The sequence below is a fragment of the Isoptericola sp. b408 genome (assembly GCF_030588085.1).
GTDB lineage: Bacteria > Actinomycetota > Actinomycetes > Actinomycetales > Cellulomonadaceae > Isoptericola > Isoptericola sediminis.
This window is the reverse complement of record NZ_JAUQYQ010000002.1, coordinates 196,612-308,145: the sequence shown is the minus strand read 5'-3', so window position 1 is coordinate 308,145 and position 111,534 is coordinate 196,612. Positions and strand designations below refer to the sequence as shown.

Sequence of the window (111,534 nt, the reverse complement as noted above, 5' to 3'; positions counted from 1 at the left end):
GGAGATCGCCCAGGTCCCGAGCTCGCTCGAGGGCACGCTGAACTCCCTCGAGGCGGACCACGAGTTCCTCACCCAGGGCGACGTCTTCTCCGAGGACCTCATCGCCACCTGGATCGACTACAAGCGGACCAACGAGATCGACCCGATCCGTCTGCGCCCGCACCCGCACGAGTTCGAGCTGTACTACGACATCTGATCGTTCTCCCCGGTCACCAGGCGTGGCACGTCTCGACCTGACACGTCGGTGACCCGAGGACGTCACGCGGACGCCCTGGCCCCACCTTCCACGGTGGACGCCAGGGCGTCCTGCGTCATCGGAACGTCGGCTCGCGACCTTCCCGCATGGCTGCCATGGCCTCCAGCAGGTCGTCGCTGGCGAGGAAGGCCGAGTTCCAGGCTGCGACGTACCGCAGGCCGGCTTCAACGCGCGGACCACGCTCGGCGTCCAGCACATCCTTGATCCCGCGCATGGTCAGCGCGCTGTTGCGGGCGATGGTCGAGGCGAGCGCGTGGGCGGCAGCCATCAGTTCCTCGGAGCTCGGATAGACGTCGTTGACCAGGCCGATCCTCGCGGCGCGCTCGGCGGTGATGTCCTCGCCGGTCAGCGCGAGCTGGCGCAGGTGGCCGTCACCGATCACCCCCACGAGTCGCTGCAGACTTCCGAGGTCCGCCACGATCGCGAGCCTCGCCTCCTTGATGCTGAACGTCGCGTCCGCCGAGGCCACCCGGATGTCGCAGGCCGCGGCCAGGTCGACGCCCCCGCCCAGGCACCATCCCTCGATGGCGGCGATCGTGGGCTTGCGGCACGAGGCGACGGCGGTCATGGCCGCCTGCCAACGCCTGACCGTGGCGTGAACCTGCTGCCGCGTGTCGGCGTCGTCCTTGCTGAGGAAGTGGCCGAACATCCCCGCCACCGCCGCGATGTCGAGCCCGTAGGAGAAGTTTCCGCGCGTGCCCCGCAGCACGATCGCCCGCGCCTCGTCGTCCTGGTCGAGCTCGACGAACGTGTCGTGCAGCTCCGTGAAGAACTCCGGATCCATGACAGGTTTCCCGTCCCGTCCGGCAAGCTCGACGGTGACGACTCCGCCGTCCCGCGTGAGGTCGAAGCGTGCGTCGGTCACAGTGGTGCCCTCGTTTCTCGGGGGGTGTGGGAGCTGATTCCTGGGTCCGAGCCCGCGAGCCGTACGCGCAGCGCCTCGGCGACCGTGTCGAGCGCTGCCCGATCGGCGACCCGGTCCGGTGCGGAGACGACCACCCCGTCACCGGCCACGCGCGGGATCACGTGCAGGTGCGAGTGGAACACCGACTGCTGCGCGTCACGCCCCTGCGCCGGCAGGTCCGTGATGGCCTCGTGGTGCTCGACCGAGGCCTCGAGGTCACCGTTCACGATCCGGCAGAAGAGGCAGTCGTTCTCCATCGTCGACACGGGGACAAGGTACCGGTCGGGACGGCACCGCCGGGACGCACCGACCCGGGTGCGAGTCACGACGGACACGCCCACTATCCGAGGACCACCAGGTTCGAGACCAGGAGGCGCAGTGAGCACGGCGGACCTCTCCAGCCTTCCCCTGGAGGACCTTCTCGAGGAGCTGGGGGCCACCCCGTCCGGCTTGACCACCGCGGAGGCCACGGAGCGGCTGGACCGGTACGGGGCCAACGAGATCATCGAACGACGGAAGAACCCACTGCTCGTGCTGGCCGGGTACTTCTGGGGTCCGATCCCCTGGATGATCGAGGCCGCCCTGGTGCTCTCCCTCGTCCTCGGCAGCTGGTCCGACGCGGTGATCATCGGGGTGCTGCTGGCCATGAACGGGGCGGTGGCGTTCAGCGAGGAGCACCAGGCGACGCGGGCGATCGAAGCGCTCCAGGAGCGGCTCGCGACGTCGGCCCGGGTCCGCCGGGACGGGGTGTGGACCACGGTGCCGGTCCGCGAGGTCGTGCCCGGCGACGTGGTCCGCCTCCGCCTCGGCGACGTCGTGCCCGCCGACGTCCGGCTCCTGGAGGACGCCGAGCTCCATGTCGACCAGTCGGCGCTCACCGGCGAGTCGCTCCCCGTGACCCGGGGGCAGGGTGACGCCGCGTGGTCCGGCTCGGTGATCACGCGCGGCGAGGCGGACGCGGTGGTCTACGCCACCGGTGAGGACAGCTACTTCGGCCGGACCGCGACGCTGGTCGAGAGCGCCGGGGTGGTCAGCCACTTCCAGCGCGCGGTGCTGCGGATCGGCCGGTACCTCATCGTCATCGCGGTCACCCTGGTCACGCTGACGTCGGTCGTCGCGCTGCTGCGCGGCAACGACCTCGCCGAGATCCTCCAGTTCGCCCTGGTGGTCGTCATCGCGTCCGTGCCCGTCGCGCTCCCGGCCGTGCTGTCGGTGACGATGGCGGTCGGCGCCCGCGCGCTCGCCCGCCGCCAGGCCGTCGTCAGTCACCTGCCGGCCGTCGAGGAGCTCGGCGGGATCGACGTGCTGTGCTCGGACAAGACCGGGACCCTGACCAGGAACCGGCTCGCCGTCGGCGACCCGTGGTGCGCCTCCGGCGTCGGACCGGCGGAGCTGCTCGAGGCCGCCGCCGTGGCCTCGCGCGCCGAGGACCAGGACCCGATCGACCTCGCCGTCCTCGCCGCCGCCGAGCACCCGGACGAGACCTCGGCCGGTCGGCTGCTGCACTTCACCCCGTTCGACCCGGTGGGCAAGCGCACCGAGGCCACCGTGCGGCAGGAGGACGGCCGCACCTTCCGGGTCAGCAAGGGAGCCCCGCAGATGATCGCCGCGCTGTGCGGCGACGACCCGGCCGTGGCGGAGTCCGCCCGGCAGGTGGACGACTTCGCCCGGCGCGGGTACCGCTCCCTGGCCGTGGCCCGCACCGACGGGGCCGACCGCTGGCATCTCCTCGGGGTGCTGCCGCTCGCGGACCCGCCGCGGGAGGACTCCCGGGAGACGATCGACGCCGCCCGCGACCTCGGGATCGAGGTCAAGATGGTCACCGGGGACCAGGTGGCCATCGGGGCGGAGATCGCCCGGCAGGTCGGGCTCGGCGACCGGATCCTGCCGGCGTCCGCGCTGGGCGACGAGGACACCCCCGAGGACACCCGGGCGCGGCTCGTGGCCGAGGCGGACGGGTTCGCCGAGGTGTTCCCCGAGCACAAGTACCGCATCGTCGAGCTGCTGCAGCGCCGCGGCCGCATCGTGGCGATGACCGGCGACGGTGTCAACGACGCCCCCGCGCTCAAGCAGGCCGACGCCGGGATCGCGGTCTCCGACGCGACCGACGCCGCCCGATCGGCCGCCGACGTCGTGCTGATGGCCCCCGGCCTGTCGGTGATCGTCGACGCCATCCGCATGGCGCGGGAGATCTTCGCGCGGATGACCAGCTACGCGACGTACCGCATCGCCGAGACGATCCGGGTGCTGCTGCTCATCACGCTGGCCATCGTGTTCCTCGACTTCTTCCCCGTGACGGCCGTGATGATCGTCCTGCTCGCCGTGCTCAACGACGCGGCCATCCTGACGATCGCCTACGACCACGTCCGCGGCTCGGACCGCCCCGCGCGCTGGCGCATGGGGTCCGTGCTGACGGTCGCCACCGCGCTCGGGCTCGCCGGTGTCGTGGCGTCGTTCCTGCTGTTCCTCTTGGCGGACCTCGCGCTGGACCTCGACCGCGAGCTGATCCAGACGCTGATCTACCTCAAGCTGTCCGTGGCCGGGCACCTGACGATCTTCGTCACCCGCACCCGCGGCCCGTTCTGGTCGCGTCCGGCGCCGGCACCGGTGCTGGTGGCCGCCGTGCTGGGCACCCAGGCGATCGCCACCGTGATCGCCGCGACCGGGTTCCTCATGGCCCCGATCGGCTGGGCCGGTGCCGGACTCGTCTGGGCCTACGCCCTGCTGTGGTTCCTCGTCAACGACCGGGTCAAGCTCGCCGCCCACGCGCTGGTGGACCGCCGGGCGGCTCGGCGCGCAGCTCGCGACCGAGTGACCCTGCTCCGCGCCGAGGGCTGACCCCGGGCCGCGAGCGGTCCGCAGCGACCGCACGCGGTCCTGGGCATACTGAGGTCATGAGGCGCCTGGCCGCGCTCGTCATCGCCTGGGCCGTCCTGACCGCGTGCACCGGACAGGAGCCCGGTTCGTCGGTGTCCGTCGGGGACGACGTCGTCGGGGCTGCCGACGCCGCGGTCGCGCCCGACGTTCCGACCGTGCACTGGTTCTGGGCGCCGTGGTGCCCCACCTGCCAGGCCCCGGACCCGCACCTGTCCGGACTGGCGGAGCAGCACGCGGACCAGCTCGCCGTCATCGCCTTCGAGGGCCCCGACGGCCTCGAGACCATCGAGGTGGCCGCCCGGGTGGTCCCGCACGTCACCTACGTCGTCGGCTCCGAAGGCACGCTGTGGCAGCAGCGCGAGGTCACGGGCATGAGCACCTACACGGTCTTCGGACCGGACGGCGAGGTCCTCGACGAGGGCCACCTCGGTCAGACCGACCTGGCCGAGCTCGTGGCGGGGCTGGCGGAGGAGCACGGCCACGCCCCGGACGTCACGGTCCCGAACCGGTCCGCGATCAGCGCCGGCTGACGGTGCCGAACCGGCGGGCGACGGGGGCCAGGAAGAGCGGACGCAGGAGGGCGGCCGCCCCGGCGATCACCACGACCGCCGCGACGAACAGCCAGAAGCCGACCCAGCTCACCTCGTCCCGGGCGGCGAACATGTGGTTGAGGTTGCGCAGCGCCCCCGTGGCGAAGACCAGGGAGACGTGGACGACGGTGAACGCGACGAAGTACAGCATCACCGGGAAGTGGATCCGCCGCGCGACCTCCACGGGGAACAGGCGGTCCCGCCGGGGCCGCGAGGGCCAGGAGACGCTCATCCGCACGCCGGTGGCGATCGCCAGCGGGGCGGCGACGAACACCGTGGTGAAGTAGGCCAGCTGCTGGAGGCTGTTGTAGTGCACCCACCCGTTGTCCGTGGGCCAGCTCAGCGACAGGTACTGCAGACCCGCGGACACCGCGTTCGGGAACACGCTCCAGTCCGTCGGCACGATCCGCACCCACTGCCCCGTCGCGAACAGCAGCACGACGTAGAGCACGCCGTTGGCGACCCAGAAGACGTCCAGCGCCTGGTGGGCCCAGGACATGATGCTGATGCGCTCCTGCGGTGCGGCCCGCCGGGCCCAGTACGCCGCCGGCCGCTGCTGCCGGCGCACCATCCAGCCGGTGCGCACGATCAGCACCAGCAGGAACACGTTGAAGAAGTGCTGCCAGGAGAGCCAGGCGGGGATGCCCACCGGGGAGCCCTCGGGGAGCGGGTAGTCGCCGGGATAGGTGGTCAGGAAGCCCTGCACCGGTTCCAGGTGCACCAGCCACCGCGCGACCAGGACGGCGGCACCGACCAGGACGACGGCACCGGCCACCAGGACGAGGGCACGACCGGCCCAGCGCGGCGGCCGAGGCCGGGCGGCCGGGAGCTGCTCGTCCTCGGCGGCCGTGCCCGTCTGCTGGGCAGCGGACGGCGCGTGGTCCGCCCCGACGAGCGGCGGCGTGGCCGGCTCGGGCACGGGCTCCGGCTCCGGCTCCGGCGGGCGATAGGCCCACGCCGGCGCCATGCCCGCTGGGGGCCACGCCTCTCCCCCGGGCACCCGGGGCAGGCCGCGGCGCAGGGGGACGCCGTCGAGGGCGGTCTCTGGCGAGGTCGGCACGGCGGGCGACCCTGTGGATGCCTCCGCGGGCGCCCACGCAGCGGTCACCGCCTCCGAGCGCTCGACGGTCCCGGTGGCCACGGAGGCCTCCGGAACGACCGTGGTACCCGCCACCGCGGACGCGTGGGCAGGGGCCTCGCCGGCCGGGGGCCACGGTGGGCCCCCCGGGCGGCGCGGCAGTCCTCGCCGCAGGGCGGTCATGCGTTCCTCCGCACCTCGAGGGCGGCGACGAGCCGGGGCACGACCTCGAACACGTCGCCGACCACGCCGAAGTCCGCGATCTCGAACAGGGGGGCGTCGGCGTCCTTGTTCACGACGACGATCGTCTGAGCCGTCTGCATCCCGGCGCGGTGCTGGATGGCGCCGGAGATGCCCAGGGCGACGTACAGCCGGGGCGACACCGACACGCCGGTCTGGCCCACCTGGGCCGACGACGGGGCGTACCCGTTGTCGACCGCGACCCGCGACGCGCCGACGGCGGCGCCGAGGGCGTCTGCGAGTCGCTCGACCAGCTCGAAACCCTCTGCGGAGCCCAGACCCCGACCGCCGGAGACGACCTTCTCGGCCCCGCGCAGCGCGGGGCGGGACGACGTCACCTCGACGGGTTCGACCGCCACGATCTCGGCGCCGGGGATCCCCGACTCGGTGACCGCGAGCTCCTCGACGGAGGCGTCGGGGACGGCGGACGCACGGTCGTCGATCTCCCCCACGCGCAGCGTGACGACCGGTGCGCCGAACGTGGCGGCCGCGTCGACCAGGTAGGTGCCGCCGTAGACCGAGTGGCGGGTGACGATCCCCTCCTCGTCGCGCGAGACGCCGACGGCGTCGACCGCGAGCGCCGACCGCGACCGGACGGCGTAGCGGGCGGCGGCCTCCCGGCCGTCCACCGAGTGCGCGGCGAGCACGGCGGCGGGGCGGACGCGCTCCGCGGCGGCCGCGAGGGCGTCGACGCGGGGCACCCCGAGGGCCTTGACGGGCGCGGAGACGGTCAGCACGCGCCGTGCTCCCAGCGCGGCGGCCGCCGCGGCCTCGGTGTCGGCGTCGGGTCCGAGGATCAGCGCCACGGGGCTGCCGAGCGTGGCGGCCGCGCCGAGCAGCTCGGCGCTGGAGCCCGCGAGGGCGCCGTCGGGGTCGCGGTCGAGCAGCACCAGGATCGGCGCGTCGTGGACGGTCATGGTCGTGTCCCCCTTCATGCCAGCCGGTTCTCGACCAGGAAGTCCGCCAGCCGTTCGGCGGCGTCGCCGCTGTCCACGATCTTGGTCCCCGCCGTGCGCGGGGGACGTTCCGAGACGGCGATCATGATCGAGCGGGCGGCGTCGGCGGGCTCGGGGTCGACGCCGAGGTCGGCCGCGGAGACGGTCTCGATGGTCTTCTTCTTGGCGGCGATGATCCCCTTGAACCCGGCCAGGCGGGCCTCGGGCAGCGCCTCGGTGACGGACAGGACCGCCGGCAGAGGTGCGCCGACACGCACGGCGGCACCGTCGGAGGCACGCACCCCGGTGACCTCGGTGTCCGAGAGGTGCACCTCGGACAGCGCCGTGGCGGCGGGAACGGCGAGAAGCTCGGCGACCGCCGCCGGCACCGCTCCCCCGGACCCGTCGGTGGACGCGTCCCCGGCCAGGACCACGTCGAAGCCCACGTGCTGGACCGCCGCAGCCAGGATCTCGGCGGTGAGGACGACGTCGGCGCCGACGAGTCGCTCGTCGACCACTCGCAGAGCGGACGTGGCGCCGAGGGCGAGGGCCTTGCGCAGGCTGGTGACGCCGGCCTCCGGGGTCATCGCGACGGCCACGATCTCGGTGTCGGGGTGGTCGTCGGCATGGCGGAGCGCGACCTCCAGGGCACGCTCGTCGATCTCGTCGAGGACCAGGTCGGCGGTGGCACGGTCGGCCAGCCCCGTCTCGAGCGACAGCGTGCGGTCCACGTAGGTGTCCGGCACCACCTTCACCAGCACGGCGATCCTCATGGTCCTCCTTCTGCCGGGCTCCCTGGCGCGATGCTTAACCTCGGTTCAATCCCTGGACCTGACGGCGAGAGATCTTCGCCGGGACCAGCAGCGCGCCAGCGACGTTTCTAATACGCTATAGAAAGACGGAGGTCGAGATCAAGGATGATCGGAGACGACATGAGCCAGATCTTCGGGCCGCGCTCCCTCTACGAGGAGGAGCACGAGCAGCTGCGCGAGATGGTGCACGACTTCGTGGAGCAGAACGTCCGCCCCCACGTCGAGCGGTGGGAAGGCGAGGGCCGGGTCGACCGCAAGCTGTTCACCCAGGCCGCCGAGGCAGGGATCCTGGGCCTCGGCATCCCGGAGGAGTACGGCGGCGGCGGATCGGACGACTTCCGCTTCAACGCCGTCGTCGGCGAGGAGCTCTCCCGCCACCCGGTGTCGGACGGCGTGGCCAACATCCCCCTGGCGAACGACGTCGTCATCCCGTACTTCACCGACCTGACGAACGACGAGCAGAAGCAGCGCTGGCTGCCCGGGATCGCGGCCGGGGAGAGCCTCGTCGCCGTGGCGATGACCGAGCCCGGCGCCGGCAGCGACCTCGCCGGGATCCGCACGTCGGCCGTGCGCGACGGCGACGACTACGTCGTCGACGGATCCAAGACGTTCATCTCCAACGGGCAGGACGCCGACCTCGTCGTCACGGTCGTGCGCACCGGACCGGACCCGCACCGGGGGCTGAGCCTGCTCGTGATCCCCGCCGACTCCCCCGGGTTCTCCCGCGGCCGCCTGCTGGAGAAGATCGGCCTGCACACCCAGGGCACCAGCGAGCTCGCGTTCGAGGGCGTCCGCGTGCCGGCGGCGAACCTGCTCGGCCCCGAGGGGTCCGGCTTCGCGAGCCTCATGCACAACCTGCCGCAGGAACGCGTCTCCATCGCCGCCGCCGCCGTCGCCGCCAGCGAAGGCGTGCTGGAGCGGACCCTCGAGTACGTCAAGCAACGGCACGCGTTCGGCCAGCCCATCGGCTCGTTCCAGAACACCCGCTTCGAGCTGGCCGACATGGTCACCGCCGTGCGGGCCACCCGGGCCTACATGGACGCCTGCCTCGTCCAGCACAACGCCGGTCGGCTCAGCGCGGAGGACGCCGCCGGGGCCAAGTTCCTGGCCACCGAGCAGTACGTCGACGTCGTCGACCGCTGCCTGCAGCTGTACGGCGGCTACGGGTACATGCGCGAGTACCGCATCGCCCGGGACTACGAGGACGCCCGCGTCACCACCATCTACGGCGGCACGACCGAGATCATGAAGGAGATCGTCGGCCGCGGCCTGGGGCTGTGAGGATCCCGTCGCCGAGGCACTCGTCCACCACGCGGTCCCCCGGGGCGCGGAGCGCCGGGTCGGTCACGTCCCGGCGCCGTGCCGGATCATCCCCTGCGCGGTGGCCACCAGGTCGTCGAGCGACCGGGTCCGCGGGTTCCACCACTCGACGACCCAGTTCATGGCGCCGAGCAGCAGGAGCCGGAGGATGTTGATGTCGAGGTCGGCCCGCACCTCCCCCGCCTGCTGGGCGGCCACGAACAGGTCCCGCCACAGGTGGGTGTACTGGGCCTCCTCGGCGGCCGGCCGGACCCGGAGCTGCTCGGGGACGTGCCCGGCGTTGCGGACCGAGGCGGTCGCGTAGTCCGACAGCTGCAGCTCGAACCGCAGGTGCGCCTCGACGGCGACCATGAGGCGGTCCATCGCCGAGGCGTCCTCCGGCACGGCGGCCAACCGCTCCTCGACGTGGAGCCGGACGCGGTGCGCCCCGACCCACATCACCTCCTCGACGAGCTCGTCACGGGAGGCGAAGTAGTAGTAGATCGCCGGTGCCTGCACGCCGGCCACGGCCGCGACGTCCGCGAGACGTGTGCCGGCGTAGCCCTTGCGCGACAGCACCTCGGCGGCCGCGTCGAGGATCCGCTGCCGGGTCTGCGCCGACTTCGACGCCGCGCGCGACGGGGCAGGCTCGGTCACGTCCATCCCTCGATTCTAAGCCAGATTAGAGAATCGCCCGGGTTGCGGGCGCCCGGACCTGGCCGCCGGGTCGGGACGGCGGGTCGCCGTCGCGCACGGATGCGTGCCGGGTGGCGGCGACCTACGGTGACGGCAGACCGGCGGTGGACGGCCGGTGATCTCGAGGGGGAGAACCATGGCACGCTTCATGTTCGTCTACCACGCGCCGATGACGCCGGACGACGCCACGCCGCCGACAGCCGAGGAGACACAGGAGGTCATGGGCCGCTGGATGGCCTGGGCCGACCAGGTCGGGGAACGGATGATCGACTTCGGCACGCCCCTCGCCGGTGGCGTCCAGGTCACCCCGGACGGCGAGCGGCCGAGCACCCAGGACGTGGCGGGCTACACGATCCTGGAGGCCGACGACATGGACGCCGCGGTCGCCCTGGCGCGCACGCACCCGCACCTGCAGATGCCGGGCGGGTGCACGATCGAGGTCCACGAGGCCCAGCCCCTGCCCGGGATGTAGCCGACCGACCAGCTGCGACCGGCCATGATCACCGCGGGCATCGATCTGTCGGCGAACCCTCGCAAGACCGGCGTGGCGACGATCGAGTGGTCCGACGACGATGCCCGGGTCACCGCGCTGGCCGTCGGGGAGCACGACGACGCCGCGCTCTGCGACGTCGTCCGGGCGGCCGCGACCACCGGGATCGACTGCCCGATCGGCTGGCCCGACGCGTTCGTCGACTACGTCGTCGCCCACCGCGACGGCGGGCACGACCTGGTGATCCCCGAGACGCGTCGCCCTCTCACCTACCGGGCCACCGACCTGCACGTCTGGCAGCGCACCGGCGTGCGCCCGCTCGCGGTCTCCGCCGAGCGGATCGGCGCCGCGGCGATGCGCTGCGCGGCGATCCTCGCGATGCTCACGCGGTCCGGGACCGTCGTCGACCGCGCCGGCGACGGGCCGGTGATCGAGGTCTACCCCGCGGCGGCCCTGAAGATCTGGGGGCTGCCCCACCGCGGGTACAAGGGCCGCGACCCGCAGTCGTCCCGCGCCCGCGCGGACCTCGTCGACCACCTGGCGATCGCGTTCCCGTGGCTCGACCTCGACACCTTCGCGCCGCTGTGCCGCGACACCGACGACGCCCTCGACGCCGTGCTGTGCGCCGTCATCGCCGGACTGGCCCGGCAGGGCCGCTGCGAACCCGTGCCCGCCGACCTGCGCGACCTGGCGTCCCGGGAGGGCTGGATCGTGCTGCCCCGTGCCGGACACGACTGACGCCTCACCGGCCGCGGCGGCTCGGCGCGACGGCCCGGCTCAGCGCGGCAGCTCCCCCAGCACCGCCGCCAGGTCGACGACGGACGCGACCTCCCGGTCCGCCGGGCCGAAGTGGTCCGGGTAGACGGCGCCGGTGCGGTTGACCCACGCGGTCTGCAGACCGGCGCGACGCGCCCCTTCGACGTCCCAGGGATGCACGGCGACGAGGACCGCCCGCTCGGCGGCGACGCCGGTGGCCGCCAGCGCATGAGCGTACGCGCGGGCGTCGGGCTTCCAGGCGTCCGCCTCGCCGACCGCCAGGTAGTCCTCGATCACCCCGCCCGCCGCGGTGTCGGCGAGCAGGGCGCGGGCCACGTCCGCGGACCCGTTGCTCAGCGTCACGATCCGGCAGCCCTGCTCCGCCAGGGCCAGGAGCCCCGGGACGACGTCGGGGTGCGGGGACAGGGCGACGAACCGTCCCAGGACCTGCTGGGCACCCTCGGACGGATCGGGGTGGCCGGCCGCCGTCAGGCGAGCGCGGAGCAGCGCGCCGCCGATCTCCGCGAACGACGGGTTGTCACCGAGCATGCCGAGCGCGAAGGCGTCCCGGAGCACGCCGGCGAACCAGGCCTCCACGTCGCCCGGCTCCAGGCCGACGTCACCGAAGGCGTCGGCCAGCGGCGCCAGGTCGGACAGGGTCTCGTTGACGTCGAGGACGACCAGGTCGGGACGTGGGAGCGACATCCCCCTACCGTCGCCCGGGTCGCCGGTTCCAGCAATCCGACGGGCCGGGCGGACTCAGTGCTCGTCGTGCCGGCTCGTGCCCGTCCCCGCTGACTCGCCACCCTGTGCCCCTGACCCGGCGTCCGGGTCGCGGTCGACGGCGGGACGCTCACCGGCGGGCGTGTCGTGGGCGTCGCGCGCGTCGTGGTCGTCGCCGAACGGCAGCACGTGCATCACGGCCACCGCGACCGCGCCGACGACCAGCCCGATGAGGGCCGAGCACAGCGTGTTGAAGCACCAGGCGAGGAACCCGCCGATGCCCGGGACCGCCGCGGCGATCGCCTCCTCGCCGTGGTGCACCAGGTCGTACAGCCCGTGCCAGCCGAGCTCGTCGACCCCGACCAGCAGGATGTGCCCGCCGACCCAGAGCATCGCCACCGTGCCCACCACCGAGATCGTGGCCAGCACCTTGGGCATCCCGGTCACCAGGGCGCGCCCGACCCGGCGCGACACGTCGGACTCGCGCTGCGCGAGCGCCAGCCCGACGTCGTCCATCTTCACGATGAGGGCCACGGCGCCGTAGACGATCACGGTGATGACGAGAGCCACGACGAGCAGGATCACCAGCCGGGACCAGAACCCCTCGTCGGCGACCTCGTCGAGGGCGATGACCATGATCTCCGCGGACAGGATGAGGTCGGTGCGGATCGCCCCGGACACCATCGTCTTCTCGGCCTCGGGCCCGACCGCAGCGGCCGGCCGGTCGTGGTCGGTGTGCCCGCGCACCCGGCGCCAGATCTTCTCCGCACCCTCGAACGCCAGGTAGGTGCCGCCGAGCATGAGGATGGGTGTCAGCAGCCACGGCAGCCACTCGCTGAGCACCAGCGCGATCGGCAGGATGATGAGCACCTTGTTGCGGATCGAGCCCCACGCGATCTTCTTGATGATCGGCAGCTCGCGCTCGGCCGCGACCCCGTGCACGTACTGCGGCGTCACGGCCGTGTCGTCGACGACCACGCCGGCCGCCTTGGCCGTGGCCCGGCCGGCCGCCGCCCCGACGTCGTCCAGCGAGGCCGCCGCCAGCTTCGCGATGGCCGCGACGTCGTCGAGGAGCCCGAGCAGCCCGGCGCTCATGCGATCCCCTCCCCGGCTCCGGTCGGACGGGGAGCGGACGCCGGCGCGGCGGGCGTCGACAGGAGGCGCAGGTGCATGGGCCTATCGTGCCCCAGACCGTGTCAGTCGTCGCCGTAGACGAGCCGCTCCATCACCGTGCGGGCGCGTCGTGCGGTGCGCAGGTACAGCTCCTCCAGCTCCTGGCCGGTGTCGACGTCGCCGAGCAGCCGCGCCAACCCGGTCAGCGCCCAGGCGTCCGCCGGGAGCACGTCCGCGCGCAGGCCGCCGACCTTGCCGGACCACAGCACCAGGGCGGACCGCAACCGGGACGCGAGCAGCCAGGCGTCGAGCAGGTACTCGGCCTCCTCGGCCTCGACGAGTCCGGCCCCCTCGGCCGCGGCCAGCGCCGCGACCGTCTCGGTGGTGCGCAGCCCCGGCACCTCGTGCGCGTGCTGGAGCTGCAGGAGCTGGACCGTCCACTCGACGTCGGACACTCCCCCGCGCCCCAGCTTGAGGTGGCGGCTCGGATCGGTGCCCCGTGGCAGCCGTTCGGACTCGACGCGGGCCTTGATGCGCCGCACCTCGCGCAGCTTGGGCTCGGCGAGCCCACCGGGCGGGTAGCGCAACGGGTCGACGACGGCGTCGAAGCGCTCGGCCAGGTCCACCGCCGTGCCGGTCGCGCCGGCCACGGGGCGGGCGCGCAGCAGGGCCTGCTGCTCCCACACGCTCGCCCACCGCTCGTAGTACTCGGTGTACGAGGCCATCGTGCGCACCAGCGGCCCCTGCCGCCCCTCGGGACGCAGGTCGGCGTCCACCGGCAGCGGGGGCTCGGGTCCGACGGCGGAGAGCAGCTTCTGCAGCGTGCGCGCGGTGAGCTCGGCGAACGCCTTGGCCTGCTCGGGGTCGGCGTCGGGCAGCGGGTCGTGCACGAACAGGACGTCGGCGTCCGAGCCGTAGCCCATCTCCCGTCCGCCGAGGCGACCCATGGCGACCACGAGCATGCGGGTGGGGTTCGCCGCCGGGTCGGGTCCCAGCCCCATCTGGTCCCGGGCGGCGAACTCGGCCACGCGCAGGCCGCCGACGACGACCATGTCCGCGGCGTCGGAGATCGCCGCCTGGGCCTGCACGGGCCCGAGCACGCGGAGCACCTCGCCGGCGCCGGTCCGGGCGAGCTCGCGGCGCCGCAGGGCGCGCAGCCGGGTCGCCGCCGGACCGGGGTCGTCCGCCCGGGTCAGGACGGCGTCCGCCTCCGCGGCGAGCCGCTCGGGACCGCGGGGTTCCAGCCGAGAGGTGTCGGCGAGCCACTGCACCGACTCCGGTGAGCGGGCCAGCGCCTCGGCGAGGTACCGCGAGGAGGACAGCAGGTGGGCCAGGTGGTAGGCGGCGTTCCCGGAGTCGCGCAGCAGCCGCAGGTACCAGGGCGTGGCGCCGAGGTTCTCGGACAGCTTGCGGAAGTCCAGCAGGCCCGCGTCGGGGTCGGAGCCCTCGGCGAACCAGCCGAGCATCACCGGCAGGAGCTGGCGCTGCAGCTTGGCCCGGCGTGAGGTGCCCTCGGTGAGGGCCACGACGTGCCGCATCGCCCCGTCCGGGTCGCGGTAGCCGATCGCCGCGAACCGGGCGCGCGCGGCGTCCGGGGCGAGCGAGAGCTCGTCCTCCGAGAGCTGCGCCCACGCCGGCAGCAGCGGGCGGTAGAAGACGGCCTCGTGCAGGGCACGGACCTCGCGCCGGGTGGCCCGCCAGCGCTGGCGCAGGTCCTCGGCGCCCTGGCCGCGCATGCCCAGCGACCGGGCGAGGCGCCGCAGGTCCTCGTCCTCGGTCGGCAGCAGGTGCGTGCGCTTGAGCCCGAAGAGCTGGACCCGGTGCTCCAGGGACCGCAGGAACCGGTAGCAGGCGCCCATGCGCAGGGCGTGCTCACGCCCGACGTACCCCCCGTCCGCGAGCGCGGACAGTCCGGCCAGCGTGTTGCCGTCGTGGATGGCGTCGTCGGTGCGGCCGTGCACGAGCTGCAGGAGCTGGACGGTGAACTCGACGTCCCGCAGCCCGCCCTTGCCGAGCTTGATCTGCCGGTCGGCCTCGGCGTTGGGCACGTGCGCCTCGACGCGGCGCCGCATCGCCTGGGCGTCCTCGACGAAGTGGTCCCGGTTGGCGGCCGCCCAGACGAACGGGTCGACGGCCTCGCGGTAGGCCGCGCCGAGCGCGGCGTCCCCCGCCACCGGGCGGGCCTTGAGCAGGGCCTGGAACTCCCACGTCTGGGCCCAGCGCTCGTAGTAGGCGACGTGGCTGGCCAGGGTGCGCACCAGCGGCCCCTGCTTGCCCTCGGGACGCAGCGCCGCGTCGACCTCCCACAGCGCCGGTTCGAGCGAGGTGCCGCCGCACACCTTCTGCAGCCGGGTGGCGAGCTGCGTCCCGATCCGCATCGCCCCGGACTCGTCCAGGACGGGCTCCCCGGCCTCGTCGGTGGCGGGTTCGCACACGTAGACGACGTCGACGTCGGAGACGTAGTTGAGCTCGCGACCGCCGGTCTTGCCCATCCCGATCACCGCGAGGCGGGCCCCGGCGCCGTGGTCGGGGAGCTGGGAGCGCGCCACCGCCAACGCCGCCTCCAGCGCGGCGGCGGCCAGGTCGGCCAGCGCGGCGCCGACGTCCGGCAGCGTGGCCGAGGGGTCCGGCGCGGTCAGGTCCGTGGCGGCGATGCGCAGCAGCCGTTCGCGGTAGGCGCGCCGCAGCGCGTCCGTGGCGGTGGGGGCGTCCCGGTCGGGCCACCCCGGCGTGTCGGCGCCCTCGGGCTCCAGGGCCGCGACGGGATCCGCCGACTCCGGGTCGGCGCCGACGGCGCGCAGGAGCTCCGCCCGCACGTCCCGCGGGTCGGCCCCGAGCCCGCCGTCGCCGTCGCCCAGCACGTCCAGGAGCGCGGGACGGCGGACGATCTCGTCCGCGAGCGCCGTCGACGCGCCGAGGACGGCGAGCAGCCGTCCCCGGGCCACGCCCTCGCCCGAACGCTGGTCCGCCGCGAGCAGCCGTTCGACGGTCTGCTGCGCGGCGGGCACCGAGGCCAGCCGCACGAGGTGCAGCAGCGCGAGGTCCGGGTCGGCCGTGACCCCGAGGGCCTGCAGCACGCCGTCGTCCCCGCCCGCGTCGGCGGGGAGGCGGCGCTGCAGCGCGGCGTCCTGCCAGAGCGTGGCCGACCGGGTCAGGTCGGCGAACCCTGCCCGGAGCAGCCTCCGGGTCGGGGTCTGCGGTCTACCGGTGCCGGAGGTCGTCGGGCTCACCTCTCGACCCTATCGGCCGCCGCCGGAGCGTGCGGCGGCCGTCCGCTCAGAGGAACTGCAGGGAGGTCTTGAGCTCGTACGGGGTGACCTGGGCGCGGTAGGCGTCCCACTCGTTGCGCTTGTTCTTCAGCACGTAGTCGAAGACGTGCTCGCCCAGGGTCTCGGCGACGAGCTCCGAGGACTCCATGAGCTCGATGGCCTCGTCGAGGGACTCCGGCAGCGGCGCGATGCCGAGCGCGCGGCGCTCCGCCCCGGTGAGCTCCCAGACGTCGTCCTCGGTGGCCTCGGGCAGCTCGTACCCCTCCTCGATGCCCTTCATCCCGGCGGCCAGCAGCACGGCGAACGCCAGGTACGGGTTCGCCGCCGAGTCCAGCGCCCGGTACTCGATCCGCGAGGAGTTGCCCTTGCCCGGCTTGTACATGGGCACGCGCACCAGCGCGGAGCGGTTGTTGTGGCCCCAGCAGATGTAGCTGGGCGCCTCGGAGCCGCCCCACAGCCGCTTGTAGGAGTTGACGTGCTGGTTGGTCACCGCGGTGATCTCCCCGGCGTGCACCAGCAGCCCGGCGATGAACTGGCGCCCGGTCTTGGACAGCTCGAACTGCGCCCCCGGCTCGTGGAAGGCGTTGGAGTCCTCCTCGAACAGGGACATGTGGGTGTGCATGCCCGACCCCGGCTTGTCCGCGAAGGGCTTGGGCATGAAGGAGGCGAACACACCCTGCTCGAGCGCGACCTCCTTGACCACGGTGCGGAACGTCATGAGGTTGTCCGCGGTGGTCAGCGCGTCGGCGTAGCGCAGGTCGATCTCGTTCTGCCCGGGCCCGGCCTCGTGGTGGGAGAACTCCACGGAGATACCCATCGACTCGAGCATCGAGATGGCCGCGCGCCGGAAGTCGTGCGTGCTGCCGCGGGCCAGGTGGTCGAAGTAGCCGCCCTCGTCGACCGGCACCAGGGGCCCGTCCGAGGAACCCATCTGGTTGAAGAGGTAGAACTCGACCTCAGGGTGGGTGTAGAACGTGAAGCCCTTGTCGCCGGCCTTGGCGAGCGTGCGCTTGAGGACGTTGCGCGAGTCGGCACGCGAGGGCTCGCCCTCGGGGGTGAGCAGGTCGCAGAACATGCGACCGGTGCCGTGGCGCTCACCGCGCCAGGGCAGCACCTGGAACGTCGTGGGGTCGGGCTTGGCGATCATGTCCGCCTCGTAGACCCGTGTCAGCCCCTCGATCGCGCTGCCGTCGAAGCCGATGCCCTCGACGAAGGCCTGCTCGAGCTCCGCCGGGGCGACCGCGACGGACTTGAGCACCCCCAGCACGTCGGTGAACCAGAGTCGGATGAAGCGGATGTCGCGCTCCTCGACCGTGCGAAGCACGAACTCCTGCTGCCTGTCCATGACCTCATCCTGCCCGATACCTGTTAACCGTGGGTGACGGACCGTCGTCGGTCCGTCGCAGCGGTCCGGGACCTGGGCCCGCACCGGCTGTCGCCTACGCTATCGACCATGGAACCCGCAGGCCACAACCCCTCGGTCACGCCCGCTGACAACTCCGCTGTGAGGTCGGTCACCGACGACGACGCGGCCGGCATCGCCGCCGGCGCCCGCCGAGTCCGCGTCCACCACCTGCAGCGCGCCAAGGAGCGCGGTGAGCGCATCACGATGCTCACCGCCTACGACGCCCCCACGGCCGCGATCCTCGACGCCGCCGGCATCGACACGCTGCTCGTGGGCGACTCCGTCGGGAACACCATGCTCGGGCACGCCACCACGCTGCCCGTCACCCTCGACGACATGGTGCGGGCCGGACGCGCGGTCGCCTCGGCGGCGCAGCACGCGTTCGTCGTCGTCGACCTGCCCTTCGGCACCTACGAGGCGGGCCCCGAGCAGGCCCTCGCCTCCGCCGTGCGCATCATGAAGGAGACCGGCGCCTCGGCGGTCAAGCTCGAGGGCGGCCGCCGCTCGGCCGAGCAGATCCGCGCGATCACCCAGGCGGGGATCCCGGTGGTCGGCCACCTCGGCTACACCCCGCAGTCCGAGAACGCGCTGGGCGGCCCCCGCGTGCAGGGCCGGGGCGACGACGCGGCCGAGGAGCTCAGCCAGGACGCGCTCGCCGTCCAGGAGGCCGGCGCGGTCGCGGTCGTGCTGGAGATGGTGCCCCGCGCCGTGGCGGCCCGCATCACCGAGTTCCTGGTCATCCCGACGATCGGGATCGGCGCCGGCCCCGAGGTCGACGGCCAGGTCCTCGTGTGGACCGACATGGCCGGGATGACCGACTGGTCGCCGCGCTTCGCCCGCCGCTACGCCGAGCTGGGCCGCGCCCTGCAGCAGGCGGCCGCGGACTTCGCGGCCGAGGTGCGCGACGGGTCCTTCCCGACCGAGGAGCACACCTTCGACCAGTGACGCGGGACCGGCGGCGCAGAGCCCCTCAGCGCCGCCAGTCCTCGTCCTCGGCCTCCCACTCCTCGTTGCGCCGCGCGGCGTTGTCCAGGGCGTGCTGCGCCTCCTCGCGCGTGGCGTACGGACCCAGCAGGTGCGTCCAGCTCGACTTCTCCTTCGCGGTCTCCACCTGCCCGGTCTCGGTGTTGAACCAATACTGGGTGCTGCTGCTGTACTCGCTCATGACTCGATCCTGCCGCAAGATGGGGTCCATGGCTGAGCAGAGCGGACACCAGGTGGCCTTCGGTATCGACATCGGCGGGTCCGGGATCAAGGGCGCCCCCGTCGACCTGACCACCGGCGAGTTCGCCGCGGACCGGCTGCGGATCCCCACCCCGAGCAAGTCCACCCCGGACGCGGTCGCCGACGTGCTCGCCGAGCTCGTCGCCGGCTTCGACCTGCCCGACGAGGCGCCGGTCGGCGTCGCGTTCCCCGCGCCCCTGGACCGCGGGATCGTCCGGTTCATCGCCAACCTGCACAAGTCCTGGAAGGGCGTCGACCTGCCGCAGCTCGTCCGCGAGGCGACCGGCCGTGACGTGACGGCGGTCAACGACGCGGACGCGGCCGGGGTCGGGGAGGACCGCTACGGGGCGGCCGCCGGGCACGGCGGCGTGGTGCTCATGGCGACCCTGGGCACCGGGATCGGGTCAGCCCTGCTGGTGGACGGCGTGCTCGTGCCGAACACCGAGCTCGGCCACCTCGAGATCGACGGGCACGACGCCGAGACGAAGGCGTCGGAGGCCGCGCGGGACCGCGAGGACCTGTCGTGGGAGAAGTGGGCGAAGCGCCTGCAGCGCTACTTCGAGACCGTGGAGATGCTGCTCTCCCCCGACCTCATCGTCGTCGGCGGCGGCGTGAGCAAGCACCACCAGAAGTTCCTGCCGCTGCTGGACCTCCGCGCCGAGATCGTCCCGGCAACACTGCGCAACCGCGCCGGGATCGTCGGCGCCGCCTCCCTCGCGGCCGATCCCCACTGACCCTTCCGGACACGAGGACGCCGCACCACCCGGCCGGGTGGTGCGGCGTCGTCGTGTCGGGTCAGTTGGCGACGGGGACGTCGACGTGCAACGTGCCCAGCGGTTCGCTGACGACGGCCGGCGGGTCGTGCAACGTGACGGAGAGCCCTTCGTCCTGCCCGATGCGGCAGAGCTGGACGAGGAAGGCGATACCCGCGGAGTCGAGGAACGTCACCTCGGAGGCGTCCACGATCACGGGAAGGTCACGCTGGAACGCCCCGGCCAGAGCAGCCGAGGCCTCGTCGCGCAGGGCGATGTCGATCTCGCCCCACAGGGTCACCACACTGGCCTCGGGCGTCTCGTTCAAGACGATCCCTCCGGCCCGAACCTCATGGATGAGGGTCACTGTGCCACCTTCGTCCCTGGTGTCCTCGCCCCCTGCGTGCCGCGGGCGCGGCACCGGCGTTCGAGACTCGCGACCTCGTCGTCGCGATGCGGCCAACGTACACCACTCCGACCCCCACGGGAACCCGTTTCCGGAACCGTTCTTGACCGAACTTTCACGTTCGGACCGGGGCACCGGAGCGCCCGTCGACCCGTCGGTCACAGCTCGAGGCGCAGGACGCGACGGCGCGGCGTCGGGGCCGCGACCTCCTCCAGGCCGGCGGCCGAGAAGATCTGCGGCACGCCGACGCTCGCCTCGTCCCAGATCACCTCGCCACCGTCCGCCGCGACGATCGGATACCCCTCGAGGACCCGCGCACCCCGTTCCCGGGCGAAGTCGACGGCGCAGCGGGCCAGCTCGTACATCAGCCCCTGGCCCCGGTACCCCGCGCGGACGACGAAGCAGGCCGCGAGCCACACGCCGTCGTCGTCGCGGTCCTCGTGACGCCCGCGCCACGCGACGGGACTGCGGCCGTGGTACCGGCGGTAGGTCGGACGCGGGCCGACGGCGACCCAGCCGACCGGCTCGTCGCCGTCGTAGAGCACGACGCCGCTGGTCACCGGCGATGTCGGGTCGTCGGCACACGTCTGCTCGGCCAGCCGGAGCCGCCGTTCCTCGACCGGCATGTCCCACCACTCGCCGTCGCCGAGCACCTGACGCTGGCACTGGCACCGACCGGCCTGGGAGGTACCGAGCACCGTCTGGAGGTCCTCGAAGGGGACCTGGTTCGCGGGCCGTGCGGTGAGCGTCGCCACGCCGTGACCCTACGGGCGACCCCCGACGCTCGCCGCCGGACGGCCGGCGCCGGGGCGATGGGGTGCGGACGAGCCGGTCTGTACGCCGGGTTCTGTTCCCGTGCCGGGTCACCCCCGCACGGGCGACGGTCATCCATCTAGGACCTGCGTCGCCACAGGCCTCCAGCGGTCTACCCGGGGACATCGGGCGGGCAGCCCTCGAACGTCCCCTGTCCGACCTTGCTCCAGGTGGGGTTTACCGAGCCGTGCCCGTCACCGGACACGCTGGTGGTCTCTTACACCACCGTTTCACCCTCACCGCCGGTCTCCCGGCGGCGGTCTGTTTTCTGTGGCACTGTCCCGCGGGTCACCCCGGGTGGCCGTTAGCCACCACCTTGCCCTTCGGAGCCCGGACGTTCCTCGGCGACGGCGCCTGAGCACCGCCGACGCGACCGTCCGACCGACTCGTCCGCCCCGCAAGGATACCGGCCTCAGACCTCCACCGGGTACGTCAGCGCCAGCTCGTCCGCCGTCCGTCCGCGGATCCCCCAGTTCTCCGGCCGGCTCTCGAGGATCACGACCTCCAGGTCGTCGTCCGCCAGGTCCAGGGCCGGCGCGACCTCGTCGTACATGGCCCTGACCAGCGCCTTCTTCGCGGTGGTCGACCGGCCGGAGAAGCAGACGACCTCGATGAGGAGGTACGCGTCCGACCGCGGCGCGACGAGGTCCCCGTCCTCGAGCAGCAGGAACCGGTGGAACCTCTTGTCCTCGGGGATCCGCCAGGCCGTGACCAGCGCGTCGTGCACGGCGTCGGAGACCTCCTCACGACGCTCGCCCCAGATGGTCCGGTTTCCGTAGATCTTCACCTGCGCCATGAGGGGACCGTACCGCCCGGGGCGGTCCGTCAGTAGGCGGTGCGCCCCGGATAGGCGTGCCATGCCTCGAACGGGGCGAGCGCGGCGTCGATCCGCAGGTTCTCCATCGGCACCTCCGAGGGCTGTCGGCCGGCGAGCACCTCGTGGAAGTGCCGGTCGTCGAAGCCGGCACGGGCGGCGTCGTCGCGGTCGGCGGCGAACACCACCCGGTCGACGCGCGCCCACAGGGCGGCCCCGAGACACATCGGGCACGGTTCGCACGAGCTGTACAGCACCGCGCCGCTCAGGTCGAAGACGCCGAGCCGTGCGCACGCCTGCCGCAGCGCGACGACCTCGGCGTGCGCGGTCGGATCCGTGTCGGTCGTCACACGGTTCGTCCCCTCGGCCACGACCTCGCCGTCGCGGACGACCACCGCACCGAAGGGCCCGTGACCGGCCGGGACGCTACTCGTCGCCAGCTCCACGGCCCGGGTGAGCCAGTGCACGTCGTTCGTCATGCCGAGATCGTCCCACGGTTGCCTAAGGTGTCCGGGTGCTGATCTGCCTGCCGCCCTCCGAGGGCAAGACCCCCGCGCCCGACGACGGCGCACCTGTCGACCTCGCGGCGCTCACCGCGCCGGAGCTCACCGCGCAGCGCGAGGCCGTCCTGGACGCGCTGGCCACCGCCAGCGCCCGCGACGACGCCACCGCGGTCCTCAAGGTGGGGGCGGGCCTGGCGGAGGAGGTCGCCCGCAACACCCGGTTGCGCACCGCCCCGACGGCACCGGCGACCGACGTCTACACCGGGGTCCTGTACGCGGCGGCGGGCCTCGCCGAGCTCGACGGGGAGGCGGCGGCCCGTGCGGCGGCGGACGTGCGCATCTTCTCGGGCCTGTGGGGCGTCGTCGCGCCGTCCGACCGGATCCCCGCCTACCGGCTGTCCATGGGCGTCACGCTGCCGGGCGTCGGCGGGCTGGCCACCGCCTGGCGGCCGCACCTGACCGCCGCGCTGGCCGAGCGGGCCGCCGGCGACGTCGTCGTCGACTGCCGCTCGTCCGCCTACGTCTCCGCGTGGAAGCCGGCCACCACCGGCGACCACGCCGCCGAGTGGGTGACGGTCCGGGTCGTGCGGGAGGCGGACGGCGAGCGCACCGTCGTCTCGCACAACGCCAAGCACACCCGTGGCGTGCTCACGGGCCACCTGCTGCGTCGCCGGGCCGCTCCCCCGACCTCGGCGACCGGGCTGCTCGCCGCGGCCCGCGAGCTCGACGGCGAGGTGATCGGCACGCAGGTCGGCACCGGGCTCAGCTACCGGATGGTCGCGGCCGAGCTGCACGAGGCCACCGGCGCACGTCGCCCGCACACCCTGGAGCTCGTCGTCGCCTGACCGGTCTCCCGGGCGGGGCGCGTGCCAGCGGCGCACACTGGCGCCATGGCCTACGACGAGGAGCTGGCCGACCGCGTGCGGGACTCCCTCTCCCGGTGGGAGGGGCTCACCGAGCGGAGGATGTTCGGCGGCATCGCGTTCATGCTCTCCGGGAACATGGCCGCGGGGGTGCTGCGCGACGCGCTGATGGTGCGGGTCGGCCCGGACGGGTACGAGGACGCCCTGGCCGCGGGCGCCGCCCCGATGAGCATGGGTCACCGCGAGATGCGGGGGTTCGTCTCGGTGGGACGGGACGAGCTCGCCGACCCCGCCACGCTGGACGCCTGGGTGGCCCGCGGCGCCGACCACGCCGCTGCCCTGCCGCCGAAGTGACCGGTCGTCAGTCGGCGGCGGGGTGCCCGACGGCGGTGACCTCGCGGTCCCCGTCGGGCCACAGCCGCACGATGGACAGCGAGCACGGCGGCACGCGGAGGCGCCCCCACCCCGCCGGGGGCGCGTCCAGCGCCCGGCCGATCACGGACCGGATCACGGCGGCGTGGGCGACCACGACCGCGGTGCGCCCCACCGTGCCCGCCGCCAGCTCGTCGACCGCGGGGCCGACCCGTTCGCCCAGGTCCGCGTAGGACTCTCCCTCGGGCGGGGCGAAGGACCCGCTGGTGACCCACTTGGCCAGGTCGCCCGGCCAGGTCTCCTCGACCTCCTGCGGCGTCAGGGACTCCCAGACGCCGAAGCGCACCTCGGCGAAGCGCTCGTCCGTCGTGACGTGCATCCCGAGCCGCCGGCCGATCGCGGCGGCGGTCTCCTGGGTGCGCACCATCGGGGAGGCGACCAGCAGGTCGGGCCGGGCGAGGTCGGCCCAGCGCTCGGTGCCGAGCCGGAAGACGGCGTCCGCGGCCTGTGCCGCCTGGCGGCGACCCGCCGTGGTCAGCGACGGCCCGGGCACGTCGCCGCCGGACAGCGCCCCCGCCTCGGTCAGGTGCGTCACGCCGTGCCGCACCAGCACGAGCGTGGCCGGGACCGCGCCGTCGTAGCGCGCCAGGGCTCCGGGGGCGGGTCGGCGGTGCATCAGGAACCGTCGGGGTCGCGCACGAGGATCCGGCCGCACTCCTCGCACCGGACGATCTGCTCCGGGGCGGCGCCGCGCGCGGCGGCGAGGTCACCCGGGTTGAGCTCGAGGCGGCAGCCCTCGCAGCGGTTGCCGCGCAGGGCAGCGGCGCCGAGACCGCCGAGCTGGCCGCGCAGGCGGTCGTAGAGCGCCACGAGACCGGCGTCGAGCCCCTCGGCCAGCTGGGCGCGCTCCGCCTGGACCTCCCGCGCGGCGGCGTCGATCTCGGCGTAGGCGGCGTCCCGTTCGGCAGCGGCCTTCTCCTGGGCGGCGACCAGCTCGCCGTGGGCGGCCTCGACCTGCCCGAGCGACTCCTGGTGGGCCTCCAGCCGCTCCATGATCTCGAGCTCGGTCTCCTCCAGGACGTTCTGCCGACGGGCGAGCGACTCGAGCTCGCTCACCACGGCCTGGGCGTCCTTGGCACCGAGGGCGCCGCTGTCGAGCCGCTGCTGGTCCTTGGTCGCGCGGGTGCGCACCTGCTCGACGTCGGCCTCGGCCTTGGCGACCTCGCGCTCGAGGTCCGCGACGGCGGTCCGGGAGTCCACGAGCGAGGAGTGCAGGTCCGCGAGCCGCTTGTCCAGCTCGGCCAGCGTCGTCAGCGACGGGTGCTTGCTGCGCTGGTGGGCGAGCTGCTGGAGGCGGGTGTCCAGGGCCTGGACCTGGAGCAGACGACGCTGGTCCTCGACGGGTGCGGTAGCCATGGACGGGTCCTCTCGGTCTGCTCTCCTGATGCCGGTCAGCGCCCGACGCCGCCCACGCGGTGCGTCCACGGGTCGGTCACCAGGGTGCTGACCTTCGTGGTCACCGTACCGTCTCCGAGCCCGGCGGAGAGATCCGTGGCCGCGTAGGCCAGCCAGGGCCACTCGGAGGCGAAGTGCGCCACGTCCACGAGGAACGGGGTGCCCGCCTCGCGCCGCTCCGGGTCGGTCGACTCGAAGAGGGCCCGCTCGCGCAGCTCGGAGGCGGGGTGGTGACGCAGGTCGGCGGTGACGTACACGTCGGCGGCCGTCGCCCGCACGGCGTCGAACAGGGAGTCGCCCGACCCGCCGACGACCGCGGCCGTGGACACCGGGGCCTCGAGGTCGCCGGCCACGCGGACACCCTGGGCGGTGGTGGGCAGCACCTGGGCGACGCGTTCGGCGAACTCGCCCAGGGTCGTGGGGTGGTCGAGGGTGCCCACGCGTCCCAGCCCGCGCTCGGTGTCGTCGACGTGCGCGACGAGCGGACGGCGGTCGGTCAGCCCCACGAGGTCGGCCAGGGCGTCCGCGACCCCCCGCGGCGCCGCGTCGGCGTTCGTGTGCGCCACGTACAACCCGCAGCCCGCCGCCAGCAGCCGGTGGACCACGGCACCCTTGAACGTGGTCGCCGCCACCGAGTGCACGCCGCGCAGGAACAGCGGGTGGTGGGTCACCACGAGGTCCGCCTCCCACTCCACGGCCTCGGCGACGACGTCGGCCACCGGGTCGACGGCGAACAGCACCCGGCGCACCGGCCGCGACGGGTCGCCGGCGACCAGACCGACGGCGTCCCAGCCCTCCGCCGTCGACGGCGGGTAGAGGTCCTCCAGGACGGAGACGACGTCGGCCAGCGTGGGGTGTTCGGCGTTCATGGCCCCGAGCCTAGGACGTGCCGGTCACTCCATGTCCTCGAGCTCCTTGTTGCGGGTCTCGGGGACGAACCGCAACACGAAGAACAGCGACGCCAGCGCCGCGATCGTGTAGAAGCCGTAGGCGAACCACAGCCCGACCTCCGCCATGGACGGGAAGGAGCTGGAGATCGCGAAGTTGGCCAGCCACTGGGCCGCCGCCGCGATGCCGAGGGCCGTGCCACGGATCTTGTTGTTGAACATCTCCCCCAGCAGCACCCACACGGCCGGGCCCCAGGACATCCCGAAGAAGACGACGAACAGGTTGGCGGCCACGAGGGCGACGATCCCGGCGCTGTCGCTGAGGACCGGCTCGAGCTCGCCGGCGTCGTTGGGGACGAGCGGCGCCTGGCTGAACACGATCGTCATCGTCCCGAGGGCCACGAACATGCCGGCCGACCCGATGGTGAGCAGGCGACGTCGGCCGATCCGGTCGATGAGCAGGATCGCCACGACCGTGACGACGATGTTGGTCACCGACGTGATGACGGTCTGCTGCAGGGCGTCGTCCTCGGTGAACCCGACCGCCTGCCACAGGGTCGAGGAGTAGTAGAAGATGACGTTGATCCCGACGAACTGCTGGAAGACGCTCAGCGCGATGCCGATCCAGACGATCGGCAGCAGACCGCCGGTGGGCTTGAGCAGGTCCCGCAGCGAGGTGGCGCGGTCGCGGATGATCGTGCGGCGGATCTCGCTGATGCGGTCGTCGACGCCCTCGGTGAGCACGCTGGACAGCACCTTGCGGGCCTCGTCCTCGCGGCCCTGGTGCACCAGGAACCGGGGGGACTCCGGGATCGACAGCGCGAGCGCGCCGTAGATGACGGCGGGGATGACCTCGGTGAAGAACATCCAGCGCCAGGCGTCGAGGCCGAACCAGAACTCGTTGCCGGCCCCGCCGGCCGCCGCGGCGATGGCGTAGTCGGACAGCAGGGCGATGAAGATGCCGGTGACGATGGCCATCTGCTGCAGGGAGCCGAGGCGCCCGCGGATGTGCGCCGGCGAGATCTCCGCGATGTAGGCCGGCGCGATGACGGACGCCGCCCCGACGCCGAGGCCGCCGATGACGCGCCAGATGATCATGTCCACCGGGCCGACGGCGAACGTCGAGCCGATGGCGGAGATCGTGAACAGCGCCGAGGCGATGACCATGACGCGGACGCGGCCGATCTTGTCGGAGAGCCGCCCGGCGAAGTACGCGCCGACCATGCAGCCGAGCAGCGCCGAGGACACGACGAAGCCCGTCACCCCGGCACCCATGCCGAAGGCCTCCTGCATGGGCGTGACGGCGCCGTTGATCACCGCCGTGTCGAAGCCGAACAGGAAGCCGCCCAGCGCCGCGGTCACCGCGAGCTGGATCACACGCCCCGCGTGGAACCCCTGCTCCTGGGTCTGTGCCGTGCCTGACATGGTGCCCCTTCCGCCGCTGTCGTCAGAACCCGGCCAGGTTAGGCCCGCACGCCGTCGGGCGCCTGCCGGAGTCGGGGCGCTACTTCGCCTCGTCGTAGGCCGGCACGGCGGCGACCGTCAGGGGGAAGGCGACGGGGAACTCGCCGAAGAGCAGCCGTCCGGCCTCCGCGGCCGCCTCGCGCACCTCGTGGGCGACGGCGTCGGCGAGCTCGGCCGGCGCGTGCACGACGACCTCGTCGTGCACGAAGAACACCAGGTGCGGGCGGTCGGTGAACGGCGCCGGCGCGCGACCGTCGGTCGCTGCGGTGCCGAGCGCCCAGAGCCGGCGGCGGATCGAGGCCAGCCAGCAGTCCGCCCACTCGGCCGCGGTGCCCTGCACGACGAAGTTCCGCGTGAACCGCCCCCACGCGCGCGCCGAGGACCGGGCGAGCGTCGCGGCGTCCGGGGCGGGGTCGTCCCCGAGCGCACCGGACTGCGCGTCGTCCCAGGCCTGCCCCGGCGGCGGGGAGGACCGCCCGAGCCAGGTGGTCACCACGCCCCCGCGCTCACCGGTCGCGGCGGCCTCCTCGACCAGTCCCATCGACCGCGGGAAGGCGCTGCGCAGCCGCGGGAGCACCTGACCGCTGACACCCGTGGTCCCGCCGTAGAGCGCGCCGAGCATGCCCACCTTGGCGTGCTCGCGCGAGGCGACGGCACCGCCGGCCACGATGCCGGCGTACAGGTCGCCGTCGCGGCCGGCGCGCGCCATGGCCTCGTCCCGCGCCATCCCGGCGAGCACCCGCGGCTCGAGCTGGGCGGCGTCGGCCACCACCAGCACCCAGCCGGGATCGGCCCGCACCGCGCCGCGCACGCCCTTCGGCAGCTGCAGGGCTCCCCCGCCGGTGGAGGACCAGCGGCCGGTGACGACGCCGCCGACGACGTAGTCGGTGCGGAACCGGTCGCCGCGGACCCACTGGTCGAGCCAGTGCCAGCCGTTCGCGGTGTAGAGCCGGTAGAGGCTCTTGTACTCCAGCAGCGGGGCGATCACCGGGTGCTCGAGGCGCTGGAGCTCCCCCTTGCGCAGGCTGCGCGCCCCCACGCCGGCGTACTCCATGGCACGCAGCAGGTCCGGGTGGGAGTCGGGGTTCAGGGACGCGGGGGCGTCGAGGGCGGCGCGGATCTCGGTGACGAGCGCCTCCAGCCGGTCCGGGCGCAGGCCGGGCGCCGGGCGGGGCCCGAGGGCCTCGGTGAGGATCGCGTCGTGCACGTCCGCGCGCCACGGCAGGCCCGCGTGGTGCATCTCGGCGGCCGCGAGCGCCGCGGCGGACTCCGCCGCGAGCAGGAGTCGCAGCCGGCCGGGCTCCGACGCACCGGCGACGGCGGCCTGCTGGGCGGCCAGCTCGGCCACCGGGTCCGGGTCGGTCTGCGCGGGACGGCCCGACCGGGCCCCGTGCGTGGGTCCGTCGAGGTCACCGAGGTCGAACAGCGAGTCGGCCTGCTGCTCGGGGCGGGCCCGGTCGACCGCTCCCCCGGCGACGGTGGGTTCCAGGGCGTCCCAGGGACCCGACGGGGCACCGGCCAGGTCGGAGCCGTGCGCGAACCGCGAGCCGCGCAGCACCCGGTGGGCGAGGCGCAGGTCGTGGGCCCGCTCGACCCGGACCCCGTCGGCGAGCAGGGCGGGGTACCAGCGGTTGGTGTCGACCCAGGTCCAGCGCGACGGTTCCACGGACTCCCGGGCGTGCACGGCGGCGGAGAGCTCACCCGGCGCCAGCCGCCACGGCGAGGCGTCGTCGGGGTCGCTCCCTGCCCCCTCCGGACGTCGGACGGCCTGGACGACCCCGGAGGCCTGCCGGGCCAGGACGATGTGCACGGGAGCATCCTCGCGCGTCCCTCCGACACCGCGCGGGCGCGGTCCCGCAGGGGGGCGACGCGCGTCACGCGGCGCACGGCCCACGTGGCCGCGACCGCGCGGCTTTCCCCGCGTATCCTGTGAAGGCTTATGAGTCAGAACACCGAGCCCGTCGACGCCGTGCCGCCGATCGCCGTACCCGACCAGGCGTCCCGCCCCGACGGCGGTGCGTGAGGTGGCACCGGACGACGACCGCTCCGGCGGCGGAGTGATCCTCGGCGGCCGCTACGTGCTCGGGGACGTCCTCGGCACGGGGGGGACCTACACCGCCTACGAGGCCACCCGGGTGGACGCGGGACCCGACGACGCCGAACCCGCGCTCCTCGTCAAGACCCTGCACCCGCACCTCGTCGACGACGAGGCCGCGCGCGCCGCGATGGACCGCGAGATCTCCGCGTCGCAGCAGATCGACGACCCGCACGTGGCGACGGTCCTCGACTCCGGCGAGGACGAGGTCGCCGGGGCGACCGTGCCGTGGGTCCTGACCCGGCGCTTCCCCGGTGCCCCTCTGTCCGAGACGGTGGCCGGCACCGGCCTGCCGTGGCGGGAGGCCCTCGTCGTCGTGGACGGGGTGCTCGGTGCGCTCGCGGCCGTGCACGCCGCCGGACTCGTGCACCGGGACGTGAGCCCGCGCAACGTCGTCGTCTCGCGGCACGAGGAGAGCGGCCCCACGGTGGGGCTGATCGACCTCGGGCTCGCCACTCCCGGCGACGCGGAGGGCGCCGCGGGTGTCGTGACGGGTTCGGCCCTGGGCATGTCCCCCGAGCAGGCCCGTGGCAGGCCGCTGGACGAGCGCAGCGACGTGTACGCGGTGGGCGCCCTGGCGTACTACGTCCTGACCGGGCACCCGCCGTACGAGCGGGCGACACCGGACGACGTGCTGCGCGCCCACGTCGGGGCCCCGGTCCCGGCACCCTCGGCCCGACGGGCCGCCGTGCCGGCCGCCGTGGACCGGTTCGTGGCACAGGCGATGGCGAAGGACCCGGCACGACGTTTCGCCTCGGCCGCCGCCATGCGCACGGCGGTGGCGTCGCTGCTCGGCGGGTCCGCCGCCGTCGCGGCGCCCGGCGGCGGGGCGTCCCCCGACCAGACGATGGACCTGGGCCGCGTCGACGAGGACGACCCGCACCGGACCGCCGCGCTCGGAGCGGTCGGCGCCGCCGCGGCCGCGGCCGCGGTGGACGACCTGGGTGCGGAGCTGCAGCGCACACGGCAGATCGCCGCGGTCGAGGACGGTGACGCCGGCGCGACCGAGGGCGACGTCGCGGCCGACGGCGGCGGCGACACCGCGGCCGCGACGACCGCGGCGGCTGCCGGTGCGGCCGTCGGCGCAGGTGCCGGTGCCGGCGCGGCGTTCGGCACGGATGCTGCCGCGGCGGACCCGGGTGCCGGAGGGACCGGCGCCGACGGGTCCGGCAGCGGCGCGGAGACGGTCCCTGCGGGACGGCGCCGGCGATGGGTCCTGGTCGGGGCGCTCGCCCTCGTCCTGGCCGCCGCCGTGGGGGCGATGATGACCTGGCCCCTGCTCGACGGGGAGGACGAGGCACCGGTCGTCCCGGTCCTGCAGAGCCCGTCGCCGTCACCCACGTCGGAGCCGTCGCCGTCACCGACGACGACCGGCCCGACCTCCGAGCCGGAGGCGCCGACGTCGGAGCCCACGTCGGCACCGACCCGCACCGAGGAGCCGACGGAGGAGCCGACGTCCTCGCCGACCCCCACGGACTCCCCCTCGCCGACGGACGACCCGACGACCGCGGCGCCGGAGCCCGAGCCCACCGCCACACGGACCAGCTCCCCCGCGCCGGAACCGACCGCCACGCAGACCAGCGCGCCCGCGCCGGAACCGACCGCCACGCAGACCAGCGCGCCCGATCCCGCGCCGGCACCCAGCGAGGACGCGGACCCGATCGCCGAACCGAGCCGCAGCTCCTCGCCCATGCCCTGACGGGGGGGCGACCGGAACCTCCCGGGCGCCACGGCGCGGGCGCGGCCCTGCCGCGTCACACCCCGGGGCCGCCGGCGATGTAGTCGGTCAGCTGGTCCCGCTCGGCCTGCACCTCGGCCATCCGGCGCTTGACGACGTCCCCGATGCTGACGATGCCGACCAGCCTGCCGTCGTCCAGGACGGGGACGTGACGGATGCGGCGCTCGGTCATCACGAGCATGAGGTCGTCGAGGGACGTCCCGGGGGTGCAGGTGTGGACGTCGACGGTCATGATCCGCGTCACCGGCCCGTCGAGGATCTCGTCACCGTCGACGTGCAGCCGGCGGACCACGTCGCGCTCGCTGACGATGCCGTCGACGTGCATGCCGTCGACGGACACGACGACGGCACCGATCCGGTGCTCGGCGAGCAGCGCCAGCATCTCGCGCACGGTCGATCCCGGCGCGATGGTGACCACGCCCTCGCCCTTGTGCCGCAACGTCTCTGTCACCCGCATCCCGGACACCTCCGTGGTGTGCACGCCGGGACCTCGTCGTCCCGGCCTCCTGCCACGACGCTACGACATCGGCCCGCGCTCGCTCTGCGGCCCCGGGCCGGTCGGGGTGTCCTGCCGCGGCAGGGATTCACCCGACGGGGTGGCGGCGCCCACCCGGCGAGCGGGTGAACCGTGGCTACGCTCGACACCAGGAGGGCGTCCCGCGGCGGCCAGGACCTTGCGGGCGCGGCGAGGTCGCCGGCACCACACCACGAAGGAGCGGTGATGACCGAGCTCACCACGCTCGAGGGCGGCACCGCACGGCTCGACGCCGAGCTGGACGCGCTCGCCGCCGCCCTGGCCGGCCGCCTGGTCCGCGCCGAGGACGACGACTTCGACGAGGTCCGGGCCCTGTGGAACGGGGTCACGGAGCGGCGTCCCGCCGCGATCGTGCGCTGCGCCACCACCGAGGACGTCCGTCGCACCGTCCTGCTGGCCGCCGAGCACCACCTGCTGGTCGCCGTCCGCGGGGGCGGGCACAACGTGGCCGGGACCGCCGGCGTCGACGGCGGGCTCGTCATCGACCTCGGCGAGATGCGGGACGTCTCGGTGGACCCCGGCGCCCGGCTGGCACGGGTGGCCGGCGGCGCCCGCCTCGGCGACCTGGACGCCGCCTCCCAGGAGCACGGCCTGGCGACGCCGGCCGGGGTGTTCTCCGACACCGGTCTCGGCGGGCTCGGTCTGACCGGAGGGATCGGCTGGCTGCGCCGCCGGTTCGGCCTGACCTGCGACAACATCGTCGGTGCCACGATCGTCGCCGCCGACGGGTCGGTGCACCACGTCGACGAGGAGTCCGACCCCGAGCTGTTGTGGGGGCTGCGCGGCGGGGGCGGGAACCTCGGCGTGGTCACCGAGTTCGTGGTGCGGCTGCACCCCGTCGGGCCCGAGGTCTACGCAGGGTTCGTCGTCCACCGGGCCGAACGCGCCATGGAGGTGCTGCACGCCTACCGCGACTGGTCCGCCGACCTGCCCGACGAGGTCTCCTCGATGGCCGTGCTGGGGGCCGCTCCCGAGGACGACGCGATCCCCGCCGAGCTCACCGGGCAGCCGTGCGTCATCGTGCTGGCCTGCGTCACCGACCCCGCGCGCGGTCCCGAGCTGCTGGCGCCGATCCGCGACCTGCCCGACCCGGCGGCCGACCTCAGCGGCCCGATGCCCTACGTCGAGCTGCAGCAGATCTTCGACGCCGACTACCCGAACGGGATGCGCTACTACTGGCGCTCGGTACACCTGCCCGAGCTCTCGGAGGAGGCGCTGCGCCGCGCCGTCGACCAGACGTACCGCCGTCCCTCGGCGCTGTCCACCATCGATCTGTGGCACATGGGCGGCGCGATGTCCCGGGTCGCGCCGGAGGACACGTCGTTCGGTGACCGCAGCGCACCCTACCTGGTGGGGATCGAGGCGAACTGGACGGAGCCCGGTGACGACGAGGCCAACGTGCGGTGGGCCCGGGCGTGCGCGGCCGACCTCGACGACCTGTCGACGGGACGCGAGTACCTCAACTTTCCCGGGTTCCAGGAGGGCGGCCAGGCGACGCTGCGGGCGGCCCACGGCGAGGCGAACTACGCCCGGCTGCGCGCCCTCAAGCAGCGCATGGACCCGGACAACCTGTTCCGACTGCACCAGAACGTCGCGCCCTGAGGAGAGGAACGATGATCGAGAAGAGCGAGATCTGGTCGCGCGGGGTCGTCGTCGGCGTCGACGGGTCGCACGAGAGCTACCACGCGTTCGACTGGGCCCTGGCCGCGGCCGAGCGTCACCACGCCACGCTGACGGTGACCCACGCACGCACGGTGCCCGCGGGACCGATCAGCCCCGTGCCCGCCTACGACCCCGAGCTCCTGCGCGACGAGGGCGAGCGGATCCTCAGCGAGGTCCTCTCGCGGGTCGGACCGCGCCGCGAGGGGGCACCGCCCGTGCGCTCCGCACCGAGCGTCGGGGCGGCGGACGCCGTCCTGGCCGGGTACTCCCGCGACGTCGACCTGGTGGTGGTGGGTCGCCGGGGCCGGAGCGAGACCCGCCACGCGCTGGGATCGGTGTCCGCGGCGACCGCGGCCCACGCCCGGGGGCCGGTCGCGGTCGTGCCGACGGCCGCCCAGGGCACGGCCCCGGAACGGGTGGTCGTCGGCATCGGGTTCGACGACGACCCCTCCGCAGCGCTGGACCTGGCGTTCTCGGAGGCGCACCGGTGCGGCAGCCCCGTCGTGCTCGTGCACGCCGTGCAGCCCTCGACCCGTGCCGCCCGGGAGGCCGGCGCGGGCCGGGACGAGGACGTCCGGGCCGCGCTGCGCGGTCTGGCCGAGAGCTGGTCGGTGCTCCACCCGGACGTGGAGTGCCAGGTCGAGGTGGTCGAGGGCGACCCGGCGGACGCGCTGCTCACCCGGGTGACGGCCTCGGACCTGCTGGTCCTCGGCGGGCACCGGCACCCCCGGTTCGTCGGCCGGCTGCTCGGGTCGGTGCCGGACGCCCTGCTCGGCGACGCGCCCTGCGTGGTGGTCGTGGCCCACACCTCCCGTCCGCACCACGAGGAGGACTGACGACGTCGATGCGGGCCTGGACGACCGGCACCGAGCCCGGTCGCCTGACGAGGTCCGAGGTCGCCGTCCCGGAGCCCGGGGCCGACGAGGTGCTCGTGCGCGTCGAGGCCTCGGGGGTGTGCCGGACCGACCTGCACGTCGTGGACCAGGAGCTCCCGGTCCACCGCCCGCACGTGGTGCCCGGGCACCAGGTCGTCGGGACGGTCGAGGGCACGGGACCGGGCGTCCGCCGGCTGCGACCGGGTGACCGTGTCGGGGTCGCCTGGCTGCGCCGCACCTGCGGAGCCTGCCGGTGGTGCCGGGAGGGGCGCGAGAACCTCTGCCCCGACTCGCGGTACACCGGGTGGGACGCCGACGGCGGGTTCGCGGAGTTCACGACCGTGCCGGAGGCCTTCGCGTACCCGCTGACGTCCGACCACGACCCGGTGACGACGGCTCCCCTGCTCTGCGCGGGGATCATCGGCTACCGCGCGCTGACGCGTGCTGCGCTCCCGCCGGGCGGACGGCTGGGGATCTACGGCTTCGGATCCAGCGCGCACCTCACGGCCCAGGTGGCGGCGGCCCGGGGCGCGGAGCTGTTCGTCATGACGCGGGGCGAGCAGAACCGGGAGCTCGCACGGCACGCCGGGGCCGCCTTCGTCGGCGGTGCCGCCGACGTGCCCCCGGTGCGGCTCGACGCCGCGATCGTGTTCGCCCCCGCCGGCGAGCTGGTGCCGTGCGCGCTGCAGGCCACCGAGCGGGGCGGCACGGTGGTGCTGGCCGGCATCCACATGACCGACATCCCGGCCATGGGCTACCAGGAGAACCTGTTCGACGAACGCGACCTGCGCACCGTCACGGCGAACACGCGGGCGGACGGTGCCGCGCTGCTCCGGCTCGCGACCACGCTACGGCTGACGCCGACCGTCACGCGCTACCCCTTCACCGCTGCGGACGCGGCGCTGGACGACCTGCGTGCCGGACGCGCCTCGGGCTCGCTGGTGCTCGAGCCGGACTGACCGTCAGGCCCGCTGGAGCATCTCCAGGGCACGACGGGCCAGGCGCTCGCCCCACTGGCGGGCGCGGTCCCGCTCGTGCGGCAGCAGCGGCCCCTCGACGTCGGCGACGTAGAACGACGCGCCGCGGTCCACGACCCGGTGCCCCTCGTTGCGCAGCGCCCGCGCGGCAGCGTGCGCGGCGGACCCCGGCAGGTGGCGCACCTTCTCCACGCGGGTGTCGAAGGTGGCGTACAGACGCCCCTCCCGGTCCGGGTCGAGACGGTCGATCCACTCCCGGATCCCCGGGTAGTCGGTCGGGCGGTCACCCATCCGCTCCTGGGCCTCGTGCCGGGTCTGCGGCCGGCTCATCCCGAACGCGTGGGTCGGACCGCCGACGACGACGAGGTCCTCGCCGTCGGTCTCGTCGTCCCCCAGGCTGGTCACGGACCGGACGCGGACCGGCATGTGCTCGGCGATCCCGTCGCCGACGGCCCGTGCTACCAGGGCCGTGTTGCCGAAGCTGGACTCGTAGACCACGAGTGCGGACATGGTGCTCATCTCCTCGGCGCGTGTGCGCTCTCAGCCGGCCTCGACCTCGGGGCCGTGGACCGGCATGACGATCCGGGTCCGCCAGGTGGTCGGGTCGGGGTCGGACTCGGGGCCGGCCTCGTAGAACTCCCAGGACTGGTCCAGCGGCTCCAGGTGGCGCTCGGCCATCCACGACTCCAGGTCCGCGTACGTCGCGGCCAGCCCGTCGTAGCCGCCGTGGTGGACGGTCTCCACGACACGGGCCTCCGGCAGCACGTCGGCGGTGGGCTCGCCCGGTCCGGGGTCGTCGACCGTCAACGTCGCCGGCTCGGCGAGGGGGAACCCGATCTCGACGTCGAAGCCGCCGGCCATCCGGCCGCGGTACCGGGCGTACGGCGGCCCGGCGGGCTGCACCCCACCGTGCTCCATCGCCGCGGTCAGCACGGGCAGGACGCGCGCGAAGAGCGCGGGCATGTCCTCCTGGCTCACCATCTGGCGTAGCCCGAACGTGGGCTGCTCCAGCGACTCGATGAGGTGGATCTCTCGCGTCTCGGCCATGGCTCCTCGACCTCCCGGCGGTCCCCGCGGTGCGCCGTCGCCCGCTGATTCCCACGATCGGTCGGGGCGGTCCGCCCGGATAGGGCCGATGGTCCCGGAGAGGTCGGCCGGAGGTCCCGGCCGCCTCCGACCCCGGGGCCGGGACGGGCTGTCAGTCCACCAGGACCTTCTCGCCGGACCGGGGGACGACGGCGACGCAGCCGACCTCGTCACGGATGCGTCCGGCCAGGGCGGCCGACGCCTGCTCCTCGCCGTGGACGACGTAGACGACCTCTGGCGGCTCCGGCATCTGCCGGAGCCAGTCGACCAGCTCGCTCGCGTCGGCGTGGACGGAGAACTCCTGGTCCTCGACGATCTCGGCCTTGACCGGCACGTACCGGCCCATCATCTTCACCTCGCGGGCACCGTCGCGCAGCATGCTGCCGCGCGTGCCGACCGCCTGGTAGCCGGTCAGGACCACGCAGTTGCGTCGGTCCGGGAGCAGGTGGCGCAGGTGGTGGACGACCCGGCCGCCGGACGCCATCCCCGAGGCGGACACGATGATGCAGGGCTGCCGCGGCGAGTTGAGCCGCATCGACTCCTCCGGGGTCCGTGCCGCGTGCAGCGACGGGAGGTCGACGAAGCTCGACATGCCCTCGCGCAGCTCTCCGGCCACCTCGGCGCGCCCGTAGACGTCGAGGGCGGCCAGCGCCATCGGGCTGTCGACGAAGACCGGGACCGGAGGGATCTGCCCGTCGCGGACCATCGCGGACAGGGCGTGCAGGACCAGCTCCGTGCGGTCGACGGCGAAGGCCGGCACGAGCACCACCCCGCCTCGACGGATCGTGCGCCGCACGGCGTCCGCGAACGCGGCATGGGCCCGGGACGGCTCGCGGTGCTCACGGTCGCCGTAGGTGGACTCGATCACCACCGTGCGTGCCGCCGGGGGGTCGGCTCGTGGTCGCAGCACCGGGTGCTCCGTGCGGCCGAGGTCTCCGGAGAAAAGGACGCGGGCGGACCCGGCACGAGCCAGCACGCTGGCCGAGCCCAGGACGTGCCCGGCACGGTGGAGCCGGACGCCGGCGTCGCTCCCGAGGTCGACGTCGACGTCGAAGGGCACGGTCTCGAACCTCTCGATCGCCCGCTCGGCGTCCGCGACCGTGTAGAGGGGCAGGGGCGGGTCGTGACGGGACCACCCTCCGGCACGGGCCATGTCCGCGTCCCGCTCCTGCAGGTTCGCGCTGTCCCGCAGGACGATCGCCGTGAGCGCGGCCGTCCCCTCGGTCATCCGGATCGACCCCTCGTAGCCGTCACGCACGAGGACCGGGAGGAACCCGCAGTGGTCCAGATGGCAGTGCGTCAGCACCACGTCGTCGATGGTCCGGGGCGAGACCGGGAAGGCGTCCCAGTTCTTCCGCCTCCACCGCCGCTCCCCCTGGTACAGGCCGCAGTCGACCAGGAGCCGCCGCTCTGCGGACTCGATCAGGAACCGGCTCCCCGTGACGGTCCCGGCGCCACCGAGGAAGGTCAGTGCGACCGATGCTGCCTCGCTCATGCGCACTCCTCGGGTCGTCGTCCCGTCCTCTCCACCGTCCACCTCTCGGGCCCCGGGCAGCAGGGCCGATGGTCCCGATCGGGCCGGCCGGAGGTCCCTGGGGTCGGCTCTCCCGCAGCGGGTCGCCGCCACGGGGCGGACGATGGGAGGACGAGGGATCCGAGGAGAGCACCATGGGCACCGCGGACACCGAGCCGCCGGCCGTGCGGCGCCGGTCCCGTCTCGGCCGGTGGGTCGTCGCCCACCCGCCGGCCGCCTACGTCGTCCTCGCCTACGTGCTGTCGTGGGGGTACTGGGTCCCGCTCGCCCTCGCCGGGCAGACCGTCGAGGCCGGTGTCGGCCGACCGAGCCAGCTCCCGGGACTGCTCGGCCCGCTGGTCGCCGCGGTGGTCATCACCGCCCTGGTCGACGGCCGGGCCGGCCTGGCGGACCTGGGCCGCCGCATGACCAGGTGGCGCGTGGGCTGGTGGTGGCTGTCCGTGGTCGCCGTCCTGGCGGTCGGCGCGGTCGGGCTGGTGGTGGTCGGCGGCCCACCCGACGCTGCCGATCTCACGCTCTACAGCGGGATCGACGCGGCGGCCGGCCCATTGCTGACCGTCGTCCTCGCCCTCGTGGTCAACGGACTCGGTGAGGAGACCGGGTGGCGCGGCTTCCTGGCCGACCGTCTGCTCCGTCGGCACGGCCTGACCGCCACGGCCCTGCTGGTGGCGGCGGTCTGGGCGCCGTGGCACGCACCGCTGTTCGTCGTGATGGCCTCGTTCTCGGGCTTCACCGTCCCCGAGGTCCTCGGCTGGGTGATCGGCCTGACCGCGGGGTCGGTGGTGCTCACGTGGCTCTACCGCGGCTCCGCGGGCAGCATCCTGCTCGTCGCGGTCTGGCACATCGCCTTCAACCTCACCTCGGGGACCCCCGGGACCGCGGGCACCGTCGCCGCGATCAGCTCGACCGTCGTCATGGTCGCCGCGGTGGTGGTCGTCGTCGCGGACCGGCGACGGCGGCGGTGATCAGCCCCAGACCGCGAGCGCCACGGTGCCGACGTAGATCGCCGGGATCGCGACGCCCTCGAAGCCGATCCCCCGCCGGTCGCGCACGACGAGCCCGGCGGCCAGGGTGGCGGTCATCAGCAAGGTCCCGCCGACCAGCACCAGGCCGGTCGACCCCGCGTCGGTGTAGACGGACCCGGGCAGGTACGCCGCGTCGGCCACGGACACCATGAGCATGTCGTAGACGTTGCCGCCGATGATGTTGCCGATGCCGAGGGTGAACTGGCCCATCCGGACCGCGGTCACCAGCACCACGAGCTCGGGCAGGGAGCTGATCCCCGTGGTGAGCGTGAAGCCCACGACCCCGCCGTCGAGCCCGGTCGCCTCGACCACGGACAGACCCGCCCGGCCGACGAGCCAGCCCGCGACGCCGACGACGACGCCGAGCCCGGCCAGCGACCACCACAGCCGCGGGGTCGAGCGACCGTCCGCGGCGCCGTCGTCCCCGGAGCCCTCGTCGTCGTCCTCCGTCTGCGGGGTGCGGATGGGCTGCCACATCGGCGCCTTGTGCATCTGGCGCAGCAGCACCAGCCCGTAGCCGTAGAGCACGGGGATGAGCAGCGTCAGCCAGTGCACCCACCCGATCGTCAGGTCCGGGGTGGCGGCGGCGACCACGGGCACCGCCAGCAGGGCGACGAGGATCAGCGACTGCAGGACGTTCTGCAGGGAGGCGGCCGCGTGCTCGAGGTTGACCCGGCGGTAGACGAGGTCGGCGATGGCCAACCAGACGGTCTGCACCGCCACGCCGCCCACGGGGTTGGCCAGTGCGAATCCGGCGTCGCCGCCGAGGGACCCCGTGAGCACGGTGACCAGGCCCGGCAACGAGGTGACCGCCCCGAGGAGCAGGGCGCCGCCGACCGCGTCGCCGAGCCCGGTTCGCTCGGACAGCGTGTCGGCGACCCGGGTCAGCCGCACGCCCGCCAGCACGATCACTCCGGACATGGCCGCCAGCGTGACGAGGCTGGGCAGGAGGTCCCACGGGGTGCTGAACATCGCCCCGAGGCTACCGGCGCAGGTCGACGCGCGTCGGACGGCCCAGGAGCGCGTCGCGCGAGTGGACGCTCCCGACGGACCTCGGTCGTGCGAGCGGCTCAGCCGACGGGGCGCGGGATCCGCAGCACGCCGGCACGCGCCGCCTCGACCGCGCCCGAGACGGCTCCGGTCGTGACGACCTGGGCACCGAGGGTGGAGGCGACCAGACGCGGCGGAGGCGTCACGACGGTGGCCGGGAGCAAGGCGGAGGCCTGCTCCACCACTTCGGTCAGCCCCTCTGCCGCACCCCCCGAGACCACCACCACCTCGGGGTCGTACACCGAGCACAGAAGCGTGGTGACGCGGGCGAGGACCTGAGCAGCCCTGGCCGTCAGACCCTGCGCCCAGCGGTCCCCGTCGCGGGCACGCTCCACCACGGCCCGGGCGTCGACCGCCTCCATCCCCGCGACGTCGGCCTCGCGCAGCCCTGCCCAGGGGTGGTCGGCAGGCAGGTCGCCCGCGACGATGTCGGTGTGTGCCCACGTCGCCAGGCGCAGCCCGAACCCGTCCGCCGAGCCGACACCGTCGACGTGGTCCAGGACGCTCATCTCCCCGGCACCACCGTGCATGCCCCGTAGGAGGCGCCCGTCCAGCACGACGCCGGCGCCGAGCCGGTCCCCGGCCATGAGCGCCACGTAGTCCCGGCTCGCGGTCGCGGCGCCGACGCTGCCCTCGGCGAGCGCCGCGAGGGAGGCGTCGTTCTCCACGCGGACGATCGGGGCGAACTCCCGCAGCAGCGAGACGAGGCCGGGGTTCATCCGCGTCCAGAAGCCGGAGACGTCCTCGGGTGAGGCTCCGTCCCGGTCCACGGGCGCCGGGACGCCCACGCATGCAGCGACCACCTCGTCGCCCGCCCGGCCCGAGTCCGCCAGCACCGTGGTGATGGCGGACCGGACCGCGGCGCGCCGGTCCACCGCACCGTCCCGATCCTCCCCGAGCTCGAGGGTGCAGCGGTGCAGGACGCGTCCCCGCAGGTCCGCAAGCGCCACGGTCAGGTGTGCACGCCCGGCGTCCATGCCCAGCACGAGGCCGGCCTCGGACCGCAGGGTGAACCGACGGGCGGGGCGGCCCTTGGTGTAGCTCCCGGATGCCCGGGCGTTCGGGAGCTCGGCCACGAGACCGATCTCGATGAGCTGGTTGAGCGCCTCGATGGCGGTGCTGCGGGTGAGCCCGGTCGCGCTCATGACCTCGGCGCTGGTGAAGTCGACGGCATCCCAGGCGAAGCCGAGAGCGGCGTCGACGCTACCCCGCACGGACGCCTGGTCGCGTGCGGGAGGACCCGCCGCGGCGCGCGACGCGGCCTGCGTGTGCTGTCCGACCTGTGCTTGCGACATGACTCTTGACCTCTCCCTCGGTGCCTGACACTATGTTGACGTGAGTTGATTCGCAGACTAAATCTACCGATGCGATCAACCGGTGACGACGGAAGGACGACGACGTGCCTCGCCCCACCCCACGCCCGACCACCGCGGCCCTGGTCAGCGCAGCCCTGGCGGCCTGCGCGACGCTCAGCGCCTGCTCCGGGAGCGACGGCGCGCCCGAGACCGTGCGCTTCCACCTGAGCAAGCCGGAGGCCATCCCCTACTTCCAGGACCTCATCGCCGAGTACAACGCCTCGCAGGACGAGGTCGAGGTGGAGTTCGACACCTCCTCCAACCTGCAGGCGGGATTCCTCCGGGGGAACCCGCCCGACCTCGGGCTCCTGAACTACAACATGGAGATGGCGCGCTTCATGGAGCGTGGCGCGCTCTCCGACCTCTCCGACATGCCGGAGGCCGACCGGATCCTGCCGCAGGTGCAGGACCTCGTGGACCAGTACGCCACCTACCCCGGGCGCACGAGCGTTCTCCCGTACTCGGTGATGGCGGCGTCCGTGATCTACAACGAGGAGATCTTCGCCGAGCACGACCTCGAGGTCCCGACCACGTGGAGCGAGTTCGTCGCGGTCTGCGAGGCGCTCGAGGCGGAGGGGGTCACGCCGATCTACGGGACCTTCAAGGACACCTGGACCATCGCCCAGGGATGGTTCGACTACACGGTCGGCGGCACCGTGGAGGTCGCGCCGTTCTTCGACGCACTCGCCGACGAGGGCACCGAGGTCGGCCCGGGCGCCGACGTGTCCTTCAGCCAGGACCTCGCCGAACCGGTCTCCCGGATGAAGATGCTGGCGACGACGTACACCAACGACGACGCGGCCTCCAAGGGCTACGGCGACGGCAACCTGGCCTTCGCGCAGGGCGAGGCGGCGATGTACCTGCAGGGGCCGTGGGCGTTCGGGGAGATCGCCAAGACGGACCCGGACCTGGAGCTGGGCACGTTCCCCCTGCCGATGACGGAGGACCCCGCGGACCTCGAGGTGCGCGTCAACATCGACCTGGCCGCCTGGATCCCGGAGGCGTCCCCGCACCAGGAGGCCGCCCGCGACTTCCTGCAGTTCCTCTTCCGGCAGGACGTCATGGACGACTACAACGCCGCGTTCCTGGGGTACGGCACCACCGTCGAGTCCGCACCGGTGACCGACCCGCGGATCGTGGGCATGCGTCCCTTCTACGAGGAGGGGCGCTTCTACCAGGGCGCCTCCAAGGCCATCCCCCTGACCATCCCCACGGAGAACTACCTGCAGTCCGTCGTGCTGGGCGGCGACGTGGAGGCCACGCTCACCACGCTCGACTCCGACTGGGCCCGGCTGGCCCTGCGCGGATAGCTCCTCCTGTCCCCTCGACCGCTCGTCAGACAAGGAAGTCGGACCATGACCACCACAACCACCAGGTCGGCACCACCGACCCCGCCCCGGGAGCCGGCCCGGCGACGCCGCCGTCCCGTCGGGATCGCGCACTACCTCTTCGTGCTCCCCGCGCTCGCGCTGTTCACGGTGATGATCGCGCTGCCCGCGTTCGTCGGGGTCTTCTTCAGCCTCACGAACTCGATCGGTTTCGGCGAGTGGGACTTCGTCGGGCTCCTGAACTACCAGGCGCTCTTCTCCGACCCCGCGATCCTGCGCAGCTACCTCTTCACCCTCGGGTTCGCCGCGGTCACCGTCGTGGTGGTCAACGTCGTCGCGTTCCTGCTCGCCGTCGGGCTGACCGCCAGGATCCGCATGAAGACGGGTCTGCGAGCCGTCTTCGTGATCCCCATGGTGGTCTCCGGCATCATCATCGCCTACGTCTTCAACTACCTGTTCTCCAACTCCCTGCCGCAGCTCGGGCAGGCCTGGGGACTCGAGTGGCTGAGCTCGTCGATCCTGGCCAACCCCGACCTCGCGTGGGTCTCCATCGTCATCGTCACCGCATGGCAGGCCGTCCCCGGAACCTTGCTGATCTACATCGCCGGTCTGCTGGCGATCCCGGGCGACGTGTACGAGGCGGCGGACATCGACGGCGCGACCCGGGGACAGCAGATGCTGCGCATCACCCTGCCGCTCATGGTCGGCTACGTGGTGATCAACGTGATCCTCGGCTTCAAGAACTTCCTGAACGCTTACGACATCATCGTCGGGCTCACCAACGGCGGCCCGGGCACGGCCACGCGCAGCGTGGCGATGACGATCTTCACGGGCTTCTCCGGCGGCGACTACGCCTACCAGATGGCGAACGCCACGATCTTCTTCCTCATCGTGCTCACCCTGTCCGCCCTGCAGCTGAGGCTGACCCGTGGAAGGAAGGCTCTCTGATGACGACGCAACCTGCCCTCGCCGTCGAGGACGTCGAGGCCGGCGAGACGCTCACCGACCGCCGTGCCGGCCGCCCGGCGCGGCGACGGACCACGAGCCGCCGCGGCCTGGCGCTCACCCTCGTCCTGGCCCTGTGCTCCCTCACGGTCCTCGTCCCGCTGTACGTGACCATCGCGATGGCGTTCAAGACCACCGCCCAGGCGGTGGACGGCAACGCCTTCTCCCTGCCCGCCCCGTTCAGCATCGACGGGTTCCGCGAGGCCTGGGCGCTGACCGACTTCCCCCGGGCGTTCACGATCTCCGTGCTCGTCACGGCGGTCACCGTGGTCGGCACCATCCTGCTGGCGTCGATGGCGTCGTACGCGATCGTGCGCAACTGGGACCGGCGGTTCTTCCGGTTCAGCTTCTTCTACCTGCTCGCGGCGATGTTCGTGCCGTTCCCGGTGCTCGCGCTGCCGCAGATCCAGCTCACGGGCCAGCTCGGCCTGGACAACCCGGTCGGGGTCGCGATCCTGCACGTGATGTTCCAGCTCAGCTTCAGCGTGCTGCTGTTCACCGCGTTCCTGCGCTCCATCCCCGGCGAGCTGGAGGAGAGCGCCCGCATCGACGGCGCCTCCACCGCCCAGGTGTTCTGGAAGCTGATCTTCCCGCTGCTGGCGCCGATGAGCGCCACCGTCGGCATCTTCGCCTTCCTCGCCTCGTGGAACGACTTCATGATGCCCTCGCTGATCACCTCGGACCCTGCACTGCAGACGCTGCCGGTGGTGCAGAACATCTTCCAGACGCAGTTCAGCAACAACTACAACGTGTCCTTCGCCTCCTACCTCATGGCGATGGCGCCCGCGATCGTCGTCTACCTCTTCACCCAGCGCTGGGTGATGGAGGGCGTCACCCAGGGCGCGGTCAAGGGCTGACGTCCGCGTCGCCCCGACACCGTCTCCGCACACCACCGACCCCGTACGAGGAGAACCCCGCATGACCCAGATCCAGCACGCCCACGGCACCCGGGCGTCGGACTCCGCCGAGCCGGCACCCTGGTGGCGCCAAGCCGTGGTCTACCAGATCTACCCGCGCAGCTTCGCCGACGCGGACGGCGACGGCCTGGGCGACATCGCCGGCATCACCTCGCGCGCGGACTACCTCTCCGCACTCGGTGTCGACGCCGTGTGGCTGAGCCCCTTCTACCCGTCCGCGCTCGCCGACGGCGGGTACGACGTCGCCGACCATCGCGACGTGGACCCTCGGCTGGGCACCCTGGACGACTTCGACACCATGCTCGCCGCCCTCCATGCCCGCGGCATCAAGGTGGTCGTCGACATCGTCCCGAACCACTGCTCCGACCAGCACGTGTGGTTCCAGGAGGCGTTGCGCGCCGGGCGCGGCTCGCCCGAACGCGAACGGTTCGTCTTCCGCGAGGGCACCGGGCCCGGTGGCGAGCACCCGCCGACCGACTGGCTGTCGGCGTTCGGCGGTCCCGCCTGGCACCGGGTGGCGGACGGCCAGTGGTACCTGCACCACTTCGCACCGGAGCAGCCCGACCTGAACTGGGACCACCCGGACTGGCGCGAGGACTTCGTGCGGACCCTGCGCTTCTGGTCCGACCGCGGCGTGGACGGCTTCCGGGTCGACGTCGCCCACATGCTCACCAAGGACCTCACCGAGCCGCTGCCGTCGCAGGCCGAGCTGGACGCGATGCCGAAGGACGGTCTCCACCGCACGATCGACCGTGACGACGTGCACGACGTGTATGCCCAGTGGCGCGAGGTCTTCAACTCCTACGACCCGCCGCGCACCGCGGTCGCCGAGGCGTGGGTGAGCTCCGACCGGATCCCGCTGTACGCCAGCGAGACCAGCCTGGGCCAGGCCTTCAACTTCGACCTGCTGATCGCCGACTTCGACGCCGAGCAGTTCCGCCGGGTGGTGACCCACAACCTGGAGCTGGCCGGAAGGACCCGCTCCTCCAGCACGTGGGTGCTGTCCAACCACGACGTCGTGCGCCACGCCACGCGCTACGGCCTGCCGGCGCCGGAGCGCCGGCCCGACGGCGAGCCGGCGGTGAAGCACGGCATGGAGTGGCTGCGGTCCGGCGGCACCGACCCGAGGCTGGACCGCGACCTCGGCGGACGCCGCGCCCGCGCCGCGACCCTGTTCATGCTCGGCCTGCCCGGATCCTCCTACCTGTACCAGGGCGAGGAGCTCGGACTGCACGAGGTGGCGGACATCTCCGACGGAGAACGCCAGGATCCCTCCTTCTTCCGCAGCGGAGGCGAGGACGTCGGCCGCGACGGCTGCCGCGTGCCGCTGCCCTGGTCGCGTGAGGGTGTGGCGCTGGGGTTCGGTGAGGCGAGCCCCCACCTGCCGCAGCCGTCGTGGATGGCCGACCACGCGGTCGAGCAGCAATCGGGGGTGCCCGGCTCGACGCTGGAGCTGTACCGCCGGGCTCTGGCGCGTCGCCGGGAATGGCAGTGCGACGAGGACCTGGAGTGGTTGCCGACCGGTCGGGAGGACGTGCTGCACTACCGGCGTCCGAACGGGTGGGAGGTCGTGACGGTCTTCGGGGACGCCGACCACGCGGTCAGCAGGCCCGTCGCGCTGCTCAGCAGCGACGACGCCGTGGGCTCTCGGGTCGTCCCGCCGCAGACCACCGCCTGGATCGCGCCGTCGCGAACCGACTAGGGGCTGCCGGCGTGCGGCCCGGCTGACCGCGTCGGGCCGCACGCCGCGGGGTGGGCCCGGAGGGACTCGAACCCCCGACATCCACGGTGTAAACGTGGCGCTCTGACCAACTGAGCTACAGGCCCCGGTAGCGCAGGACAGGATACCCGGCCGCGCCGTCGCGCCGAACATCCGCCGTGCGGTTCAGACCTCCGCGAGCGCCGCCAGGTAGTCGTCGAGGTCGCGCCGGGCGCCCCGCGGCAGCACCGTCGACCAGCGCACGAGGCCGTCGGCGTCGATGAGGAACGAGCCGCGCAGCGCGTGCCCGGTGGACTCGTCGAACACGCCGAACGCCTGGGCGGCACGGCCGTGCGGCCAGAAGTCGCTGAGCAGGTCGAACCCGAAGCCCTCGACCTCCTGCCAGGCCCTGAGCGTGAACACCGGGTCGGTGGAGACCGCGAGGATCCGCACTCCCGCGGCCTCGAACTCGCCGGCGTGGTCGCGCAGCTCGCCGAGCTCCGCGGCGCAGGTGCCGGAGAAGGCGAACGGGAAGAACACCACGAGCACCGGTTCGCCGCGCAGGTCGGCCAGGTGGGTCGGGGTGCCGTGGGTGTCGGGCAGCGTGAAGTCGGGGGCCGGGTCGTCGGCGCCCGGCACGGTGCCGTCGGCCATCTGCTTACCGGCCGCGGGAGGCGAGCCGCGTGGCGGACCAGTCGTCGCCGGCGGCGAAGGTGCTGGTGGCGTGCAGGCCCGCGGTCGTCGACGCCTCCTGGATCTCGCTGTGGCCGACGTGACCGTCGCGGCCGGGCTTGCGGGTGAGCAGCCAGATCTGGCCGCCGTCGTCGAGAGCCGTCTGGACGTCGACCAGCATGTCCGTCAGGTCGCCGTCCTCCTCGCGCCACCAGATGATGACGCCGTCCACGACGTCGTCGTACTCCTCGTCGGCGAGCTCCTCGCCGACGACCGCCTCGATCGCCCCGCGCAGGGGTTCGTCGACGTCGTCGTCCCACCCGAACTCCTGCACGACCTGACCGGTGGTGAACCCGAAGCGTGCCGCCAGGTTGTCCGCCTGCTGTCCCACGAGGACCTACGTTCCTTCCGTCATGCCTTCGGCGCCGCCCGGCGCCCTGTCTGCTTCCTGCTGTGCGTCAACGTAGTGCACGCGCGCCCCGGATGCCCGCCCAGCCCCCCGCATGGGCCCACCTGACCACTTCAGCACGGGGTGACATGACGTAGATCACGGATTCTTGACCGCTCCCTGGTGTCAGTGCGGAGCAAGTGGGGACACAATGTGTAGTGACCCCCTGTGGGTGCTCCCGCGCCGTCGCGATCCCGACGACGCAGGCGACGCGCACGGGACGCCTGACACGGGCGCGCGCCGGACCCTCGGCGACCGCCCGCAGAAGAGAGAGGTTGCTGGTGGCTTCGTACGACGAGACCGGACCGTTGATCGACGGTCTGCTCAGCGCTGTGCCGGACATCGACCCGTCCGAGACCTCGGAGTGGGTGGAGTCCCTCGACGGGTTGATCGACGACAAGGGCGGCCCGCGCGCCCGCTACGTGATGCTCAACCTGCTGCGGCGCGCTCGCGAGCGCAACGTCCAGATCCCGACGTCGGTCGCGACGCCGTACGTCAACACGATCGGGGTGCACGAGGAGCCGTACTTCCCCGGCGACGAGACGATGGAGCGCCGCTACCGCTCCTGGATCCGCTGGAACGCCGCGGTGATGGTGACCCGCGCCCAGCGCCCCGAGATCTCGGTGGGCGGCCACATCTCCTCCTACGCCTCCGTGGCGACGCTGACCGAGGTGGGGCTCAACCACTTCTTCCGCGGCAAGGACCACCCGGGCGGCGGCGACCAGGTCTACTTCCAGGGGCACTCCTCCCCCGGCCAGTACGCCCGCGCCTACCTCGAGGGCCGCCTGTCGGCCGACCGGCTGGACGGGTTCCGCCAGGAGAAGTCCCACGAGGGCGGCGGGCTGCCCTCCTACCCGCACCCCCGGCTCATGCCGGAGTTCTGGGAGTTCCCGACCGTCTCGATGGGTCTCGGCCCGGCCTCGGCGATCTACCAGGCGTGGACGAACAAGTACCTGCACAACCGCGGTATCAAGGACACCAGCCAGCAGGACGTGTGGGCGTTCCTCGGCGACGGCGAGATGGACGAGCCGGAGTCGCGCGGCATGCTGCAGCAGGCCGCCCACCAGGGGCTCGACAACCTGACGTTCGTGGTCAACTGCAACCTGCAGCGCCTCGACGGCCCGGTGCGCGGCAACGGCAAGATCATGCAGGAGCTGGAGGCCCAGTTCCGCGGCGCCGGCTGGAACGTCATCAAGGTCGTCTGGGGCCGTGAGTGGGACGCCCTGCTCAACGCGGACAAGGACCGCGCCCTGGTCAACCTGATGAACGCCACCCCGGACGGCGACTACCAGACCTACCGGGCCGAGTCCGGCGCGTTCATCCGCGAGCACTTCTTCGGCCGCGACCCGCGCACGAAGGCCCTCGTCGAGAACATGACCGACGAGGACATCTGGAACCTGCGCCGCGGCGGCCACGACTACCGCAAGATCTTCGCCGCCTACTCGGCGGCGCGGTCGCACACGGGCCAGCCCACGGTGATCCTCGCCCAGACGGTCAAGGGCTACGGGCTCGGGTCGAGCTTCGCGGGCCGCAACGCCACGCACCAGATGAAGAAGATCAAGAACGAGGACCTCAAGGCGCTGCGCGACAACCTGCGCATCCCGCTCAGCGACGAGCAGATCGACGCCGAGCCGGGCCTGCCGCCCTACTACCACCCGGGCATGGAGGACGAGTCGATCCAGTACATGCTGGAACGCCGTCGTCAGCTCGGCGGGTTCGTGCCCGAGCGGCGCTCGTCGCCCAAGGCCCTGTCGCTGCCGCAGGACAAGTCCTACGAGATCCTCAAGAAGGGCTCGGGCAGCCAGCAGGTCGCCTCGACGATGGCGTTCGTCCGCCTCCTGAAGGACCTCATCAAGGACAAGGAGTTCGGCCGGCGCATCGTGCCGATCATCCCCGACGAGGCCCGCACGTTCGGCCTGGACTCGATCTTCCCGAGCGCGAAGATCTTCAACACCGCCGGCCAGAACTACCTGGCCGTGGACCGTGAGCTCATGCTGAGCTACAAGGAGTCCGAGTCCGGGCAGATCATGCACACCGGCATCAACGAGGCCGGGTCCGCGGCCGCGTTCCAGTCGGTCGGCACCGCCTACGCCACGCACGGCGAGCACATGGTGCCCGTCTACATCTTCTACTCGATGTTCGGGTTCCAGCGCACCGGCGACCAGTTCTGGGCGGCCGGCGACCAGATGACCCGCGGGTTCATCATCGGTGCCACGGCGGGCCGCACCACGCTGACCGGTGAGGGCCTGCAGCACGCGGACGGGCACTCGCCGCTCATCGCGGGCACCAACACCGCGATGGTGCAGTACGACCCGGCCTTCGGCTACGAGATCCGCCACATCGTGCGCGACGGCATCGAGCGCATGTACGGCGACGGCTCGGACGGTCGCGACCAGAACGTCATGTACTACCTGACGGTCTACAACGAGCCGATGGTCCAGCCGGCCGAGCCGGAGGACGTGGACGTCGACGGCATCCTGCACGGCATCCACCGCGTCTCCGCGGACAGCGGCGACGGGCCCCGGGCCCAGCTGCTCGCGTCGGGCGTCGGGGTGCCGTGGGCGCTCGAGGCGCAGGAGCTCCTGCGCGAGGACTGGGGCGTCTCGGCCGACGTCTGGTCGGTGACGAGCTGGAACGAGCTGCGTCGCGACGCGCTCGCCGCCGAGCACGACGCCCTCGTCGACCCGGCCGCCGAGCCCCGCGTGCCGTACGTGACGCAGAAGCTGTCCGACGCCGAGGGTCCGTTCGTGGCCACCAGCGACTACGACCACCTGGTCCCCGACCAGATCCGGGCGTGGGTGCCGGGTGACTACGCGGTGCTCGGCGCCGACGGCTTCGGGTTCTCCGACACCCGCGCCGCCGCACGCCGGTACTTCCTCATCGACGGGCCGTCCATGGTCGTCAAGACCCTGCAGCAGCTCGCCCGCCGGGGCGACGTCGCCCAGGACGTCGTGGCCAAGGCCGTCGAGAAGTACCGCCTCACCGACGTCAACGCCGGCACCTCCGGTGTCGCGGGCGGGGACGCCTGACCCACCGCGGCCGACCGCAGCACGACGACGGCCCCGCCACCTGTCCGGTGGCGGGGCCGTCGTCGTGGCGGGACTGTCCGGCTCAGGAGGAGGCCTGGCGCGCCTCCGCCTCGTCGATCGCGGCGACGAGGTCGTGCCGCATCGCCTCGACCTGGTCGTGGTCCGGGTGCGCCTCCAGCGCCTCCAGGTGCTGCCTGGCCTCGAACACCCGGTCGGCCTCGAGCGCGGCCAGGACGAGCTGGCGGCCGACCTCGGGCACCTGCTCGCGCGTGCGCCAGTGGCCGATGCCGAGACCGAGCGCCTCGACGGGCATGTGCGCGTCCCGCAGGATCTCGAGGCTCTTCGCCAGCGCCACCCCGGACGGGTCGCGCTCGGTCGCCGTCGTGAAACGACGCACCGCACCCTCGGGGTCGTCGTTGACGGAGAGCCGGCCGAGCTCGACCAGCGGGCGCCAGGCGCGAGGGTGGCCGGCGAGCTCCTCGGCCAGGGACCACAGCGCCAGGTCACCGGCCTGGATCGGCTCTTCCTCCGGCTCGGCGGTCAGGGGGTCGTCGGGGTTGTCGGGCTCGGACGCGTGACGACGCACGAGATCGGCGAGCGCGTTGAAGGCGCGCTCGTCGTTCGGGTCGTCGTGGAGCATCGCCCGCAAAGAGTCTTCGTGCACGGTGTCACCTCGCCGTCGGGTCTCGGTGGGCCTGCGGACACCCACCGTGGAGGTGGACCGTGTCCGCCGGATGAGCTGGCGGAGCCGAGACATCATGGCCATGAACCGACCCTATCGCCTGCGCCTCCTCGGGGCCGGGCGAACGCGCCCCGGGCACACGACGGCCGCCGTTTGTGCAATCCCCACAACGATGGCCCTATCCTCGAGAGCATGTCGACCACGACCGTCTCGCGTGACGAGAACGTCCAGCGCGTCCGTGAGGGCCTCGGGCTGCTCACGAACGCCGCCATGCGCCGCCTCGACGAGGAGGTGAGCTGGTACCGCCAGCTGCCGGCCGAGGACCGCTCCTACGTGGCGCTCGTCGCCCAGAGCGGCATCAACGCGTTCGCGACCTGGTTCGCCGACCCGACCCAGACGCCGCACGGCGTCGGCGAGATGTTCGCCGCCGCTCCCCCGGAGCTGACCAGGTCGATCTCGCTGCAGCACACCCTGCAGCTGGTGCGCCTGATGGTCGACGTCGTGGAGTCCTACTCGGACCAGATCGCCGCCCCAGGGTACGAGCGCGAGCTGCGCGAGGCCGTCCTGCGCTACTCGCGCGAGGTCGCGTTCTCCGCGGCCGAGGTCTACGCCCGCGCCGCCGAGGTCCGCGGCGCCTGGGACGCCCGTCTGGAGGCCCTGGCCGTGGACGCGCTCGTGCGCGGGGACACCGACGACGCGCTGCGCTCGCGCATCTCCGCGCTGGGGTGGAGCGGGCGCGGCCAGGTGCTGGTCGTGGTCGGCGAGGCGCTCGACGGGCTGGACGACGTCGGCACCGCCGAGCTGCGCCGGGCCGCCCGGCGGGCCGCGGGCGACACGCTCGTCGGCATCCACGGCGACCGGCTGGTGCTGGTCCTGGGCGGGGACACCGACCTGGTCGCCGCCGCCACCAGCCTCATCGGCCGGTTCGGGCCCGGACCCGTCGTCTTCGGGCCGGTGGTGCCCACGATCGCCGAGGCCACGGCGTCGGCGCGCTCCGCCCTGGCCGGACTCGCCGCCGCCGCCGCCTGGCCGCAGGCCCCCCGGCCGGTCCTGGCCGACGACCTGCTGCCCGAGCGGGTGCTCACCGGGGACCAGGAGGCCCGCCGGACCCTCGTCGCCCAGGCGTACCTGCCGTTGCAGCAGGCCACGGGTGCGGTCCTGGAGACGCTCTCCGCCTACCTCGGTACCGGCCGCTCCCTGGAGGCGGCGGCCCGTCGTCTGTACGTCCACCCCAACACCGTGCGCTACCGGTTGCGCAAGGTGTCCGAGATCACCGGGTGGGACCCCCTGGACGCCCGCGAGTCGTTCGTGCTGCAGATCGCCCTGGCGCTGGGACAGCTCGACGACGCCCCCTGATTGCCGATTCCCACAACCGGCGGTGGCCAGGTTGGTGCACGTCGCGACGCTCGGGGTCAGAACCCAGGTGGCACCGTGGTGTCGTGCTCGCCGTCGTCTGCCCTGGACAGGGCTCTCAGAACCCCGGGATGCTCAGCCCCTGGCTGGAGCTGCCCGGCACCGCCGACCTGCTCGACTCCTTCTCGGCCGCGGCCGGGACCGACCTGACCCGGCACGGGACCACGTCGGACGCGGAGACGATCCGGGACACCGCCGTCGCCCAGCCGCTGATCGTGTCGGCCTCCCTGCTCGCGCTGCGCACGATCCTCGACGGCCGCGACACGGCCGAGGTCGTCGACGTCACGGCCGGGCACTCCGTCGGTGAGCTCGCCGCCGCCGCCGTCGCCGGCGCGCTGGACGACGCCGGGGCGGTCGGGCTGGTCTCGCACCGCGGACGAGCCATGGCGGACGCCGCGGCCGCGTCGCCGTCGGGCATGAGCGCGGTCGTCGGGGGCGACCCCGAGGACGTCCTGGCCGCCATCGAGGCGGCCGGCCTGTTCCCCGCCAACGTCAACGGCGGCGGCCAGGTCGTCGCCGCCGGGTCCCGGGAGGCGCTCGCCGCGCTGGCCGAGCAGCCCCCGGCCCGGACGCGCGTCGTGCCGCTGCCGGTCGCCGGCGCGTTCCACACCCCGTACATGGAGCCGGCCCGAGGACGCTTCGAGCAGGTCGCCACCACGTGGCTGGCCACCGACCCGCGCCTGCCGCTGCTCAGCAACGCGGACGGCGCCGACTACGGCTCCCTGGGCGAGGGCTCGCACGGCCACGGCCGCTCCGCCGACCTGCTCGCCCGCCTCACCGCCCAGATCACCGCGCCCGTGCGCTGGGACCTGTGCCAGGTCTCCCTCGCCGACCGCGGCGTGACGGGACTGCTCGAGCTGGCCCCCGGCGGTGTCCTGGCGGGCCTGGCCAAGCGTTCCCTGAAGGGCGTCGAGTCCGTCGCCGTGAAGACCCCCGACGACGTCGAGGCCGCCCGCGACCTGATCTCCCGCCACTCGGCCGTCGGCGGCGCGGCATGAGCGCACGGGCACTGCGCCAGGGCGCGCCGGTGCTCCACTCACGCATCCTGGGCATCGGCGGCGAGCGCGGCAGCCGCGCCGTCACGAACGACGAGATCGCCGGCCCGATCGACTCCTCAGACGAGTGGATCCGCCAGCGCACCGGCATCGTCACGCGCCGACGCGCCACGGACGACGTCGAGGTCCTGGACCTTGCCGAGGCCGCGGCCCGCCGCGCGATGGACGCCGCCGGCGTGACCGGCGCGGAGATCGACACGATCATCCTGTCGACCATCACGTACTACCACCAGACGCCCTCGGGCGCGGCGGTGCTGGCCGACCGGCTGGGCGCCTCGCCGGCCGCGGCCTACGACATCTCGGCGGCCTGCGCCGGGTACGCCTACGGCATCGGGCAGGCGGACGCGCTCGTCCGTGCCGGGGCGGCGCGGCACGTGCTGGTCATCGGTGCCGAGAAGCTGAGCGACATCATCGACCCCACCGACCGGTCGATCTCGTTCCTCCTCGGCGACGGCGCCGGGGCCGTCGTGGTCGGCCCCTCCGACACCCCGGGCATCGGCCCGACGGTGTGGGGGTCGGACGGCTCCCGCTCGCAGGCGATCCGCCAGACGCACTCCTGGAAGGAGCTGCGCCAGGACCCCGACCTCGGCTGGCCCACGCTGCGCCAGGACGGCCCGACCGTGTTCAAGTGGGCGAGCTTCCAGATGGCGCCCGTGGCCGCGAAGGCCATGGCCGAGGCCGGCGTGGAGCCGCAGGACATCCAGGTCTTCGCCCCGCACCAGGCGAACATGCGGATCATCGACCAGATGGTCAAGCAGCTCGGCCTGCCCGACCACGTCGTGGTCGCCCGGGACATCGCCGAGACCGGCAACACCTCGGCGGCCTCGATCCCGCTGGCCCTGGACCGCCTCCTGGCGGAGGGCCAGGCCCGTTCCGGCGACCTGGCGCTGCAGATCGGCTTCGGCGCCGGCCTGGTGTACGCCGCGCAGGTGGTCGTGCTGCCGTAACACCCGCCCCGTAGAGTCCGACCCTGGTGGTGCGCAAGAATCGCACCGCCGCATCCCGACCTGGTGCCGGAGGACCGGTACCCCGTTCAAGGAGAGAAGCACCCCATGGCTCACACTTCTTCCGAGATCCTCGACGGCCTCGCCGAGATCGTCGCCGAGGAGACCGGCCTGCCGACGGACACCGTCACGGCCGAGAAGTCCTTCACCGACGACCTCGACATCGACTCGCTGTCGATGATGACCATCGTGACCCACGCCGAGGACAAGTTCGGCGTCCGCATCCCGGACGACGAGGTCAAGAACCTCACCACCGTCGGCGACGCCGTCACCTACATCGAGGGCGCGCAGAGCTGACCCGGCTCCCCCGCCCGCGCGGGCAGGCCGGCCCTGCCGGTCTGCCCGCGTCGCCCGTCCACCGCCGACCTTCGTTCTCAGGAGCACCGTCATGACCGCCCCAGCCTCGCGCGACGTCGTCGTCACCGGCCTCGGCGCCACCACCCCGCTCGGCGGGGACGCACCCTCGACGTGGGCGGCCGCGCTCGCCGGCGAGTCCGGTGCGCGCACGATGGACAACGACTGGTCGGAGACGTACGGCATCCCCGTCACCTTCGCCGCGACGATCAAGGAGCAGCCCTCCGAGAAGCTGTCGCGCCCGGAGATGAAGCGGATGGACCCCTCGACCCAGTACGCGATGATCGCCGCGCGGGAGGCCTGGCAGGACGCCGGCGCCCCCGAGGTCGACGGCGAGCGGCTCGGTGCGGTGGTGTCCTCCGGCATCGGTGGCATCTGGACCACGCTGGACGCCTGGGACACGCTGCAGGAGCGGGGCGCGCGTCGCGTGCTGCCGATGACGGTCCCCATGCTCATGCCGAACTCCCCGGCCGCCTACGTCTCCCTCGAGCTCGGCGCCCAGGCCGGTGCGCACGCGCTGGTCTCCGCCTGCGCCTCCGGTGCCGAGGCGATCGGTTACGGCATCGACATGATCCGTGCGGGCCGGGCCGACGTCGTCGTCTGCGGCGGCACCGAGGCCACGATCCACCCGATGCCGATCGCCGCGTTCGCGGCCTCGCGCACGCTCTCGCTGCGCAACGACGACCCGCAGGGCGCGTCACGGCCGTACGACGTCGACCGGGACGGGTTCGTCATCGGCGAGGGCGCGGCGGTCGTGGTGCTGGAGAGCGCCGAGCACGCTGCCGCCCGCGGCGCCCGCGTCTACGCGAAGATGGCCGGCGTGGGACTGTCCTCCGACGCCTACCACATCACCTCCCCCGACCCGGAGGGCAAGGGCCAGGTCGCGGCGATGCGCCGGTCGCTGGCGGACGCCGACGTCGACGGGGCGGAGGTCGTGCACGTCAACGCCCACGCCACGTCCACGAAGGTCGGCGACCTCACCGAGACGCGGTCGATCCGCACCGTGCTCGGCGACGACACCGACCACGTGCGGCTGTCCGCCACGAAGTCGATGACGGGCCACCTGCTCGGCGGCGCCGGTGCCCTGGAGGCGCTGTTCACGATCAAGGCGGTGCACGAGCGCCTCGCCCCGCCGACGATCAACGTCGTCACCCCCGACCCGGAGCTGCAGGTCCCGCTCGTCCGCGACGAGCCGGCGACGCTGCCCGACGGCGACATCGCCGCCGTCAACAACTCCTTCGGGTTCGGTGGGCACAACGTGGCGCTGACCGTGACCAACGCCTGAGCGTCCCCCCACCCACGACGGCGCCCCACCGGTTCGAGCGAACCGGTGGGGCGCCGTCGTGCACGGAACCTCCGAACCCGCCAGGGGCGGGCGCGCGACTACCCGACGCGGTGCAGCCAGCGCACGGGAGCACCCGCACCCGCGTAGCGGAACGGCTCGAGCTCGTCGTCCCAGGCGCTGCCGAGGGCGAGGTCCATCGCCTCGCGCAGGGCGCGCGGGTCGGACGAGGACTCCATGGCGCTGCGGACGCGGTCCTCGGGCAGGACCACGTTGCCGTGCACGTCGGTGACGGCATGGAAGATGCCGAGGTCCGGGGTGTGCGACCAGCGGGCGCCGTCGCTGCCGTGGCTCGCCTCCTCGGTGACCTCGTAGCGCAGGTGCTCCCAGCCGCGCAGGGCGGACGCCAGGCGGGCGCCCGTGCCCTGGGCTCCCTGCCACGCGTGCTCGGCGCGGTACAGGCCTCGCCCGGCGGGCTGAGGGGTCCAGTCCAACGAGACGTCAGTGCTCAGCACGTTGCCCGCCGCCCACTCGAGGTGGGGGCACAACGCGCGTGGCGCCGAGTGCACGAAAAGCACACCGCGGGTGATGACACCAGCCATGTTGTCCTCCCTGGTTCCGAGATCCGTCTTCCCCTACGTCCTCGGTAGCCACGAAGTTCCTGGTCAGGCCATCTTTTGCGGCGTGTCGTCTTGCTTCTCGGACACATACTGCCGCAGCGTCGGGGAACACGCGAGAGTGATTCGGACATTTGAGGCCGCTCAGAGGCGCTCGCGCAGCTCCCGCATCGCCTTCTTCCGGACGCTGCGCTCCAGCCGGTCCAGGTAGAGCTTGCCGTCCAGGTGGTCGCACTCGTGCTGCAGGGCCCGGGCCATGAGGTCGGTCCCCTCGACGACGACCTCGTTGCCGTCGAGGTTGATCCCCTCGACCCGGGCGTACCAGGCGCGTGTCGTCGGGTAGAACAGGCCGGGCACCGAGAGGCAGCCCTCGTCGCCGTCCTGGAGCTCCTCGGAGACGTCGACCAACCGCGGGTTGAGGACGTAGCCGAGGTCGTCGTCGACGTTCCAGGCGAACGCCCTCAGGTTGACGCCGATCTGGTTCGCGGCCAGGCCGGCGCGACCCTCGGTGTCCACGGTCTCGAGCAGGTCCGCGACGAGACCCCGCACGCGGTCGTCGATCGTCGTGATCTCTTCGCACGCCGTCCGCAGCACGGGGTCGGGCACCACCCGGATCTCTCGCATCGCCATGGCGGACATTCTTCCACGGCGCCACGCTGACCAGCGCCGCCACGGACTCCGGGCGGGCCGCCGTCACAAGGGCTCCACACGGCGCTTCCGGTAGGCTCACCGCCGCGCCCCGTTAGCTCAGTCGGTCAGAGCAGTCGACTCATAATCGATCGGTCGCCGGTTCAAGTCCGGCACGGGGCACCACCGGACGCGCGACGTCGGGCCACTACTTCTTGAAGGCGTCCTTGACGTCGTCGCCCGCCTGCTTGAGGTTCGCCTGCGACTGCTCGGCCTCGCCCTCGGCACGCATCTCCTCGTCGTCGGAGGCCTTGCCGACGGACTCCTTGACCTTGCCCGCCGCTTCCTCGGCCATGTGCTTGGCCTTGTGTCCCCTGCTCATGTCGGACCTCCTCGTCCTCGGAGGTCCGACGATACGGGCGCCGACGGACCGTCGCACCTGGACGGTCGCACCCTGACCGGGTCGCGTCTCGGGCACAGGCCGCTCGACCAGTACCGTGGGCGCATGTTCGCCAGCCGTCGCCAGCAGCCGCCCGCCGTGCGCCAGGTCGTGCCCTTGACCCGTGGCGAGCGCCTGCTCGCGAGCGCCGAGACCTCCGACGGCGGCTGGATGGTCGCCACCACGGCGGACCTCGTCGTCGTCGCGGCGGCGGACGACGGCCCCGCCGTGTCGCTGCGCCGCCCCTGGTGCGACGTCGACCGGGCGGCCTTCGACCCCGAGCGGTCGATCCTCACCGTCGAGTGGGTCGACGCGGCACCGGATCTCCGCCCGATGCTCTCCGACGCGGCCGGCTCGAACCTGCCCGCCGTCGTGCGCGAGCGGGTCCTGTGGTCCGTGGTGCTGGCCGAGACCGTCGACGTCCCCGGCGGCACGGTGCGCGTCGCGGTACGCCGCCGTCTCGACGGCACCCTGTTCTCCCAGGCGGTGGCGGGCGACGGTGTCGACCTGTCCCGCGCCGACGTGGCGAACGTGGTGGACGCCACGGAATCGAGGGTCCGAGGGGCGTGCGGACTACCCGGGTAGACCTGGTAAGGTTCTTCACGGTTCGGCGCTCCGGAGGAGCCTCGGGCCCTCGATCCCGCGTAGCTCAGCTGGCAGAGCATCCGACTGTTAATCGGACGGTCACTGGTTCAAGTCCAGTCGCGGGAGCCCCGCAGAAAGGCCCCTGACCTGCAGGTCAGGGGCCTTTCTCATGCGCTGTGCGCCGGTCGGTCAGCCTGCGCGCTCGGCCTCGCGGGCCTGACGTGCGGCGTCGATCTCGGACGTCGCGCCGGCCGTGGACAGCTCCCCCCCGGCGGTCTCCAGGTGGGCCCGGACGAACCAGTGGAACTGCTCCAGCTCACGCAGGTTGCCGATCAGCAGGTCGTTGGTGACGTCGTCGAGCTCAGCGGTCGTCTCGGCAGCCTGACGGTGCGCGGCGATGACACCCTGGTACACCTCGTCGAGCGCCCCGAGGTGCTCGATGGTCGTGGCCCGTCCCAGGTGGTAGTCCTCCCAGGTGCGGTGCGCCACCAGCGCGCCCGGGGTCCCCTGCGGGACCCCGCCCAGCGTCGCGATCCGTTCAGCCACGTCGTCCGCCATCAGCCGCACGGCGTCGACCTGCGGGTCGAGCATCTCGTGCACGGCGATGAAGTGGGGGCCGACGACGTTCCAGTGGACGTGCTTGAGCGTCAGGTGGAGGTCCGTCAACGAGTTGAGCCGGTCCTGCAGGATGTCAGCGACCCGGGCACCGTTCTCGGCGGTCATCGAGGGCACCGTGTAGGTGGGGTCGTGAGTACCGTCAGCCATCTGATCTCCTTCGCTCGGTCGTCCCCCCATGCTGGCCCCCCGACCCATCGACCGCGACCCGAGGACGACAGGCGTACGGTGAACGTATGAGCGAGGACGACCTGATCGCCGGCATCCCCCAGGAGGATCCTGCGGTGCGTGACGCGTTGGCCACCGCCGAGGAGTGGATCGGCGCGGAGATCCAGGGCGTCGCCGTCGGGGAGACGGCCCAGGGTGAACCGTGCGTGGTGGTCTACGCGCCGGACCCGGAGTCGCCGGCCGTGCGCGAGCTGCCCTCCTCGCTGAACGACATCCCCGTGCGCGTCGAGGCCGGCGGCCCCTTCCTCGCGGAGTAGCGAGTCCGGGACCGACGGCGCCGCGCGGCCTCGTCACGGCCAGATGCGCACACCCAGCAGGATCTGGACGTAGGCGATCGGGTTGATGATCGTGGCCGTGCTGGACCCGGCGAACAGCAGCCCCACGGGGTTGTTGTCCAGGTCGAGCACGAGCGATCCCGAGTCACCACCGGCCGACATGTCCGAGGTGACGATCTGCTTGCCGAACTTCGCGACCTTGCCCCCGCCGTAGTTGACGTTCACGGTGGCGTTGAGCGCGGTGACCCGGCCGGTGGTGAAGTGCGTGGTGCGACCGGTCTTCTTCACCAGCATGCCGACCTCCGCCGCCTTGACGAGCGACCGCGGGTAGCCGGACCAGTAGATGTCCCGGTCGATGGTGTCGAACGGGATCTCCGCGATCGCCGCGTCGACGTAGTTGACGGTCCCGTCGAAGCGGATCGGCACGTAGCGCGCCAGCCGGCCGACCACGTCGGCCGGGTAGGTCCCGCCGTCGTACGCCCCCGGCTGGATGATCGGGTCGCCGATCCGGGCGTCGTTGGAGTTGGCGAGCACGTGGTTGTTGCTCAGCGCGTAGTAGCGCGGCGGCTTGCCGGGCACGGTGTTCCGCAGGTCGTAGGCACCGGCACCGAGCGTGCCCGCCGTGACCTTCAGGTGCCCGATGCTGTAGCCGGGCCGGACCGGACGGACCCGCTTGGCCAGCTTCTGCACGCCCGCCTCCATGGCGGGTTCGGCGTCTCCCCCGGCGACGAGCGGGCCGACCTCGAGCACGTCGGTCGGCGCACCCCCGACGGTCTTCGGGACTCCCTTGCCGGACAGCATCTCGGCCGGCAGCTTCTGCTCGACCAGCACCATCACGCTCGGCTTGTCCGTCTGGGTCCCGCCGGTGATCTTGAAGCCGAGTCCCACCCCCACCACGTTCTCCGTGGCGAGCAGGTCGTCCTCGGCCGAGTCCCGCTTCGAGGCGATGCCGGAGAGCGCCTCCGGTACGTCCGGTTCGAGGTCGAACATCTCGTCGTTCATGATTCCCTCCCCGAGGAGCCCGGAACGCCGGCCCGGGTGGGCCGCGACGTCGCTCCGGCACCCCTAGCAGGAAGGAGGGGCCCTCGGGTGTCCCGATACCCGGGTCGGGGGTGAATCAGACGCTCTCGCGCAGCTCGCGGCGTTCCTTCTCGATCGCGACGAGCTCCTCGAACGCGGCACGGTAGGCGTCGGGGTCCGCCGTGGCGTCGAGCCGCTGCACGCGGCTCTTGGCGTCCGCGATCCGCCGGGTCAGCCCCAGGTCGGCGACCTTGCGCACGACGTCGGCCACGAACGCGGCGATCGCGCTCTCGCGGTCCTCGGGCACCGGCGCGACCGCCAGCTCGGTCACCAGCGGCGACACCGCGTCGCCGGCTTCCTCCACGACGGTCTCGACCCACCGGTTCCCGCCCAGACCGGCGCCGGTCCGCACTCCCCCGGCCGCGCGGATCGCGGCGTGCACCGCCCGCCACGCGGGGGTGGCGAAGGCGTCGGGGCCCAGGTCGTCGAACGTCACCGGCACGTGCTGCGGGTACTGCAGCACCACCACGAGGGCGAGCCGCTCGATGCGTGCCACCGGGTCGGCGGGGTCGGGGGCGCTGAGCACCGGGCCGGACACCACCGACTCGCCGTCCGCGGGGCCGAGTGCACGCTCGGGCCGTGCGGTCCGCTCCTCGCGCCGTCGGGCGGGGCCCGGGGTGCTGTGCGCCCGGCTGACCTCGCGGCGCACCTCGTCGGTGTCGATGCCGATCCACCGGGCGAGCAGACGCGCGTAGCCGAGCTGCATCGACCGGTCGCGGATCCCCGCGACCACCGGTGCCGCGGCCCGCAGCGCGTTGACGCGCCCTTCGACCGTGTCGAGGTCGAAACCGTCGAGCGTCGTGCGGATGACGAACTCGAACAGCGGGACGCGCTTGTCCACGAGGGTGCGGACCGCGTCGGGGCCGCGCTGCATGCGCAGGTCGCACGGGTCCAGGCCGGTCGGTTCGACGGCGACGAAGGTCTGGGCGTGGAAGCGCTGGTCCTCGCCGAACGCGCGCATCGCGGCCTTCTGACCGGCCGCGTCGCCGTCGAAGGTGAAGATGATCTCGCCGCCCAGCGACGCACCCGAGGCGAGCTGCAGACCGCCGCCGGCGGTGGTGTCGCCGAGCAGTCGTCGCACCACCTTGGCGTGGTCGGCGCCGAACGCGGTGCCGCAGGTCGCCACCGCGGTGTCCACCCCGGACAGGTGGGCGGCCATCACGTCGGTGTACCCCTCGACGATGACCACCCGCTTGTTCTGGGCGATGGCGCGTTTGGCCAGGTCGATGCCGTAGAGGACCTGCGCCTTCTTGTACAGGCTCGTCTCGGGGGTGTTGAGGTACTTGGGGCCGGGGTCGTCGTCGAACAGCTTGCGGGCCCCGAAGCCGATGACCGCACCGGTCACGTCCCGGATCGGCCAGACCAGTCGGCCGCGGAACCGGTCGTAGATGCCGCGCTGGCCCTGGCTGACCAGCCCCGAGGCGACGAGCTCGGCCTGGGTGAACCCGCGGCTCTGCAGGTGCCGCAGCAGGGCGTCCCACCCGGTCGGGGCGTAGCCGAGCCCGAACGTCTCGGCGTCGGCCCGCTCGAAGCTGCGCTCGGCGAGGAACGCCCGTGCCGCCTGGGCACCGGGGGCGAAGAGCTGTTCGGCGTAGAACTGCGCCGCCACGCGGTGCGCCTCGAGCAGGCGCTGCCGACGGCCCGGCTCCTCGCGGGGGCCCCGCTGCGCCGCCGCACCGGTGCGGGAGTCCTCGTAGTGCAGCTCGACGCCGACCTTGTCCGCCAGGTACTCGACGGCGTCGGTGAACCCCATCCCGTCGATCTTCTGCACGAACGAGATGACGTCGCCGCCCTCGCCACACCCGAAGCAGTGCCAGCGGCCCACGCCCGGACGCACGTGGAAGGAGGGGGTGCGCTCGTCGTGGAAGGGGCACAACCCCTTCATCGAGCCGACGCCCGCGTTCTTGAGGGTGACGTGCTGGCCGACGATCTCGTCGATCCGCGCGCGGTCGCGGACGGCGTCCACGTCGTCTCGCTTGATCAGGCCTGCCACGGGCGCGAGTCTATGCCCCCGCGGTCAGCCGTCGCCGCGTACCAGGCGGCCGTGCATCTGGACCGCCGAGACGTCGGTGAGCGAGGCCACCTGGTCCACGACGACCCGCAGCCGCGCGGCGTCGTCGGGGGCCTCGTGCCAGTCCGCGGCGAACTGCGGCTCCAGCGCCGTCGGGGCACGGTCACCGAGGACCTTGACCAGGTCGGCGACGATCTCGCGCTGCGCGGCGTACAGCGGTTCGGACTCCCGCGGCGCCATGACGTAGGTGACCGCGACGCCCTTGAGCGCGAGGATCTCGTCGGCCGTCTCCGGCGGGACGACGAGCTGGGCCGAGTACCGCGTCAGCGGCCCGTCCCCGTACTCCTCGCGAGTGGCCCGCTGGGCGGATCCGCTGAACCGCCCGATGAGCTGGCTGGTGGCGTCCTTCAGCCGGGCGAGCGCTCCCCGCGACCCGTCGAAGTCGGTCACGAGGTAGCCGGTGTCCCGCAGCCGGCACAGCGCGGCGTCGAGGGCGTCGGCGTCGTGCCACGTGCCGTACCAGGACCGCACGTGCTCGACGATGCGCGCCCGCTCGGACTCGTCGTCGAGCAGGCGCAGGTCGAGGCGGCTGCCGACGACGGCGTCCTCGACGTCGTGCACGGAGTAGCTGATGTCGTCGGCGAGGTCCATGACCTGCGCCTCCATGCAGCGCACCATCGACCGCGGCGCGCCCTGACGGAGCCAGTCGAACACCGGGGCGTCGTCGGGGTAGACGCCGAACTTGCCGGTCGTCGACCCGTCGGGGCGCGGCGGCCCCTCGTGCAGCCGCCACGGGTACTTCACCGAGGCGTCCAGCGAGGCTCGGGTCAGGTTGAGGCCGCGCGGTGCGCCGTCGTCGTCGAGGATCTTGGGCTCGAGCCGGGTGAGCAGCCGCAGGGTCTGGGCGTTGCCCTCGAAACCGCCGATGTCGGCGGCGAGCTCGGCCAGCACGCGTTCACCGTTGTGCCCGAACGGCGGGTGCCCCAGGTCGTGCGTGAGGCAGGCGGTGTCGACGAGGTCGGGGTCGCAGTCCAGCGCGCGGCCCATCTCGCGGCCGACCTGCGCCACCTCCAGGGAGTGCGTCAGCCGGGTGCGCACGAAGTCGTCGCTGCCGGGCGTGAGCACCTGGGTCTTGGCGCCGAGACGACGCAGGCCCGAGGAGTGGACCACCCGGGCCCGGTCGCGCTCGAACGGGGTGCGGTCCTTGGACTTGGGCGGCTCGGCGGCCCAGCGCTCGGTGTCGGCGTCCGTGTACGACGCCGGCCCCTCCTCGCCGGGGGCAGGACGCGGCCCGGTGCCGACCACGTCCGGGTCGAAGGCCTCCTGCGAGAACGTCTGCACGAGGGGAAGCCTACCGAGCGCCGCCCACGGGCTCGACGGCGTGCCGGCTGCGGTGGACGGCGGTGCGCAGCTCGCGCTCCCACGGCCCGTACTGCGGCATGTCCAGGTGGCGGGCGACGGCCAGCTCGGCCTCCACGTCGTACGGCAGACGGACGACCTGCAGGCCGAACGGCGCGGGGTCCGGTCCGGGGACTCCCTCGAGGACGACGTAGGCCGCCGACGGCTCGTCGAGGGCGTTGCCGACGCTGCCGGCGTTGAACAGCGTGCGGCCGCGCCGGGTGCGCTGATAGGCGGCGTGGACGTCGCCGTATCCGACCAGGTCGGGCTCCGGCCCCGGTCCCGTCAGGTCCGTGGCGGCGAACATGCCGGCGAACTCCTCCCGGGTGTGGTCGACGTGCACGCGCGTGTGCACGCTCGCCGCCGAGGCGTGGAAGAGCCGGATCCGTCGTCCGGAGAGCTGCAGGTCGTGGCACAGCGGACGACGGCGGATCAGCTCGCGCTGGTCGGGGCGCAGCTCGTCGCGCCACCACACCATCTCCGGCGGGCCGTCGTCGGGGATGTCGGGCAGGAACTCGTCCCAGTTCCCGCGGACGTTCACCTCGCAGACCTGCTCGGTCCGGTCCACGACGGCGCTGGCGCGCGGGCCCTTGCCCACGTCGTCCCCGAGGTTGAGGACCCGCGTGATCCCGCGGGCGGAGATGTCCGCGAGGACGGTCTCGAGCGCCGTGAGGTTGCCGTGCACGTCGGAGAGGATCGCGATCTGCTCGGTGGCCACGGCCCGAGCCTCCCACAGGGTGCGGGCCGTCACGCTTGACCTTTCCCCCGGGTCAAGGAGTCTTCTGGTGCCGGCCCGTTCGAGACTCGCACGGCGACCAGGAGGAACGACGATGACGACATGCACGATCGAGCAGTGGTCCGAGCGCCACTGGGTCGGTATCCCCGTGACGGCCGAGCTCTCGCGGTGGGACCGCGTCAACGCTCTCGTGCCGCAGGTCTTCGCCGCCCTGGCGGCGGCGGGCCACGAGCCGCTGGGAGGGCCGATCTACCAGTACCACCGGTTGCGGACGGTGGCCGACCCGATGGACGTCACCGTGTCCGTCCCGGTCGCGGCCCCCGTGCAGCTGGGTACGGGATTCGACACCGGGACGCTCCCGGCGGGCCGCTACCTCGTGGCGCGGCCGCACGGCGGACCGGACGCGCTGGCCCAGACCCACCGGGACATGGGCGACTGGGCGGGCCAGCAGGGTCTGGAGCTCGCCGTCGACGAGGAGGCCGACAGCATCCGGTGGCACGTCCGCACCGAGCAGTTCCTCACGGACCCGCAGACGGAGCCGGACCGGAGCAGGTGGACGGTCGAGGTCGCATACTTGCTGAGGTGAGCGAGCACAGCACCCGGATGCCCATCGGCGAGTTCGGCCGCGTCACCTGGCTCTCGCCGCGGGCGTTGCGCCTCTACGAACGCCGGGGCCTCCTGACGCCCGAGGTCGTCGACCAGTTCACGGGCTACCGCTACTACGGGATCGCCCAGGCCGACCGTGCCCGGCTCATCGCGTTACTCCGCCGGGCGGGGATGCCTCTGGACCGGATCGGCGACGTCCTGGACGCCGACCCGCGCCGGCGCTCGGACCTCGTCGCCGCGTACCGGGAGGACGCCGCCCGACAGCACGCGCGGACCGTCGCGCTGCTCGACGACCTCATCGACGACCTCGACGGCGACCGCTCGCACCCGACGCGGTCGCATCCCCCGGTGGAGAGACGTGACGTCCCGGCGCAGGTGTTCCTCTCCCGCACCGTGCGCACCACGGCCGCCGACCTTCCCCGGCACGTCGAGGTCGCTGCGACCGAGCTGTCACGGCGGGCAGGCTCCTCCCGCGACGAGGACCGACCCCTCGTGGTCGTCTACCACGGCGAGGTGAGCTGGGAGTCCGACGGGCCGATCGACGTGCGCGTGCCCGTGCACCCCGACTCCGGCGTGGACGGCACCGAGGTCGAACCGGCCGGGTCGGAGATGTTCGTCGCCGTACCGTACGGCGCCGTCCAGTTCCCGACGATCCTCGGCGCCTTCGACGCCGTCCGTGCGGCCGCGACGGTCCAGGACCGCCGACCGCTCGGCCCGCCGCGGGAGATCTACCGGCAGGGCGACCCGTTCCGCTGCGAGGTGTCTCAGCCGTATGCCGTGACCCGCGTGGGCGCCGCCGATGGCTACGCCCGTCCGGTGCGCTCCAGGACGCCGCGCAGGTAGGCGATCTGCGCGGCGTGCTTCAGGGAGTCCAGGCCGACGCTGACCAGCCGGACCCCGCGGGTGACCGGCGGGTCCCAGGCGTCGTCGACCACCTCGTCCAGATCGTCGTCGGTCAGGTGGTCCAGCACGTCCAGGGACTCCGCCGCCACCGCCTCGACGTAGCCCAGGAGCAGGTCGGCCGGTGCCCGGACCCGCGCGACGTCCTCGGCGGTGTGCCCGTACCCGGTGTCGTGCAGCCCGAACGGGAGGTCGAACCGGTCCGCCCAGCCGCGGGCGTACACCTGGTCGCGGCCGACGGCGCCGGCGACCTGGACGTCCTGGTCACGGCCGATGTGCCAGGTCAGCCAGGCGACGGTGTTCGCCGCCGGGTCGAGCCGCTCGGTGAGCGCGGCCTCCGGCAGCCCCGCGACGGCACGCCGCACCGTCGGGAAGATCCGGGAGTACAGGTCCTGCAGCACCGCGATGCCGTGCATGGTTCCTCCGTCGGGTCGGGGTCGGTGGTCCCGCAGCCCACCGTGCCGTGGACCGCCGGCCGGCGCGACCGGGCTCCGTGCCGGCTCTGGCGGCCGCGGCGGCCCTGGCGGACCTCCGGGTCGGGCATCGGCCACCCGATGCCTGACCGACGACGCCGTCACGCAGCGGTGGGCAGACGGAACACGCCCACGCCCGGCCCCGCGCCGTCGACCGTCAGCCCGTCCGGCCCGACGTCGAGCCCCACCTCGCCGTACAGCCGCTCCGGCTGCGCACCCGGGTCCAGCAGGTGGCTCGGCAGCACCGTCCCGGCCCAGGGGCCACGGGCGAGCACGACGAGCACCCGCTCGGACGGCGTCTCCCGCAGGAAGACGACCGCGTCGTCCTCGACCACCGCCCAGCGCAGCCCGCCGTCGCGCAGGGCGGCCGACCCGCGACGCATCGTCGAGAGCCGCTGGTAGCGCTCGAGGATCTCCGCGTCCCAGCGCGGCCCTCCCCCGCGAGCGCCCTGGTCCCACGCCATGGTCGTGCGGGCGTGCTCGCCGTTGTCCCCGGTGGCACCGATCTCGTCCCCGGCGAAGACGACGGGCGTGCCCGGGTAGGTGAACAGCAGGGCGGCCGCGACCTCGGCCGCGGCGTCGGAGTCGACGGTGGTGCGCAGCCGCGGTGTGTCGTGGGAGCCGAGCATGTTCCACTGCCGGGCGGTGACGGACCACGGCACGGCGGAGTCGAACTCGCGCATCGCGGCCACCATGGCACCGCCCGGGCGGCGGGCGCCCGCCACGGGCAGACCGTGCGCGGCGGCCGGGGACCCCTCGGCGGCCAGCCAGGACCACGCGGGTCGGGTGAACCCCGTGTAGTTCATGTTGGCGTGCCAGCCGCCGGCGCGCAGGTCCTCGATCGCGTCGTGGAAGTGCTCGGCGATGAGGGCGCCGTCGGGCCGCTCCCGCTCGATGGCGGCACGCAGCTCGCGCGCGACGGCGTGGGTGCGGTCCTGGTCGGCCCACCGACCGGTCATGTTGGCGACGTCGACCCGCCAGCCGTCGAGTTCGAAGGGCGGGCGCAGGTACCGGCCGATCGGGGCGTCGGGGTCGGTGACCATGCGGCGCCAGGTCTCGGGCGCGCACCAGTCGAGCTTGGGCAGGGAGCCGAACCCGAGCCAGCTCGCGTAGTGCTCCCCGGACGCCGTGGTCGACACGTCCGTGGTGTCGCCGGACGGGTCCGCCCACACGTACATGCCGTGCTCGGGCGAGTCCGGGTCGGCGAGAGCGGTGGCGAACCACTCGTGCCCCTCGCCGGTGTGGTTGGTCGTGATGTCGCCCATGAGCCGCATGCCGCGGGCGTGCACGGCCTCGGCGAGCCGCGCGTAGGCCTCGTCGCCGCCGAGCAGAGGGTCCACCTCGTGGAACGTCGAGGCGTCGTAGCGGTGGTTGGACCGGCCGGGGAACACCGGGGTGAGGTAGACGGTGCCGACGCCGAGCGCGGCGAGGTGGTCGAGGTGCTCGACGATGCCGTCGATGTCGCCGCCGTAGTACTGGGTGCCGGCCAGCACGCCGGTGCCGGCGGGTTCGTCGTCCCACTGCGCCGGCACGGCCCAGTCCGGGACCGGGCGGGCGTCCGCGGCCGCCGAGCGGGCGAACCGGTCGGGGAAGATCTGGTAGACGAGTCCCTCGCCCATCCACTCCGGGCCCGGGGCGTGCGTCGTGAGCCGGAAGTCCCCGGCGTCGGACACGTCGCGGTCGTGCACGCCGCGGCCGTTCAGCCACCGGTAGCCGCCGGGCCCGTCCAGGAGGAAGCGGTACGGCGTGACGGGGTTGTGCACCACGACGTCCGCGGTGAACCACCGGTCGGTGTCCGTGCCGGCGTCGGGCGTCGCCTCGGTGAGCCGCGGCTCGCCGTCACGCACGCTGCGGACCCAGACCCTCTCGACGCCGGAGGCGCGGGGCACGCGGACCCGGACCGGCACCGAGTCACCGAGCTGCGGGGTGCCCGGGGGCACGTGGACGGCGGACCCGTCGTGGTGGGGCAGGTCGAGCAGGTGGGGTGCAGGGTGCATGCGGTCCTCTCGGTCGGTGGCGGCCGCCACCGACCGAGGTCCGGTCAGCGGCGGCGGCCGATCGCCCACCCGGTGGCGAGCGCGATCACGATCCCGACGATCTGTCCGCCGAGGATCACCTTGTTCAGGTCGAGCACGGGCTGCCATCGCGTGCCCGTGGCGCCGACGACGTAGACGCCGAGCGGCGTGACCCGCAGCCCGTAGCCGCCGCCCCCGCCGCCGCCCTCGCCGGACGCCTCGTCGTGCGCCCCGTCGGGGACGTCGCTCGCGTCGTCCTCCGCGTGCGAGACGGGGCCCGCCCCGCCGCCGGACCCCGTGCCGACACCACCCCGTACGCGGGCGACCGGGATGACGAGCTGGCCGTCGTGCTCGTACGCCTCGCCGAACGCGCGGCGCACGGTGAACGACTGGTCGGCGGCGTCGGTGAGCCGTGCCAGGTCCGGGCCGAAGGTGCGCTTCTCGCTCATGCATCCAGGCTAGGACCGGGGCCGGAGCCCCGCCACGGGCACGCGACCGACGCCGTCAGCCCTTGACGGAGCCGGCCGTCAGCCCGCCGACGATGTACTTCTGCAGGAACAGGAACAGCGCGAGGATCGGGATCGTGGAGATCACCGCGCCCGCGGCGAAGAGCCCCCAGTTGGCCTCGAGGAGGCTGGAGACCCACGAGTAGAGACCGACCGCGAGCGTCCAGTTGGACTCCGACTGCAGCAGCACGCGGGCGATGACGAACTCGCCGAAGGTGGCGATGATCGACAGCAGCGCCACGACCGCCAGGATCGGGGTCACCAGGCGCAGGATGATCGTCCAGTACGTCTGGGCGTGCGTGGCGCCGTCGATCTTGGCCGCCTCGTCCAGCTCGCGCGGGACCGTGTTGAAGAACCCGTACATGAGGAACGTGTTCACGCCGAGCGCGCCGCCGAGGTAGACGCAGATGAGCGCGACCCGGGAGTTCAGGCCGAGCGCCGGGACCACCTCGCCGAGGCTGATGAGGAGCAGGAAGATCGCGACGAACGCGAGCATCTGCGGGAACATCTGGAGGATCAGCAGCGTGGTCAGCCCGGCCCGGCGCCCCGTGAACCGGAACCGGCTGAAGGCGTACGCCGCGGCGGCGCCCATGAGCACCGTACCGATCGAGGTCGCCACGGCGATCAGTACCGAGTTGGCGAACCACGACCAGTACACCGTGTCGGCCAGCCGGGCGTAGTTCTCCGTGCTGAACGTGTCGAAGAGCTGGTTGGACCCGGTCAGGGTGCCGCTCTCGGCCACGGAGGCCGACAGGACGTACACGATCGGGAAGGCGGCGTAGACGACGAACACGACGCCGACGACGTGCCGCCAGCCGAGCTCGGTGAACCAGCGCCCGGCCGTCCTGCGACGGGTGGGCGTCGACGGGGTGCGGACCGCGGGGGCGGTCGAGGTGGCGGTCATGTCAGTTGATCTCCTCGAGCGAGCGGGTCCGCTTGAAGGCGATGGCCGAGATCGTCGCGATGATCACGAAGATGACGATGGACAGCGCGCTGGCCAGGCCGAAGTCCTTCGGGGCGTTCCCGTCCAGACCGGCCACGGAGTAGACCATCGTGATCATGATGTCGGTGTGACCCAGCGGCACGGAGGCGTCCTCGAACCGTGGACCGCCTCCGGTGAGCATGTACACCAGGGCGAAGTTGTTGAAGTTGAACGCGAAGCTCGAGATGAGCAGCGGGGTCGTGGAGACGAGCAGCAGGGGCATGACGACCGAGCGCCAGGTGCGCAGCCGGCCGGCGCCGTCGATCTTCGCGGCCTCGAGCACGTCGGTGGGCAGGGACTGCAGCGCACCGGTGCAGATGAGGAACATGTACGGGAACCCGAGCCACAGGTTCACCCCGATGATCGACAGCTTGGCCAGCCACGGGTCGGTCAGCCACGGGATGGCCGCGCCCCCGAGCAGCACCTGGTTGACGAACCCGAAGCTGCGGTTGAGCAGACCGGACCACAGCAGCGGGGCGACGAACCCCGGGATCGCGTACGGCAGGATCAGCAGCGTCCGGTAGATCTTGCGCCCGCGCATCGGGGTGTTGAACACCGACGCCAGGAACATCCCGAGCAGGAACGTCGTGGCCACGGAGGCGAAGGCGAAGACGAAGGTCCAGACGACGATCTGGAAGAACGGCCCGGAGTACCGCGAGTCGGAGAACGCCGTGGTGAAGTTGTCGAACCCGACGAACACCCGCCAGCCGACGTTCAGCGTGGATCCGTCCGCCGCCTCGAACTGCCCCTCGTCGTTGGGTGTGTAGACGGTGCCGCTCGCGGTGTCCGTCATGGTGTCCGCGGCCTCGTCGTAGACGAGCGTGGACTCGTAGACGTACCCGGTGCGGGCGTCCTGGGTGCGCACGGACCCGGCGGCCGGGTCGTCGGAGACGGGCACCCGCAGATCGGTGACCTCGCCCTGCCGGGCCAGCACCTCGGCGCGGTCGAGGACCTCCCAGCCGTCGACGGCGGTGACCCGCCCGTCGGTGACGGTGGCCTCCGCCGCGGCGAGCGGCTCCTCGGCGCTGCCGACCTCCGTCGTCCCGTCGGGCTGGACGACGGCGAACCCGAGCTCCTCGCCGTCGGCCACCACGGTCAGCGGCACGGCGGGCGACCCCTCGACACGGCGCTCGTTCTGCACGAGCAGCGCCGCGACGGCGTCCTCCTTGGTGGAGTTGTGGCCGTCCCCGTAGTTGGTGAAGGCCACCCACCCGGTGTAGCCGATGGTGAAGATCTGGAAGGTGAACAGGAAGATCAGACCGGGCAGCACGTACTTCAGCGGGACGACGCGCCGCGAGAAGTAGACCCAGTTCGCCACGACCAGCATGGCGACCATGGCGCCGAGGATGAACCACGACTCGGCCAGGTAGGCCGACCAGACGACGTAGACGCCGAACGCGTCGACGACGGCCATGAGGGCGAGCTTGGCCAGGAATCCGGCGCCGTAGCGTCCGGCCGGCGACTCGTCGCGGCGTCCGAGCCGGAAGCGGCGCGAGGGGCGGCCGGGGGGTGCGGGAGCGTCGTCCGAGGCCTCGCGCGAGGCGGTGCGGGACTGCTGCAGGTCGGTCATCGAAGAGCCTTCCGGGATCGCGCGACGGGCCGTGGTGGCACCACGGCCCGTCGCGAGAGGTCAGGACGTCAGGAGTCGAGTGCGCCCTCGATGTCCGAGATCATCTTGTCCCAGGCCTTGGCCGGGTCGGCCTTGCCGGCGATGATGTTGGCCTCGGTGACGCCCCAGAAGGCCCACACGGAACCCATCTCGGGGATGGACGGCATCGGCACGGCCTCGGCGCCGACCTCACGGAAGCCCGCCACGATCGGGTCCGACGACGCGGCGTCGGCGGCGGCGGTGAGCGCCGGCGGGCGGCCACCGGCCTCGAACAGCGCGGTCTGCGCCTCCTCGGTGGACAGGTAGTTCACGAGGAAGTCGTTGGCCAGCAGAGCGTTCTCGCTCTGGGCGCTGACGTAGAAGCCCTGCACGCCGACGAACGGCTGCGCGGCCTCGTCACCCGCGGCCGGGATCGGGTCGATCGCCAGGTCCAGGTCGGCGAACTGCTCGAGCATCCACGGACCGCCCACGATGAACGGCGACTGGCCCTTGGCGAAGGCCTCGACGGCGATGTCGTAGGTGATGTCGGTGGTCAGCGTGCCGGCCTCGCCCTGCTCGGCGAGCCACTGCGCGTACGCCGTGCCCGCGTCGCCACCCATGGCGAGCTCCGGGGAGTAGGAACCGTCCTCGTTCTGCTCGAACACGGGAGCGCCGAACGACGTCTGGAACGGGTAGTAGGTGTACGGGTCGCCCTCGGTCCCGGTCTGGATGAGGAACGGGTACTTGGTGTCCGCGTCCTCGCCCATCGAGATGGCGTCGTCCCACGTGGCGGGGGCGCTGTCGGCCAGCTCGGTGTTGCGGATCAGGGCGATGTTCTCGATCGCGTACGGCATGCCGTAGACCGCGCCGTCGGCGGTGAAGGCCTCGACGGCGACGTCCTCGAACCCGTCGGCGGTGGCTCCGAGCTCGACCGGGGCGACGACCCCGTTGGTGATGAGCTCGCCGAGCCAGTCGTGGGCACCGACGGTGACGTCCGGGCCCTCGCCCGTCGGCACCTGGGCGATGAAGTCGGAGCGGATGTCCTCGAAGTTCTTCAGGACGATCTCGACCTCGGCGCCGGTCTCGGACTCGAACGCCTCGGCGGCGGACTCGACCGCGGTCTCGCGCGTCTCGTCGACCCAGACGGTCAGCGAGCCGGTCGCCTCGGTGGCCTCGGCCGTGCTCTCCTCGGTGCCCTCGGTGGTGTCACCGGCGTCCTCCGACGACCCGCACGCCGACAGGGCGAGGGTCGTCACCAGGGCGGACGCGATAAGGATGCTCCGTCGCATCGTCATTCTCCCAGCATCTTTCGGGGTGGTGGCCCACCGGCATGCACGCCGGCGGGCCCTGCTGGAGGATGAATCTAGGACAGGATGTTCGCGATTTGCAAGATGTTGCAATAACGTTTCTGCAACCGACGATCCACCGCAGCGTCCGACCCGCGGTCGCCCGAGGACGAGGAGGTCCCGTGTCCCTTACGATCGCAGGCGTGCGCACCCGACTGAGCGACCTGGCCGACCAGGCCGGGGTCTCGACCGCGACCGTGTCGCGCGTGCTCAACGGGAAGCCCGGTGTCGCCAGCTCCACCCGCCAGGCGGTGCTGGCCGCCCTGGACGTGCTGGGCTACGAGCGCCCCTCGACGCTGGCCGGCCGGTCCGCGGGACTCGTCGGTCTCGTGGTGCCCGAGCTCACCAACCCCGTCTTCCCCGCGTTCGCCCAGGCGGTCGAGTCCATCCTCGCCCAGCGGGGCTACACGCCGCTGCTGTGCACCCAGGCCCCCGGCGGCACCACCGAGGACGAGTACGTCTCGACGCTCGTGGACCACTCCGTCGACGGCATCATCTTCATCTCCGGCCTGCACGCCGACACCCGCGCCAACCACTCGCGCTACGAGCTGCTGCGCGGGCAGGGCGTGCCCATCGTGCTCGTCAACGGGTACGCACCGGGCATCGACGCCCCGTTCGTCTCCCCCGACGACGCCGAGAGCATCGACGTCGCGGTCCAGCACCTGGTCACGCTGGGGCACCGCCGCATCGGCCTGGCCATCGGCCCCGAACGGTACGTGCCCGCCCAGCGCAAGGCGGCGGCGTTCGCCGCGGCACTCGTCCGGCACGGGCTGGCCGCCGACGAGGCCGCGGCCCGGGCCCACGTGGTCAACACGCTGTACACCCTCGAGGGCGGGCAGGCCGCGGCCGCCGAGCTCTACGCCTCGGGCCACACGGCCGTGGTGTGCGGCTCGGACCTCATGGCCCTCGGTGCCGTCCGGGCGGCCCGCGCCCAGGGCCTGAAGGTCCCCGACGACGTCTCCGTCGTGGGCTACGACGACGCCCCGCTCATCGCCTTCACCGAGCCGCCGCTGACGACCGTGCGCCAGCCCGTCGACGCGATGGCCGACGCCGCCGTCAGCGCCCTGCTCACCGAGATCGGCGGGGACCGCGCCCCGCGCACGGAGCTGCTGTTCTCCCCCGAGCTCGTCGTCCGGGGCTCGACGGGCCCCGCGCCGCGCGACTGACCCTCGACCGCAGGGTTGCCCTCCTGCCCGCCGCAGCGCAGGCTGGATGCCACGACGGCCCGCCCATCGACCCCGGGCACCCCTTCTGCAAGAATCTTGCAGAGGCGTTTACACTCGACCGCCGTACCCCCACCGACCACCACCGAGGTTCCTCATGGCCACCACCGAGCCGACCATCCCGACGTCGGAGACCCTGTCCACGGGCGCCACCGTGCACGTCGGGTCCGCGACCGCCCGCGAATGGTGGCGGGACGCCGTCATCTACCAGGTCTACCCGCGCTCCTTCGCCGACGGCAACGGCGACGGCGTCGGCGACATCCCGGGCATCACGTCCCGCCTGGACCACCTGCAGACCCTCGGCGTCGACGCCGTCTGGCTGTCCCCGTTCTACCGGTCCCCCCAGAAGGACGCCGGCTACGACGTCGCCGACTACCGCGACGTCGACCCGCTGTTCGGCACCCTGGCCGACTTCGACGCGATGCTCGCCGGCGCCCACGCCCGCGGCATGCGCGTCATCGTCGACCTCGTGCCCAACCACACCTCCGACCAGCACGTCTGGTTCCAGCAGGCGCTGGCCTCCGCCCCGGGCTCGCCGGAGCGGGCGCGGTACATCTTCCGCGACGGCCGCGGCCCGGCCGGCGAGGAGCCGCCGAACAACTGGCACTCGATCTTCGGTGGTCCGGCCTGGACGCGCCTCGAGCCGCGCGAGGACGACGGCCCCCTCGGCCCGCAGTGGTACCTGCACCTCTTCGACTCCACCCAGCCGGACCTCGACTGGGACCACCCGGAGGTGCGCACCGAGTTCACCGACGTGCTGCGGTTCTGGCTGGACAAGGGCGTCGACGGCTTCCGCGTGGACGTCGCGCACGGCCTGGTCAAGGCCGACGGGCTGCCCGACTGGCACGGCCACGTGTCCATGGTCGACGGCGGCACCTCCGACGACGCCGAGGACGACCCGGGCGCCCCGGAGGACGGCTCCACCGGCGCCGGCAACCAGGGCCCGATGTTCGACCAGGACGGCGTGCACGAGATCTACCGGACCTGGCACGACGTGCTCGCCGAGTACGACGGCGATCGCTGCCTCGTCGCCGAGGCCTGGGTGGAGCCGCTGTCCCGCCTGGCGCGGTACGTGCGCCCGGACGAGATGCACCAGGCCTTCAACTTCTCGTTCCTGACCACCGCGTGGGACGCCGCCGCCCTGCGGCGCGTCGTCGCGGCGTCGTACGAGGCCAACGACGAGGTCGGCGCGCCCACCACGTGGGTGCTGTCGAACCACGACGTGGTGCGTCACGTCACCCGGCTCGGCCTGCCCGACGTCGGCGTGCGGCCCAACGGCGTCTTCGCCACGGACCCCCAGCCCGACGAGGAGCTCGGCCTGCGCCGCGGACGCGCCGCCACGCTGCTCATGCTGGGCCTGCCCGGCTCGGCTTACCTGTACCAGGGCGAGGAGCTCGGCCTGCCCGAGCACACCACGATGCCGAACGAGGTGCGCCAGGACCCGGCCCACTTCCGGACGCACGGTGCCGAGGCCGGCCGTGACGGCTGCCGCGTGCCCCTGCCGTGGGAGGCCGACGCCCCCGGCTTCGGCTTCGGCCCGACCGATGAGACGTGGCTGCCGCAGCCCGACTCCTACGCGCGCTACGCCGCCGACGTCCAGTACGACGTCCCAGGCTCGACCTTCGAGCTGTACCGGGCGGCCCTGGCCGCGCGGCGTGCTGAGGGTCTCGGGCACGGCACGATGGCGTGGCTCGAGGCGTGGGAGGACTCCGCGGACGTCGTCGCCTTCCGCAACGACGGGGTCGCCGTCGTGGCGAACCTCGGTACGGAGCCGGTGGCCCTGCCCGAGGGCGCCGAGGTGCTGCTGACCTCCGGCCCGGTGAGCGACGACCTGCCCGCCGACACCACGGTCTGGCTGCGCGCCTGACCTCACCGCTGTGGGCATGAAATATGCCGTCCGGGCTCACCCCCGGGCGGCATATTTCATGCCCACAGGCGTGACGAATTCCCCCGGGGGTATGGCTTAGGCTCGTCCTCGATGGGTACCACCGGGTCGTCGCGTCAGGTTCGCGTGCTGCGCGGTGCCGTCGCCGCGACCGTCGCGACGGGGGTCGCGCTGGCGTCGCACGTCGCCGGCGGCGCTCCCGTGCCCGGTTGGCTCGGCGTCGTCGCCCCGTGGGCGATCACGGTGTGGCTCTCCACCCTGCTGGCGGGGCGCCACGTCGCCCGCTGGCGCACGGCCTCCTCGGTCGTCGTCGGGCAGGTGCTGTTCCACACCCTCTTCGTGCTCGGCACCCCCGTCGGGGCGCCCGCCGCCTCCGACCCCCACGCCGGCCACGCCGTGCTGACGCCGTTCACGCCGACGTCGGCCACCGTCGACCTCATCCAGGCCGACGCACGCATGGGGGGCTGGCACGCCGCGGCGGCCGTCGCCACCGCCGCCCTGCTGTACCGCGGCGAGCTGCTCCTCCACCGGCTGCTCCGCGCCGCCGGCACGGTCGTCACACGCCTGGCACCACCGCGCCTTGTCGTCCCCGCCGCGGCCATCGAGGTCCCGACGGCGCCCGCCCTCGTCCCGGTCCGGTACCACCGGCCGGCACGTCCACGTCCTCAGCTGCGCCCGCTCCAACGGCGTGGCCCTCCCGCCCTCTCAGCGTCCTGAACCCCTTCCCGGGTCCGTCCGACGACGGACCCCGGTCGCGCCGCGCCCGCGCTCCCGTGCGGCGGCGCCGGCGCGCCCGTGCGGCGGCGCCGGCGCGCCCGACGCCAGAGAACCTGAGAGGCACTCCTGTGACCACCCGACGCACCACCACGACGCTCGCCCTGCTGCTCGCCGCCGGCTCCCTCGGCCTGGCGGGCTGCGCCACCGAGGAGTCCGCCGCCCCCGCGGCGACGGACACCACCACCGCCGACGACGTGTCGATCGACGACGCCTGGGTCAAGGCCGCGGACGCGGGCATGACCGCCGGCTTCGGCGACATCACCAACGACGGGGAGGCCGAGATCACCGTCGTCGCCGCAGCGACCAACGCCGCGGCCCGCACCGAGCTGCACGAGACCGCCGCCGACGCCTCGGGCGAGATGTCCATGGCCGAGGTCGAGGGGGGGTTCGTCGTGCCGGCCGGCGAGACCCTCGTCCTCGAACCGGGCGGGCACCACCTGATGCTCATGGACCTCGCCGGCCCGGTCCGTGCCGGGGACGAGCTGACGTTCACCCTGACGTTCGGCGACGGCTCGACGGCCGAGCTGACGGCGCCGGTCAAGGACTTCACCGGCGCCGAGGAGAGCTACGACGGCGAGTCCGGCGCGGAGCACGGGGACTCCTGATGGCGGCGTCCGACGAGGGCGCCCGCGGCCGGCCCGGGTCGACCCGGCGGCAGTTCCTCCTCGGAGGGGCTGCCGCCGGGTTCGGCGCGGTCGCCGCGCTGGGCGCCGAGCACGCTCTCGACCGGCCCACCGCCGCGGCGGAGCCACCTCCCCTGCACGGCACCGAGACGGTCCCGTTCCACGGTGCCCACCAGGCCGGTATCGCTACCGACGCCCAGGCGTACGGCACGTTCGTCGCGCTGGACCTGCACGAGGACACCGGCCGCGAGGCGCTCGGCCGACTGATGCGCATCCTGTCCGACGACGCCGCGCGGCTCACGCAGGGCGAGCCGGCCCTGGCGGACACCGAGCCGGAGCTCGCCGTCGTGCCGGCACGCCTGACCGTCACCTTCGGGTTCGGCCCGGGCTTCGTGGCCCGAGCCGGCGGTGAGGCCCCGGCGTGGCTGCACCCGCTGCCGTCGTTCGCCGTCGACCGGCTGGACCCCGGTTTCAGCGACGGCGACCTGCTGCTGCAGATCGCCGCCGACGACCAGCTCACCGTGTCCCACGCGACGCGGATGCTGCTCAAGGACGCCCGGGGGTTCGCCGAGGTGCGCTGGACCCAGCGCGGGTTCCGCCGGGCGCACGGGTCGGTCGCGCCCGGCACCACGATGCGCAACCTCTTCGGTCAGGTCGACGGCACCGCGAACCCGGTGCCGGGCACGCCCGACTTCGACGAGGTCGTGTGGGCCACCGAGGGCTGGATGGCCGGCGGGACGAGCGCCGTCGTCCGGCGCATCCACATGGACCTCGACGAGTGGGACACCGTCGGGCGGGCCGGACGGGAGCAGGCGGTGGGCCGGACCCAGGCGACCGGCGCCCCGCTGACCGGCACCCGGGAGCACGACGAACCGGACTTCGCCGCGCGGACCGAGGCCGGCTTCTCCGTGATCCCGGAGTTCTCGCACGTGCGGCGAGCTCGCGGTGTCGACGAGGGCCGCCACGACCGGATCTTCCGGCGGGGATACAACTACGACGACACCCCGTCCGGAGACCACGTGTCGGACGCGGGGCTGATCTTCGCCTGCTTCCAGGCCGACGTGGACCGGCAGTTCACGCCGATGCAGCGGCGGCTGGCGAAGCTGGACCTGCTGAACCGGTGGACGACACCGATCGGGTCGTCGGTGTTCGCGATCCCGCCGGGGTGCGCACCGGGCGGGTTCGTCGGCGACACCCTGCTCGCCTAGCCGTTGTGGGCATGAAATCTGCGGGCGTGAATCGATCCACGCCCGCAGATTTCATGCCCGCAACGGGGCGCGGGGTGATCAGCCGCCGGAGACGCTGAGCTCGGCCTCGCGCAGCTTCGCCTCGAACTCGGCGTCCAGCTCACGCGAGTCCAGCCAGCCGTACGGCAGGTGCGGCTTCTTCGGCGAGCCGGCACGTCCGCGCGGACCCTCGGCGTCCTCGCCCGGGTAGGGCAGGTCGAGGTCGAGGCCGTCGAGCCGCTCGCGCAGCTCGGCGAGCGTGGAGACCATCGCCAGCCCGCGGCGCGCGTCGCCCCCGACGGCGTACCCCTTGAGGTACCAGGCCATGTGCTTGCGCAGGTCGCGCATGCCCTTGTCCTCGTCACCGTCGTAGTACTCGATCATCAGCTCGCCGTGGCGGTAGATCGTCTCGGCGACCTCGCGCAGACCGGGCCGCACGCGGGCGTCGGACCCGTTGAACGCGGCCGCGAGGTCGGCGAAGAGCCACGGACGCCCCTGGCAGCCGCGGCCCACGACGACGCCGTCCGCACCGGTCTCACGGACCATGCGCACGGCGTCCTCGGCGGCCCAGATGTCGCCGTTGCCCAGCACGGGCACGGTCCGCACGGCCTCCTTGAGGCGCGCGACGGCGGTCCAGTCGGCGGTGCCGGAGTAGTGCTGGGCCGCGGTGCGGGCGTGCAGCGCGACGGCGGAGGCACCGAGGGACTCGGCGGTGCGGCCGGCCTCGAGGTACGTCAGGTGGTCGTCGTCGATGCCCTTGCGCATCTTCACGGTCACCGGGAGGCCGTGCGGCTCGGCGGCCTGGACAGCGGACCGCACGATGCCGGCGAACAGCTCGCGCTTCCACGGCACGGCCGCGCCGCCGCCCTTGCGCGTCACCTTGGGCACCGGGCAGCCGAAGTTCAGGTCGATGTGGTCGGCACGGTCCTCGGTGGCGATGATCCGCACGGCCTCGCCGACGGTCGCCGGGTCGACGCCGTAGACCTGCGCCGAGCGCGGCGTCTCGTCGTCGCCGAAGGTCACGATGCGCAGGGCCTCGGTGTTGCGCTCGACGAGCGCCCGTGAGGTCACCATCTCGGCCACGTACAGGCCGGGGTCGAACCCGGTCGACTCCCCCGCCTGGCGGCACAGGGTGCGAAAGGCGCGGTTGGTCACCCCCGCCATGGGGGCCAGCACCACCGGGGTGTCCACGGTGAGGGGTCCGATCTGCAGCGGCGGCAGCACACGGCTGCCCGACGCCGGAGCGTCGGGTGCGGAGGTGGGCTGCGGCGTCGTGCGGGCGGGGTCGAACGTGAAGGTCACGTCGGTCATTGTCCCACCGGTACCGCGCGAGCCGCTGTGACCTCCACTACCGCGCATCCCCAGGACTCGCCAGTGTGACGCTCGTCACACTGGCGCGTTTCGGGTCGCAGGATTTTTCACCCGCTGCCAATCTGGCACGACCTCGACGAAAGGAAACACATGGCCCTCTGGCTGATTATCCTCATTGCCGGTCTCATCTCCCTGATCCTCGGTCTGACCGTCCTCGGCCAGACCTTCGTCTGGATCGGTGTGGTGGCCATGGTCGTCGGAGTCGTGCTGGTGCTCATGAACAAGGGCAAGAAGAAGGTCGCTTGATCCTGGGCGGGCTGGAAATGGCCTCGCCCGCCCGACGACAAGCACTCCCCCGCTAATCCGTGACATTGTCACATCTTGCCGCGGCACAAGAATTCCGCGGCTCTCGAAGGAGGAAATGTGCCCCTCTGGCTCATTCTGATCATCATCGGCGTCGTGCTCCTGATCCTCGGGCTCAGCGGCATCGCGGAGATCCTGCTCTGGATCGGCGTCGCCATCCTGGTCGTCAGCCTGGTTCTCGCGCTGATGAACCGCGCAAAATCCTGAACTCCCCTCTGGGTTGGTGTACCCGCTGACGCGGGAGCAGTAAGGGGGCCGTCCCCACCGGGACGGCCCCCTTACTGCTGTGCGCACACGACTGCGCCGGGGTCAGGAGACGCCGGGCATCTTCTCGGCGAGGTAGCCGGCGACCTTGTCCAGGGAGACCCGCTCCTGGGCCATGGTGTCGCGGTGACGGATCGTCACGGCCTGGTCGTCGAGCGTGTCGAAGTCGACGGTGACGCAGTACGGCGTGCCGATCTCGTCCTGACGGCGGTACCGCTTGCCGATCGCCTGGGTGATGTCGTGGTCGACGTTCCAGTACTGGCGCAGCTCCTCGGCCAGCTTCTCGGCCGTCGGCAGCAGCTCGGAGCTCTTCGACAGCGGCAGCACGGCCGCCTTGACCGGGGCCAGACGCTCGTCGAGGCGCAGCACGGTGCGCTTGTCGACGCCGCCCTTGGTGTTGGGCGCCTCGTCCTCGGAGTAGGCCTCGATGAGGAACGCCATGAGGGAGCGGGTCAGACCGGCGGCCGGCTCGATGACGTACGGGAAGTACTTCTCGTTGGTCACCGGGTCGCGGTACATCAGGTCCTTGCCGGAGTGCTCCGCGTGGGTGGACAGGTCGAAGTCCGTGCGGTTGGCGATGCCCTCGAGCTCGCCCCACTCCCCGCCGGTGAACCCGAAGCGGTACTCGATGTCCACGGTGCGGGTGGAGTAGTGCGACAGCTTGTCGGCAGGGTGCTCGTACAGCCGCAGGTTCTCCGGGTCGATGCCCAGGCCCGTGTACCAGGCCATGCGGGTGTCGATCCAGTACTGGTGCCACTCGGCGTCGCTGCCCGGCTCGACGAAGAACTCCATCTCCATCTGCTCGAACTCGCGCGTGCGGAAGATGAAGTTGCCCGGCGTGATCTCGTTGCGGAACGACTTGCCGATCTGGGCGATGCCGAACGGCGGCTTCTGCCGCGCCGCGGCGGCCACGTTGGCGAAGTTCACGAAGATGCCCTGGGCCGTCTCCGGGCGCAGGTAGTGGCGGCCGGACTCGTCCTCGACGGGGCCGAGGTAGGTCTTGAGCATCATGTTGAAGTCGCGCGGCTCGGTCCACTCACCACGGGTGCCGCAGCTCGGGCAGGCGATCTCGGCGAGGCCGCCCTCGGGCGCACGGCCCTTGCGCTCCTCGAACTCCTCGATCATCTGGTCCTCGCGGAACCGCTTGTGGCAGCTCAGGCACTCGGTCAGCGGGTCGGTGAAGGCACCGAGGTGACCGGAGGCCTCCCAGACCGGCGTCGGCAGGATGACCGACGAGTCCAGGCCGACCACGTCGGGACGACGGGTCATGGCCTTCCACCACTGCTTCTTGATGTTCTCCTTGAGCTCGACGCCCAGCGGGCCGTAGTCCCACGCGGAGCGGGTACCGCCGTAGATCTCGCCGGACTGGAAGACGAATCCCCGGCGCTTGGCGAGGGAGACGACGGCGTCGAGCTTGGCGTGCGCGGACGGTGCTGCCACGGATCACTCCTGGGTGTCGACCCCGCCGGTGGCTCCGGCGGGGCGTACGTTCACGGTGGGGTCGGCGCCACGACGGGCGCCAGTGGTCCAGCGTACCGGTCGACTCCCCGCCGGAGGGCGCCGCTGCGCACGGGGCCCGGGAACGGTCGGATCGCCCGATCCGCACCCATCGTCAAGGACGCGAAGGACAAGGTGACCCCGACCGGGCCCGTCACATCGACGCGGCTCCGGTGCGGAGAAGGCCACGAGGTCAGTCAACCCAGCTGGACGATCATCACCAGAGCCAACATCCCGCCGATCACGATCCTTTCACGAGCGGTCAGGCGACGGCGGCTTCGAATAGTCACGCCGACTGCATCCGGTGCTGATCCATCGTCATACTCGGCCCGAAGCGACCGGATCTCCCGGACCACCCGGTCCACACGGGACTCATGCCCCAGCCTCACGGCCAGGTCTGCGCGCTGCACCGCCCAGCACCTCGAGACGTTGCCCTGATGATCGACGACCTCCACCCTCATTCCCGGGGTGATGTCGGAGATCTCTCGCCACGGATAGTCCCGCACCTTCACGATGTCGCGCGACCGAATACCCCAGTCCCAGACCTCGATCCTGCCGGCCGCCATCACTGTCGCGAGCGTGTGCACCACGAAAGCAAGCGCCAGCATCGCGAAGTCTCCCGGCTTGGGGAATAGTGGCACCAATGCCACCAGCACGAGGGAAAGCGCGCTCGCCATTCCACAAAAGAGTCGGGCCGCGGCGGTCGCGCGATATGTCCTGATCAACATCGTCCTGATCGCCCCCTCCGTTCTGATCAGCCAGCCGCTGGCCTCCAGCTCCTCAGCCAGTGAAGACCTCTCCGATCAGACGCCCTGGGCCCCGGACGAGCCACGCCCCACCGTGGACCAGAAGCCCCTGCGCGACCGGGCGGCGTCGACCATGGCGCGAGAGTAGCGTGACGCCCATCGCAGCAACCCGGATTGACTTTCATTCTCAACTACGGTGAGAATCGTTCTCATGACTCGTCGCGCCACCCTCGGCCTCGCCGCCGCGCTCCCCCTCAGCCTCGTCCTCGCCTCCTGCGCCACGGACGGAGGCAGCGGAGACGGCGGCGACACCGTCGACGTCCTCGCCTCCTTCTACCCGCTGCAGTACGTGGCCGAGCAGGTCGGCGGCGACCTCGTGAACGTCGAGAACCTCACTCCCCCGGCCGCCGAGCCGCACGACCTCGAGCTCGCCCCCGCCCAGGTGCGTGCCGTCGGCACGGCGGACGTCGTCGTGTACCAGTCGGGCTTCCAGCCGGCCGTCGACGAGGCGGTCGACTCCCGCGCCCCGGAGCACGTGGTCGACGCCGCCGAGGTGGTCGACCTCGAGGAGAGCCCGGGCACGATCGAGGACGGCCACGAGGGCGAGACCGCCGAGGAGCACGCCGAGCACGCGGACGAGGAGGAGCACGCGGACGAGGAGGAGCACGCCGAGGACGACGGGCACGGCCACGGCCCCCTCGACCCGCACTTCTGGCTCGACCCGACCCTCCTCGAGCCGGTCGCGGACGCCGTCGCCGAGCAGCTCTCCGCGGCCGACCCGGACAACGCGGACACCTACGCCGCGAACGCCGAGGCGCTGCAGGGCACGCTCGACGAGCTGGACGCCGAGTTCGCCACCGCGCTGGAGCCGTGCGCGGGCGAGACCCTCGTGACGAGCCACGCCGCCTTCGGGTACCTGGCCGAGCGCTACGGCCTGACGCAGGTCGGCGTCGCCGCGATCGACCCCGAGACCGAACCGTCCCCGGCGCGGCTGCGCGAGATCGGCGAGGTCGTCGAGCACGAGGGCGTGCAGACCCTCTTCACCGAGACCCTCACCAGCCCCAAGGTCACCGAGACGCTCGCCTCCGACCTCGGTGTCGGGACCGCGGTCCTCAACCCGCTGGAGGGCCTCACCACGGAGGAGATCGACGCCGGTGCGGACTACGTTGCTGTCATGACCGAGAACCTCGCGACCCTGCGCGACGGCCTGGGGTGCGCATGACGACGCCCGCGATCGACGTCCGCGACCTGCACGTGCACCTCGGCGCCAGCCACGTGCTGCGCGGGGTCGACCTGCGCGTCGACCCCGGCGAGGTCGTCGCCCTGCTCGGCGCCAACGGGTCGGGGAAGTCCACCCTGGTGCGCACCGTCGTCGGTGTCCTGGAGCCCACCCGCGGCGAGGTCGACCTGCTCGGCCACCGGCGCGGGTCGGACGTGCCGTGGGACCGCATCGGCTACGTGCCGCAGCGGGTGAGCGCGGCGGCCGGTGTGCCGTCGACCGCCGCCGAGGTCGTGGCCTCCGGGCTGCTCCACCGCGGCCGGCTCACCCTGCCGCGGGGCTGGCGGCACCGCGCCCGCGAGGCGCTGGCCCAGGTCGGTCTCGCCGACCGGGCCGACGACGCCACGAACCGGCTCTCCGGCGGCCAGCAGCAGCGGGTCCTCATCGCCCGGGCGCTGGTGCGCAGCCCCGAGGTGCTGGTCCTGGACGAACCCGTCGCCGGTGTCGACCGGCCCAGCCAGGAGGCGTTCGCCGCCACCATGGCCCGCCTCGTCGACGACGGCCTCACCGTCCTGGTGGTGCTGCACGAGCTCGGGGAGCTCGCCGGGCTCATCAGCCGGGCGGTCGTGCTGCGTCACGGACGCGTGGTGCACGACGGCGCTCCCCCGCGCCCGCACGGCGAGCACGGCACGGAAGGGCACGAGCACATCCACCCCCACACCTCCGAGGTGCCCGCCGTCAGCGGATCCGGGCTCGGCCTGACCGACACCCCGTTCGAGAGTGAGCAGGAGGCGCGGCCGTGACCGAGATCGCCTTCATGCTCACCGACCCCCTCATGCAGCGCGCCCTGCTGGCCGCCCTGCTCGTCGGCGCGGCCGCCCCGGTGGTCGGCACCTACCTCGTCCAGCGACGCCTCGCACTGCTCGGTGACGGCATCGGCCACGTCGCCCTGACCGGCGTCGCCCTCGGCTGGCTCATCGGGTCGGCCATGGGTCTGGCGCCCAACGACGTGCTGGCCATCCCGGGCGCCGTCGTCGCCGCCGTCATCGGCTCGGTCCTCATCGAGGTCGTCCGACGCCGCGGGCGCACCTCCGGCGACCTGGCGCTGGCGATCATGTTCTACGGCGGTATCGCGGGCGGTGTGCTGATCATCGGCATCGCGGGCGGGTCGTCCGGCAGCCTCATGTCGTACCTGTTCGGGTCGATCTCGACGGTCACGACCACCGACCTCGTCCTCACCGTGGTCCTGTGCCTGCTGATCCTCGTGCTCGGCGTCGGGCTGCGTCCCGCGCTGTTCTCGGTCAGCCACGACGAGGAGTTCGCGATCTCCTCCGGCCTGCCCGTCTGGGCGCTCAACATGGCTGTCGCGGTCCTGGCGGCCCTGACCGTCACCGTGGCGATGCGGGTGGTCGGGCTGCTGCTCGTCTCGGCCCTGATGATCGTGCCCGTGGCGATCGGGCAGCTCGTGACACACTCCTTCCGCCGCACGATGGCCGTCGGCTCGGTCACGGGCGTGGCGGTGTGCGTCACCGGGCTCAGCATCACCTACTGGTACCCGCTGTCCCCCGGTGCCCTCATCGTGGTGCTCGCGATCGGCGTCTACGCGCTGGTCGCGGGGCTGCACCCGCTGCTCGCCCGTCGCCGTCCCGCCGGCGACCCGCACCCCGACATCCCCGACGACGTCCAGGTGGCCGCCCGGACGTCCGCGCAAGGAGACTGCGAATGAACACACCGCTGCGCATGACCAAGCAGCGGGCCGCCGTCGCCGAGGCGCTCGACGCCAGCGACGAGTTCCGCAGCGCGCAGCAGCTGCACGAGCTGCTGCGCGACCGTGGTGACGCCGTCGGTCTCGCCACGGTCTACCGGACGCTGCAGGCGCTCGCCGACGGCGGCGACGTCGACGTGCTGCGCACGGACGACGGCGAGGCGCTGTACCGCCGCTGCGCCCGCACGGAGCACCACCACCACCTGGTGTGCCGCTCGTGCGGCCGAGCCGTCGAGATCGACGGCCCCACGGTCGAGGCCTGGGCCGCCGAGGTCGGCGCCTCCCAGGGCTTCTCGGACATCGACCACACCATCGAGCTCTGGGGCACCTGCGCCGACTGCCGCGCACTGTGACGTAGTCGACTAAGGACAGGCATACCTCACAGGGCACAATGGGGCCATGGTCACCGCTCACCTGGTCGTCGCCGCGTCCGAGGACGCCGAGCGCCAGGGTGTGTTCACGCTGGACGGATTCCCCTTCTGGATCGTGTACCTGGCCGCGTTCTGCCTCGTCATGGTGCGCGCCGGGGCCACCTACTGGCTGGGCCGCGGCGTCGCCCGCGGCACGGTGCGCACCCGCGCCGCCGAGCTCCTGACCGGCGACCGCGCGACCCGGGTCATCGACCGGATCCATCGGTGGGGCCCGCCGGCGGTGACCTTCTCCTTCTTCACCGTCGGTATCCAGACGGTGGTCAACCTCGCCGCCGGCTACCTGCGGATGCCGTTCGGCCGCTACCTCGTGGCGCTGACCTTCGGCTCCCTGATCTGGGCGGCGATCTGGACCACGGTCGGCACCGCGGTCGTCTGGGGCGCCGTCCTGCTGTTCCTCGAGCAGCCGGCCGTGCTCGCCGCCCTGGGCGTGCTGGCGGCGGGCCTCACCGTGTGGTTGCTGCTCCGTCGCCGGGCCCGCGACCGGACCGCCGCACCCCAGCCGGACGAGGTCTGATGCTCACCTCGCCGGCCACCGTGCCGACCGCCGCCGAGCAGGTCGCCCGCCGCACCCGGCGCCGGGTCCTCGCCTGCCTGCTCGCCCTCGCCGCCCTCGCCGCCGTCGTGGTGGCGAGCCTGGTGCTCGGGGTGCGTGACGTCTCGCTGCCCGTCGTGTGGCAGGCGCTCACCGACCCCGTCGCGGGCGACGTCGACCACCAGGTAATCGCCGGCCAGCGGGTGCCGCGCGCTCTCGTGGGGATCACCGCCGGTCTGGCCCTGGGCGTCGCCGGTGCCGTCATCCAGGGCGTCACCCGCAACCCGATCGCCGACCCCGGTCTGCTCGGGCTGAACTCCGGGGCGTCGTTCGCCGTCGTCTGCGCCGTCTGGCTGCTCGGCCTCACCGCACCGTCGCAGTTCGTGTGGTTCGCCTTCCTCGGCGCCGCGGCCGCGGCCGCCCTGGTGTTCTCCATCGGCTCCGGGCAGCCGGTCAAGCTCGCTCTCGTCGGGGCGACCGTCACCGCACTCATCACGCCGCTCATCACGCTCGTGCTGCTGCGCGACCAGCAGGCGTTCAACCTCTACCGGTTCTGGGCCGTCGGGTCGCTCACGGGCCGCGGCACGGAGACGCTCCTCGTGGTGCTGCCGTTCGTCGCCGTCGGCGCCGTCCTGGCCGCCGGCCTCGCGCACCGCCTCAACATGCTCGCCCTCGGTGACGACATCGCCCGGGGCCTGGGTCAGCGCGTCGGTGTCACCCGGGCGGTCGCCGGGCTGACCATCGTGCTGCTGGCCGGCGCTGCCACGTCGCTCGCCGGACCCATCGCGCTCGTCGGCCTCGCCGTCCCGCACGCCGCCCGCCGCCTGGTCGGGACCGACTACCGCTGGGTGCTGCTGATGTCGGCGCTGCTCGGACCCGTGATGCTGCTCGGGGCCGACGTCATCGGCCGACTGGTCCTGCCGCACAGCGAGCTCGAGGCGGGCGTGGTCGCCGCGGCGCTCGGCGCGCCCGTCCTCGTCGCGGTCGCCCGCGGCCGGAAGATCGCGGGGGTGTGAGATGACGACGACGCTCCCCGCCACCCCGTCGGCCACCCCGGCCACCGACCCCGTCGGCGCGCTGCGCCGCCGCCGCCGCCGGCGTCTCGCCCTCGTCCTCGGCGCGCTCGCGGTCCTCGCGGTGGCGCTGGCCGGTCTGGCCCTCACGCTCGGCGCGGCCTCGCTCACCCCGGGCCGGGCGCTGCTGGCCGCCGTCGGTGTCGGTGACGACGGCGACCTGTTCATCGTGCAGCGCCTGCGGCTGCCGCGGCTCGCGGCGGCCCTGCTCGCCGGTGCCGCGTTCGGCCTCGCCGGTGCCCTGTTCCAGTCGACCCTGCGCAACCCGCTGGCCAGCCCCGACATCCTGGGGATCGCCACGGGCGCCTCGGTCGGAGCGGTCTTCGCGATGCTCGGACTCGGGCTGACGGGCCTGGCCGTCTCGGCCGGGGCGTTCGTCGGCGCGGGGGTCATCGCGCTGCTCATCTGGTTCTTCGCCTGGCGCCAGGGCCTGCACTCGACCCGGTTCGTGCTCGTCGGCGTCGGGTTCGCCTATCTCGCCTCCTCGGTGCTCGCCTGGATGCTCGCGAGCGCCGACCAGCGCGACGCCGCGTCCGCCCTGGTCTGGACCGTGGGCAGCGTCGCCGACGTGCGCGGCACCGAGCTCGGGGTGCTCGGACTGGGTCTCGCGGTCCTGGCCGTGGTGGTCGCGGCGATCTCCCGCTGGCAGGCTCCGCTCGCCCTCGGCGACGACCACGCCCGTGGGCTCGGCGTGCCCACCGACGCCGCCCGGGTCGGCACGCTGCTCACCGCGGTCGGCCTCGTCGCGCTGGCGACCTCCGTCGTCGGGCCGCTGGCGTTCGTCGCCCTCGTCGCCCCGGCGATCGCCCGTCGTCTGGTGGACGACGGCGGCCCGGCCCTGTCGGTGTCCGTCGCCACCGGCGCGACCCTGGTCCTGGCCGCCGACGTCGTCGCCGAGCACGCCGTGCTCGGTGTGGCCGCCCCGACCGGCATCGTCACCGGCCTGGTCGGCGCCCCGTACCTGCTCTGGCTGCTCGCCACCCACGAGAAGAGAACCCGCGCATGATCGACGTCCCGCACACCGACACCCGCCCGGCGCACGGCACCACCGGCGCGCTCGTCGCGCACGGGGTCTCGATCGGGTACGACGGGCACCGCGTCATCGAGGACCTCGACCTCACGCTGCCCGCGGGCCGGGTCACCGCCGTCGTCGGGCCGAACGCGTGCGGCAAGTCGACGCTGCTGCGCGGCCTGGCCCGGCTGCACCCGCTCGACGCCGGGCGGGTCACCCTCGGCGACCGGGACGTCACCACCATGCCCCGCAAGGAGCTGGCCCGGTCCGTCGGGGTCCTGCCCCAGACCTCCGTCGCCCCCGACGGCGTCCGCGTGGCCGAGCTGGTCGGCCGGGGCCGCTACCCGCACCAGGGCTGGTTCGGCCGGCACTCCAGCGACGACGACGCCGTCGTGCGGCGAGCCCTGGAGGCCACGGGGGTCGCCGACCTCGCCGACCGGCCGGTGGCCGAGCTCTCCGGCGGTCAGCGCCAGCGCGTCTGGGTGGCGATGGTGCTCGCCCAGGAGACCGGCGTCGTGCTCCTGGACGAGCCGACGACGTTCCTGGACGTGGCCCACCAGGTGGAGCTGCTGGACCTGCTCGCCGACCTCAACGCGGAGCGGGGCACCACCGTGGTCATGGTGCTGCACGAGCTCAACCTCGCCGCCCGCTACGCGGACCACCTCGTCGTGATGAGCGCGGGGCGGGTCGTGGCCGAGGGACCGCCGGCCGAGGTGCTCGACGCCCGCACGGTCCTGGACGCGTTCGGCCTCGACGCGCAGGTCGTGCCCGACCCGGTCTCGGGCACGCCGATGGTCGTCCCGGTGGGCCGGCACCGGCGTGGGTGACGTCACACTCCCTTCCACTCGGTCGACAAATGAGGTTAGCCTTGCCTCACTTAACCGCCCTCACGCTTCGCCGTGAGCACACCGAGGAGAACCTGTGCGTCGTCGCCGCTCCCTGACCACCGCCGTCGGTCTCGCCGCCGTGGGCACCCTGATGCTGACCGCCTGCTCCGGCGACGCCGAGCCCGAGGCCGGCTCCGGGGAGGAGACCGCCGCCGAGGAGTCGGCGGGCTCCGCGGGCGCCACCGACGAGTTCCCGGTCACGATGACCCACGCCTTCGGCGAGACCACGATCGAGTCCGCACCGGAGCGCGTCGCCACCTGGGGCTGGGGCTCCACCGAGGCGGCCCTGGCCGTCGGGGTCGCGCCCGTCGGCGTCGCCGAGCAGGTCTTCACCGTGGGCGAGCAGGCGCTCGTGCCCTGGGTCGCCGAGGAGTACGAGGCCCTGGGCGCCGAGGAGCCGGTCATCTTCACCGACCCGGAGGCCGGCGCCTCCGTGCCCTACGAGGAGTTCGTCGAGGCCGACCCCGACCTCATCCTCGCCCCGTACTCGGGCCTGACCGAGGAGCAGTACGACGTGCTCTCCGACATCGCCCCCGTCGTGGCCTACCCCGAGAACCCGTGGACCACCCCGTGGGACGAGACCATCACGATCACCGCCGAGGCCCTGGGCCGTTCCGAGGCCGGTGAGCAGGTCCTGTCGGACATCGACGCCTACTTCGCCGACCTCGCCGCCGAGCACCCCGAGCTCGAGGGCGAGACGTTCGCCGCGATCGTCGACTCCCCCTCCGAGGGCCAGGTGTACGTCTACACGCCGGCCGACCCCCGGGTGAGCATCCTGGAGAAGCTGGGCATCGAGTCCGCACCGGCCGTGGCGGAGCTCGACACCTCCGACGGCGGGTTCTTCTACACGCTGTCCTACGAGGAGCTGGACAAGCTCGAGTCGGACGTCGTCATCGCCTACACGTACACCGAGGAGGAGGCCGAGACGTTCGGCGAGTCCGACGAGCTCCAGGCGGTCCCGGCGATCGCCGACGGGAACGTCGTCAAGGTCGTCGGCAACGTCGCCGTCTCCTCCGTCTCGCCGCCCACGGCCCTGTCCTACGACTGGCCGGACGGCGTCCCCGCGATCGTCGACCAGCTCGCGGCGCTGTACGACGAGAGCTGAGTCGTCACGACACGTCGTCGAACAGATGACGCCCGTCCGAGGTCGTCGATCCCGAAGTGGAGGGGCCCCTGGGGCCCGTGAACGCGATCTCGGACGGGCGTCATCTGTTCGGCGTCAGGCCGACGCGCCCGGGACGTCCACGGCCCCGCCGTAGCGCCGGTCGCGGCGCGCGAACTCCTCGACCGCCCTCCACAGGTGCCGCCGGTCCACGTCCGGCCACGGCTCGGGCAGGAACACCAGCTCGGCGTACGCGGCCTGCCAGATCATGAAGTTGCTGGTGCGCTGCTCGCCCGAGGACCGCAGGAACAGGTCGACGTCCGGCAGGTCCGGCTCGTCGAGGTACTGCTGGATCGTCTTCTCGGTCACGCGCGCCGGGTTGATCTTCCCGTCGACGGCGTCCCGCGCGATCGCCGCCGCCGCGTCGGCGATCTCCGCGCGGCCGCCGTAGTTCACGCACATGGTCAGCGTGCAGCGGTCGTTGTCCTTCGTCATCTCCTCGGCCCGCTGCAGCTCGTCGATCACCGAGCCCCACAGCTTCGGACGCCTCCCCGCCCAGCGGATCCGCACGCCCCAGGACGCCATCTCGTCCCGGCGCCGGCGGATGACGTCCCGGTTGAAGCCCAGGAGGAACTTCACCTCCTCCGGCGACCGCTTCCAGTTCTCCGTGCTGAACGCGTACGCCGAGACGTGCTTGACGCCGATCTGCACCGCGCCCGCCACGACGTCGAGGAGCGACTTCTCGCCCTCCTTGTGCCCCTCGATCCGGGACAGCCCGCGCGCGTTGGCCCACCGGCCGTTGCCGTCCATGACGACGGCGACGTGGTTCGGCACGAACTGGGCGGGGATGTCCGGCGGCGTGGCACCGGAGGGGTGCGCGTAGGGCTCGGCGTACTCACGGGGGGCGCGGGGCATCAGGCCTCTCTCTCGATCAGGCGCAACGAGCGCAGGGTGCGCTCCAGGTAGAACTGCGAATAGGCGGCGACGAGGCCGTCCGCCTCGTGGCGGTGGCGCGGCTCGGCGGCGTCGGCGACGTCCCACTCACCGGCGAGCAGCGCGGCCAGCAGCACGAACGTCTCCGGGGCCGGCGACGGCGACCCGGGCGGGCGGCAGCGCGTGCACACCGCGCCGCCCTGCGCGACGGCGAAGGCGTGGTGCGGCCCGGGCTCGCCGCAGCGGGCGCACTCGGTGAACGACGGTGCCCACCCGGCGACGGCGAGCGCGCGCAGGAGGTAGGAGTTCAGCACCAGCCCGGGGGCGTGCGCCCGCTCGGACAGCGCTCGCAGCGCGCCCACGAGCAGCCAGTACTGCTGGACGGCCGGTTCGTGCTCCTGGGAGACCAGGCGGTCGGCGGTCTCCAGCATGGCCGCCCCGGCGGTGTACAGCGCGTAGTCGGCGCTGATCTGCCGGGCGAACGGGCCGATCGTCTCGACCTGCGTCACCGAGTCCAGGCTGCGGCCGGTGTGCAGCTGGACGTCGACCGCCATGAAGGGTTCCAGCCGGGCGCCGAACCGTGAGGACGTGCGCCGCACACCGCGACCGACGGCACGGACCTTGCCGTGCTCGCGGGTCAGCAGCGTGATGATGCGGTCGGCCTCGCCCAGCTTCTGGGTGCGCAGCACGATCGCGTCGTCTCGGTACAGGGGCACCTGGCCATTGTCCCAGGTGCCCCTGTCAGCGAGGACCTCAGGCGTGCTCGGTGCGGTTCACCGCCGAGACGATGGCCTTCAGCGAGGCGGTGGTGATCGACGGGTCGATGCCCACGCCCCACAGCACGTCGTCGCCGACGGCGCACTCCACGTAGGCCGCGGCCTCGGCGTCGCCGCCCGCGCTCATCGCGTGCTCGGCGTAGTCGAGCACCTTGACGTCGACGCCGACGCCGGCGATCGCGGTGACGAAGGCGTCCAGCGGTCCGTTGCCGGTGCCGACCAGCGTCTGCTCAGTGCCCTGGTCCACGACGTCCACCTCGAGCGTCGTGGTCCCGTCCTCGGCGGCCCGGGTGCGGATCTCGCGCAGCCGGAGGCGGCCCCACGGCTTGAGGTCGGAGTGCCCGTACTCGTCGAACGGCAGGTACTCGTCGGTGAACATGCGCCAGATGTCGGCGCCGGTGACCTCGTTGCCCGCGGTGTCGGAGTACTTCTGCACGACCCCGGAGAACTCGATCTGCAGCCGGCGCGGCAGCTCGAGCTGGTGCTCGGTGCGCAGCAGGTAGGACACGCCGCCCTTGCCGGACTGGGAGTTGACCCGGATGACCGCCTCGTAGGTGCGGCCCAGATCCTTCGGGTCGATCGGCAGGTAGGGCACGCCCCAGGTCAGCTCGTCGACGTCCTTGCCCTCGGCCACGGCGCGGTCCGCCATGTGCTCCAGGCCCTTCTTGATGGCGTCCTGGTGCGAGCCGGAGAACGCCGTGAAGACCAGGTCGCCCGCGTACGGGTGCCGCTCGTGGACCGGCAGCTGGTTGCAGTGCTCCACCGTGCGCCGGATCCCGTCGATGCCGCCGCCGACGGTGAAGTCGATCTGCGGGTCGATGCCCTGCCCGAACAGGTTCAGGCCGAGGGTCACGAGGTCGACGTTGCCGGTGCGCTCGCCGTTGCCGAACAGGCAGCCCTCGATCCGGTCCGCGCCGGCCTGGTAGCCCAGCTCGGCCGCCGCGACGGCCGTCCCCCGGTCGTTGTGCGGGTGCAGGGACAGCACGACGTGCTCGCGGTGGTTGAGGTTCCGGCTCATCCACTCGATGGAGTCGGCGTAGACGTTGGGCGTGGCCATCTCCACCGTCGCCGGCAGGTTGACGATGACCGGGCGCTCCGCCGTCGGCTCCAGGACCTCGAGGACCTCGTTGCAGATGCGGGCGGCGTACTCGAGCTCGGTGCCGGTGTACGACTCCGGGGAGTACTCGTAGTAGACGGTCGTCTCCGGCACCGTCTCCTCGAGCTTGCGGCACAGCCGCGCGCCCTGCAGGGCGATGTCGATGATGCCGTCCTGGTCGGTGCGGAAGACGACCTCGCGCTGCAGGATCGACGTCGAGTTGTAGATGTGCACGATCGCCTGCTTGGCACCGCGGATCGCGTCGTAGGTGCGCTCGATGAGGTGGTCGCGGCACTGGGTGAGCACCTGGATGACGACGTCGTCGGGAATGCGTCCGGTCTCGATGAGCGTCCGCACGAAGTCGAAGTCGGTCTGCGAGGCGGAGGGGAACCCGACCTCGATCTCCTTGTAGCCCATCTGGACGAGCAGCTCGAACATCCGCAGCTTGCGCTCGGCGTTCATCGGCTCGATGAGGGCCTGGTTGCCGTCCCGCAGGTCCACCGCGCACCAGCGCGGGGCCTTCTCGATCCGGCGGTCGGGCCAGGTGCGGTCCGGCAGGTCCACCTGGATCTGCTCGTGGAACGGCACGTAGCGGTGGTAGGGCATCTGCGAGGGGCGCTGGGGGTTGTGCGCCGCGATGCCGTTGGTCGAGTGGGTGTGCTCGGCGATCATCGGGAGGTCGTCCTTCGGGGTGGTTCGGCTCGGTGACGGCCGGCGCACCAACGTTCCCCGCGGCGAGGAACCGGCCTGTACTAGGCCTCGCCGCGGCACCGAAGGAGGAGGCTCACCACGTGCTGCACCCTCACACCGTACACCGTTTGTGGCCGAGGTCACCCTGACGTCCACACTGTGTACCGCGACCGCACCCGGCGGCGCCACCCCACGCCGGGACGCCGCGACCCGACCGGGTCCCCCCCCCGGGGGGCGGGCGCTCCGACCGCGGGTCGGGGCGCCCGCCGACGTGGTCAGCGCCGGCTGCGCAGCGCGGCGTCGACCGCCGGGTCGCCCAGCGCGCCGAGCCAGTCGAGCAGGGCCGGGTAGGTCGCGGGGTTGGCGGCGACGTGCGGCCGCAGGTGGGGAGCCTCCTGGACGATCTGCGCGAGCTGCTCCAGCGGCGTGTGGGGGTCCATCGCCTGCTCGGCGGTCCAGGACCCCGCCGGGGCGTCGGCCACCGGCGACATCATCTGCGTGCTCTCGGCCCGCGTGGCCTCCGCCTGGGCACGCACGGGCTGCTGCACGGCGGTCGCGTCCACCGGGGAGCTGCTCCCGGCGGCCTGCGGCTGCTCGCCCGACGGGGCGGAGCGGACCGGCGACATGTGCTGCGTCGCGTCCGTGCCGTCGGCCCAGGTGCCACGCCACCGGGCCCCCGGCTCCGAGCCCGACGACGGCTCCCGCGACGCCGCGGAGGAGGCGCTGTGCCCGCTCTCCTCGCCCGACCACTGCTGCGCGTGCTCGGGCTGGGCGTACTGGCCGTACTCCGGCTGATCGTGGTCCGGCCCGGCGTACTGGCCGTACTCCGGCTGGGCGTACTGGCCGTACGCCGGCTGATCGTGGTCCGGCCCGGCGTACTGGCCGTACTCCGGCTGGGCGTACTGGCCGTGCTCCGCCTGACCGTGGACCGGGGCGGTGGCCGGCTCGCTGCCCAGGAGGGCGCGGACCGAGGGCGGCACGATGAGTGCCACGAGCACGAGGGCCGGCAGCGCGAGCGCCAGCAGCAGCTCCTCCACCCGCGACGCGGTGCCGACGCCTGCGCGTGCCACCACGATGATCACGCCGAGGACGACCACGACGCAGGCCGCCCCGACCGCCGTGGCGTGCCCGTCCTTCGGGTTCCGCAGCAGGGCCCGGCGGGCCAGCACGGCGACCACGACGACGAGCACCCCGACGATCAGCCGCACGATGACCTCGGCGCTGACCCCGACCCCCACGAGGCGCACGAGGGCGACGGCGGCGACGAAGCCCGCGACGAGGGTCATCAGCTCGAAGGACTGCACCGCGACCCGGACCCAGCGTGCCGAGGCGGCCTCCACGGGCTCGTCGGCCAGGGCGTCGATGCGCGTCAGGACCGGCACGGCCGCCGCCGCGGACACGACCGGCAGCAGCAGGAGCCCGAAGCGGCTCCCGTGGACCGAGTCGAACCAGGCGGTGCCGACGCCGCCACCGAGCATGACGATCTCCAGCATCACCGCACCGCCGACGACGAGCAGCACGATCCCGGCGGCGTCGTCCCCCCGCACGAAGCGGCGCACCGTGGCCCAGAGCAGACCGAGCACCAGGACCGCACCGAGCAGTGCGCCGAGGACGCCGTTCGCCGACGTGTCGCCGACGAGGTTCAGCAGCGGGTTCAGCACGGCCCCGGCGGCGAGGACGACCGCGGAGACGACCATCGGCCGGGTGCCGGTCATGGCGGCGGCCAGCACGGCGCCGGCCAGCCCGACCGCCAGCCCCCCGCCGACGAAGCCCTCCTGGTCCCCGGGGCTGAAAACGTCGAGCACCAGGTACAGCAGCGCCACCAGGCCGTAGGGGGCGAGCCCCCACCAACGGGCGGCGGGTTCGGCCAGGCGCTTCCAGCCCCCCGACAGCACACCGGCGCGCTCGGCGTAAGGCGCGACGATCACCACGAGGGCGGCGACCGTGGCCAGCACCACCCAGAGCAGGTCGCTGCCCCGCAGCAGCATCGCCCACGGCAACGGCAGCGCGACGAGCAGGGCGCCCACGGCGACGGCGTCGCGCACGATCTCGCGGGTGGGCACCCCCGCGAAGGGCGATCGGCGCTGGTCGACGGCGACGGCGTCGGACATGACGGTGACTCCTTGCGATTGGCCTACCCGGACCGGGGAACCGGGACCGGACCTGGACGTTTCTACCCGACCGGACCGCCTCCCGTCTCCCCGGGGCGCGGCACGGTCAGATCCCGAGCTGGTACACCCCCCAGTAAGCAGCTGTGACCAGCAACAACGCGGAGCCGAGCACCACGGCCCACAACGTGACGTGCGCCACCGCCCCGTGTGCGACGGCCACGTCGCGGTCGGCCCGACGGTGCACCCGCACGTCGCCGACCCGTCGCAGCAGCACGGCGGCGGCCACGGCCGCGACGACGCCGAGCACCCGCACGGTGATCCAGCCGCCCTGGACCACGAGGGCGTCACGTTCGTAGTCCACGGCGAGGCGGGCGACCGCGGCCAGGTAGAGCGCCAGACCCACGACCGTGGCGACGGACACCACCCCGAGCACGACCAGCGGCGGCCCCACCCCGGGCGCGAAGCGGCCGCCGTGCGGCGCCGGCCGGTGCAGGAGCCGGTGGGCCAGCGCCGCGACGCCCCAGGCCACCAGGGCCAGCACCACCAGGCCGGTCCCGGCCACGACCACGGCGACGACGACGTCACCGTTGCCCCACCACTGCGGCCGCGGCACCGGCGCCGCCAGGTAGAGCTGTTCCGGGGAGTCGCCGGCGACCCGGGGCGCGGCGTCGGCGGTCCCCGGCAGCCCCTGGATCCAGGCGGCGAGGTCCCGCGGGAAGTCGGGGTGCAGCGGCGACCCGGCTCCGTCCGTCGACTGCTCGCCGCGCAGGCGGATGCCGTGGTCGGCCCCGGCGTAGTACCGCACCGTCACGGGCGCGTCGGTGCCCACGCCGGTGTCGGCCAGGATCAGCCGGACCCCCTGCTCGATGGGCATCGACGGGTCGGCGGTGCCGTAGACGACGAGGATCGGCGCGGTCTGCTGCTCCAGCCAGGGGCGCACGTCGAAGTCCGCGTAGTCGAAGCCGCCGCCCGGCAGCTGCATCCCGACCGCGCGCGGGATCGCCCGGAACACCTGCCCGGGCACCCCCGTGTTGCGCAGGTAGTTGTCGACGGCGAACGCCGCCTGCTCGCGCGGGGGCACCACCGGTGCGGAGACCAGGACGGTGAAGGCGAGCGTGGGGTCGTCGACCTGCATGACCGGGACGATCCAGGTCCCCTCCGACTCGCCGTAGGCGCCCACGCGCGCCGGGTCGACGCCCTCGACGGTACGCAGCAGGTCCACCGACCGCAGGTAGTCCTCGGCCATGGCCTCGTAGTCGCGCTCGCGGGTGGAGTACGTGTCCAGGCGCTTGTCGGGCACGAGGGTCACGATCCCGGCGCTGGCCAGCATCCGGGCGGTCCGGACGAACGCCTCCTGCGCCCGGCCCGTCCCGGCACCGTGCACGAACACGACACCCGGGCGGTCCTCGAGCAGCATGCCGTCCTCGTCGACGGGGCGGCGCAGGAGGCCCTCGACCGTGGTGTCGCCGAGGTCGACCGGGACCACGGTGCTGCGCACCTCGTGGTCCCCGACCTGTCCCGCGTCGGCGAGAGACACGGGGTCATTGCTCTCGATCGTGGTGTCCACGCGGGTCGGCACGATGTGGTCCCGCACCGGGACCGGGTGCCACTGCGGCCCGGCGAGGGATCCCACGACGGCCAGCCCGACCAGCAGGGCCAGGCTGGCCGCGAACGTCCGGAAGACCACCTCTCGGATGCTACTCGGCGACCCTGTGCGGGGCCGCCGGGACGCACCGGAACGGCGCTCTCAGAACCCCATCCGCTGCAGCTGCTTGGGGTCGCGCTGCCAGTCCTTGGCCACCTTGACGTGCAGGTCGAGGTAGATCCGCGCGCCGAGCAGCTTCTCGATCCCCTCCCGTGCCTGGGACCCGACCTCGCGCAGCCGGGACCCGCCCCGGCCGATGATGATGCCCTTCTGGCTCTCGCGCTCGACGAACAGGTTGACGCGCACGTCCAGCAGCGGGGCAATACCGGCGGCGCCGTCCGTGCCCTGGTCCTGCCCGGTGCCCTCCCGCGGCACGATCTCCTCGACGACGACGGCCAGCGAGTGGGGCAGCTCGTCCCGGATGCCCTCCAGGGCCGCCTCGCGCACGAGCTCGGCGATCATCGTCTCCTCGGGCTCGTCGGTGAGCTCACCCCCGGGGTAGAGGTCGGGCCCCTCGGGCAGGTGCGCCACGAGAACCTCGGTGAGCTCCTCGACCTGGTAGCCGCCCTTGGCGGAGACGGGCACGATCGCCGACCAGTCGCGGTCGATCGACCGCGCGAGCTGGTCCACCGCCAGCAGGTGCTCGGCCAGCTGGCCCCGGCCGACGAGGTCGGCCTTGGTCACCACGGCCACGACCGGGACCGCCGACCGGCGGCCCTCCATCAGCGGGGCGAGCTGGTTGGCGATGTAGCGGTCACCCGGTCCGATCTTCTGGTCCGCGGGCAGGCAGAACGCGACCACGTCGACCTCGCTGAGCGTGTCCAGCACGAGCGTGTTGAGCCGTTCGCCGAGCAGCGTGCGGGGCCGGTGCAGGCCCGGGGTGTCCACCAGCACCATCTGGGCGTCCTCGCGCTGGACGATCCCGCGGATGGTGTGCCGGGTCGTCTGCGGCCGGGCGGACATGATCGCGACCTTCTCCCCCACCAGCGCGTTGGTCAGCGTCGACTTGCCGACGTTGGGGCGCCCCACCAGGCAGGCGAAGCCGGAGCGGTGCGGGTTCTCGTGGGTCATACGGCGTCCTTCTGGTCGTGCGGCACGACGTCGTCGTCCTCGTCCACCGCGGGGAGTGCGATCCGTCGCACCAGGAGACTGGCGAGCTTCTTGCGGCGACCCTCGACGTGCTCGGCCTCGAGCCGCAGCGCCCCGGCGTCGGCGGAGGACCCGGCCAGCGGCACCTTGCCGAGCGCCTTGGCGAGCAGACCACCGGCGGTGTCGACGTCGTCGTCGTCCAGGCGCAGGTCGAACAGCTCGCCGAGCTCGTCCACGGGCATCCGGGCGGGCACCCGCCAGAGCCCGTCGCCGAGGTCCTCCGGCTCGGGCTCGGCGACGGTGTCGTGCTCGTCGGTCAGCTCCCCGACGAGCTCCTCGATGATGTCCTCGACGGTGACCAGGCCGGCCACCCCGCCGTACTCGTCGACGACGATCGCGATGTGGGAACGCCGGGCCTGCATCTCGCGCAGCAGGTCGTCGGCCGGCTTGGACTCCGGCACGAACACCGCCTCGCGTGCCACGTCCCGGACGGGCCAGTCCGCCGCCCCGGCGTCGTTCTCGAGCCGCCGCGCCACGTCCTTGAGGTAGACCACGCCGAGCAGGTCGTCGACGGTGCGGCCGACGACCGGGATCCGCGAGAAGCCCGAGCGCAGGAACAACCGCATGGCCTTCTGCAGCGAGGTGTCGGCGCCGGCGGTGACCATGTCGGTGCGCGGCACCATCACCTCGCGGGCGAGGGTGTCGCCGAGCTGGAGGGCCGAGCGCAGCAGCTCCCGCTCCGGCTCCTCGATCGCCTCGTTCTCGCGGACCCGGTCGGCCATGTCCTGCAGCTCGTCGGTCTCGGGCACGGCGACGTCGGCGGCCCGGTCCCGTCGCGGCACCCAGGCCACGGCCCGGTGCACGACGGACAGGGGGCCGGCGAGCATGACCAGCGCCGTGGTGGGGCGGTGGTGGGCCCACGTGCGCGGGCTGAGCCGCACCACGAGGATCCCCGCGAGGACCCCGACGACGGCGGCGGCGAGCAGCACCTCCCACCACCGGTCGAACCAGTGGGCCAGCAGCAACGTCGCCGACGCCACGGACACCGTCTCGGCCAGCACCCGGACCAGGGCGAACGACCCGGCGGCACGGGAGTCGGCCGCGAGCGCCTGCGCCCGGCGGATGTTGCGCCGTCGGCGTCGGGCCGGCGTCCCGCCGTCCGGTCCGGGCTCCTCGAGCGCGAGGGCCAGCGAGACCTTGGTGACCCGTTCGACGGCGGCCTCGCCGGCGCTGAGCAACGCGGACAGGCCCAGCGCCGCGACGAGCGCGGCCCACAGCACGAGGTCGGGAGCGTCCACCGCGCCGCTCACCGCCCGGCCAGGAAGGTCAGCAGGAGCCGTCGTTGCAGGGCGAACATCTCTCGTTCCTCGTCAGGGGCGGCATGGTCGTAGCCGAGCAGGTGCAGGATCCCGTGCGTGGTGAGCAGCAGCATCTCCTCGACCGTGGAGTGCCCGGCGGCGCGGGCCTGGGTGGCGGCCACCTCGGGGCACAGCACGATGTCCCCGAGCGTGCCGGGCGGGGTCTCCTCACCCTCGCGGCCGGGGCGCAGCTCGTCCATGGGGAAGGACAGCACGTCGGTGGGACCGGGCTCGTCCATCCACTGCACGTGCAGGTCGGTCATGGCGGCGGTGTCGACGAACACGATCGACAGCTCGGCCGCGGGGTGGACGTGCAGCTCGTCGAGCGCGAACCGGGCCAGGGCGGCGAACTCGGCCTCGTCGACCTCGACGCCGGACTCGTTGTTGACCTCGATGCTCACCGGCGTCCTCCTCGGTCGTGGCGTCCGGGCCGTCGGCGGTCGTCGGCCGGGCGGGTGCTGTCCCAGCGGGCGTAGGCGTCGACGATGTCGCTCACGAGGCGGTGCCGGACGACGTCGGTGCTGCTCAGCCGGCAGAACTCGACGTCGTCGACCCCGGTGAGGATGTCCTCGACCACCCGCAGGCCCGACGTCGTCCCGCCGGGCAGGTCGACCTGGGTGGCGTCGCCGGTGATCACCATCGTCGAGCCGAACCCGAGCCGGGTGAGGAACATCTTCATCTGCTCGGCGGAGGTGTTCTGCGCCTCGTCCAGGATGATGAACGAGTCGTTCAACGAACGGCCGCGCATATAGGCCAGCGGAGCGACCTCGATGGTGCCGGACTCCACCAGCCGCGGGATGGAGTCGGGGTCGACCATGTCGTGCAGCGCGTCGTAGAGCGGGCGCAGGTACGGGTCGATCTTGTCGCTGAGCGAGCCGGGCAGGTAGCCGAGCTTCTCCCCCGCCTCGACGGCGGGACGCGTGAGGATGATGCGGTTGACCTGCTTGGCCTGCAGGGCCTGCACGGCCTTCGCCATCGCCAGGTAGGTCTTGCCGGTGCCCGCCGGGCCGATGCCGAAGGTGATCGTGTTGGCCGCGATGGCCTCGACGTAGCGCTTCTGCCCCACCGTCTTGGGCCGGATGGTGCGGCCGCGCCCGGAGAGGATGTCGTGGGTGAGCACCTCGGCGGGCCGCTGGGCGGCGGCGGAGGTCAGCATCGACACCGAGCGGGAGACCACCTCGGGGGTGAGCGGGGTGCCGGCCTCGACGACCTCGACCAGCTCGTCGAGCAGCCGTGCCACCAGGGCGACGTCGCCGGCCGGGCCGTGCACGGAGATCTCGTTGCCGCGGGCGTGCACGTCCACCCCGGGGAACCCGTCCTCGATCGCTCGCAGGACGGAGTCGCCGCTGCCGAGCAGCGCCACCATCGGCACGTGCGGGGGGACGACGACGCGATGCTCGGTGGCGTGCCGCGGGTGGTCGGTCAGGGAGCGGTCGGAGGCGGGGGACGTCATGCTCAGGCGGGACTCCATCCCAGCTGGGTGCCGGCCAGGACGTGGCCGTGCACGTGGAAGACGCTCTGGCCCGCACGCGGGCCGGAGTTGAAGATGAACCGGTACTGGCCGTCGGCGAGGTCGTGCGCGATCTCGTCGGCGACGGCGACGACCTCGGCGAGCAGCTCCGGGTCGGCGGCGGCCAGGACGGACACGTCGCCGTGGTGCTCCTTGGGCACGACGAGCACGTGCACCGGCGCCTGCGGGTCGATGTCCCGGAACGCCAGGACCCGCTCGGTGTCGGCCACGACGTCGGCCGGCTGCAGGCCGGCGACGATCTTGCAGAAGAGGCAGTCCGCCTCGGTCTCCGTCGTCATGCGTCCACGCTACCGCCAGCGGCCCAGCCGGTCGCTCAGGAGCGCCACGGCGACGGGACCCGCCGTGGAGGTACGCAGCACGTGCGGGCCGAGCCGTGCCGTCACGGCGCCGGCGTCGGTGAGCGCGCTGACCTCCTCCGTGGAGATCCCGCCCTCGGGGCCGACGACGAGCGCCAGCTCGGGAGGCGCGTCCGCGCCGAGAGCCGGCTCCGGGAGCGCGACGTCGGCGAGCGGTGTCGTGGCCTCCTCGTGCAGGACGACGACGGCACCGCCCGCGGCGACGACGTCGCGCACCCGGGCGGCCAGCGTCCGCGTGGTGACGTGCTCCTCCACCGGCGGCAGCCACGCGCGGCGGGACTGCTTGACCGCCGCGAGCACGGTGGCGGCCCACTTGGCGCGCGCCTTCTCGGCCCGCGGTCCGCGCCAGACGACGACGGACCGGTCGGCCTGCCAGGGCACGACGGCGTCGACCCCGACCTCGACCGCGGCCTCGACCGCCTGGTGGTCGCGGTCGCCCTTGGCCAGCGCCTGCACGAGGGTCAGGCGCACGGCCGGCGCCGGTTCGTGCCGCACGTCCTCGACGCGCAGGGCGACCTCGCCGCCGTCGACCGTCTCGACGACGCCGAGCACGCGGGTGCCCGCGCCGTCGACCACGTCGACCCGCTCACCGGCGCGCCGTCGCTGGACGACGCCGGCGTGCCGCCCCTCCGCCCCGCCGAGGACGTAGGTCGCCCCCGGGGCCAGGGAGGCCGGCACGCCGTGGTCGACGAAGACCGGTGCGCTCACGACGTCGCGCCTAGCGCCCGGCGAACTTGTCCCGCAGCCGCGAGAACACGCCCGGGTGGGCCGCGGCCAGCCGCGGGTCGGGGCGTTCCTCGCCGCGCAGGTTCGCCAGCCGGCGCAGCAGCTCGGTCTGCTCCTCGTCGAGGGAGGTCGGCACCTGGACCTCGACGTGGACGTTGAGGTCGCCGCGACCGTTGCCGTGCAGGTGCCCCACGCCGAGGCCCTTGAGGGTGACGATCTCGCCGGGCTGGATGCCCGGACGCAGGTCGATCTCCTGCTGGCCGTCGAGGGTGGACAGCTCGAGCACGGTGCCCAGCGCGGCCGCGGTCATCGGCACCGGCAGGGTGCAGTGCAGGTCGTCGCCGCGGCGCACGAACGTGTCGTGGGCCTTCTCCCGGATCTCGACGTACAGGTCGCCCGCCGGACCACCGCCCGGCCCGACCTCGCCCTGGGCGGCGAGCTTGATCCGGGTCCCGGTGTCCACGCCCGCGGGGACGTTGACCGTCAGCGAGCGACGCGAGCGCACCCGGCCCTCGCCGGAGCACTCCGCGCAGGGCTCGGGGATGATCGTGCCGAAGCCCTGGCAGGCCGCGCAGGGCGCCGTCGTCATGACCTGGCCGAGGAACGACCGGGCCACGCGCTGGACGTTGCCCTGGCCGTGGCAGACCTCGCAGGTCCGCACGTCGGTCCCGGGCCGGCACCCGTTGCCGCCGCAGGTGCCGCACACCACGGCGGTGTCGACCTGCAGCTCGCGCTTGCCGCCGAACGTGGCCTCGGAGAGGTCGATGTCCATGCGCACCAGCGCGTCCTGGCCGCGCCGGGCCCGCGGCACGGGACCGCTGGCCTGGCCGCCGCCGAAGAACGTCTCGAAGATGTCCTGGAAGCCGAAGCCCTGGCCGAAGCCGGCTCCGGCGCCGCCGCCGGGTGCGCTCGGGTCGACGCCCAGGTCGTACTGCTCGCGCTTCTCGCGGTTCGACAGCACCTCGTAGGCCCGGGCGACGTCCTTGAACCTCTCCTCGCCCTCGGCACCCGCGACGTCGGGGTGGAGCTCGCGCGCCATGCGGCGATAGGCCTTCTTGATCTGCTCGGGAGTGGCGTCACGCTCGACGCCGAGGATCTCGTAGTAGTCGGTCACAGGTCTCTCTTCGGTGACGTGGAGAAGTCTGGTCAGGGATACCGGTGGTCAGTTCGGCAGCACGCGGGACAGGTAGCGTGCCACGGCGCGGACCGAGGCGATGGTGCCCGGGTAGTCCATGCGGGTGGGGCCGATGGACCCGAGGGAGGCGACGGTGTCGCCGTCGCTACCGTAACCGGAGGCGACGACGGAGGTCTCGGTGAGACCGTCGAGCCGGTTCTCGTGCCCGATCCGCACCCCGACCCCGTCGGTCGCCATCTCGGTGAGGAGCCCGAGCAGCACCACCTGCTCCTCGAGCGCCTCGAGGACGGGGCTCAGCCCCTGCTCGAACGTGGCGCCGGACCGGGCCAGGTTGGCCGTGCCGGCCAGCACGATCCGCTCCTCGTTCTCCTCCCCGAGCGTCTCGACGACGAGGTCCGCCACCGCCTGGGCCACGCCGCTGAGGCGCGGGCCCACGGACTCGACCACGCCGGCGAACACGCCGGTGAGGTCGGCGAGGCGCTTGCCGGCGGCGGCCGCGTTGAACCGGGCCCGCAGCTCGCCGATGGTGCCCTCGTCGAGGTCCGTGCCGGCATCCGTCCCGTCCGGTCGCACCGGCAGCTCGCAGTAGCGCTGCTCGACGCGGCCGGTGTCGGTGATGACCACGACGAGGATCCGGGAGTCCGCCACGGGCACGAGCTCGAGGTGGCGCAGCCCGGACCGCCGCAGCGACGGGTACTGCACGACGGCGACCTGCCCGGTGAGCTGGGCGATGAGCCGCCCCGCGCGCGTCAGGACGTCGTCGAGGTCGATCGCCTCGGACAGGAAGGCCTCGATGGCCCGCTTCTGGGGGACGTTGAGGGGCCGGACCTCGGCGAGCCGGTCGACGAACACCCGGTACCCGGCGTCCGTGGGCACCCGGCCGGCCGACGTGTGCGGCTGGGCGATGTACCCGGCGTCCTCCAGCGCGGCCATGTCGTTGCGGATCGTGGCCGGGGAGACACCGAGACGGTGACGCTCGGTGAGCATGCGCGACCCGACGGGTTCGCGCGTGGTGACGTAGTCCTCGACGATGGCGCGCAGCACCTCGAGCCGACGTTCCTCGCTCACTTCTCGACCTCCCCTCGCTCGGCGCCCCGGGGGGTTTAGCACTCTCCAGGGCTGAGTGCCATCTTACGCGGTTCGTGCGACGGTCCGGCGTCACCCGCCCGTCACCGGTGAGGTACGTCATGCCCGCCCCCGTCGCCGGGCCCCGTCCCCGTGTGCTGTCGACGCTCGTCCGCCCGCGGCACCGCCGGACCGGGGCGGTCCGTCCCGCCCGAGGCGTGCCGTCCCGCAGGCTGGCAGCATGTCCCCATGAGGGTCAGCCAGGTCCCCCTGGTCGGGCGCCGGCCCGAGCTCGCCGCGCTGCGCGAGGCCCTCGACGGTGCCACGCACGGCGCGGGGCGATGCCTCGTCGTGGCCGGTGAGGCCGGGATCGGCAAGACGCGCCTCGTCGAGGAGCTCCTCGACGGCGTCGACACCGGCACGACCCTCGTGGCCCGGGGCCAGTGCGCCGACTCCGGCGCGGGCCCCGTCCCCTACGCCGGGCTCGACGGCGTGCTGCGGGACCTGGTCGGCGCGCTCGGTGAGGAGGCGGTGCTGGACGCCGCCGGCCCCGCGGCGGACGCCCTCGGCGTGATCCTGCCCCGGCTGGTGACCGTGCGGCCCGGCGTCGACGGCGGCCGCGTACCGGAGGTGCTCACCGACCTGATGACGACGGTCTGCGCCCGCCGGACGGTCGTGGTCGTCGTCGAGGACCTGCACTGGTCCGACGACGTCACGCGGACCACCGTCGCGCGGCTCGCCCGCGCCGCCCCGTCCACCCACCTGCTCGTGCTGGTCACCTACCGCAGCGACGACGTCGGCCGGCGCCACCCGCTGCGCACCACCCTGGCCGAGCTCGACCGGGCTCGGCTCGCCGAACGGGTCGAGGTGCCGCGCCTCGCCGACCCGGAGGTCGTCGAGCTCGCACGCGCCGTGCTCCCCGACGCACCGGCCGGCGCGGACCGGACCGGCGCCGGGGGCCTGGGCGAGCTGGTCGTGCGTGCCGAGGGCGTGCCCTTCTACGTCGAGGAGCTCGCCTGCTGCTACGACGGTGACATCCCCGTCTCGCTGCGTGACGTCCTGCTGCTGCGCTACGCGGGCCTGTCGGAGGCGGCGCAGGCGTTCTGCCGGGTGGTCGCCGCCGGCGGGGTCCGCGCCGGCCGTGACGTGCTGGCCGCCGTCCTGGGCGACGAGGCGCTCGAGCGGGCCGAACCCGCTGCGCGCGAGGCCGTCGACGCCCTGGTCCTGCAGGCCGACCCCGACGGCTACGGGTTCCGTCACGCCCTGATGCAGGAGGCCGTCGAGGCGGAGCTGCTGCCCACCGAGCGGCGGCGGCTGCACGCGGCCTACGCCGAGGCGCTGGCCACCGGTCCGGCCACCGTGCCGCGGCTGGTCGAGCAGGCCGACCACTGGTGGCACGCCCGTGTGCCGGACCGCGCCCTGGCCGCCGCCGTGACCGGCCTGGACGCCGCCGCGAACGACGTCGCCCCGGCGGCTGCCGTCCGGCTCGGGGAACGGGCTCTCGAGCTGTGGGACACCGTGCCGGACGCGGCGGACGTCACCGGGACCACGCACCACGACCTGCTCGTGCGGGTCGCCGAGGCCGAGACCGTCGCGACCCACGTCGACCGGGCCCTGGCGCTGGCACGTCAGGCGTTGGACGAGTGGCCCGCCGACGACCCCGCGGGCCGGGCCCGCACCCTCGGGCTCGTGGCGGTGCAGCAGCTGCGCGCGGGCGACGTCGCGGGCCTGGACCGGACCCGGGAGGCGCTCGCGGCGGCACCGCAGGACGACCTCGGGACGCTCGCCGGGCTGCTGCGCCTGGACGCCCGCGCCAAGATGCTCGCCGGCCGCTTCCAGGAGGCGGTCGCGGCCGCCGGGCGCGGCTACGAGGCCGCGACGGCCGCGGGCGACCGCTCCACCGCCGCGCTGCTGCTGAACACCAGCGGTCTCGCCCGGCTGAGCGCGGGCGACCCGGGCGGCCTCGACGAGCTCGAGGAGTCCCGCCGCCTCTCCGGGGACGACTGGGCCGGGCGGGCCCACTACTTCACCAACCTCTCCGACCACCAGCTCCGGCTCGGCCGGTTCGCCGAGGCGCTGCGGACCGCCTCCGCCGGTGCCGAGGTCGGCCGCGCCGGGGGATCCGGCTGGAGCAGCCGCGCGATGCTGGAGGGCAACGTCGCCGAGGCCCTCATCGGGCTCGGCCGCTGGGAGGAGGCCGACGCCTGGTACCGGCGGGCCACGAACGAGGTCTCGCCGAGCGCCTGGGCCGTCTACCTCGCCGAACGATGGACGTGGCTCACGCTGTGGCGCGGGGACGTCGAGACCGCCCAGGCGATGGGGCGACGCCACCGGGCCGTGTGGCTGCGGTTCGCCGAGGTGGAGATGCAGGTCCGGGGTCGGGCCCCGGCCACGCTGGCCGAGCTGGCCCTCGCGCGCGACGACGTCGACGACGCGCTCGACCTGGTCCGGCACGCCGCCGACCCCGGTCGGCTGTCCGGGGCGTACGCCCTGACGGTGCTGGCGGTCGCCGCCCGGGTGCTCGCCCGGGCCCGCGCCGCCGGCCGGGCGGTCGACGTCGGACCGTACGAGGAGGCCCTGGCCGCCGCCGCCTTCTGGCCGACCCACCGGTTGTGGGCGACGGTGTTCGCCGCCGAGCTGGGCCGGACCCCGTGGCCCGAGGTCAGCGCGTTCGGTCCCGACGACGGCGCCCCGGCACACCTGCGCCCCTACGCCCTCGTGCGCGAGGGCGAGCACCGGCTCGCGGCGGGCGACAAGGCTCGCGCGCGCGAACTGCTCGGTGACGCCGCGGAGGCCGCGCGCGACGTCGGTGCCGGCTCCCTGCTGGCCCGGGCGACCTCGCTGCTGCACGACGCGGGACTCGCGGCACCGACCCGGCGCCGGCCGGCCGAGGCCGGCGCCGACCCGCTGACCGACCGGGAGCGCCAGGTGCTGGAGCTGGTCGCCGAGGGACTGACGAACGGGCAGATCGCCGAGCGGCTGTTCATCTCCCGCAAGACGGCGTCGGTGCACGTCTCGGCCATCCTGCGCAAGCTCGGCGTCACGAGCCGCACCGAGGCCGCCGTCGTGGCCCGGTCCACGGCGCACCCCGCCTGACCCTCCGGGTACCTCAGACGGGCGCCGCCCCGGGCCGGCGGGTACCTCAGGCCTGTCGAGCGACGCGCCGGCGAAGACCGGTCGGATGCCCGATCCACGCCCCTACCTCAGGGACCGAACCTGGAGTCATCGCGAGCCACCCCGGCCCGCCGACCAAGGAGGGTCACCATGTCCCCGGAGCAGTTCCACCAGATGTACCGCCTCCAGGAGGCCGAGGTCGTCCGCGAGGCCGAGCACCGCCGTCAGGCGGCCGAGCGCGGCGAGCGGACGGCACCGGCGCACCGCCGGCACCCCGCCACGGCCCCGCGCCCCCGCGTGCTGGTGGCCCTCGACCGCCTGCGCATGGCTCGGGCCCGTGCGGTCCGCGCAGCCTGAGGCGTACCGCCCCGGGGGCTGGCAGCATGACTTCATGAGGGTCAGCCGGGTCCCGCTGATCGGCCGCGAGAGCGAGCTCGCGACGTTGCGTGGCCTCCTCGACGAGGCCGCGCACGGCGACGGCCAGTGCGTGATCGTGGGTGGCGAGGCCGGGATCGGCAAGACGCGCCTCGTCGAGGAGCTCCTCGACGGGTCCGCTGCCGACCCGGCCTTCGTCCTGCGGGGCCAGTGCGCCGACTCCGGCGCCGGTCCCGTGCCCTACGCCGGGCTCGCGGGTCTGCTGCGGGACGCCGTCGCCGCGCTGGGGGCCGAGGCCACGCTGGAGGCCGCCGGACCGGCGGCGGACGCCCTCGGCGTCGTGCTCCCCGAGCTGGTCGAGGTCCGGGCGGACGGGGAGGCCGGACGCCTCCCGGAGGCCTTCGCCGCACTGCTCACCACGCTCGCCGGGCGACGGCCCGTCGTGGTCGTGATCGAGGACCTGCACTGGTCCGACGACGCCACCCGCGGCTGCCTGGCCCGCCTCGCGCGCACCGCCCCGGGCCGCCGGCTGCTGGTGGTGGTCACGTACCGCAGCGACGACGTCGGACGGACCCACCCCCTGCGGACCCTGCTCGCGGAGATCGAGCGGGCCCGGCTCGCCACCCGGATCGAGGTCCCGCGGCTCGCCGCCCACGACGTCGTCGCCCTGTTCCGGGCGCACCTCGACGCCGGAGCCGTCGACCTCGAGGAGGTCGTCGACCGCAGCCAGGGTGTGCCGTTCTACGTCGAGGAGCTCGCCACCGGGGTCGGCGTCACCCTGCCGGACTCGGTGCGCGACCTGATGCTCCTGCGGTACTCACGCCTCGGCCGCCAGGCGCAGGAGTTCTGCCGCACCGTGGCCGCCGCCGGGCAGAGCGTCGGGCACGAGCTGCTCGCCGCGGCGCTCGGCGACGAGGCCGTCCGGGAGACCGAGCCCGCCGCCCGCGAGGCCGTCGAGGCCGGGGTCCTCGTCGTCGACGCCGACGGCTACCGGTTCCGGCACGCCCTCATGCAGGAGGCCGTGGCCACCGAGCTGCTGCCCAGCGAGAGCCGACGCCTGCACACCGCCTACGCCCGCGCCCTGGAGACCCGGCCGGCCACCATCGCCCGCCTCGCGGAGATCGCGGACCACTGGTGGCGTGCCCGCGTGCCGGACCGGGCGCTCGCCGCGTGCGTGGCGGGCCAGGCCGCGGCCGGCGAGTACGCGGCGACGTCCACGGCCGTCGCCCTGGGCGAGCGGGCGCTCGAGCTGTGGGACCTGGTCGCGGACCCCGAGGGGGTCACGGGCACCACCCACGCCGAGCTCATGCGACGGGTGGCCTGGGCCCTGCACGTCGGGTCCCAGGCCGAGCGTGCGCTCGCGCTCGCCCGCCAGGCCCTCGCCGAGTGGCCGCCCGACGACCCGGCCGGCCGCGTCTCCGCCTACGTGACGCTGTCGACGGCCGCCGAGGTCACCGGGTCCGACGAGGGCCGGCGCCTGCTCGACCACGCCCTGGAGGAGATCCCGGACGACGACGTCGCCGGGCGCGCCGCCCTGCTCACCGAGTCCGCCCGGGGCGCGATGATGGAAGGGCACGAGGAGCGGGCCATCGAGCTCGCCAACCAGGGTCTGGCCGCCGCCGAGGAGGCCGGGGACCGCAGGCTGCAGGCGCGCTGCTACAACATCCGGGCGGTCAGCCGCGTGGTCACCGGCGACCTGGACGGGCTCGAGGACTTCGCCCTCGACCGTGAGCTCGCCGGCGACGACTGGGACGCGCTGATGAAGCACTTCGTCAACGCCTCCGAGGCCACCCTGCGCGTCGGCAGGGCGCACCGGGCGCTGGAGATCGCCGAGGAGGGCGCCACCCGGGCGCGCGAGCGCGGCACCGGGATCGGGATGCGGTCGCGCATCGAGGGCAACGGCATCGAGGCCTTGATCGACCTCGGCCGCTGGGACGAGGCGGCCGCCTGGTTCGAGCGGACCGTCCCCCTCATGGGCCGCAGCGTCTTCACGGTCACCCTCACCGAGCTGTGGGCCTGGCTCCTGCTGTGGCGCGGCGAGGTCGAGCAGGCGGAGTCCGTGGTCCGGACCTACCGGGCGTCCTGGGAACGGCACGGCCGGATCGAGCTGCAGGTGCGCTCGCTGCTCACCACCACGCTGGCGGACCTGGCCCTGGAGCGCGGGGACGTGGACGAGGCCCTCGGCGCCGTGGCGGACGCCGTGGCCGACCCCCTGCAACGCCGGTCGGCGTCGTCGCTGCTGCCGATCCTCGGGATCGCGGCCCGGGCGCTGGCCGCCGCACGGGCCGCCGGGCAGGAGGTGGACAGCACGCCCTACCGCGAGGCGCTCGCCGACTGCGCCGGGTGGCCGACCCACGGCGTCTGGGCGGCCCTGTTCGCGGCCGAGCTCGGCGAGGGCCCGTGGTCCGCGGTGGCCTCTCTCGGGCCCGACGACGGCGCACCGGCCCACCTGCGGCCCTACGCCGAGTACCGCGAGGGGGCCCGCCTCCTGGCCGCCGGGGACCGGCCCGGCGGCCGTGCCGCGCTGGGCGCGGCGGTCCGGGACGCCGAGTCGATCGGGTGCGGGCTCGTCGCCCGGCACGCCGCGGCGCTGCTGGCGGGGGCCGGCACCGCGTCGCCGTCGCGCCGGGAACCGCACGACCCGGCCGACCGTCTCACCGACCGGGAGCGCCAGGTGCTGGAGCTGGTCGCCGAGGGACTGACGAACGGGCAGATCGCCGAGCGGCTGTTCATCTCCCGCAAGACGGCGTCGGTG

The 111,534-nt window shown here is 73.2% G+C and carries 107 protein-coding genes, 3 tRNA genes and 1 other RNA gene (1 of these 111 only partly in view); 50 read left to right on the top strand and 61 right to left on the bottom strand.

Going from position 1 to position 111,534, the window contains the following annotated elements; genetic code table 11:
- Positions 1-196 carry the end of a type I glutamate--ammonia ligase gene (glnA, locus tag Q6347_RS07070; RefSeq protein ID WP_171248052.1) on the top strand. 1,229 nt of this gene lie to the left of the window's left edge, so only the last 196 of its 1,425 coding nucleotides appear in the window; its start codon lies beyond the left edge, outside the window; its stop codon occupies positions 194-196.
- A 115-nt stretch (positions 197-311) separates the two neighbouring features.
- Here glnA (Q6347_RS07070) and Q6347_RS07065 read toward each other — a convergent pair whose 3' ends face one another.
- Together Q6347_RS07065 and Q6347_RS07060 are read right to left on the bottom strand one after the other, a co-directional pair.
- Positions 312-1,121: a crotonase/enoyl-CoA hydratase family protein gene (locus Q6347_RS07065; protein ID WP_304604226.1), complete on the bottom strand. Its 810-nt coding sequence runs from the start codon at positions 1,119-1,121 to the stop codon at positions 312-314.
- Complete coding sequence (locus Q6347_RS07060; protein ID WP_304607012.1) at positions 1,118-1,426, bottom strand: HIT family protein; 309 nt, start codon at positions 1,424-1,426, stop codon at positions 1,118-1,120. The genes Q6347_RS07065 and Q6347_RS07060 overlap by 4 nt, the downstream gene beginning before the upstream one ends.
- Before the next feature lie 112 nt (positions 1,427-1,538).
- Here Q6347_RS07060 and Q6347_RS07055 point away from each other — a divergent pair, with 112 nt between their 5' ends.
- Together Q6347_RS07055 and Q6347_RS07050 are read left to right on the top strand one after the other, a co-directional pair.
- Positions 1,539-3,998: a plasma-membrane proton-efflux P-type ATPase gene (locus Q6347_RS07055; RefSeq protein ID WP_304607011.1), complete on the top strand. Its 2,460-nt coding sequence runs from the start codon at positions 1,539-1,541 to the stop codon at positions 3,996-3,998.
- Between the two features lie 56 nt (positions 3,999-4,054).
- A complete protein-coding gene (locus tag Q6347_RS07050) occupies positions 4,055-4,567 on the top strand; it encodes a thioredoxin domain-containing protein (RefSeq protein ID WP_304604230.1) in 513 nt (170 codons plus the stop codon).
- Here Q6347_RS07050 and Q6347_RS07045 read toward each other — a convergent pair.
- The 3 genes from Q6347_RS07045 to Q6347_RS07035 all read right to left on the bottom strand — a co-directional run bounded on the left by Q6347_RS07045 (position 4,554) and on the right by Q6347_RS07035 (position 7,653).
- Positions 4,554-5,687 carry a cytochrome b/b6 domain-containing protein gene (locus Q6347_RS07045; RefSeq protein ID WP_304607010.1) on the bottom strand — a complete coding sequence of 378 codons (1,134 nt, stop codon included), beginning with the start codon at positions 5,685-5,687 and terminating at the stop codon, positions 4,554-4,556. The two genes, Q6347_RS07050 and Q6347_RS07045, sit on opposite strands and share 14 nt — an antisense overlap.
- A gap of 197 nt (positions 5,688-5,884) precedes the next feature.
- Positions 5,885-6,862 (bottom strand): electron transfer flavoprotein subunit alpha/FixB family protein, encoded by a 978-nt coding sequence (locus tag Q6347_RS07040; protein WP_304607009.1) that lies wholly within the window; start codon positions 6,860-6,862, stop codon positions 5,885-5,887.
- Between the two features lie 14 nt (positions 6,863-6,876).
- Positions 6,877-7,653, bottom strand: coding sequence for an electron transfer flavoprotein subunit beta/FixA family protein (locus tag Q6347_RS07035; RefSeq protein WP_304607008.1), 777 nt, complete (start codon positions 7,651-7,653; stop codon positions 6,877-6,879).
- A gap of 159 nt (positions 7,654-7,812) precedes the next feature.
- Between Q6347_RS07035 and Q6347_RS07030 the strand changes: the two genes are divergently transcribed.
- Positions 7,813-8,973 carry an acyl-CoA dehydrogenase family protein gene (locus Q6347_RS07030; protein ID WP_304604233.1) on the top strand — a complete coding sequence of 387 codons (1,161 nt, stop codon included), beginning with the start codon at positions 7,813-7,815 and terminating at the stop codon, positions 8,971-8,973.
- 63 nt (positions 8,974-9,036) lie between these two features.
- Here the strand turns inward: Q6347_RS07030 and Q6347_RS07025 are convergent, their stop codons facing one another.
- Complete coding sequence (locus tag Q6347_RS07025) at positions 9,037-9,654, bottom strand: TetR/AcrR family transcriptional regulator (RefSeq protein WP_304604234.1); 618 nt, start codon at positions 9,652-9,654, stop codon at positions 9,037-9,039.
- Between the two features lie 169 nt (positions 9,655-9,823).
- Here Q6347_RS07025 and Q6347_RS07020 point away from each other — a divergent pair, with 169 nt between their 5' ends.
- Both Q6347_RS07020 and Q6347_RS07015 read left to right on the top strand, forming a co-directional pair.
- Positions 9,824-10,159 carry a YciI family protein gene (locus Q6347_RS07020; protein ID WP_171248044.1) on the top strand — a complete coding sequence of 112 codons (336 nt, stop codon included), beginning with the start codon at positions 9,824-9,826 and terminating at the stop codon, positions 10,157-10,159.
- A 24-nt stretch (positions 10,160-10,183) separates the two neighbouring features.
- The gene (locus tag Q6347_RS07015; RefSeq protein WP_304607007.1) at positions 10,184-10,915 is read left to right on the top strand and encodes a DUF429 domain-containing protein; all 732 of its coding nucleotides are present in this window, start codon (positions 10,184-10,186) and stop codon (positions 10,913-10,915) included.
- Between the two features lie 39 nt (positions 10,916-10,954).
- Here Q6347_RS07015 and Q6347_RS07010 read toward each other — a convergent pair whose 3' ends face one another.
- The 4 genes from Q6347_RS07010 to glnA (Q6347_RS06995) form a co-directional block, all read right to left on the bottom strand.
- Positions 10,955-11,638 (bottom strand): haloacid dehalogenase type II, encoded by a 684-nt coding sequence (locus Q6347_RS07010; RefSeq protein ID WP_304607006.1) that lies wholly within the window; start codon positions 11,636-11,638, stop codon positions 10,955-10,957.
- Positions 11,639-11,692: 54 nt separating this feature from the next.
- Positions 11,693-12,751 (bottom strand): DUF808 domain-containing protein, encoded by a 1,059-nt coding sequence (locus Q6347_RS07005; protein WP_304607005.1) that lies wholly within the window; start codon positions 12,749-12,751, stop codon positions 11,693-11,695.
- 101 nt (positions 12,752-12,852) lie between these two features.
- Positions 12,853-15,999, bottom strand: coding sequence for a bifunctional [glutamine synthetase] adenylyltransferase/[glutamine synthetase]-adenylyl-L-tyrosine phosphorylase (locus tag Q6347_RS07000; protein ID WP_304607004.1), 3,147 nt, complete (start codon positions 15,997-15,999; stop codon positions 12,853-12,855).
- Between the two features lie 46 nt (positions 16,000-16,045).
- Complete coding sequence (glnA, locus tag Q6347_RS06995; RefSeq protein WP_171248039.1) at positions 16,046-17,383, bottom strand: type I glutamate--ammonia ligase; 1,338 nt, start codon at positions 17,381-17,383, stop codon at positions 16,046-16,048.
- Between the two features lie 108 nt (positions 17,384-17,491).
- Here glnA (Q6347_RS06995) and panB point away from each other — a divergent pair, with 108 nt between their 5' ends.
- Positions 17,492-18,388 carry a 3-methyl-2-oxobutanoate hydroxymethyltransferase gene (gene panB / locus Q6347_RS06990; RefSeq protein WP_369810817.1) on the top strand — a complete coding sequence of 299 codons (897 nt, stop codon included), beginning with the start codon at positions 17,492-17,494 and terminating at the stop codon, positions 18,386-18,388.
- Between the two features lie 25 nt (positions 18,389-18,413).
- Here the strand turns inward: panB and Q6347_RS06985 are convergent, their stop codons facing one another.
- A complete protein-coding gene (locus tag Q6347_RS06985) occupies positions 18,414-18,608 on the bottom strand; it encodes an SPOR domain-containing protein (RefSeq protein WP_171248037.1) in 195 nt (64 codons plus the stop codon).
- 28 nt (positions 18,609-18,636) lie between these two features.
- Here Q6347_RS06985 and ppgK point away from each other — a divergent pair, with 28 nt between their 5' ends.
- Positions 18,637-19,401, top strand: a complete 765-nt coding sequence (gene ppgK, locus Q6347_RS06980) for a polyphosphate--glucose phosphotransferase (RefSeq protein ID WP_171248036.1) — start codon at positions 18,637-18,639, stop codon at positions 19,399-19,401.
- A gap of 61 nt (positions 19,402-19,462) precedes the next feature.
- Here the strand turns inward: ppgK and Q6347_RS06975 are convergent, their stop codons facing one another.
- From Q6347_RS06975 to Q6347_RS06955, 5 genes are all read right to left on the bottom strand, one after another.
- Entirely contained in the window at positions 19,463-19,747 is a 285-nt protein-coding gene (locus Q6347_RS06975) for an STAS domain-containing protein (protein WP_304604239.1), read from the bottom strand.
- A gap of 236 nt (positions 19,748-19,983) precedes the next feature.
- A complete protein-coding gene (locus tag Q6347_RS06970; RefSeq protein WP_304604240.1) occupies positions 19,984-20,580 on the bottom strand; it encodes a GNAT family N-acetyltransferase in 597 nt (198 codons plus the stop codon).
- Positions 20,581-20,645: 65 nt separating this feature from the next.
- Positions 20,646-21,027, bottom strand: an RNA gene (rnpB, locus tag Q6347_RS06965) — RNase P RNA component class A.
- A 23-nt stretch (positions 21,028-21,050) separates the two neighbouring features.
- Positions 21,051-21,434, bottom strand: coding sequence for a tautomerase family protein (locus Q6347_RS06960; protein WP_304604241.1), 384 nt, complete (start codon positions 21,432-21,434; stop codon positions 21,051-21,053).
- A 29-nt stretch (positions 21,435-21,463) separates the two neighbouring features.
- On the bottom strand, positions 21,464-21,931 hold the full coding sequence (locus Q6347_RS06955; protein ID WP_304604242.1) for a nucleoside deaminase: 468 nt from the start codon (positions 21,929-21,931) through the stop codon (positions 21,464-21,466).
- A 35-nt stretch (positions 21,932-21,966) separates the two neighbouring features.
- On the opposite strand from Q6347_RS06955, the gene Q6347_RS06950 reads away from it, so the two are divergent.
- Together Q6347_RS06950 and Q6347_RS06945 are read left to right on the top strand one after the other, a co-directional pair.
- A complete protein-coding gene (locus tag Q6347_RS06950) occupies positions 21,967-22,800 on the top strand; it encodes a YaaA family protein (RefSeq protein WP_304607003.1) in 834 nt (277 codons plus the stop codon).
- Positions 22,801-22,845: 45 nt separating this feature from the next.
- Positions 22,846-23,172 (top strand): TfoX/Sxy family protein, encoded by a 327-nt coding sequence (locus Q6347_RS06945; protein ID WP_304604244.1) that lies wholly within the window; start codon positions 22,846-22,848, stop codon positions 23,170-23,172.
- Between the two features lie 7 nt (positions 23,173-23,179).
- Here the strand turns inward: Q6347_RS06945 and Q6347_RS06940 are convergent, their stop codons facing one another.
- From Q6347_RS06940 to Q6347_RS06920, 5 genes are all read right to left on the bottom strand, one after another.
- Positions 23,180-23,866 carry a histidine phosphatase family protein gene (locus Q6347_RS06940; protein WP_304607002.1) on the bottom strand — a complete coding sequence of 229 codons (687 nt, stop codon included), beginning with the start codon at positions 23,864-23,866 and terminating at the stop codon, positions 23,180-23,182.
- The gene (locus tag Q6347_RS06935; protein WP_304607001.1) at positions 23,866-24,606 is read right to left on the bottom strand and encodes a zinc ribbon domain-containing protein; all 741 of its coding nucleotides are present in this window, start codon (positions 24,604-24,606) and stop codon (positions 23,866-23,868) included. Before Q6347_RS06935 ends, Q6347_RS06940 begins: the two co-directional genes overlap by 1 nt.
- 35 nt (positions 24,607-24,641) lie before the next feature.
- Positions 24,642-25,514: a Nif3-like dinuclear metal center hexameric protein gene (locus Q6347_RS06930; protein ID WP_304604246.1), complete on the bottom strand. Its 873-nt coding sequence runs from the start codon at positions 25,512-25,514 to the stop codon at positions 24,642-24,644.
- A gap of 24 nt (positions 25,515-25,538) precedes the next feature.
- Positions 25,539-26,957 (bottom strand): sugar porter family MFS transporter, encoded by a 1,419-nt coding sequence (locus tag Q6347_RS06925; protein ID WP_304604247.1) that lies wholly within the window; start codon positions 26,955-26,957, stop codon positions 25,539-25,541.
- Positions 26,958-27,036: 79 nt separating this feature from the next.
- Positions 27,037-28,806 (bottom strand): bifunctional 3'-5' exonuclease/DNA polymerase, encoded by a 1,770-nt coding sequence (locus tag Q6347_RS06920; protein WP_304607000.1) that lies wholly within the window; start codon positions 28,804-28,806, stop codon positions 27,037-27,039.
- 214 nt (positions 28,807-29,020) lie between these two features.
- Between Q6347_RS06920 and Q6347_RS06915 the strand changes: the two genes are divergently transcribed.
- Positions 29,021-30,790, top strand: coding sequence for a serine/threonine-protein kinase (locus Q6347_RS06915; RefSeq protein WP_304606999.1), 1,770 nt, complete (start codon positions 29,021-29,023; stop codon positions 30,788-30,790).
- A 55-nt stretch (positions 30,791-30,845) separates the two neighbouring features.
- Here Q6347_RS06915 and Q6347_RS06910 read toward each other — a convergent pair whose 3' ends face one another.
- On the bottom strand, positions 30,846-31,286 hold the full coding sequence (locus Q6347_RS06910; protein ID WP_304604464.1) for a CBS domain-containing protein: 441 nt from the start codon (positions 31,284-31,286) through the stop codon (positions 30,846-30,848).
- Between the two features lie 264 nt (positions 31,287-31,550).
- On the opposite strand from Q6347_RS06910, the gene Q6347_RS06905 reads away from it, so the two are divergent.
- The 3 genes from Q6347_RS06905 to Q6347_RS06895 are packed head-to-tail and all read left to right on the top strand — an operon-like array spanning position 31,551 to position 34,860.
- Positions 31,551-32,966, top strand: a complete 1,416-nt coding sequence (locus tag Q6347_RS06905; protein ID WP_304606998.1) for an FAD-binding oxidoreductase — start codon at positions 31,551-31,553, stop codon at positions 32,964-32,966.
- An 11-nt stretch (positions 32,967-32,977) separates the two neighbouring features.
- Positions 32,978-33,862, top strand: a complete 885-nt coding sequence (locus Q6347_RS06900) for a universal stress protein (RefSeq protein ID WP_304604251.1) — start codon at positions 32,978-32,980, stop codon at positions 33,860-33,862.
- Positions 33,863-33,870: 8 nt separating this feature from the next.
- Complete coding sequence (locus tag Q6347_RS06895) at positions 33,871-34,860, top strand: zinc-binding alcohol dehydrogenase family protein (RefSeq protein WP_304604252.1); 990 nt, start codon at positions 33,871-33,873, stop codon at positions 34,858-34,860.
- 3 nt (positions 34,861-34,863) lie between these two features.
- Here the strand turns inward: Q6347_RS06895 and Q6347_RS06890 are convergent, their stop codons facing one another.
- From Q6347_RS06890 to Q6347_RS06880, 3 genes are all read right to left on the bottom strand, one after another.
- Entirely contained in the window at positions 34,864-35,388 is a 525-nt protein-coding gene (locus Q6347_RS06890; RefSeq protein WP_304606997.1) for a flavodoxin domain-containing protein, read from the bottom strand.
- Positions 35,389-35,418: 30 nt separating this feature from the next.
- On the bottom strand, positions 35,419-35,925 hold the full coding sequence (locus Q6347_RS06885; protein WP_304604254.1) for a GyrI-like domain-containing protein: 507 nt from the start codon (positions 35,923-35,925) through the stop codon (positions 35,419-35,421).
- 151 nt (positions 35,926-36,076) lie between these two features.
- Positions 36,077-37,459, bottom strand: coding sequence for an MBL fold metallo-hydrolase RNA specificity domain-containing protein (locus Q6347_RS06880; RefSeq protein WP_304604255.1), 1,383 nt, complete (start codon positions 37,457-37,459; stop codon positions 36,077-36,079).
- Positions 37,460-37,632: 173 nt separating this feature from the next.
- Between Q6347_RS06880 and Q6347_RS06875 the strand changes: the two genes are divergently transcribed.
- Entirely contained in the window at positions 37,633-38,463 is an 831-nt protein-coding gene (locus Q6347_RS06875; protein ID WP_304606996.1) for a CPBP family intramembrane glutamic endopeptidase, read from the top strand.
- On the opposite strand, the gene Q6347_RS06870 is transcribed toward Q6347_RS06875, so the two are convergent.
- Together Q6347_RS06870 and Q6347_RS06865 are read right to left on the bottom strand one after the other, a co-directional pair.
- Positions 38,464-39,495: a sodium:calcium antiporter gene (locus Q6347_RS06870; RefSeq protein ID WP_304606995.1), complete on the bottom strand. Its 1,032-nt coding sequence runs from the start codon at positions 39,493-39,495 to the stop codon at positions 38,464-38,466. It lies immediately after the preceding gene.
- 98 nt (positions 39,496-39,593) lie between these two features.
- Positions 39,594-40,868 (bottom strand): ROK family protein, encoded by a 1,275-nt coding sequence (locus Q6347_RS06865; RefSeq protein WP_304606994.1) that lies wholly within the window; start codon positions 40,866-40,868, stop codon positions 39,594-39,596.
- Positions 40,869-40,972: 104 nt separating this feature from the next.
- Here Q6347_RS06865 and Q6347_RS06860 point away from each other — a divergent pair, with 104 nt between their 5' ends.
- The 4 genes from Q6347_RS06860 to Q6347_RS06845 all read left to right on the top strand — a co-directional run bounded on the left by Q6347_RS06860 (position 40,973) and on the right by Q6347_RS06845 (position 45,880).
- Positions 40,973-42,238 carry an ABC transporter substrate-binding protein gene (locus Q6347_RS06860; protein ID WP_304606993.1) on the top strand — a complete coding sequence of 422 codons (1,266 nt, stop codon included), beginning with the start codon at positions 40,973-40,975 and terminating at the stop codon, positions 42,236-42,238.
- Between the two features lie 45 nt (positions 42,239-42,283).
- Complete coding sequence (locus Q6347_RS06855) at positions 42,284-43,204, top strand: carbohydrate ABC transporter permease (RefSeq protein ID WP_304606992.1); 921 nt, start codon at positions 42,284-42,286, stop codon at positions 43,202-43,204.
- The gene (locus tag Q6347_RS06850; protein WP_304606991.1) at positions 43,204-44,118 is read left to right on the top strand and encodes a carbohydrate ABC transporter permease; all 915 of its coding nucleotides are present in this window, start codon (positions 43,204-43,206) and stop codon (positions 44,116-44,118) included. Before Q6347_RS06855 ends, Q6347_RS06850 begins: the two co-directional genes overlap by 1 nt.
- 61 nt (positions 44,119-44,179) lie before the next feature.
- Positions 44,180-45,880: a glycoside hydrolase family 13 protein gene (locus Q6347_RS06845; RefSeq protein WP_304606990.1), complete on the top strand. Its 1,701-nt coding sequence runs from the start codon at positions 44,180-44,182 to the stop codon at positions 45,878-45,880.
- Positions 45,881-45,931: 51 nt separating this feature from the next.
- Here Q6347_RS06845 and Q6347_RS06840 read toward each other — a convergent pair.
- The 3 genes from Q6347_RS06840 to Q6347_RS06830 all read right to left on the bottom strand — a co-directional run bounded on the left by Q6347_RS06840 (position 45,932) and on the right by Q6347_RS06830 (position 46,940).
- Positions 45,932-46,005: transfer RNA gene (locus Q6347_RS06840), tRNA-Val, on the bottom strand.
- A gap of 58 nt (positions 46,006-46,063) precedes the next feature.
- Positions 46,064-46,531 (bottom strand): peroxiredoxin, encoded by a 468-nt coding sequence (locus Q6347_RS06835; protein ID WP_304606989.1) that lies wholly within the window; start codon positions 46,529-46,531, stop codon positions 46,064-46,066.
- Between the two features lie 4 nt (positions 46,532-46,535).
- A complete protein-coding gene (locus Q6347_RS06830) occupies positions 46,536-46,940 on the bottom strand; it encodes a DUF3052 domain-containing protein (RefSeq protein ID WP_304604259.1) in 405 nt (134 codons plus the stop codon).
- A 338-nt stretch (positions 46,941-47,278) separates the two neighbouring features.
- On the opposite strand from Q6347_RS06830, the gene aceE reads away from it, so the two are divergent.
- Positions 47,279-50,026 carry a pyruvate dehydrogenase (acetyl-transferring), homodimeric type gene (gene aceE, locus Q6347_RS06825; protein WP_304606988.1) on the top strand — a complete coding sequence of 916 codons (2,748 nt, stop codon included), beginning with the start codon at positions 47,279-47,281 and terminating at the stop codon, positions 50,024-50,026.
- Positions 50,027-50,108: 82 nt separating this feature from the next.
- On the opposite strand, the gene Q6347_RS06820 is transcribed toward aceE, so the two are convergent.
- Complete coding sequence (locus tag Q6347_RS06820; RefSeq protein ID WP_343035833.1) at positions 50,109-50,690, bottom strand: hypothetical protein; 582 nt, start codon at positions 50,688-50,690, stop codon at positions 50,109-50,111.
- A gap of 210 nt (positions 50,691-50,900) precedes the next feature.
- Between Q6347_RS06820 and Q6347_RS06815 the strand changes: the two genes are divergently transcribed.
- The 5 genes from Q6347_RS06815 (at position 50,901) to Q6347_RS06795 (ending at position 55,819) form a co-directional block, all read left to right on the top strand.
- Positions 50,901-52,064: a CdaR family transcriptional regulator gene (locus tag Q6347_RS06815; RefSeq protein ID WP_171248011.1), complete on the top strand. Its 1,164-nt coding sequence runs from the start codon at positions 50,901-50,903 to the stop codon at positions 52,062-52,064.
- An 83-nt stretch (positions 52,065-52,147) separates the two neighbouring features.
- Positions 52,148-53,119 carry an ACP S-malonyltransferase gene (locus Q6347_RS06810; protein WP_304604261.1) on the top strand — a complete coding sequence of 324 codons (972 nt, stop codon included), beginning with the start codon at positions 52,148-52,150 and terminating at the stop codon, positions 53,117-53,119.
- Positions 53,116-54,123: a beta-ketoacyl-ACP synthase III gene (locus Q6347_RS06805; protein WP_304604262.1), complete on the top strand. Its 1,008-nt coding sequence runs from the start codon at positions 53,116-53,118 to the stop codon at positions 54,121-54,123. Before Q6347_RS06810 ends, Q6347_RS06805 begins: the two co-directional genes overlap by 4 nt.
- Before the next feature lie 105 nt (positions 54,124-54,228).
- Positions 54,229-54,477: an acyl carrier protein gene (locus tag Q6347_RS06800; protein WP_171248008.1), complete on the top strand. Its 249-nt coding sequence runs from the start codon at positions 54,229-54,231 to the stop codon at positions 54,475-54,477.
- A 91-nt stretch (positions 54,478-54,568) separates the two neighbouring features.
- Positions 54,569-55,819 carry a beta-ketoacyl synthase gene (locus Q6347_RS06795; protein ID WP_304606986.1) on the top strand — a complete coding sequence of 417 codons (1,251 nt, stop codon included), beginning with the start codon at positions 54,569-54,571 and terminating at the stop codon, positions 55,817-55,819.
- A gap of 98 nt (positions 55,820-55,917) precedes the next feature.
- Here the strand turns inward: Q6347_RS06795 and Q6347_RS06790 are convergent, their stop codons facing one another.
- Together Q6347_RS06790 and def are read right to left on the bottom strand one after the other, a co-directional pair.
- Positions 55,918-56,418: a DUF3145 domain-containing protein gene (locus Q6347_RS06790; protein WP_304604264.1), complete on the bottom strand. Its 501-nt coding sequence runs from the start codon at positions 56,416-56,418 to the stop codon at positions 55,918-55,920.
- 159 nt (positions 56,419-56,577) lie between these two features.
- Positions 56,578-57,063 carry a peptide deformylase gene (gene def, locus Q6347_RS06785; protein ID WP_304604265.1) on the bottom strand — a complete coding sequence of 162 codons (486 nt, stop codon included), beginning with the start codon at positions 57,061-57,063 and terminating at the stop codon, positions 56,578-56,580.
- A gap of 106 nt (positions 57,064-57,169) precedes the next feature.
- Between def and Q6347_RS06780 the strand changes: the two genes are divergently transcribed.
- Positions 57,170-57,246 (top strand) — tRNA-Ile (locus Q6347_RS06780).
- A gap of 22 nt (positions 57,247-57,268) precedes the next feature.
- Here the strand turns inward: Q6347_RS06780 and Q6347_RS06775 are convergent.
- A complete protein-coding gene (locus tag Q6347_RS06775; RefSeq protein WP_171248003.1) occupies positions 57,269-57,442 on the bottom strand; it encodes a CsbD family protein in 174 nt (57 codons plus the stop codon).
- Positions 57,443-57,565: 123 nt separating this feature from the next.
- Between Q6347_RS06775 and Q6347_RS06770 the strand changes: the two genes are divergently transcribed.
- Complete coding sequence (locus Q6347_RS06770; protein ID WP_304606985.1) at positions 57,566-58,084, top strand: hypothetical protein; 519 nt, start codon at positions 57,566-57,568, stop codon at positions 58,082-58,084.
- A 53-nt stretch (positions 58,085-58,137) separates the two neighbouring features.
- A tRNA-Asn gene (locus Q6347_RS06765) sits at positions 58,138-58,210 on the top strand.
- Between the two features lie 63 nt (positions 58,211-58,273).
- Here the strand turns inward: Q6347_RS06765 and Q6347_RS06760 are convergent.
- On the bottom strand, positions 58,274-58,849 hold the full coding sequence (locus Q6347_RS06760) for a Dps family protein (RefSeq protein WP_304606984.1): 576 nt from the start codon (positions 58,847-58,849) through the stop codon (positions 58,274-58,276).
- Between the two features lie 86 nt (positions 58,850-58,935).
- Between Q6347_RS06760 and Q6347_RS06755 the strand changes: the two genes are divergently transcribed.
- The gene (locus Q6347_RS06755) at positions 58,936-59,184 is read left to right on the top strand and encodes a hypothetical protein (RefSeq protein WP_171247989.1); all 249 of its coding nucleotides are present in this window, start codon (positions 58,936-58,938) and stop codon (positions 59,182-59,184) included.
- 33 nt (positions 59,185-59,217) lie between these two features.
- Here Q6347_RS06755 and Q6347_RS06750 read toward each other — a convergent pair whose 3' ends face one another.
- The 4 genes from Q6347_RS06750 to Q6347_RS06735 form a co-directional block, all read right to left on the bottom strand.
- Positions 59,218-60,204: a S1 family peptidase gene (locus Q6347_RS06750; protein WP_216077729.1), complete on the bottom strand. Its 987-nt coding sequence runs from the start codon at positions 60,202-60,204 to the stop codon at positions 59,218-59,220.
- Between the two features lie 115 nt (positions 60,205-60,319).
- Entirely contained in the window at positions 60,320-62,275 is a 1,956-nt protein-coding gene (gene dnaG / locus Q6347_RS06745) for a DNA primase (RefSeq protein ID WP_171247988.1), read from the bottom strand.
- Between the two features lie 24 nt (positions 62,276-62,299).
- Positions 62,300-63,634, bottom strand: a complete 1,335-nt coding sequence (locus tag Q6347_RS06740) for a deoxyguanosinetriphosphate triphosphohydrolase (RefSeq protein ID WP_304606983.1) — start codon at positions 63,632-63,634, stop codon at positions 62,300-62,302.
- Positions 63,635-63,644: 10 nt separating this feature from the next.
- Complete coding sequence (locus Q6347_RS06735; protein WP_304606982.1) at positions 63,645-64,442, bottom strand: metallophosphoesterase; 798 nt, start codon at positions 64,440-64,442, stop codon at positions 63,645-63,647.
- A gap of 79 nt (positions 64,443-64,521) precedes the next feature.
- On the opposite strand from Q6347_RS06735, the gene Q6347_RS06730 reads away from it, so the two are divergent.
- Positions 64,522-65,013, top strand: coding sequence for a GyrI-like domain-containing protein (locus Q6347_RS06730; protein WP_304604273.1), 492 nt, complete (start codon positions 64,522-64,524; stop codon positions 65,011-65,013).
- The gene (locus Q6347_RS06725) at positions 65,010-65,876 is read left to right on the top strand and encodes a MerR family transcriptional regulator (RefSeq protein WP_304606981.1); all 867 of its coding nucleotides are present in this window, start codon (positions 65,010-65,012) and stop codon (positions 65,874-65,876) included. The genes Q6347_RS06730 and Q6347_RS06725 overlap by 4 nt, the downstream gene beginning before the upstream one ends.
- Here Q6347_RS06725 and Q6347_RS06720 read toward each other — a convergent pair.
- From Q6347_RS06720 to Q6347_RS06695, 6 genes are all read right to left on the bottom strand, one after another.
- The gene (locus tag Q6347_RS06720) at positions 65,837-66,349 is read right to left on the bottom strand and encodes a DinB family protein (RefSeq protein WP_304606980.1); all 513 of its coding nucleotides are present in this window, start codon (positions 66,347-66,349) and stop codon (positions 65,837-65,839) included. The two genes, Q6347_RS06725 and Q6347_RS06720, sit on opposite strands and share 40 nt — an antisense overlap.
- Before the next feature lie 158 nt (positions 66,350-66,507).
- Positions 66,508-68,403, bottom strand: coding sequence for a glycoside hydrolase family 13 protein (locus Q6347_RS06715; protein WP_304606979.1), 1,896 nt, complete (start codon positions 68,401-68,403; stop codon positions 66,508-66,510).
- 44 nt (positions 68,404-68,447) lie between these two features.
- On the bottom strand, positions 68,448-68,870 hold the full coding sequence (locus tag Q6347_RS06710; protein WP_304604277.1) for a spore germination protein GerW family protein: 423 nt from the start codon (positions 68,868-68,870) through the stop codon (positions 68,448-68,450).
- A gap of 55 nt (positions 68,871-68,925) precedes the next feature.
- The gene (locus Q6347_RS06705; protein WP_304604278.1) at positions 68,926-69,831 is read right to left on the bottom strand and encodes a sugar ABC transporter permease; all 906 of its coding nucleotides are present in this window, start codon (positions 69,829-69,831) and stop codon (positions 68,926-68,928) included.
- Position 69,832: 1 nt separating this feature from the next.
- The gene (locus Q6347_RS06700; protein WP_304604279.1) at positions 69,833-71,479 is read right to left on the bottom strand and encodes an ABC transporter permease subunit; all 1,647 of its coding nucleotides are present in this window, start codon (positions 71,477-71,479) and stop codon (positions 69,833-69,835) included.
- 68 nt (positions 71,480-71,547) lie between these two features.
- The gene (locus Q6347_RS06695) at positions 71,548-72,786 is read right to left on the bottom strand and encodes a maltose ABC transporter substrate-binding protein (protein WP_304604466.1); all 1,239 of its coding nucleotides are present in this window, start codon (positions 72,784-72,786) and stop codon (positions 71,548-71,550) included.
- Between the two features lie 200 nt (positions 72,787-72,986).
- Between Q6347_RS06695 and Q6347_RS06690 the strand changes: the two genes are divergently transcribed.
- The 5 genes from Q6347_RS06690 (at position 72,987) to Q6347_RS06670 (ending at position 78,559) form a co-directional block, all read left to right on the top strand.
- Positions 72,987-74,009 carry a LacI family DNA-binding transcriptional regulator gene (locus Q6347_RS06690; RefSeq protein WP_304604280.1) on the top strand — a complete coding sequence of 341 codons (1,023 nt, stop codon included), beginning with the start codon at positions 72,987-72,989 and terminating at the stop codon, positions 74,007-74,009.
- A gap of 154 nt (positions 74,010-74,163) precedes the next feature.
- Entirely contained in the window at positions 74,164-75,933 is a 1,770-nt protein-coding gene (locus tag Q6347_RS06685) for an alpha-amylase family glycosyl hydrolase (protein WP_304604281.1), read from the top strand.
- 111 nt (positions 75,934-76,044) lie between these two features.
- The gene (locus Q6347_RS06680; RefSeq protein ID WP_304606978.1) at positions 76,045-76,668 is read left to right on the top strand and encodes a hypothetical protein; all 624 of its coding nucleotides are present in this window, start codon (positions 76,045-76,047) and stop codon (positions 76,666-76,668) included.
- A gap of 128 nt (positions 76,669-76,796) precedes the next feature.
- On the top strand, positions 76,797-77,333 hold the full coding sequence (locus Q6347_RS06675; RefSeq protein WP_304606977.1) for a copper chaperone PCu(A)C: 537 nt from the start codon (positions 76,797-76,799) through the stop codon (positions 77,331-77,333).
- Positions 77,333-78,559, top strand: a complete 1,227-nt coding sequence (locus tag Q6347_RS06670) for a Dyp-type peroxidase (protein WP_304604284.1) — start codon at positions 77,333-77,335, stop codon at positions 78,557-78,559. The genes Q6347_RS06675 and Q6347_RS06670 overlap by 1 nt, the downstream gene beginning before the upstream one ends.
- Positions 78,560-78,637: 78 nt before the next feature.
- Here the strand turns inward: Q6347_RS06670 and dusB are convergent, their stop codons facing one another.
- Entirely contained in the window at positions 78,638-79,888 is a 1,251-nt protein-coding gene (gene dusB / locus Q6347_RS06665) for a tRNA dihydrouridine synthase DusB (RefSeq protein WP_369810816.1), read from the bottom strand.
- Positions 79,889-80,038: 150 nt separating this feature from the next.
- Here dusB and Q6347_RS06660 point away from each other — a divergent pair, with 150 nt between their 5' ends.
- Complete coding sequence (locus Q6347_RS06660; protein ID WP_171247973.1) at positions 80,039-80,194, top strand: hypothetical protein; 156 nt, start codon at positions 80,039-80,041, stop codon at positions 80,192-80,194.
- Between the two features lie 117 nt (positions 80,195-80,311).
- Positions 80,312-80,458: a hypothetical protein gene (locus Q6347_RS06655; RefSeq protein WP_171247972.1), complete on the top strand. Its 147-nt coding sequence runs from the start codon at positions 80,312-80,314 to the stop codon at positions 80,456-80,458.
- Positions 80,459-80,560: 102 nt separating this feature from the next.
- On the opposite strand, the gene Q6347_RS06650 is transcribed toward Q6347_RS06655, so the two are convergent.
- The gene (locus Q6347_RS06650; protein ID WP_304606976.1) at positions 80,561-81,955 is read right to left on the bottom strand and encodes a glycine--tRNA ligase; all 1,395 of its coding nucleotides are present in this window, start codon (positions 81,953-81,955) and stop codon (positions 80,561-80,563) included.
- Positions 81,956-82,209: 254 nt separating this feature from the next.
- Complete coding sequence (locus tag Q6347_RS06645; RefSeq protein WP_304606975.1) at positions 82,210-82,689, bottom strand: hypothetical protein; 480 nt, start codon at positions 82,687-82,689, stop codon at positions 82,210-82,212.
- A gap of 280 nt (positions 82,690-82,969) precedes the next feature.
- Between Q6347_RS06645 and Q6347_RS06640 the strand changes: the two genes are divergently transcribed.
- The 9 genes from Q6347_RS06640 (at position 82,970) to Q6347_RS06600 (ending at position 90,782) form a co-directional block, all read left to right on the top strand.
- A complete protein-coding gene (locus Q6347_RS06640; RefSeq protein WP_304606974.1) occupies positions 82,970-83,980 on the top strand; it encodes a metal ABC transporter solute-binding protein, Zn/Mn family in 1,011 nt (336 codons plus the stop codon).
- Positions 83,977-84,780, top strand: coding sequence for a metal ABC transporter ATP-binding protein (locus Q6347_RS06635; RefSeq protein WP_304604289.1), 804 nt, complete (start codon positions 83,977-83,979; stop codon positions 84,778-84,780). The genes Q6347_RS06640 and Q6347_RS06635 overlap by 4 nt, the downstream gene beginning before the upstream one ends.
- A gap of 14 nt (positions 84,781-84,794) precedes the next feature.
- On the top strand, positions 84,795-85,703 hold the full coding sequence (locus Q6347_RS06630; protein ID WP_171248310.1) for a metal ABC transporter permease: 909 nt from the start codon (positions 84,795-84,797) through the stop codon (positions 85,701-85,703).
- Positions 85,700-86,095: a Fur family transcriptional regulator gene (locus tag Q6347_RS06625; RefSeq protein WP_171247964.1), complete on the top strand. Its 396-nt coding sequence runs from the start codon at positions 85,700-85,702 to the stop codon at positions 86,093-86,095. Before Q6347_RS06630 ends, Q6347_RS06625 begins: the two co-directional genes overlap by 4 nt.
- Before the next feature lie 46 nt (positions 86,096-86,141).
- Entirely contained in the window at positions 86,142-86,687 is a 546-nt protein-coding gene (locus tag Q6347_RS06620; RefSeq protein ID WP_304606973.1) for a DedA family protein, read from the top strand.
- A complete protein-coding gene (locus Q6347_RS06615; protein WP_304606972.1) occupies positions 86,687-87,721 on the top strand; it encodes an iron ABC transporter permease in 1,035 nt (344 codons plus the stop codon). Before Q6347_RS06620 ends, Q6347_RS06615 begins: the two co-directional genes overlap by 1 nt.
- A 1-nt stretch (position 87,722) precedes the next feature.
- On the top strand, positions 87,723-88,784 hold the full coding sequence (locus tag Q6347_RS06610; RefSeq protein WP_304604292.1) for an iron chelate uptake ABC transporter family permease subunit: 1,062 nt from the start codon (positions 87,723-87,725) through the stop codon (positions 88,782-88,784).
- Positions 88,781-89,617 carry an ABC transporter ATP-binding protein gene (locus Q6347_RS06605; protein ID WP_304606971.1) on the top strand — a complete coding sequence of 279 codons (837 nt, stop codon included), beginning with the start codon at positions 88,781-88,783 and terminating at the stop codon, positions 89,615-89,617. The genes Q6347_RS06610 and Q6347_RS06605 overlap by 4 nt, the downstream gene beginning before the upstream one ends.
- Positions 89,618-89,711: 94 nt before the next feature.
- Positions 89,712-90,782, top strand: coding sequence for an iron-siderophore ABC transporter substrate-binding protein (locus tag Q6347_RS06600; RefSeq protein ID WP_304604294.1), 1,071 nt, complete (start codon positions 89,712-89,714; stop codon positions 90,780-90,782).
- 114 nt (positions 90,783-90,896) lie between these two features.
- On the opposite strand, the gene Q6347_RS06595 is transcribed toward Q6347_RS06600, so the two are convergent.
- The 13 genes from Q6347_RS06595 to hrcA all read right to left on the bottom strand — a co-directional run bounded on the left by Q6347_RS06595 (position 90,897) and on the right by hrcA (position 105,293).
- Entirely contained in the window at positions 90,897-91,694 is a 798-nt protein-coding gene (locus Q6347_RS06595; RefSeq protein WP_304604295.1) for an isoprenyl transferase, read from the bottom strand.
- Positions 91,694-92,428 (bottom strand): DNA repair protein RecO, encoded by a 735-nt coding sequence (gene recO, locus Q6347_RS06590; RefSeq protein WP_171247957.1) that lies wholly within the window; start codon positions 92,426-92,428, stop codon positions 91,694-91,696. The genes Q6347_RS06595 and recO overlap by 1 nt, the downstream gene beginning before the upstream one ends.
- Positions 92,429-92,465: 37 nt before the next feature.
- Positions 92,466-94,256, bottom strand: a complete 1,791-nt coding sequence (gene leuA / locus Q6347_RS06585; RefSeq protein WP_171247956.1) for a 2-isopropylmalate synthase — start codon at positions 94,254-94,256, stop codon at positions 92,466-92,468.
- A gap of 293 nt (positions 94,257-94,549) precedes the next feature.
- The gene (locus Q6347_RS06580) at positions 94,550-96,385 is read right to left on the bottom strand and encodes a hypothetical protein (protein ID WP_304606970.1); all 1,836 of its coding nucleotides are present in this window, start codon (positions 96,383-96,385) and stop codon (positions 94,550-94,552) included.
- Between the two features lie 106 nt (positions 96,386-96,491).
- A complete protein-coding gene (locus Q6347_RS06575) occupies positions 96,492-98,072 on the bottom strand; it encodes a S9 family peptidase (RefSeq protein WP_171247954.1) in 1,581 nt (526 codons plus the stop codon).
- A 60-nt stretch (positions 98,073-98,132) separates the two neighbouring features.
- Entirely contained in the window at positions 98,133-99,101 is a 969-nt protein-coding gene (era, locus tag Q6347_RS06570) for a GTPase Era (RefSeq protein ID WP_304606969.1), read from the bottom strand.
- Positions 99,098-100,417, bottom strand: a complete 1,320-nt coding sequence (locus Q6347_RS06565) for a hemolysin family protein (RefSeq protein WP_304604299.1) — start codon at positions 100,415-100,417, stop codon at positions 99,098-99,100. The genes era and Q6347_RS06565 overlap by 4 nt, the downstream gene beginning before the upstream one ends.
- A gap of 8 nt (positions 100,418-100,425) precedes the next feature.
- A complete protein-coding gene (gene ybeY / locus Q6347_RS06560) occupies positions 100,426-100,878 on the bottom strand; it encodes an rRNA maturation RNase YbeY (RefSeq protein WP_304606968.1) in 453 nt (150 codons plus the stop codon).
- The gene (locus Q6347_RS06555) at positions 100,875-101,930 is read right to left on the bottom strand and encodes a PhoH family protein (protein WP_304604467.1); all 1,056 of its coding nucleotides are present in this window, start codon (positions 101,928-101,930) and stop codon (positions 100,875-100,877) included. The genes ybeY and Q6347_RS06555 overlap by 4 nt, the downstream gene beginning before the upstream one ends.
- 2 nt (positions 101,931-101,932) lie before the next feature.
- On the bottom strand, positions 101,933-102,286 hold the full coding sequence (locus tag Q6347_RS06550; protein ID WP_171247949.1) for a histidine triad nucleotide-binding protein: 354 nt from the start codon (positions 102,284-102,286) through the stop codon (positions 101,933-101,935).
- Between the two features lie 9 nt (positions 102,287-102,295).
- Entirely contained in the window at positions 102,296-103,072 is a 777-nt protein-coding gene (locus Q6347_RS06545; protein ID WP_304604301.1) for a 16S rRNA (uracil(1498)-N(3))-methyltransferase, read from the bottom strand.
- Between the two features lie 10 nt (positions 103,073-103,082).
- Positions 103,083-104,204 carry a molecular chaperone DnaJ gene (dnaJ, locus tag Q6347_RS06540; RefSeq protein ID WP_304604302.1) on the bottom strand — a complete coding sequence of 374 codons (1,122 nt, stop codon included), beginning with the start codon at positions 104,202-104,204 and terminating at the stop codon, positions 103,083-103,085.
- Between the two features lie 48 nt (positions 104,205-104,252).
- Complete coding sequence (hrcA, locus tag Q6347_RS06535; RefSeq protein WP_304606967.1) at positions 104,253-105,293, bottom strand: heat-inducible transcriptional repressor HrcA; 1,041 nt, start codon at positions 105,291-105,293, stop codon at positions 104,253-104,255.
- Between the two features lie 246 nt (positions 105,294-105,539).
- Between hrcA and Q6347_RS06530 the strand changes: the two genes are divergently transcribed.
- From Q6347_RS06530 to Q6347_RS06520, 3 genes are all read left to right on the top strand, one after another.
- Entirely contained in the window at positions 105,540-108,386 is a 2,847-nt protein-coding gene (locus Q6347_RS06530) for a LuxR family transcriptional regulator (protein ID WP_304606966.1), read from the top strand.
- Between the two features lie 168 nt (positions 108,387-108,554).
- On the top strand, positions 108,555-108,761 hold the full coding sequence (locus Q6347_RS06525) for a hypothetical protein (RefSeq protein ID WP_304606965.1): 207 nt from the start codon (positions 108,555-108,557) through the stop codon (positions 108,759-108,761).
- A 34-nt stretch (positions 108,762-108,795) separates the two neighbouring features.
- Positions 108,796-111,534 (top strand): AAA family ATPase (locus tag Q6347_RS06520; protein WP_304606964.1); only part of this gene is annotated, 2,739 nt, incomplete at its 3' end.

Excerpts from the sequence above, each read along its gene's own strand:
- Q6347_RS07050 (WP_304604230.1), top strand. The coding sequence starts at position 4,055 with ATGAGGCGCCTGGCCGCGCTCGTCATCGCCTGGGCCGTCCTGACCGCG.
- Q6347_RS07040 (WP_304607009.1), bottom strand. The coding sequence starts at position 6,862 with ATGACCGTCCACGACGCGCCGATCCTGGTGCTGCTCGACCGCGACCCC.
- Q6347_RS07035 (WP_304607008.1), bottom strand. The coding sequence starts at position 7,653 with ATGAGGATCGCCGTGCTGGTGAAGGTGGTGCCGGACACCTACGTGGAC.
- Q6347_RS07030 (WP_304604233.1), top strand. The coding sequence starts at position 7,813 with ATGAGCCAGATCTTCGGGCCGCGCTCCCTCTACGAGGAGGAGCACGAG.
- Q6347_RS07025 (WP_304604234.1), bottom strand. The coding sequence starts at position 9,654 with ATGGACGTGACCGAGCCTGCCCCGTCGCGCGCGGCGTCGAAGTCGGCG.
- Q6347_RS07020 (WP_171248044.1), top strand. The coding sequence starts at position 9,824 with ATGGCACGCTTCATGTTCGTCTACCACGCGCCGATGACGCCGGACGAC.
- Q6347_RS07015 (WP_304607007.1), top strand. The coding sequence starts at position 10,184 with ATGATCACCGCGGGCATCGATCTGTCGGCGAACCCTCGCAAGACCGGC.
- Q6347_RS07010 (WP_304607006.1), bottom strand. The coding sequence starts at position 11,638 with ATGTCGCTCCCACGTCCCGACCTGGTCGTCCTCGACGTCAACGAGACC.
- Q6347_RS07005 (WP_304607005.1), bottom strand. The coding sequence starts at position 12,751 with ATGAGCGCCGGGCTGCTCGGGCTCCTCGACGACGTCGCGGCCATCGCG.
- glnA (WP_171248039.1), bottom strand. The coding sequence starts at position 17,383 with ATGGACAGGCAGCAGGAGTTCGTGCTTCGCACGGTCGAGGAGCGCGAC.
- panB (WP_369810817.1), top strand. The coding sequence starts at position 17,492 with ATGGAACCCGCAGGCCACAACCCCTCGGTCACGCCCGCTGACAACTCC.
- Q6347_RS06985 (WP_171248037.1), bottom strand. The coding sequence starts at position 18,608 with ATGAGCGAGTACAGCAGCAGCACCCAGTATTGGTTCAACACCGAGACC.
- ppgK (WP_171248036.1), top strand. The coding sequence starts at position 18,637 with ATGGCTGAGCAGAGCGGACACCAGGTGGCCTTCGGTATCGACATCGGC.
- Q6347_RS06960 (WP_304604241.1), bottom strand. The coding sequence starts at position 21,434 with ATGGCGCAGGTGAAGATCTACGGAAACCGGACCATCTGGGGCGAGCGT.
- Q6347_RS06955 (WP_304604242.1), bottom strand. The coding sequence starts at position 21,931 with ATGACGAACGACGTGCACTGGCTCACCCGGGCCGTGGAGCTGGCGACG.
- Q6347_RS06945 (WP_304604244.1), top strand. The coding sequence starts at position 22,846 with ATGGCCTACGACGAGGAGCTGGCCGACCGCGTGCGGGACTCCCTCTCC.
- Q6347_RS06940 (WP_304607002.1), bottom strand. The coding sequence starts at position 23,866 with ATGCACCGCCGACCCGCCCCCGGAGCCCTGGCGCGCTACGACGGCGCG.
- Q6347_RS06935 (WP_304607001.1), bottom strand. The coding sequence starts at position 24,606 with ATGGCTACCGCACCCGTCGAGGACCAGCGTCGTCTGCTCCAGGTCCAG.
- Q6347_RS06930 (WP_304604246.1), bottom strand. The coding sequence starts at position 25,514 with ATGAACGCCGAACACCCCACGCTGGCCGACGTCGTCTCCGTCCTGGAG.
- Q6347_RS06925 (WP_304604247.1), bottom strand. The coding sequence starts at position 26,957 with ATGTCAGGCACGGCACAGACCCAGGAGCAGGGGTTCCACGCGGGGCGT.
- Q6347_RS06910 (WP_304604464.1), bottom strand. The coding sequence starts at position 31,286 with ATGCGGGTGACAGAGACGTTGCGGCACAAGGGCGAGGGCGTGGTCACC.
- Q6347_RS06905 (WP_304606998.1), top strand. The coding sequence starts at position 31,551 with ATGACCGAGCTCACCACGCTCGAGGGCGGCACCGCACGGCTCGACGCC.
- Q6347_RS06900 (WP_304604251.1), top strand. The coding sequence starts at position 32,978 with ATGATCGAGAAGAGCGAGATCTGGTCGCGCGGGGTCGTCGTCGGCGTC.
- Q6347_RS06895 (WP_304604252.1), top strand. The coding sequence starts at position 33,871 with ATGCGGGCCTGGACGACCGGCACCGAGCCCGGTCGCCTGACGAGGTCC.
- Q6347_RS06890 (WP_304606997.1), bottom strand. The coding sequence starts at position 35,388 with ATGTCCGCACTCGTGGTCTACGAGTCCAGCTTCGGCAACACGGCCCTG.
- Q6347_RS06885 (WP_304604254.1), bottom strand. The coding sequence starts at position 35,925 with ATGGCCGAGACGCGAGAGATCCACCTCATCGAGTCGCTGGAGCAGCCC.
- Q6347_RS06880 (WP_304604255.1), bottom strand. The coding sequence starts at position 37,459 with ATGAGCGAGGCAGCATCGGTCGCACTGACCTTCCTCGGTGGCGCCGGG.
- Q6347_RS06875 (WP_304606996.1), top strand. The coding sequence starts at position 37,633 with ATGGGCACCGCGGACACCGAGCCGCCGGCCGTGCGGCGCCGGTCCCGT.
- Q6347_RS06870 (WP_304606995.1), bottom strand. The coding sequence starts at position 39,495 with ATGTTCAGCACCCCGTGGGACCTCCTGCCCAGCCTCGTCACGCTGGCG.
- Q6347_RS06865 (WP_304606994.1), bottom strand. The coding sequence starts at position 40,868 with ATGTCGCAAGCACAGGTCGGACAGCACACGCAGGCCGCGTCGCGCGCC.
- Q6347_RS06855 (WP_304606992.1), top strand. The coding sequence starts at position 42,284 with ATGACCACCACAACCACCAGGTCGGCACCACCGACCCCGCCCCGGGAG.
- Q6347_RS06850 (WP_304606991.1), top strand. The coding sequence starts at position 43,204 with ATGACGACGCAACCTGCCCTCGCCGTCGAGGACGTCGAGGCCGGCGAG.
- Q6347_RS06845 (WP_304606990.1), top strand. The coding sequence starts at position 44,180 with ATGACCCAGATCCAGCACGCCCACGGCACCCGGGCGTCGGACTCCGCC.
- Q6347_RS06835 (WP_304606989.1), bottom strand. The coding sequence starts at position 46,531 with ATGGCCGACGGCACCGTGCCGGGCGCCGACGACCCGGCCCCCGACTTC.
- Q6347_RS06815 (WP_171248011.1), top strand. The coding sequence starts at position 50,901 with ATGTCGACCACGACCGTCTCGCGTGACGAGAACGTCCAGCGCGTCCGT.
- Q6347_RS06805 (WP_304604262.1), top strand. The coding sequence starts at position 53,116 with ATGAGCGCACGGGCACTGCGCCAGGGCGCGCCGGTGCTCCACTCACGC.
- Q6347_RS06800 (WP_171248008.1), top strand. The coding sequence starts at position 54,229 with ATGGCTCACACTTCTTCCGAGATCCTCGACGGCCTCGCCGAGATCGTC.
- Q6347_RS06795 (WP_304606986.1), top strand. The coding sequence starts at position 54,569 with ATGACCGCCCCAGCCTCGCGCGACGTCGTCGTCACCGGCCTCGGCGCC.
- Q6347_RS06790 (WP_304604264.1), bottom strand. The coding sequence starts at position 56,418 with ATGGCTGGTGTCATCACCCGCGGTGTGCTTTTCGTGCACTCGGCGCCA.
- def (WP_304604265.1), bottom strand. The coding sequence starts at position 57,063 with ATGGCGATGCGAGAGATCCGGGTGGTGCCCGACCCCGTGCTGCGGACG.
- Q6347_RS06775 (WP_171248003.1), bottom strand. The coding sequence starts at position 57,442 with ATGAGCAGGGGACACAAGGCCAAGCACATGGCCGAGGAAGCGGCGGGC.
- Q6347_RS06770 (WP_304606985.1), top strand. The coding sequence starts at position 57,566 with ATGTTCGCCAGCCGTCGCCAGCAGCCGCCCGCCGTGCGCCAGGTCGTG.
- Q6347_RS06760 (WP_304606984.1), bottom strand. The coding sequence starts at position 58,849 with ATGGCTGACGGTACTCACGACCCCACCTACACGGTGCCCTCGATGACC.
- Q6347_RS06755 (WP_171247989.1), top strand. The coding sequence starts at position 58,936 with ATGAGCGAGGACGACCTGATCGCCGGCATCCCCCAGGAGGATCCTGCG.
- Q6347_RS06750 (WP_216077729.1), bottom strand. The coding sequence starts at position 60,204 with ATGAACGACGAGATGTTCGACCTCGAACCGGACGTACCGGAGGCGCTC.
- Q6347_RS06730 (WP_304604273.1), top strand. The coding sequence starts at position 64,522 with ATGACGACATGCACGATCGAGCAGTGGTCCGAGCGCCACTGGGTCGGT.
- Q6347_RS06720 (WP_304606980.1), bottom strand. The coding sequence starts at position 66,349 with ATGCACGGCATCGCGGTGCTGCAGGACCTGTACTCCCGGATCTTCCCG.
- Q6347_RS06715 (WP_304606979.1), bottom strand. The coding sequence starts at position 68,403 with ATGCACCCTGCACCCCACCTGCTCGACCTGCCCCACCACGACGGGTCC.
- Q6347_RS06710 (WP_304604277.1), bottom strand. The coding sequence starts at position 68,870 with ATGAGCGAGAAGCGCACCTTCGGCCCGGACCTGGCACGGCTCACCGAC.
- Q6347_RS06705 (WP_304604278.1), bottom strand. The coding sequence starts at position 69,831 with ATGACCGCCACCTCGACCGCCCCCGCGGTCCGCACCCCGTCGACGCCC.
- Q6347_RS06700 (WP_304604279.1), bottom strand. The coding sequence starts at position 71,479 with ATGACCGACCTGCAGCAGTCCCGCACCGCCTCGCGCGAGGCCTCGGAC.
- Q6347_RS06695 (WP_304604466.1), bottom strand. The coding sequence starts at position 72,786 with ATGCGACGGAGCATCCTTATCGCGTCCGCCCTGGTGACGACCCTCGCC.
- Q6347_RS06685 (WP_304604281.1), top strand. The coding sequence starts at position 74,164 with ATGGCCACCACCGAGCCGACCATCCCGACGTCGGAGACCCTGTCCACG.
- Q6347_RS06680 (WP_304606978.1), top strand. The coding sequence starts at position 76,045 with ATGGGTACCACCGGGTCGTCGCGTCAGGTTCGCGTGCTGCGCGGTGCC.
- Q6347_RS06670 (WP_304604284.1), top strand. The coding sequence starts at position 77,333 with ATGGCGGCGTCCGACGAGGGCGCCCGCGGCCGGCCCGGGTCGACCCGG.
- dusB (WP_369810816.1), bottom strand. The coding sequence starts at position 79,888 with ATGACCGACGTGACCTTCACGTTCGACCCCGCCCGCACGACGCCGCAG.
- Q6347_RS06660 (WP_171247973.1), top strand. The coding sequence starts at position 80,039 with ATGGCCCTCTGGCTGATTATCCTCATTGCCGGTCTCATCTCCCTGATC.
- Q6347_RS06645 (WP_304606975.1), bottom strand. The coding sequence starts at position 82,689 with ATGGCGAGCGCGCTTTCCCTCGTGCTGGTGGCATTGGTGCCACTATTC.
- Q6347_RS06640 (WP_304606974.1), top strand. The coding sequence starts at position 82,970 with ATGACTCGTCGCGCCACCCTCGGCCTCGCCGCCGCGCTCCCCCTCAGC.
- Q6347_RS06635 (WP_304604289.1), top strand. The coding sequence starts at position 83,977 with ATGACGACGCCCGCGATCGACGTCCGCGACCTGCACGTGCACCTCGGC.
- Q6347_RS06630 (WP_171248310.1), top strand. The coding sequence starts at position 84,795 with ATGCTCACCGACCCCCTCATGCAGCGCGCCCTGCTGGCCGCCCTGCTC.
- Q6347_RS06625 (WP_171247964.1), top strand. The coding sequence starts at position 85,700 with ATGAACACACCGCTGCGCATGACCAAGCAGCGGGCCGCCGTCGCCGAG.
- Q6347_RS06620 (WP_304606973.1), top strand. The coding sequence starts at position 86,142 with ATGGTCACCGCTCACCTGGTCGTCGCCGCGTCCGAGGACGCCGAGCGC.
- Q6347_RS06615 (WP_304606972.1), top strand. The coding sequence starts at position 86,687 with ATGCTCACCTCGCCGGCCACCGTGCCGACCGCCGCCGAGCAGGTCGCC.
- Q6347_RS06610 (WP_304604292.1), top strand. The coding sequence starts at position 87,723 with ATGACGACGACGCTCCCCGCCACCCCGTCGGCCACCCCGGCCACCGAC.
- Q6347_RS06605 (WP_304606971.1), top strand. The coding sequence starts at position 88,781 with ATGATCGACGTCCCGCACACCGACACCCGCCCGGCGCACGGCACCACC.
- Q6347_RS06595 (WP_304604295.1), bottom strand. The coding sequence starts at position 91,694 with ATGCCCCGCGCCCCCCGTGAGTACGCCGAGCCCTACGCGCACCCCTCC.
- leuA (WP_171247956.1), bottom strand. The coding sequence starts at position 94,256 with ATGATCGCCGAGCACACCCACTCGACCAACGGCATCGCGGCGCACAAC.
- Q6347_RS06580 (WP_304606970.1), bottom strand. The coding sequence starts at position 96,385 with ATGTCCGACGCCGTCGCCGTCGACCAGCGCCGATCGCCCTTCGCGGGG.
- era (WP_304606969.1), bottom strand. The coding sequence starts at position 99,101 with ATGACCCACGAGAACCCGCACCGCTCCGGCTTCGCCTGCCTGGTGGGG.
- Q6347_RS06555 (WP_304604467.1), bottom strand. The coding sequence starts at position 101,930 with ATGACGTCCCCCGCCTCCGACCGCTCCCTGACCGACCACCCGCGGCAC.
- Q6347_RS06550 (WP_171247949.1), bottom strand. The coding sequence starts at position 102,286 with ATGACGACGGAGACCGAGGCGGACTGCCTCTTCTGCAAGATCGTCGCC.
- Q6347_RS06530 (WP_304606966.1), top strand. The coding sequence starts at position 105,540 with ATGAGGGTCAGCCAGGTCCCCCTGGTCGGGCGCCGGCCCGAGCTCGCC.
- Q6347_RS06525 (WP_304606965.1), top strand. The coding sequence starts at position 108,555 with ATGTCCCCGGAGCAGTTCCACCAGATGTACCGCCTCCAGGAGGCCGAG.